This is a genomic window from Crossiella sp. SN42, assembly GCF_023897065.1.
Lineage (GTDB): Bacteria > Actinomycetota > Actinomycetes > Mycobacteriales > Pseudonocardiaceae > Crossiella.
The window spans coordinates 574,192-686,470 of the sequence record NZ_JAMHIV010000001.1; the positions used below are offsets into that span (position 1 = coordinate 574,192).

Below are 112,279 nucleotides of genomic sequence, written 5' to 3' on the forward strand. Positions count from 1 at the left end.
TCCAGGGCCTCCTCGATCGCGGTCCTGGCCTCGCCGAGCCGGCCGCGCTCCCGGTGCGCCCTGGCCAGCAGGTGCAGCGCGTTGCCCCGGCTCACCTGGTCGTCAAGATCGGTGTAGACGGCCAAGGCCCTGGTCAGGTGGTCGGCGGCCTGGTCGAGGTCGCCTTCCTCCAGGCAGGCGTCGCCGAGGTTGCCGCGCAGCACCGCGGCCCAGCGCCGCTCACCCAGCGCTTCGAACGCGGCGAGCCCGCGCTCGAACTGCGACCTGGCCTCAGTCAGCCGTCGCTGGCGCAGCGCCAGCAGGCCCAGGGAGTTGATCGACCGGGCGGCGCCGTGTTCATCGCCTGCGTCCCGGCGCAGGGCGAGTGCGGCGCGGTGGCAGTCCGCGCTCTCGGCCAGCCGTCCGCTCTGCAGGTAGGCCACGCCGAGGCTGGTCAGGGTCTCGGCCTCGCCTGCCCGGTCGCCGAGCCGCCTGGCCGCCTCCAGGCCGGTCCGCGCGGTGTCGATCCAGTCGTCGAACATGTTGCGGTGCTGGTAGAACTCGCGCAGCAGCGCGGCCAGCCGCCAGGCCGGCTCTGGCAGGCCGTGGTCGGCGGCGAGCCGGGTCATCGCCACCAGCGCGGCGCGCTCCTCGGCGAACCAGCGCAGCGCGTCGGCTTCGGTGGCGAACCGCGGCGACGGGGTGGTCAGCGCCTGCTCGGGCAGCGGGGTCCGCGCGGCGAACGGGGCCAGCACGGCGACCGCGGCATCGGTGGTGCGCAGGTACCACAGGCACAACCGGGTCAGCGCGGCCAGCCGGGTCGCCTCGCGCTCCATCCGCTGCGCCTGGTCGGTGGCGTAGGCGCGGAGCAGGTCGTGGAAGCGGTACCGGTCGCCGGGGCCCTGTTCGATCAGGTGCGCCCCGGCCAGCACGTCCAGCAGCCGGCGGGCCTGCGCCAGCTCCGTGCCGGCCAGCGCGGCCGCCGCCGCGTCGCTGAACTCCCCGGCCGGGCACAGGCCCAGCAGCCGGAACAGCCGGGCCGCCTCAGCCCCGAGGGCTCGGTAGGACCAGGCGAAGACGGTGCGCACGGCATCGGCCTCCTCGTCGTTGTCCGCGGTCAGCGCGTCCCACAGCCCGGACTCGTCCCTGAGGTCGTCGATCAGCTCGGCCAGCCGCCGGTGCGGACGGCTGGCCGCGCGTTCGGCGGCGATGCGCAGCGCCAGCGGCAACCGGGCGCACAGCCGGGCCAGCTCGGCGGCCTCGTCCTCGGCGCGGTAGCCCGCGGTGACCTTGCGCAGCAACGAGACCGCGTCCGCCTCACGCAGCACGTCCACCGGCACCCGCCAGGCCCCGTCCCTGGCCACCAGCCCGGACAGCCTGCTCCGGCTGGTGACCACCACCAGGCTCGCCGCGGTGCCCGGCAGCAGCGGCCGGACCTGGGCCGGGGTGGCCGCGTTGTCCAGCAGCACCAGCACCCGCTGGTCGGACAGCAGCGATCGGTACAGCGCGGCGCGGTCCTCCACCCCGGCCGGGATGCCGGTGACCGGAACGCCGAGCGCGCGCAGGAACCGGTCCAGCGCCTGCCCGGCGGTCACCGGCGGACCGGGGTCGTAGCCGCACAGGTTCACGTACAGCTGGCCGTCCGGGAACCGCTCGCGCACCCGGTGCGCCCAGTGCAGCGCCAGCGAGGTCTTGCCCACGCCCGCGGTGCCGGTGAGCACCAGCAGCCCGGCCGCGGCCGGCTCGTCCGGGTCGCCGGTGAGGATCTGGGTGAGCCGGTCCAGCTCCGGCTGCCGGTTGACGAAGCCGCGCACCTCGCCCGGCAGCTGCCTCGGCATGGGACCCGGGGGCCGGGGTGCGCCGTGGAAGTGCACCCCGCCGTGCACCGCGCCGGCCTGCACCACCTCCGCGGCCGGACCGGACAGCTCAGCCCGGTTCTCCGGCCGTGCCCGGTCCTGCTCCCCCGGCCCACCGTGGCTCACCGGGTCAGCCTCCGCACGGCATGCGGCGCCGGGCGACCTCCCGGTCGAAGAAGGCCGCCAGCTCCTCCCCCGTGTCGTACAGGTCCTGGATCAGCCGCTGGCAGCGCCGGATGAGGTCGCGGTCGGTGAACCGCCTGCCACCGGCCAGCCTGCCCTGCTGGTCGTAGACCGCCTCGTACATCACCTCCGCGCCCACGGTGAAGACCTCCGGCAGCGGCCCGGCCCGCTCGAACGGCTCGACCTGCTCCGGCCCGACCACCCGGATCCGGGCGCCGCAGGCCGCCCGCAGGCGCAGCACCTCCAGCTCCCAGCGCAGGTAGGGGGTCAGCGGCGACTCCACCACCCGGACCCGCCAGTACCGCGACCCACGGGCCGCGGCCCGCCGGTAGTAGTCCAGGAACCCGTCCCGTTTCCGCGCCACCAGCCGCAGCGCCTCGGCCCAGTCGCCGCGGTCGAAGGCCACCCAGCTGTCGTTGTCCGGTTCGGCGAAGCTCTGCTGCCGTTCCAGCTTCCAGAAGCCTGGCGGCCCGATCCGTCCCATGTCCCGTTCGGAGAGCCGGTTGAACTCCGCCAGCGTCAGCTCGGCGCAGTGTGCGCCGGCGAGCAGTTCACGCATCGGGAATATCCCCCTTCGCGGCCAGCATGGTAATCCGCGGAATGACCACGAGTCGCTCATCCTCCGCAATGGACACTCCGGCCGGCAGCCGCGATCGGTGCGCTTCGGTGAGGTCCCGCCCGATCACCGCGACATCACCGTTGTCCAGTTCCCATATGTCCGGACAACTGTTCTCCCCGCTGGTCGTGCCGAGATCTCCCGGTGACCTTCCCCATCTCCGGTTCAACACGGCCGCCGGATCAGCTTCCCACCTGCGTTGTGGCATGCCACATCCCCCTCTTGGAAAAAATCCACGACAACACGCAAATTGTCGCACGCAATCGCTGCACACATCGGGGGGAGTGTATAGACCGAAAGCAGTAATCGCTGATCGCGGGCAGTTGTAATAACTGTCTTACAATTGCCGATTTGACCGCGAGTTCACTCCGTGTGGGTCTCGCGGCCGCGTCCGGGTGGAAGATCGGCGGCCAGTTCCAGCCACAGGGTCAGGCGCAGCTCCGGGTCGGCCAGGTTCAGCTCGAAGAGCTCCTCGGCGCGGCGCAGGCGCTGGCGGACGGTGTTCTGGTGCAGGTGCAGGGTTTCCGCGACCGCGCTGATGTCGCCGGCGGCGCGCAGGTAGGTGAGCAGGGTGCGGGCGTAGTCGGCGCCGCCGCGCTCGTCGTGGTCGCGGATGCGCTCGGCCAGGCCGGTGCGCAGGTCGGGGCGGGCGCGGACCAGGGTGGCCAGGCGGTGCAGCACCAGTTGGGTGCGTACCGAGTCCAGCTCGACCAGGCCGGTGATCTCGTTGTCGCGCAAGTGGTCCAGCGCGGCGTCGGCGTCGGCGCGCTGGGCGGGCAGCTGGGCCGGGGTGGTCACCGCGGGGCCCAGCACCGCGCGGGCCGGGGTGCGCAGGCTGGCCCCGGCGCGGTCGAGCAGCTGCCTGGCGAAGATGGTGGCCTGGGCGTGGCCGCCGGGCAGCAGCAGGTACAGCCGGTCCCGGGCCACGGTCGCGGCGATCTCGATGCCGATGGCGCGCCCGGCCAACACCGCCAGGTCGACCAGCTGGCTGCCGGTGAGCCTGCGCTGGATCGGGTCGGCGGCCACCGGCGGGGCCAGCGCGAGCAGGTGCGCGGGCAGTTCGAGCCCGGCGGCCTCGCCCGCGCCGTCCAGGGCCGAGCCCAGGACGGCGTTGCGGCGGTCCTGGTCGGCGTCGGCCTGGCGGCGCAGCCGCACCAGGTGCAGCGCGGCCAGTTTCGCGGCCTCGTGCAGCGCGGGCGCGCACCGGGACAGGTCGGCGTCGTCCTCCACCGCGACCCAGATCGAGCCCAGCACCGCCGGACCCGCCCGGATGACCAGGCCGAAGCGGACCATGTCGCCGGGCCGGGCCAGCCGGACCGGTTCCTGGCTGTTCCACACCTCGGCCAGCAGGTGGTAGGGCAGGGCGTCCTCGGGCACCCGGCGGAGCAGGATGCCGCGCCGCCGGGTCTCGTCGATGCGCTGACCGTCCAGGCTGGAGTAGGCCAGGATCACGTGGTCGGTGTCCATGATCGCCACCGCGCCGCCCGCCAGTGCCGCGGTGGCGTTGGCCAGCGCGAACAGGTCGCCGGTGGGCACGGTGGCCAGTGGCGGGCCGATACCGGCCGCGCTGGCCGGCCCGAAGCGCAGCACCGCGCCGCAGAGCACCTGCAACCGCGGCCAGGGCATCTCCGCGGCCGCGTCCAGCACCGCGAGCCCGGCCTGCTCGGCCACCGCGCGCACCTCCGCCAGCGACAGGCCCCTGCTCTTGATCACCAACCCGGCCGCCTGCCCGGCCGCGGCCCGCCGGATCGCCGTGCTCAGCCCGTCCTGGCTTGGGGCCAGTCCGATGCCCAGCAGCAGCGCACCAGGCTCGACCGGGGCGGGGTCGGCGATGTCCAGCAGTTCGGGCGCACTGACCGGGCGGTCCAGGCCGCGTGGCGCGCACACCACGCTGAGCACGGCCGGGCCCAGCACCTCGACCAGTTCGGCGAGTGTGACGCGGGCCGTCATGCGGCCTCCCGGCGCGGATGTCGGATCCGACAGTGGTTGCTTGGTGAAGTATGGCGAGTCCGCCATTGCCCGGCGTCCTGCCGGAGTAGGAAGCTGCGTAGACCCTGCACTCACCGCCATGAGGAAGGGTCTGCCCATGTCCGCTGCCGCCGACGGTCCGCTAGTCCCGCGCCCCGGCAAGGTCATCGCGGTCCGGCTCAACCACCGCGGCCGCGCGGCGGAGTTCGGCGGCGCGCCCGCGCACCCCGCCTACTACCTCAAACCGGCCACCTCGCTGACCGGCGACGACGCGGTGGTGCTGCGGCCGCAGGGTTGTGTGGCCTTCGGTGCGGCGGCGCAGATCGGGCTGGTGATCGGCAGACCCGCCCGCCGAGTCACCGAGGCCGAGGCCCTCGACCACATCGGCTGGCTCACCCCGGCCCTGGAGCTCACCGTCTTCGACCTGCATGCCGCCGACGAAGGCTCGTCCTTGCGCAGCAACGGTTCCGACGGCTCCACCCCAATAGGACAGTCCTTTGTGGACATACGAGCGGCCGACATTCCCGGATTGGAGCTCACCTGCCACGTCAACGGCGAGCTGGCGCAGCGGGCCACCGCCGCCGAGCTGATCTTCGATTTCGCTTACCTGGTCGCGGATCTGTCCCGCACCCTCACCCTGGAACCCGGCGACCTCATCCTCACCGGCGCCCCGGCGGGCGTCCCGCTGGTCGAGCCCGGCGACCGGATCGAGGTCACCCTCACCGGCTGCCCGCCATTGCGCACCCGGATCGACCAGGACCCCGAACCCCTTGGCGTGCCAGGCGCGCAACCCGTCTTCGGCCACCGGGAACGCCTGGCCGCGCACGGCCCCGGCGGCCCACCGCTCGCTGCGGAGACCGCCGCCCGCTTCCGCGAGGTCCGCACCGCCACGGTCGCCGCGCAGCTGCGCCAGCACGGCGTCGGCAACCACCTCATCACCGGCGTACGCCCCACCCGGGCCGACCTCCGCCTGGTCGGCGTGGCCCGCACCCTGCGCTGCCTGCCCCTGCGCGAGGACATCTGGCGCCTGGACGCCACCGGCCTGGACCACCGCGCCCGCACCGTCGAACAGCTCGCCCCCGGCGAGGTCCTGGTCATCGACGCCCGCCAGGACCCCGGCGCGGGCACCCTGGAGGACATCCTGGCCCTGCGCGCCCACCACCGCGGCGCCGCGGGCATCGTCACCGACGGCCCTGTGGTCGACCCGGACTCCTTCGCCGGCCTGCCCCTGCCGGTGTACCACCGCGGCGGCCATCCGGCCGAGCTGGAGACCCGGCACCTGCCGTGGGAGTCGCAGGTGGCGGTGGCCTGTGGCGGGGTGCTGGTGCGGCCGGGGGACGTGCTGGTCGGGGACGCGGAGGGGCTGGTGGTGGTGCCCGCGGAGCTGGCGGCGGAGGTGGCGCGGGAGGCGGTGGAGCGGGAGGCGCGGGAGGAGTTCGTGCGCGAGCAGGTCGGCGACGGGGCCGGGCTGGCCGGGCTGTATCCGATGAACACGGTGTGGGCCGGGCGGTTCCGCGCGGCCAGCGGCTCGGGCGTGGCGCCGGAGGGCCGCGGCTAGCCCACCGGGAATCGGGTGCACAGGTGCATCACTCGGTACCGGCGGCTGATGGAGAGCAAGTAGTGCAGTTCTACCGCCTGGCCAGCCGGGTCCCACTGGGTGAGCGATTCCAGGATGAACGCGCCGGAGGCGCATCCCGTGTCGCCGCGCAGCCCGCTCGGGGCCTGTTCATCGAGGTTGTCGATGCCCGGCCAGTGCATGCACTGCAGGTGGGCGCCGCCCCGGCACGGGTTGAAGATCTCGATCTCCCTGAAACCAGAGTTCCAGGCGGGATGGCTGCTGGCTGTGGGACGTTGTGTGGGTAAGCGGCCACTGCACGCGGACGACCATCGAGGTGGGCCATGCCGAGCAACCGACCTGTCGGTGAGATGCGCTTCCGTTCGTGCGAATTGGGAAGCTCGACGTCCGCTGCCTCGGTGCGCCCCAGCAGTGTCGCGTCGACGCACGCGTCCGCCGCCTCGGTCAACGCCCGCAGCGTCGGGCGATCAGTCGAGTTCCAAGACCGCGTGGTCAAACAGGTCGGCTGTCGTGCCCCAGGCCGATCGGCACTGCGGCGTATGCTTCTCCAATGACCGAACAGCCCGGTCGACCAGATACTGAACCGACCTTGCTCCCGACACCATCGCTAGCTCCGGGAGAGTTCGAGGACTTCACTGAGCGGCTGCTGAGCGCTCACCGATTCTGTGTCGATTCCGTCCGGAAGGTCATCCAGGTCGATCGGTGGGGGCGGCGCGGCGACAAGCAGGACGGGATCGACTTCGCTGGGGCGTTCAGTGACGGTGCCACTGCGGCCTGGCAATGCAAGCGGTACTGGAACCTTACTCCGGCACAGGTGCGTGACGCCGTCGCGGAGTGTGCTTACGTGGCGCACGAGTACTACCTGGTGTGCTCTGGCGAGGCTTCCAGCCCAGCCAGGGCCGAGATTGCCAAGTACCCAGGCTGGAATCTATTGGATCGGCGTGGCTTGGGACGTCTGCTAGCCGACCTTCCATTACACAAGCGCCGCGATGTCTTGGACGAGACGTGGGGGAAGACGGAACGGAAGCGACTTTTAGGGGTGCCCGGTGAGGACGCGTTCTGGAGCCTCTCGACATTCGTTGAGGATCGGGTCAATCCGGAGACGGTACTCAACGACTGCGGGCCTCACGTTGGCAGGCAGGCGGAGTTGCGTGAACTTGGGAGCGCACTGGACCGGACTGGTCTACATCCAGTCGTAGTGCTGATCAGCGGCCCTGGAGGGAGAGGCAAGACCCGACTGCTTATCGAGGCTCTGGAAGCGTTCCAAGTGAACCATAGGGAAGTGCCAGTTCTTCTCTCCTCGCCAGGTGCGTACCTCGACGGTGCCGCCTTGGGCGAGCTGCCTCAAGTTCCGGCGGTGGTGGTCGTTGATGATGCGCACCGGGATCCAGAGGCTCTCACCCCGCTGTTGACCTACGTCCGGAACGTCCCGGGCACGCAACTAGTGCTCACCTCTCGACCGAATGGTGTCAGAGCCCTCCATGCCCAGATTGCGACTGCCCGATTCTCCGTCGGCCAGGTGCATGAAATTGTTGTCAACGAGCTGACGAAGCGCGATGCGAAGGAACTTGTCGAATCGCTGACCACTGGACTCGAGCTGCCGTGGGCTGCTCGGCAGTACTTCGCGGATCAGGCGGTTCATAGCCCGTACGTAGCGGTTGTGGCGGCCAACCTAATCCGCCGTGGCGAGCTGACTGGGCCGTTGGCCGTCGACATCGGTCTTCGCGAGCAAGTCCTCGCCCGCTACCAGGAGCTGGCTTTGGACGGTGTGGACAACCCCGCCCGCCGTCTCTTGGCTGTCTATGCTGCACTCGGTTCGGTCTCCGACGATGATCCTGGCCTACTTGCCGAGATCGCATCATTCTGCAAGCTCGACCTGGCAACAATGCTCAGACTGGTCGAGCAACTACGCGGACGCGGCGTCCTGGTCACCCGACAAACAGGAACACAGGTCACACCGGACGTGCTCGCCGACGATATCCTCGAACGTGAATCGGCTGTCGGCCAACACGATACCGGCTTCACACGACAACTGTGGCTAGCGTTCGGTGCCCGGTACTCGGGTCGGCTCATTACCGAACTCGCCGAACTGGATTGGCGCCTAGGTCATCGCGCTGGACCTGCAGTGTTCGCCAGCGTGTGGGACAGCGTGCGCACCGCGATAGGGCAAGCCGACTTGGACGGAGCCACGCAGGCGCTGGACGGGATCATTGGATTAACAACTACACAGCCACACTTGCTCATCAATTTGCTTGAGGACGTGCGAGCTCGAGCGGACGCTGAGGGCAGCAACCATGCTGCGGCAGAACGTGCCCGGTACAGGCTCGCCGAACTGTATGGGCGGTGCGCCACCAGCCGCCCAGACCTCCTCGAAACGAGCCTTGACGCTCTCTGGGCACTGCGGCGCTCAGATCAGAGACCAGTAAATCGCCACGCCTTCCACCCTGAACGGGTTTTCCTCGACGAGCTCGCCAATATCGGAAATCTGCAGGAAGATTCTTTCCCAGCTCGTATCGTGGACCGGGTCGAGACGTGGCTGTCTCAACCCGCGACGAACCGGGACATCGATACGCCGTTGTTTGCACTCAATTCGTTGCTATCGAAGGATGGCCACCGGACAATTCAAAGTTCCCAACTCACCTTGAACTTTCACCTCTACAACGTCAATCCATCGTGGGCGCGGCCGATACGTGACCGCATCCGCAGGATACTGCACCGCGAGGCGGCGGGAACTGACCTGCGTAGAGCAGGCGCTGCGGTCCGGCTTCTCGGAGAGGCGATCCGCCCGCCGAAGGGTGGCTTTGGCTACGATCCCTCCGACAACGAAATATTAGCTTGGGAAGATGATGATCTAGCTACAATCGCCACCTTTGCGGACGTCGCCTTGTCCACCGGAAGCCCAGTGATCCGCAGGCTGATTCACCTGAATTTAGTGTGGACAGCCGACCACGCCCTGTCCTTACCTCTGCGCCATGCTGCTCTTGTTTTAGTCACCCGATTGAACGGATTCGGTGACGACCTTGCCGAACTCGTTATGGGCAATGGCTACTCGAGCAGCACACTTAGGACAGATCCTGTTCCTACAGTTGAGGAGCTGCGTGATGCGGAGTTGGCCCGCACTGAGCAGGAGGCCAACTTGGACGAAAGTCAACGCCAAGAACTCAGGATGCGGAATATTCAACATCGGATAGCCCTCAAGCGGGCCGAGACTGCCGCGCTGACCTCCCAGGCGGCCGACTTACTTACCGAGGCCGGTGGGCCCAGCAAGCTTGTGCGTGAACTTGACGATGCACTTCGGCAACTCGAACTGGCGGACCCCGCCCGCACCGCCCCGCCGCTGCTGCTGCGCAGTTTCTCCGGGGCTCGGCCGGACCTTACAGGCAGCCTCGTGCGCGAGGTAACCGCACATGCCCCCGGACCGCTCGACCAGCAACTGCCTCGACTTCTAGTCCAGTGGGCACAGCAGAGCGAGGATCTCTTCCTTCGCTGGCTCGAAGGTTTTGACAGTTTTCGGCACGGTGCGAAAAAGGCCGTGGCGGAGGCGTACGATATCGCAGGCTGGGCCAACCGGACAGGAGTATGGCGCGAGGTCTATCAGATGGGAATGAGCGACCCGGATCCTGAACTGAGAGACCGTTTCTTGCTCGGCACCCATCCGTTGCTGGTCGCAGACCCCGCTTCGGTCGCGACCAGACTCCTGGATGCCGGAATAACCGCGCGAAGCACTCAGCGGTTACTGGAGCGTGCCAGCGACTACGATGGAGCGGTATGGGGTCGCAATCTCGACCAGGCTGGCGCGGAAGCTATCTTGATCCTCATCGATCACTGCGGATTTTCGGACTACGCCATGCTGGAGATAGTTGGAGGTATTGCCAGGACGCACCCTGTACTTATCCTCGACTCGCTGGCCGCATGGTCCGACGCGGGGCACACCATGCCATATTCCGCCGAAGGCATCGCGGTCGCCTTCGATCAGCACGCTGACGTCATGGCGTCCTGGTTGGCCAGAGCTGCCACCCAGTGCCCTATCAGAGCCGCTGCCGTTGCTGGCGTAGTGATGTGCCAGGGCATGACCACCAACCAGGCTCGACATCTCGCGACTGTGGCTGACGCCCTCGACTCTAAGAAGCTGATCGCCCTGACCACCGCACTCAACCCGCTAGACATCTGGCCCTTGCACCACCCCGACCTGGCGCGTCACATCATCCGCATCGCACGGATAGCAGACTCAGCCACAACCGAAACCGTTCGCCAGCAGATAGCCACTGCCATGCGTCCATCTCAGTGGAGCTGGATTGGTAGCGTTTCCAACGAACTCAACCGGGTACGAATGGTCGCCACTGAAGCTCTAACAAACGACCAAGACGGCGAGCTTCACATTCACATTCAGGAAACCCTAGATTGGATAGACGCCGAGATAAGTCGTCTTACCGCTCGCCAGGAAGAGCTGGATAATGGGTAGAAGTGCACACCGTTAGTCAAACACGGTCAGACACGCTCCTTGAAACAACACACCATCGCGACAGGATCCGGAGCACTATTCGGCGAACCGCACTGACGCTGCATTGTCAGTAGTGACACGACAAGGTGCGAACCGGGTGCCTATTCTGGGGCAATTTGGCGGCAGCGGCCGATCTCGATGACTACTACAACGGGCAGCCGCGCCCCGGCCACCCCGCCCCCGGCACCGCCACCGAGGTGGTCAGCACCTGGCCGGTCCGAGGCCCGCCGAACGGATTCTCCGGGTTCCACCGCGCCGCCATCACGAACAGCGTCCGCCCATCCGCCCCACCCAGCGCGCACGCGAACGGATTGCGGTCCAGCTCGATCGTCCGCACCACCTCGCCGCCCTCGCGGACCAGGGCGCAGTCGTGGTCGGTGAGCGAGGTCCAGATCGCGCCGTCGGCGTCCATGGTGATGCCGTCCGGGCCGACGCCCTCGGCCCAGGTCCTGCGGTTGGTCAGGGTGCCGGTTTCGGTGATGTCGAAGGCGGTGAGCCGGCCGGCGAAGGACTCGGCGATGACCAGGGTCGAGTTGTCCTGGCTGACCACCATGCCGTTGCCGAACTCGATGCCCTCGGCCACCTGCCGCACCACGCCGTCCGGGGTGACCAGGGCGATCACGCCGGGGACGAACTCCGCTTTCCCCTCCAGGAAGCCGAGGAAGTCGAAGTCGCTGCCGTTGACGTAGGTGTTGCCGCGGCCGTCCACCACCAGCTCGTTCCAGCCCGCGGCCAGTGGGCGCAGGTCGGCGTGGGTGACCAGCGAGCCGTCGGGTTCCCGGCGCTGCAACAGGCCCTGGTAGGCCTCGGCGCGTGGCACGATCAGCAGCCGGCCGTCCGGGAGCCAGTCGATGGAGTGCGGCACGATCTCCGGGTCGTGCAGCACCACCTCGGCCCGGCCGTCCGGGTCCACCGCGACGATCTCGTCCGCGCCCCAGTGGCAGAACCACAGCCTGCCCTGGTGCCAGCGCGGCGACTCCCCCACCGCGAGCCCGTCCAGCAACACCCTCGTCATGGGACCTCCCTCGTCCTGGCTTCGCCCCCTACACGAACGGCGAGCCGCCGGATCGACGCAAAACCGCCAACCAGTCCGGTCACCCCCTGATCCTGCCGCACACTGGCCGGGGGCCACCCGAACCTGAGGAATGCGGCATGTCTGTCTTCAGTGACGCCCTGCGCGCCGCGATCGACGCCCGTGGCCTGACCCTGGAACGCCTCCGCCACCACCTCCGGCTACAGGATGTGCGGGTCAGCGTGGCCACCCTGAGCTACTGGCAGCGTGGCGCCTGCCGGCCGGAACGACCGGACTCGCTACGCGCGGTGCTCGTGCTGGAGGACATCCTCGGCCTGCCGCGTGGTCAGCTGATCACCCTGCTGGGGCCGCGCCGACCGCGCGGGCGGTGGCTGGACCACGTGCCAGGTTCGCTGCCGCTGGAACGGGTCTGCCCGGTGCACGCGGGGGTGCGCAGGCTGCTGGCGCGGATCCAGGACCGCGCCGACGGCGGGCTGGGGCTGCTGAGCCACCACGACCGGATCGTGCTCGGCCCCGACCGGGAGGAGCTGGCCATCCAGGGGCAGGTGGTGCTGGTGGCGCGGCGGGACGGGGTGGACCGGCACATCGCGGTCTACCACAGCGAGGCGCCGGTGCTGCCGGACATCCGGCTGGCCCGGCAGTGCCGGATCGGGCGGGTGCGCGAGGACCGGGCGAACGGGCTCACCGCGGTCGAGCTGATCTTCGAGCGCAAGCTGGCCGCCGGGGAGACCTACGTGCTGGAGTACGAGCTGGCCTACAGCGCGGGCGGGCCGAAACCCACCGACTACCACCGGGGTGTGCGCTTCCCGATCCGCAGCTACCTGTTGCAGATCCAGTTCGACCCGGCCGCGCTGCCCGCCCGCTGCTTCCGGATCTGGCAGCCCGACATCGGCACCCCGTGGACGGACCTGGCCGAGCTGCCGCTGACCCGGTGGGGCGCCACGCACCTGGTGCAGGCCGACGCGCCACCGGGCTGTCACGGCATCCGCTGGGAATGGGAGTGAACGGCTCAGCCGGGGTCGTCGGGGCCGTAGTTGGTCAGCTGCTGCCCGACGTTGCGCCGCACCGTCTGGTGGGTGGCGTAGCCGCTGTAGGCGCGGCTGCCCTCGCGGAAGGTCCAGCCGCCGATGGTGAGGCCGTTGAGCGCGGTCCACGCGGTGCCCTTCTTCACCGCGTAGTGCACGTGGTTGCTGCCGGCCGAGCCGCCGCAGGGGATGCGGGTGCTGGTCAGGCCGAGGTAGTCGCCGAGCTTGATCGGCGCGCCGTCGGGCTTGATCTCATCGAGCAGGTGGTAGTACTCGGTGGTCCAGCCGTTGTCGTGGATGATCCGGATGTGCCCGCCGTTGCGGCACATCCAGTACGCCCGGCCGCTCTGCCCGGCCAGCACCCGCCGGTCGCCGCCGTTGAGGTCCACCGAGCTCCACGGCCGCGGCTGGCCGCTCCAGCCGTGCGGGCCGCCGATCATCGTCCAGGAGACCCCGGTCGGGTAGGGCAGGGCGAGGCCGGTGGGCGCGGCGGCGTTGCGCGCGTTGGCCGCGAAGGTCTCCTTCTCCCCCAGCGACAGCACGGACTCCGGGGCGCGGGCGGCCAGGGCGGCGAACCCGGCTCCGGTGTCGAGTGCGATCTGCCAGCCGTTGCCGGTGCGGCGACCCAGGAACAGCCAGGCGTCCGGGGCGGCCCCGTGCACCGGGGGCGCGGTGAGCACCCCGGAGCCGAACACCCAGTCGCCGTCACGCCGCCGCACGTCGACCTCGACCGTGCGGCCCTGGGCGGCCAGTCCGGTCGCGGTGGTGGCCCGTTCGGTCAGCATCGCCTCTGCCACCGCGGGTTCGGCCGCGGCGGCGGGTTCGGCGGCCGCGGGCGGGGTCAGGCCCACCGCGAGCAGTGCCGCCAAGGCGGCCGCCGTCCTGCGCAGTCTTGCCATCGTTGTCGTCCTCTCGAACCACAAGCAGGGAATGGTCCGAGCCCAGGCTCACCAGCGGCGGCGCGGCCCGTCAACGACAGCGGTCAGTTCCCTGGAGACCGCGGCCAAAGCTCTGAACGCGGCGGCGGATCCGCCCTGCTCACCACGATTCCCTGGCCGTGGGGCCGGTCAAGACTCTGATGGTTCACCCCGCAGTCCGGACCGCAGGCCGTCCCACAGCGCCCGCTTGACCTCGCTCAGGTCCTGCCCGGCCGCGACCTCCTCGACCACGCGGTTGAGCGACTCCCACAGCACGCCGGTCTCCTCGTAGCCGATGAACCCGATGCCGTTGTCCAGCCTGTGGAAGGCCGCGCCGTAGGCCTGCCCGAGCCCGGTCAGCCGGTCCGGCCCGGCCTGACCAGCCAGTGCGGCCAGCAGCGCCTCCCTGGTGGACCGGTACTGGGCCAGGCAGCGCTGGTAGGTGTACTGGTCGAGCTCGGCTCGGCCTTCCCAGTCCCGCAACGGGTTGTCCCGGTTGGCCGCGAACCACTCCGGCGACATGGCCCGGCCGATGCGCAGGTCGACCCCGTGGCGCACCTCGTTCTGCCAGGCCGATTCCACGGCCTCGGCGTAGTCGATCGGCACCCGGTCCAGGGACAGCCATTCCAGCGCGGGCAGCTCGCCGGGCAACAGGCGGTCGGCCGCGGTCGGCCCGGACAGGTCGGTGATGGTCAGGCGGCGCAGCGAACGCAGCCGGTTCAGGCTCGCCGGGTGCACCAGCCTGCCCAGGTCGCCGACCAGCACCAGGCTGGTGAGCAACGGAAACCGGGTGACCAGCCGGGCGCAGTCCAGCTCCTCGATCTCCCCGGCGGTCAGCTCCCGCACCAGCGGGTCGGGCTCGCCGTCGAGCATCGGCGCCAGCTCCTCGGCCAGGCAGTTGACCCAGCTGTCCTGGTAGGGCCAGTGCGCGCCGTGCCTGCGCCGCCCCAGGTCCAGCCCGAGTGTCCACATAGGACTCTCGTTGACCACCGGACCGGCTGGCAGCACCTCGGCCGAGCCGATCACCTTGTGGCTGCGCGGCAGCACCCACGGCAGCCGGCTGTGCACCAGCTGCCGCGCCCCCAGCGGCGGCGACGGCGTCATGGTGGCCGGCTTGAGCTCCGGTCCCAGGTCGGCCACTGAGAACGGCTCCGGACCGGACCAGTCCAGCTCCAGGACGGCGACGGTCCGGGTGGCCCGCTCCACCCGGGTGATCTGGGCCGCGGTCCACTCGCCGAGGTGCTCGGAGTAGGCCGCCACCACGTCCCCGCGCGCGATCGGCCGCGGCGGCCGATCCTCCGTGCTGCTCATCGCCCAGACCCTAAGAACACCGCCTGACACTCGGCTAACGCGCGCTCCACAGTGGATCCGGCGAAACTCGGTTCCGCCGGCCGGCCGGGCGACACTAACCTCCGCGGCGAAGAGGAAGGGGTTGCCATGCAGGAGGCCGTGCGCAGGGTGGAGACCGCGTTGAGCGTGCTGGCGCGGGAGATCAAGATCGTCACCCTGACCGAGGACGTGCCCACCGCCGCGGCCGCCGCGGCACTGGTCGGCTGCCCGGTGGGGGCGGTGGCCAACAGCCTGGTCTTCACCGGCGAGCAGGGCCCGGTGCTGATCGTCAGCAGCGGCGCGAACCGGGTCGACCTGCGCAAGGCCGCCGCGGAGCTCGGCGTGCCCAAGCTCAAGCGGGCCGATCCCGAGGTGGTGCTGGCGGCCACCGGTCAGCCGGTGGGCGGGGTCGCCCCGATCGGCCATCCCGCCCCGCTGCCCACGCTGATCGACGCCTCACTGGCCGGCTATCCGGAGCTGTGGGCCGGTGGCGGGGCCAGGCACACCCTGTTCGCCACCACCTTCACCGAACTGGTGCAGCTGACCGGCGGCACACCGGCGGACGTCCGGCAGCAGTAGACGCGCGGTCAGATCCGCTGGGCCAGCAGCGGCACCCCGGGACCGGACAGCTCGTCGAGCGCGTGCCCCCGCCCGGACACGGCCATCAGCAGCGCCTCCCCCGGCCCGCGCACCTCGGGCCCGGACCCCCGGGTGAAGTCGAGATCGGCGGCCACCAGGCGAAGACCGCGGACCCGGCGGAAGGCGCCCAGCGGCGGCGCCAGCAGCGCGAGCCGCAGCGCGGTGCGCAGCCGCTCGGCCGGGATCTCGCGGGGCAGGCCGAGCGGACGGCGGATGTCCTGCTGGTGGACCAGCCCGTCCACCAGCGCGATCATGCCGCCGAAGGCCGCGGTCAGCCCACGCGGCCGCCGGTGCGTGCGCAGCAGGCCGACCAGCTCCGCGGGGCTCCTGGCCGCGTACTCGGTCACGCCGAGCTGGTTGGTCCGGGCCAGGGAGAACCCGCCGCGGGCCAGCCGCCGGAAGGAGCCCGCGATACCGGCGTCGTCGTAGCTGATCACGTGCGCGACCAGCTCGCGCGTGGTCCAGCCGGAGCACAGGGTCTGCGCGGCCCACTGCTCGGCGGTCAGGGTGTCCAGGAAGTCGGCGAACTCGGCGCGTTCCTGGATCGCCAGCGTCATCACCGTCATGCCGGGACCCTATTCGACGTACGGTGGCACCGTGGCGACGGCCGAGCCCGCGCGGTACTGGCGGCATCCGAGCGTGCCCGGGCTGGACCTGCTGGCCGCCCGGTACCGCAGGCACGCCTTCACCCGGCACAGCCACGACACCTACGCCATCGGCGTGGTGCAGCGCGGCGCGGAGGTGCTGCACGCGGGTTCCGGCGCGCTGCTGATCGGCGCGGGCGGCAGCGTGTGCGTGCATCCCGGCGAGGTGCACAGCGGACAGGCCGCCGACGAGCAGGGCTGGGCCTACCGCGTGCTCTACCCCTCGGTCGAGCTGGTGTCGGCGGTCGTGCGGGAGCTCGGCGGCCCCACCGGCACCCCGGCCTTCCACCGCGATCCCAGCTACGACCGGGACCTCGCCGGGGCACTGCTGGCCGCGCACCGAGCCGCCGAGCACGAGGTCCACCTCAGCTCGGAAACCCTGCTGTACCAGGCGATCCAGCTGTTCTGGCAGCGGCGGGGCACGCAGGCGCGGGAGCGGTCGCCGGTCCGGGCGGACGTGCGTGGGCTGGAGCGGGCGCGGCAGCTGCTGCTGGCGCGGATGGCCCGGCCGCCGAGCCTGGACGAGCTGGCCGCCGAGGTCGGGCTCGGGCGGTTCGCGCTGCTGCGCGGGTTCCGCGAGCGGTTCGGCCTGCCGCCGCACGCCTACCTCAACCAGGAACGGGTGCGGCGCAGCCGGACATTGCTGGAGGCGGGCCGCCGACCGGCCGAGACCGCCGCCGAGGTCGGTTTTGTCGACCAGGCGCACCTGTCCCGGCACTTCCGGCGGATCGTCGGGGTCGCGCCGGGCGGCTACCTGCGCGGCCGGGCGCAATAACGTACAAGACCGGGCCGCCACGCGGTTCCTAGGGTGCGGCCATGTCTTGGGACCCCTGCCCCGCGGAGCTGGCCGCGATGCTGACCGCCACCGGCGACCTGACCACCGAGTTCCTCGCCGGACTGCCCTCGGCTCCCGCCTCGGCGACGACCGAGCCAAAACCGTTCGACCCACCGGCCGAGGAGCCGGGTGAGTTCGCCGAGCTGCTGTCGGTCTTCCGCACCGCGGCGGCCAACGCGGTGGAGACCGCCGGGCCGGGCTACCTGGCCTACTTCCCCGCCGGTGGACTGGTTTCCGCGGCGATCGGCGAGTTCCTGTCCACCGTGGTCAACCGGTTCACCGCGATCAGCTCGATGGCGCCGGACCTGGTCGCGCTGGAGGACAGCGTGCTCCAGTGGCTGTGCCAGGAGTTCGGCCTGCCGGCCACCGCGGGCGGGCTGATCACCACCGGCGGGTCGCCTGCCACCCTGTCCGCGCTGGTCGCGGCCCGGCACGACCGGCTCGGCCCCCGGCACGAGCGGGGCACGCTCTACGTCACCGAGCACACCCACCTCAGCGTGGCCAAGGCCGCGCTGATCGCCGGGCTGCGCGCCGAGCAGGTGCGGGTGGTGCCGGTGACCGCCGAGCACCGGATGGACCCGGCCGCCGCCGAGGAGCTGATCCGCGCCGACCTCGCCGCGGGCCACCGGCCGTTCCTGCTGGCAGGCACCGCGGGCAGCACCAGCACCGGCACCATCGACCCGCTGCCGGAACTGGCCGCGCTCGCCGAGCGGCACGGCCTGTGGTTCCACGTTGACGCGGCCTACGGCGGCGGCTTCCAGCTCACCGAACGCGGCCGGGAACGCCTGCGCGGCATCGAACTCGCCGACTCCATCACCTTCGACCCGCACAAGTCGATGTTCCTGCCCTACGGCACCGGTGTCCTGCTGGTCCACGACCCAGCTGCCCTGCGCGCCGCGCACACGGTGGAGGCCAGCTACCTCCAGGACCTCCAGCGCGATCCGTGGCCGCCGGACTTCTGCGACCTCGGCCCCGAGCTGACCAGGGAGTTCCGCGGCCTGCGGCTGTGGCTGCCGCTGCACCTGCACGGCGTCGGCGCGTTCCGCCGCGCGCTGGAGGAGAAGCTGGACCTGGCCGGGCTGGTGCACCGCGAGCTGTCCGCACTGTCCGAAGTGGACGTTCCGCTGACGCCGGACCTGACGGTGAACGTCTTCGCGCTGCGGCACGGATCGGATGCCGACAACCAGCGGCTGCTGGCCCGGATCAACGCCACCCAACGGGTCTTCCTGTCCAGCACCCGGTTGGACGGCCGGTTCCGGTTGCGGCTGTGCGTGCTCAGCCACCGCACGGACGCGGAGCGGGTGGCCGAGGCGATCGAGATCATCCGGTCGCTGGTCCAGGAGTGACCGCGGGCTTGGTCCACACCAGCGAGTATCGGCGGAGCACGTGCCTGCGGTAGCGCACGCCGGGCAGTAGCTGTTGCGCGGTGGCCCGCACCTGCCCGTAGCTCAGGGTCGGCTGGGTCCCTGGCATCCCGTCCGGGCCGTGCGCGCGGCGCAGCCGCTTCACCGTCCACACCACCGGGGTGGCCGCGATCGCGAACGCCCGCTCGGCCGGGGTCACCGAGCGGGCCAGCGCGACCACGACCAGGGTGCCGCCGGGCCGCAGCAGGTCGCGCAGCCGGATGAGGGCCTGCGCCAGGTCCACGTGGTGGACGGTGGCCACCGAGCAGATGAAGTCGTAGCCCGCCAACGGAAGTTCGGCCGTGCGGAAGTCGCTCTCGATGAAGTCCAGACCCGGCTGGCCGCCGGAAAGCTCGCGGGCCAGCGCGATCATCCTGGGCGAGCTGTCCACCCCGGTGACCCGCTCGGCCCTGCCGGTCAGCTTCCTGGCCAGCAGCCCGTCGCCGCAGCCGACGTCCAGTGCCTCGCGACAGCCCTCGGGGACCGCGCGCAGGATGTCCGGGTGCCGGGCGACATTGGTGTTCCAGTAGGGCGACACCCCGGCCATGCTAGGCGTAGAGACCGGCCACGTCCTCGGCGAAGTCCTGCATGATCACCGCACGGCGCAGCTTCAGCGACGGGGTGAGGTGCCCGGTCTCCGGGGTGAACTCCGCGGGCAGCACCCGGAACCGGCGCACCGACTCCGCGGTGGAGACGGCCTGGTTGCCCGAGTCGATGGCCTGCTGGATCTCCGCGCGCAGGTCCGGATCATCCGCCAGCTCGGCCACGGTGGCGGTTTCCGGTTTGCCCGCACGGGTTTTCCACTGCGGGAAGTGCTCCTGGTCGATGGTGATCAGGGCCGCGATGTACTTCTGGGCGTCGCCGACCACCACGGCGTGCGCGATCAGCGGGTGCGCGGTGATCCGGTCCTCGATCACCGCGGGCGCGACGTTCTTGCCGCCGCTGGTCACCAGGATCTCCTTCTTGCGCCCGGTGATCCGCAGGAAACCGTCCTCGTCCAGCTCGCCGAGGTCACCGGTGGCGAACCAGTCCTGGGCCGGAAACGCTTGCGCGGTGGCGGTTTCGTCGTGCCAGTAGCCGGGGAAGACCACCCCGCCCTTGATCAGCACCTCGCCGTCCTCGCTGATCCGGACGGAGGTGCCGGGCACCGGGCGGCCGACCGTGCCGGGCCGGTAGGCGTCCAGGGAGTTGAGGGTGGCGGCCGCGGTGGTCTCGGTGAGGCCGTAGCCCTCGAACACGGTCAGGCCGATGCCGCGGTAGAAGTGGGTCAGCCGCGCGCCGAGCGGCGCGCCGCCGGAGATCGCGTACCGGCAGCGCCCGCCGAAGGCCGCGCGCAGCTTGCGGTAGACCAGCCGGTCGAACAGCGCGTGCCGAATCCTCAGGCCCAGACCGGGTTTCGCCGCCTCCGAGTAGGCGATGGCGGTGGCCACCGCGCTTTCGAACAGCCGACCGCGGCCCGCGGCGTGCGCCTTGTGCGCGGCGGTGTTGTAGACCTTCTCCAACACGTAGGGCACCGACAGCACGAAGGTCGGCCGGAACGTGGCGAGGTCGGCCAGCAGGGACTTGATGTCGCCGCTGTGGCCCAGCACCGCGCCGGAGAGCACCGCGCCCAGCTGCACCATCCGGCCGAACACGTGCGCCAGCGGCAGGAACAGCAGCGTTGAGGCCCCCTCCCCCGCCACGCCCTCGAACATCGGGCGCAGCAGCTCGACGGCGTTGCCCGCCTCGGCGAAGCAGTTGGCGTGGGTGAGCACGCAGCCCTTGGGGCGGCCGGTGGTGCCGGAGGTGTAGATGATCGTCGCGACGTCCGCCGGGTCGACCAGGCGCCGCCGCCGGACCACCTCGGTTGCCGCCACCCGCTCACCGGCGGCGACCAGCTCGGCCACCGCGCCCGGCGTCGTGGCATCGGGCTCGATCCGCCACAGACGGCCCAGCTCCGGCAGTTCCGGGCGCAGGCCGTCGACCACGGCCTCGTGCTCGGCGGTCTCCACCAGCACCGCCGCCGCGCCGGAGTCGGCCAGGATCCACTGGATCTGCTCGGCCGAGGAGGTGACGTAGACGGGCACCGGCACCGCGCCCACCGCCCACAGCGCGAAGTCCAGCAGCGTCCACTCGTACCGGGTCGAGGACAGCAGGCCGACCCGGTCCCCGGCGGCGATGCCACCGGCCAGCAGTCCCCTGGCCACCGCGGTCACCTGCTCGGCGAACTCCCCCGCGGTGACCGGGACCCAGCGCCCGTCGACCTTGCGGCGGAAGGCCTCCCGGCCGGGTTCGGCTGCGGCGTTGCCGTAGACCAGCTCCACCACCCCGCCGTGGGCCGGAACCGGATACCGCGGGGCGGCGGTGAACTCGCGCATTCCGTGCTCCCTCGACTCTGAGTGACGGCAATGTCATGATGAATCACGAACGGTCGGAGGCGACATGGGTGTTGTCCCAGAGATTGGCGCGGCTCGTTGTGACGGATAACAAGCCGCGCGATCTGGTGGTGGGCGGTCGGCCACTGCACGAGCGCTTCACCGAGTCGCTGCCCGAGCTGGTCCCGCGGGTGCTGGCCGAGATCACCGCCCGGGTGCCCGCCTACGGCCTGCTGCCCGAGGAGGAGCTGGCCGGGGACATCCACCAGGTCATCGAGCAGACCCTGCGCTCCTTCATCGCCATCCTGCGCACCGGGAAGCTGCCCACCCGCGCCGAACTGGGCTTCCTGCGCGAGTCCGCGGCCCGCCGCGCCGAGGAGGGCATCCCGGTGGACGTGGTGCTCACCGCGTACCACATCGGCGTGCAGGTCCTGTGGGACTCGCTCCGCCCGGACGCCCGGCCCGAGGAGATCGCGGACGTGATGACCGTCAACGACCTCGCCCTGCGCTACCTGGAGCTGGTCAGCCCCGCGGTCGGCGCGGGCTACCTGGACGCCCGGCAGACCGCCTTCGACGACGACCACACCGCCCGGCACACCCTGCTCTCCGCGCTGCTCACCGGCGCCCCGGCCGAGGCGGCCGCGGACCAGGCCGGGGTGCGGCTGCCGCCCTGCTACCTGGTGCTCGCCATCGCCGTGGCCGCCCACCCCGACGAGACCGGTCCCGAGGTCGACCCGACCATCGCCGCCCGGCGCAAGCTGCGGCGGCTGCGCGCCGAGCTGGACCGGCAGCTGCGCGGTCCGGTGCTCTCCGCGCTGACCCCCGAGGGCGGCACCGTGCTGCTGCCCAGCCCGGCCTCCCGCGAGGAGCTGTCCGCCCGCGACTGGACCTGGCTGCACCGGGTGGTGGCCGAGCTGAGCCAGGCCGCGGGCGCGGAGATCACCGCGGGGGTGGTGGCCGCCGAACCGGCCGGGGTCGCCGAGGCCGCCGCGGTGGCCAGGGAGGTGCTGGAGGTGGCCGGCCGCTTCGGCCGCCCGCCCGGGGTCTACCGGCTGGCGGACCTGCTGCTGGAGTACCAGCTCTCCCGGCCCAGCCCCGCCCTGGACCAGCTCGCCGCGATGCTGGAACCGTTGTCCGTCAACGAGGAGCTGGTGCAGACCCTGGAGGTGTTCCTGCGCGCCGGTGGCAGGCGGGCGGCGGCGGGCGAGCTGCACGTGCACCCCAACACGGTGGACTACCGGCTGCGCAAGATCTACGAGCTGACCGGCCTGGACGCCACCAGCACCAGGGACATCGGCCTGATCCGGGCCGCGCTGGCCGCGCGGGCGGCTACCCGCCGCTGACCATCAGCGGGCCGCCGCCGCGACGGCCTTGCCGAAGGCGGCCATGCCGCGCGCGTTGGGGTGCAGCGGCGCGGCCGGGCTGGTGGGGATCAGGCCCTCCAGGTAGCGCTGGGCAGGGGCGGCGCAGATGTCGTGGCCCACGGTGATCGCGGCGAAGTCGACGTAGGTGGCGCCGCGCTGCTGGGCCTGGGCGCGGGCGGCCGCGCTGACCCGGTTCATCACGCTCTGCAGGTAGCGCCCGTCCTTGGCCCACACCGGCTGCACCGGGTGGCAGCCCTCGGGCCGGATGTACGTGCCGTAGCCCGTCACCAGGATCTTGGCCTGGGGCGCCCGCTCGCGGATCTCGTCGAGGGCCGCGCCGAGCTTGGGCGCCCAGGCGTCCACCGCGGCGGCGAGCTGGTCCTTGCCACCGGCGGTGAGCCGGTCGGCGCAGGAGATCCCGGCGGGCTCCGGCAGCAGGTTGAGGCAACTGAGCGCCTGCTGGAACAACCCGGAGTCGTTGGCGCCGATGGTGACCGAGACCAAATCGGTGCTCGGCCGCAGCGCGTCGAACTGCGCCGGAATGAACCCGAACCGCTTCCCCGCGAAATCCGCGGTCACCGCCCCGGAACAGGACACATCGCGCAGGCTCGCGCCCAGTTCCTTGGCCGCCACCGCCGGGTAGTTCCGGTCCGAGCGCAGGCACAGCAGGTTGATGTTCTGGTGCGGGATCAGCGGCCCGGCCGCCGCCGAGTCCCCCATGGCCACGTACTCCAGCGAATCGGCCTGCGCGGCCGGCCCCGCCAGCATCGCGGCCGCCGTCATCGCCAGACCAGCCGCGAGCCGTCCACGCATCCGCATTCGAACCTCCGGGTCAATGTCGAAAAGAACTGCTCATATGGTGGAGCCAGCAGGTGGAAGCCGGGGTGGCGAATTTTCCAGAGTTCCCCGGATCGGGTTGTGATCGGGCACAAAAACGTCGTTACCTAGTCAGGGCGCGGCCGGTCGCGGTGGTCCGGGTGAAGCCCGGCCACGGTCGTGTTGTGCGACGCGCGGCCGGTTTCACCTCGTCTCCGGCGACCCACCACAAAGGCATGAACGACAACGCGACGACACTGTGGATCCGCACCGGCGAGTGGCTGGTGCGGGCCGACCAGGTCGCCGCGGTCGGCATCGAGGAGGTCTTCCACGTCGGCGGCCGCTACAGCGTGCGGATCCGGCTGACCGGGGTGCCGATCAGTGGCGACTTCCACGAGCTGTACCGCTGCGCCGAACAGGAACAGGCCCGCGCCTGCGCGGTCGCGGTGGTGGAACGCATCACCGGGTGGCGGCACGGGTACGGCACCCTCTACGTCAACTCCTCCGGCGAGGTGGTCACCGTCCGCCCGGTGCCGGAGATCGCCGAGAGCGCCTGACGACGGGCCCGCCAGGCCAGCAGCAGGTCCACCACGAGGAAGCCCAGCAGGGACACCCCGAACACCGGCAGCTGCCAGGCCAGCACCCCGCCGCCGAGCACCAGCGCGGCCAGCGCCACCGGGTGCAGGGCCCGCCAGCCGCCGCGCGGGAACGGCCGGCCCAGCGCGAAGCGGTCCCTGGTCGGCCTGCGGTGCCACCACATCCGGTAGCCCCACAGGATCATCGCGATCAGCACCAGGCACACCACGGCCAGCAGGATCTGGTTGGGCAGGCCGAAGAGCACCCCCATGTGCCCGTCGATGCCCCACCTGGCGAGCTTGGCGCCCAGCGGGAAGTCCTGGAACCGCAAGGTTTCCACCACCTGCGCGCTGGCCGGGTCGACGGCCGCGGCGTCCTGCTTCTGCGGCCAGCTGCCCTTGATCTGCTTGACCAGGTACGCCTTGCCAGCGCCGGAGGGCAGGGTGATCTCCACCGGACCGTCCAAACCGGACTGACGGGCCGCGGCCAGCACCCGGTCCGGCCCCGCGTCCGGCCCGGTGTGCCCGCTGTGCTGCTGGTGCGCGCCGTGTGCGGAGTGCTCGGACAGACTGGTGGACAGCGTGGGCGTCTGCCAGGACAGCGCCTTGCGCAGCTCGGTGATGCTCTCCCCGCCGTACTGCGACCAGGTCAGGCCGGTCACCGACAGGAACAGCAGCACCAGCGCGATCCAGGTGCCCAGCACCGCGTGCCAGGACAGCAGCCCGCGCCTGCCCCGGATCCGCCGGTCCACCAGCACCATCCGCTTGCGGCGGCCGCGTTGTCGTTGCCACCACAGCACCAGGCCGCCGAGCACCACCAGCCACAGCCAGCTGGCCGCCAGCTCGCTGTACAACCGGCCGAGGTCACCGAGGTGCAGGCCGCGGTGCAGCTCGTCGATCCAGGTGCGCACCGGGGTGGCCTGGCTGGAGCCGTAGGTCTCCAGGGTGCCGCGCACCTGGGCGGTGTAGGGGTCGACGTAGGCGGTGAGCCAGTGGCTGGGTGCGAGATCGGCCCGGCTGAAGATCACCTGGGTGCTGTCGATCTCGGTGGCGCCCGGCCGCACCCGCACCAGGGTCGCGCCGGGCAGGGCCTGTTTCGCGGCGGCGATCTGCTGGTCGAGTGACTGGGGCGAACCGGTTGGGGTGACGAAGAGTTCGTGCTCGTAGACCGCGCGTTCCAGCTGCGGGGTGAACACATAGAGCAGTCCGGTCAGGGCGGCCACGAGCAGGAACGGGCCGATGAGGATTCCGGCGTAGAAGTGCAGGCGCAACAGCAGGGGACGCGCCGAGCGGGACTGGCCGGCGGGCCGGGTCTCGCGCCGGGCGCTGAGCAGGTTGGTCATCCGGCTTCCTTAATCGTGGAAGGGAGGATCTCCCCAGGTAGTCGGATCGAAATGTCGAACGGTTCCCGCTCGCTTGGGGCAGCCGTTTGGTGGCCGCCTGTCTGGCTGACCCCGTTCCCCCGTGCGGTGCCCCCGGCTCCCCCACGCGCGGGAGGCACCGGGCCGCCCGCACCGGAGATCGTTGCGGCGTGGGCGACCCGGCCCACCGTTGCAGGGAGAGAACATGAGTAGAAGAACCGGCGCGCTGGTCCTTTCCGTTGCGGCAACGGCTGTCGCGCTGACCGCCGGCCCGGCCCAGGCCACCCCGGCGGACCCCGGCCTCACCCACGCGAGCGTGACCGGCGCCGCCCGCCTCGACTACATCACCCGCGAAGACGACGTCCGCTTCGTCGTGGACGCCCACGCCCTGCGCAAGCCCGGCACGCGGGACCCGGTGCGCTCCTGGGGCACGGCCCGGATCACGCACTACTTCGCCGCGACCAAGGTCCAGCTGTGGGCCACCGGCCCGGTGGACTGCGTCACCGCGGGCGGCCGCTCGGCCACCGTGTCGATCATCGTGACCGACACCGCCCCGGAGATCGCGGACTGGCGCGGCAAGCGCATGGGCTTCAGCCTGCACAGCGGCGGGCCTGGCGAGGCCGCCAGGGTCGGCACGACCGGGCCGGTGGATGCGGACAAGCTGCCGAAGTGCGTGGCGCCCGCGCCGGAGCTGGTGGTGCTCACCGGCGGGTACCGGGTGCGCGACCGCTAGGCCGATCGGGTGGGCTGTGGAACCTCGCGGTGGCTGCGGACAGTGTGAAGGGCAGGGGGCGCGTTCGGCGTTCCCTGTCGCCACACTGAGGGGAACCCACCATGAACCGAAGATCGCGGACGTTGGCGGGGCTGGTGGCGCTGGCCACCGTCGGCGCCACGCTCACGGTCCTGCCTTCGGCCGCCGCCGCACCGTCGGTGGCGCCGGCCGGGGGCGCGCGGCACCAGGTCACCCTGATCACCGGTGACCAGGTGCAGGCGAGTCAGCGCGGTGACGGCAGCTGGAGCATGTCGATCACCGCGGCCGAGCAGGGGCGGTCGGTCGGCTTCCGGCAGTTCCCGGTCACCAGGGGCAAGCACACCGACTGGTACCTGGTGCCGCAGCACGCTGAGCGGGCGCTGGCCGAGGGGCAGCTGGACCGGGAGCTGTTCAACATCACCGGGCTGATCCGGCAGGGTTACGACGACGCGCACAGCAAGGTCATGCCGTTGCTGGTGGAGCACCAGGACACGGCCGCCCAGCGAGCCAAGGCGTTGCCGGGGGTCACCGTGCAGCGTGAGCTGTCCGGGCTCGGCCTGACCGCGGTGGACGGGCAGAAGGCCGCCGCACCTGAGTTCTGGCGGGAGCTGGGCATCGCGCGCGCTGGGGGTGTGCGCAAGATCTGGCTCAACGGCAAGGTCGAAGCCTCGCTGGAGCAGAGTGTGCCGCAGGTCGGCGCGCCCGCCGCGTGGCAGTCCGGGTTGACCGGCAAGGGTGTCACGGTCGCGGTGCTGGACAGCGGCATCGACGACACGCACCCGGATGTGGCCGGCAAGGTCAAGCACAGCAAGGACTTCAGCGGCAAGGGCGACGTCACCGACGGCAACGGGCACGGCACGCACGTGGCCGCCGCCGCGGTCGGTTCCGGTGCGGCCGAGGGCGGCAAGCTCAAGGGGGTCGCGCCCGAGGCGGAGCTGGCCGTGGGCAAGGTGCTCGACGACAACGGCCGGGGCCAGTTCGACGACATCATCGCGGGCATGACCTGGGCCGCGGCCGAGGTCAAGGCCAAGGTGGTGAACCTGAGCCTGGGCAGCCGCAGTGACAGCGACGATCCGCTGGCGCAGGCGGTGAACACGTTGAGCCGCCAGCACAACACGCTGTTCGTGGTCGCCGTGGGCAACGACGGGCCGCCCGGCACGGTGTACAGCCCGGCCAGGGCGGATCTCGCGCTGGCCGTCGGCAGCGTCACCAAGTCCGGTGTGCGTTCCGAGTTCTCCAGCCAGGGACCGCGCCGCGGTGACAACGCGGTGAAACCGGAGATTTCCGCACCGGGCAGCGACATCGTGGCCGCCCGCGCCGCGGGCACCGCCATGGGTGAACCGGTGAACGAGCGCTACACCAAGGCATCCGGCACCTCGATGGCCGCCCCGCACGTCTCCGGTGGCGCGGCGGTCCTGGCCCAGCAGCACCCGGACTGGACCGCCGAACAGCTGAAGTCGGCGCTGGTGGCCACCTCGGCCCCGGTGGACCACAGCGGCGTGTTCGCCGTGGGCAGCGGCCGGATGGACCTGGGCAAGGCGGTCGCCGCGAAGGTGCGGTCCTCGCCGAGCGCGGTCAACGCGTTCCTGAAGTGGCCCAGCACCAAGGCGGAGACCCGCACGGTCACCTACACCAACCCCGGCACCACCCCGGTGACGCTCAACCTCAAGCTGGACCTGGCCGACACCGCGGGCGCCCCGGCCCCGGCCGGGCTGGCCAAGCTGTCCGCGAACACGGTGACCGTGCCGCCGGGCGGCCAGGCCACCGTTACGGTCTCGCTGATCCCGCGCGCGGCCAAGGCGGGCAGCTACGGCGGCACGCTCACCGCCACCGACGGCACCACCTCGCTGCGCACCCTGGTCGGCGCGCACGAGGAGGGCGAGCACCACGAGGTCACCGCGAAGGTGCTGCGCCGCGACGGCAAGCCGCCCACCGCCCAGGACTTCGGCGACCTGTCGCTGAGCCGCACCCAGGACGGCGAGAGCTTCCAGGTCCCGGCCAACGGCACCGCCAGGGTGCCGCCGGGTGAGTACCTGGTCTACGGCGCGGTGAACACGCCGAACCCGGAGGGCATCCCGGCCATCAGCACCTTCGTCAACCCGGCGCTGAAGATCAGCAAGAACACCACCGTCACCTTCGACGCCCGGCTGGCCAAGCAGGTCAAGATCAGCACCGACCAGCCGGAGGCCAGGGGCGGCTGGTGGACCGCGCAGATGCGCCACCGCATCACCGACACCGGACGCGCAGGCACCTGGGGCCACGGCCTGAGCATCGGCTTCTACGACTACTCCACCTATTCCGCCCCCGGCGTCAGCTCCCCCGCCTTCAGCTTCGCCACCAACCAGCGGCGGGAGGAACCGGATGTCGAACTGTGGGCCGAGGGGCCGCAACGAACGGAGCTCTACACCGGCTGGCTGCGCGGGTCACCCCAGGATGCGTTGCGGCACAAGCTTCCTTCGGTGCACGGCGGCGCGGGCACGCCGGCGGAGCTGGCCAAGGTCGACGCCAAGGGCAAGATCGTGGTGCTCGGCCTGCCCAACGGGCTGAGCTATGCCGAGGTGTACCAACGCATCCGCGACGTCAAGGCGGCCGGGGGCGTGGCCACCGCGCTCTACGTCAGCGAGGACCAGCCCTTCCGCGCGGCCGCGAAGAGCACCGACGAGGAGTACCCCGCGGTGCTGCCCTCGGTGCGGGTCTACGGTGGCTACGCGGCAAAACTGGCCGCGCACGCCAAGGCGGGCGGGGAGCTGTCCCTGATCGCGCGCACCAGCAGCAAGCACCGCTACGAACTGGCCTTCCCCTCGATGGGCAAGATCCCGGCCAAGCTGGACCACCACGTCAAGACGGCCGACCTGGCCAAGATGACCATGGTCTACCACGGTGCTCCCCCGGGACAGCCCCCCGTCGTCGGGGCCTACGCGGAGACACCGTCCGGGCAGTTCAGCGTCAACGTGCACGCCGAGGCGGTCTCCGGTGAGCGGGTCGAGTACTTCAGCCCGGGCACCTGGGAGATCAACGTCGGCACCTGGTACGCCGCCGGGGGCTCGTTGGTGAAGACGATGAAGCTGGAGGCCGGGAAGTCCTACCGGGAGGAGTGGAACAAGGCGGTCAACGGTCCGGGCTTCACCGGCACCACCAGCAACGAGCTGGGCGAGAACCACCCGTGGGTATGGGTCAAGGACCGGCTGCTCGACGTGACCGTGCCCTGGTGGAGCGACGCCGCCGGGCATCCCAGGCGGACCGAACCGGGCTGGGGCATCGACAAGGGCAGCACCACCCTCTACGGCGACGGCGTCGAGCTCGGCAGGCACAACACCCCCGGCCGCGGCGTGTTCACCCTGGGCCGGGCCAGGGAGTACCGGCTGGAGTCCGAGGTGACCAGGGACGTCGACTGGTGGCCGACCTCCACCCGGATCACCTCGGCCTGGACCTTCGCCGCGCCCTGGGGCGACGGCGCGTTGCCACTGCTGAACATCCGCTACGCCCCGCCGGTCGACATCGGCAACCGGGCGCCGGGTGACCGGGAGTTCACCATCCCGGTGACCGTGCCCCGCCAGGACGGCCCGGCCACGGTCACCAGCCTCACCGTGGACTACTCCGTCGACGAGGGGAAGACCTGGCAGCAGGCCAAGGTGGACAAGACGGAGGCGGGCTGGACCGCTACCGTGCGCAACCCGGCCAAGGGGTTCGTGTCCCTGCGCGGCAAGGCATCCGATGATGTGAACACCGTGGAGCAGACCGTGCTCAAAGCCTACGAGATCGGATGAGATTTCAGCGGTAGCCGAAACCCCCTGGCAAACCGGGCGGCGTGACCTACGGTCCGCCCATGGACCGTAGAAGCATGCTCGCCCTCGGCGCTACCGCCGCCACGCTCGCGGTGACCGGCGGGGCCGCCTCGGCCTCGCCGGCGCCGCGAGTCCCCTCTGATGCCGCACTGGCCCGCTCGCTGGGTTTCCGCAGCGCGCACGCCGAGGTCAACGGCACCCGCCTGCACTACGTGATCGGCGGATCGGGCTCGCCACTGGTGCTCTTACCCGGCTGGCCGCAGACCTGGTGGGAGTTCCACAAGATCATGCCCGCGCTGGCCAAGCGGCACACCGTGATCGCGGTGGACCTGCGCGGCATGGGCGGCTCCGGCAAACCGGCCGGTGGCTACGACAAGAAGACCATGGCCCGCGACATCCACGAGCTGATCGGCAAGCTCGGCCACCAGCGGGCCGATGTGGCCGGGCACGACATCGGCGCGATGGTGGCGCAGAGCCTGGCCGCGCACCACCCCGGCACGGTGCGGAAACTGGCCCTGCTCGACGTCGCGCACGTGGACGAGAGCCTGTACCAGCTGACCCTGATCCCCCGCCCCGGTCAGCCGTTCTTCCCGTGGTGGTTCGCCTTCAACCAGGCCCAGGGCCTGCCGGAGCAGCTGATCGCCGGCCGCTCGCGGCTGCTCATCGACCACTTCTGCGACATGCTGCTGGTCAACCGGGCCGCCATCGACGAGCGCGACCGGGCGATCTACGCGCACGCCTACGCCACGCAGGACGCGGTCCGGGCGGGCAACGGCTGGTACCAGGGGTTCGTGCAGGACATCGTGGACGAGAAGAGCCACGGCCAGCTGACCATGCCGGTGCTCGGGCTGGGCGCCGGTCCGAACTACCACTACCTGGCCGAACACTTGCCGCACAAGGCAACCGACGTACGGGTGCGGGAGATCAAGGACTCCGGGCACTACCTCGCCGAGGAGCAGCCGGCCGCGGTGCTGGCCGAGCTGAACGCCTTCTTCGGCTAGCCGGGCGCCAGGGGCAGGCCGCCCACCACCGCGCCGTGCTCGTCCAGCACCCGGATGCTCGGCACGTCCTGGGCGTCCACCGACAGCACGATGCGCGGCCTGCCCTGGGAATCGCTCAACGCGAGCACCGCACCGTCCACAGTGGACCAAACCAGCTCCACCCTGGTCGGCATCGGCGGCGTCTGGCCGGGCGGCAGCCGCGGATCGGGCATCTGCTTGAAGAACAGCGCCGCCGCGCCGTGCTCGCCCTGCCAGCGCGTGCCCAGGGTGAGGGCCTGGGCGTTGGGGTAGTCCAGGGAGACCGAGGCTGCCGAGGCCCCGGCCACGATGCCGCCGCGCTCGGAGCCGTGCTCGTCGTTGAAGATCAGGTAGGTGCCGTGCTCGGGCCCCTGGCGCTGGTCGGCCGGGATCACCTGGCCGCCGATGATCACCGGTGGCCGCTTGGTGTCGGCGAGCACCCGCTGCCGCCCTCTGCGGTCCCGCACGGTGAAGGACCCGCGAACCTGTTCTCCCGCAGGCTCAGCGGTGGCGGTGGGTGCGGCGAGCGCGGCGGTGGTCACGGCCAGCGCGCCGCCGCGCAGGGCGGTGCGCCGGGACAGCGGTGAGTTCATGCGGGCAGTCAACCCAAACCCGGACCGCCGGGCACTGGGGACGACCACCGCTGCGATGGTGGGGCGGTCCCCAGTGCCGCGCCCGGGACTCAGCCCGCGAGCAGGGCGTCCATCTGGCCGACCGCCAGCGTCAGCCCTTCCTCGTGGCCCATCTTGATCAGCTGTTCCATCTGTTCCTTGCTGCCGAAGGCCGTGTCCAGCCGCATCCGGGTGCCGCCGTCGTGCTCGGTGAGCGTCATCCGCACAGTCGAGATCGGCATGGTCGTGCTGGGCGTGCCGTCGGCCTCAGCGAAACCGTCGGTGAACTCCAGCGCGCGCTCCGGCGTCACCGAGTCGATCCGCCACCAGCCCCGGTACTTCTCGCCCTCGGGACCGGTCATGTAGTAGGTGACCGCCCCGCCGGGGGTCAGGTCGTGCTCCTCCATGGTCGCCGGGTGGCTCGGCGGGCCCCACCAGCGCTCTAGCTGGTGGGGGTCGGCCCACAGCTGCCAGACCTGCTGGATAGGCGCACCGAAGTCAGCCGTCAGACTGAGGGTGAGCTTGTCAAAGTCCTTGTCCACACTGGTGACGCTCATCGGTCCTGCTCTCGTTCGAGGGTCTCCTCGGCCTGCCCGAGCAGCGCGGACATCCGGTCCACCCGTGCTCGCCAGGTCATTTCCAGTTGATCCAGGGCCAGCCGCGCCCGGTCCAGCGCGGCGGGGTCGGTGCGCACCAGCTGCTCCCGGCCCTGCCGCTGCTTGACCACCAGCCCGGCGCGCTCCAGCACCGCCACGTGCTTCTGCACCGCGGCGAAGCTCATCGGATACGCCTGCGCCAGCCGCGAGACCGACACCGCCTCCCGGGTGCACCGTCGCACGATGTCCCGGCGGGTGGTGTCGGCCAGCGCGTGGAACAGCCGGTCCACCGGCTCGTCGGCCAACTCATCTACAACCATTTGGTTGTACGTTAGCCCGTACCTGGTCCGATGTAAACCCTCAGGCCCGATCGCCCTGTCCCTGAGCCGCCCGCAGCGCCCCGGCCAGCTCCGCCGCGGTCCTGATCGGCGGCGGGTCGAGCAGGGCCGCGTCGAGCACCTCGGCCAGCCGGGCCGGGATCGCCGGATCGCGCTCGCGGATCGGCACCACGGGGTCGGTGAGCACCACCGTGACCGGGTCCTCGCCGCGCGGGAAGGTGCGCGGGGTCTCGCCGGTGAGCGTCCAGTACAGGGTGGCCGCGGCCGCCCAGACGTCGACCTCGGGCTTGGCGTACTTGTAGTTCACCACCTGGGCGCGCGGCATGAAGGCCACGCTGCCGCCCAGCGCGCCGGTGCGGGTGTGCCCGGACAGGCCGGCGCGGTCGAACGCCTTGGCCAGCCCGAAATCGCCGATCTTGGCCACCGGCTCCTCGGTGGTTCCGGCGAGGAAGATGTTGTGCGGCTTGACATCCCGGTGCACCAGCCCGTTCCCCCACGGCACCGGGGCCTGGTGCGCGTAGGCCAGGCCGTCGAGCACCTGCGACAGGATCGGCACCGCGCGCTCCACGGGCAGCCGACCGCCCTGCCCGGTCACCAGGTCGGCCAGACTGCCGCCCGCGCAGTACTCACTGGCCAGCAGGAACGCCGAGCCGCCCGCGCCGGCGCCGTGGAACTCCAGCACGTTGGGGTGGCGCAGCGCCCGGCTGTTCTCGATCTCGCGCAGGAAGGCGGTGCGGGCCTGCTGGTCCACCGACTGCTCGCCCCACAACGTCTTCACCGCGACCAGCGAGCCGGAAACCAGGTCCTTGGCCAGGTGCACCACCCCCTGGCTGCCCTGGCCGAGCCTGCGCACGATCTTGTACCCGGTGAACCCCACGCTCACCCGCAGCACGGTGTCGCCGATGCCGATCTCGTCGCCGTGCAGCAGCCGCTGCTCCCCGTTGATGGCCACCCCGTTGACCCGGGTTCCGTTGCGGCTGCCCAGATCCCGCACCCGCGCCTCGGGTGGGTCGACCTCGATCAGGCAGTGCCTGCGGGAGATCCGCTTGTCCCCGTCGCCGATGCGCAGGTCGCAGTCCAGCGACCGGCCGACCACGCAACTGCCCGCCGCCGTGAACTGCTTCTCCCGCACCGAGTCGCTGACGGCGAGGGTCACCGTGGTGCGCATCTACCACCGGTCCCCGAGGTCCCCGGCCACCCGGTGGGCCTGCTCGGCCTCCTCGGTGCGCCCCAGCTGGGCCAGTGCCTCCGCCCGGTCGTAGTAGGTCTCCGGGTGGTCCGGCCCGTCGCTGATCGCGATGTCCAGTGCCGCCAACGCTTCCGCGGGTCTGCCGAGCCGCAGCAGCGCCGCGCCGAGGGCGGCGTGGGCGTGGGCGCGCAGGTGCTCGGTGCGCCCGGCGTCCGCACCGGCCGCGTCCAGCCGGATGGCCTGCTCACAGCAGTCCAGCGCCGCCGAGGGCCGGTCCAGCTCGGTGAGCGTGATCGCCTTGTCCACCAGCGCGGCCAGGTAGCAGGGCTGCACCCGCAACGCCCGGTCGTAACAGTCCAGCGCCCGCTCCGGCTGCTCGGCCCTGCGGTGCACCTCGGCCAGCTCGTACAGGGCCAGCACGTTGCGCGGATCAAGCTCGGCGGCCCGCTCCAGCGCGTCCACCGCCTCCGGGTATCGGACCAGCTCGCGCAGCACCAGCCCGCGGTGGAAGTGCGCGCTGACATACCCGGGCCGCTGCCGCACAACCTGGTCGAACACCGCCAGCGACTCCCCGAGCAACCCCCGCTCCGCCAGCTCAACCCCCTCGTCGTGCAGGTCGGCGGCCGGTTCCCGTGGCCGGCTCAGCACCTGCTGCCGCCGCGCGCCGTCGGCGAACTTGCCGCCACAGCTCGGGCAGCGCGGCCCCCGGAACAGGCCGCTGCGCTCGGGCAGGCAGCGGTCGCAGTAGGTGCGCTGGCAGTCCAGGCAGATCCGGAAGCTGACCGCGAAGTGCGCCGGATCGGCCAGCGCCACCGAATTCCCGCCGGGCGCCTTGGACACCGAGATCATCCGCGGACAGGACCAGCCGAAACACCTCAACAGCACCGCGTTTCCCCTCACTCATCGGGGAACACATAATCCCAGTCGACCTCCCACACCCGCAGCGTTTTGTCCGCACCCGAGGACACCACGGTCCGCCCATCCCCGCTGACCCGCACCGATCCCACCGCCCCGGCGTGCCCGGCGAGCACCCGCAGACAGCGCCCGCCCACCGGATCCCACACCCGCACGGTCCCGTCGGCGCCGGCGGAGAACAGGAAGCGGTCGTGCGCCACCAGCTGCCTGACCGCGCCCTCGTGCCCGGTCAGTGAGTGCATCGCGCGCTGTGCGGCCAGGTCCCACACCCAGATCGTGCCGTCCTCGCCGCCGGAGTAGCCGGTGCGATCGCTGATCGCGAGGGCGGTGACCCGGGAGCCCGCGCCGGCCAGCAAACCGAGGTAGTCGCCGGTGGACGGGTGCCAGAGCAGGACGGTAGCGGTGGGGCCGCTGAGCAGGCCGATCCGCCCGTCGGCGCTGACGGCGAGCTGACTGGCGCCATCCACCGCGCCACCCAGCACCTTCGGCGAGGACCCGCCCCCGCCCCGCAGCGATCCCGCCCGCCGCTCAGCCCCGCCCCGCGCCTTCCGCAACCACCCCGTCCGCGCACCGCCCACGTCCCAGATCCACAACATCCCCACCACATCCCGGGAGAACACCCGCGCGCCATCCGGGCTGAACTCCACCCACCGGATCCGCTCCCCGTGCCCCCGCAACACCCGCCCCCGCCGCCGGTCCAGCCGCCACACCCGCACCGTCCGGTCCTCCCCCGCCGACACCACCGCCCGCCCCCGCACCGCCACCGCGACCACCTCCCCGCGATGCCCGTCCCACACCCGCGTGCACTCCCCGTCCGCCAGGTCCCACACCCGGACCTTCCCGTCCACGCACCCGGTCACGGCGAACTCCCCGGCCGGATCCAGCGCCACCGCACGCACCGAATCGCCATGCCCGCTCAACCGCCGCACCCGCGTCCCCGTGGCGACCTCCCAGACGTCAACGCTGCGCCCAGCCCCGGCCGACACCACCAGCCGCCCATCGGCAGTCAGCGCACACTGGTCCTGCCCGTCGAGCTGCCGCACCTGCCGGGCCCCCAGCACCCCGCTCGGCCGCCCCTGCCGCCCCAGCCGCGCCCACCGCGCCAGCAACCCGGGACTGCGCTCATACCCCGGCAACGCCATCGCCGACCGCAGCTCCGCCGCCGCGCCGGACCACTTCCCCCGCTCCACCAACCGATCCGCCCGATCCTGCGCCGCGACGACCGCCTCGGCGATGTCGGACAGCTCCACTGCCGGTCGCGGCCGCGGATAGCTCCAGGCCGCCCTCGGCCCACCCGGCGACACCTCCCAAACCCGCACCACCCCCTCGCCAGCAGACACCGCCAGCCCGCCATCGGCACTCAGCGCCAGTGCCTCCGCCCGACCGGCCGGCAGAGAGCGCAGACACCGCCCGGAAGCCAGCTCCCACAACCGAAACCCGTCCTGCCCCGCCGTCACCGCCCGCAATCCGTCCCCGCTGACCGCCACCGGCTCCGCCCAACCGACCGGTCGGCTGAGGGTGCGCACCAGCTCACCGGACTCCGGCCGCCACACCGCCAGCTCGTGCCGGTCGGCCACCAGCGCCACCCGCCCGTCCGCGCTCAGCACCGCCTGCCCGCCGCGCACCCCGAACGAGCGCAGCAGCTGCCCGCTGCCCAGCTCCCACACCCGCAACCGCCGCGTGTGCCGGTCCCAGCGCACCACCACCCGCCCGTCCACCCGCACCTCGGCGGCTGATCCCGACCCCGGCTGTTCCAGGGCGTGCACCAGTTCCCCAGCGGCCGTCCACACGCGCACCGCGCCGTCCCGCCCCGCGGTCACCACCCGCCCACCGTCCGGGCTCACCGCCACCGCCGCCACCGGCCCCGTGTGCCCGTCCCACTGGCCCAGCAACACCGGTTCGCGCAGGTCCCACACCTGCACCGCGCCACCACGACCGCCCGCGGCCAGCACCTCGCCACCGGCACTCAACGCCACCGCGACCGCCCCATCCAGCCGATGCCGCAGCGCCCCGGTGCGCACCTCCCACACCAGGACCGCCCCGCCCTCGCCGTCCACCGGCCGCTCCCCGGCAGCCACCACCCGCCCGTCCGCGCTGAGCGCCACCGCACTCGCCCGCCCCGCCAGGCACACCGGCTCCCGCAGCGGCGGCAGTTGCTCCGCCCTGGCCAGCGCCGCCCGCACCTCGGCCGAGGGCTCCCGTCGGGCCGCCGCGCGCAGCAGTTCCCGCGCCCGACCGGCATCACTCCGCTCCAGGTGGATCAGGCCCAGCAGGTGCTCGTCAGCGCTGTCGCCGACCTCCGCGAGCAGCTCAGCATCGGTCAGCTCGCCTGCCCGCCAGCGCCGCAACCCGCGGTTGTACACCGCGTGCGGATGCCGCGGATCGGCCAGCAAAGCCCGCTCCCACAACGCTTCCGCCTGATCATCGTGTCCAAGGTCCATCATGGACAGTGCCTGGTTGGACAACCCATCGGCCAGCAGCGTCGCCGCCGTCGGCCGCACCCGAGGATAGGGCCCGACCACTTCCCCATACACCGCAACAAGTTCCGCGGCCACCTCGGCCATCCCCGACGGCCGCTCCCCCGGATCGACGCGGAAACACCGCTCCAGCAACGCCGCCACACCAGCGGGCATCACCGGCAACCCCGGCTCTGGCGGCCCGTCCGCCAGATAGCCCGCGAACGCCTCCGCCGCGGCCTGCCCGAACCGGGCCGGCGGCCCACCGGTGAACAGCTCCAGCACGCTCACCGCCCAGGACCACACATCGGTCGCCCTGGTCAGCCGCACCTCCGCCCCGGCCGCCGCCCGCGCCTGCTCCGGCGAACAGTAGGCAGGCGTCAGCCCACCACAACTGACCAGCACACTTCCACCGACGGCCACCGGCCGCTCCCCCGCCGCCGCCCGAGCCCCCGCCAACCCGAAGTCGGTGACCTTGACCGCCCCATCCGACCCCAGCAGCACGTTGGCGGGCTTGACATCCTGGTGCACCAGCCCGCTCTCGTGCGCGTGCCCGAGTCCCCAGGCCGACTGGATGGCGACATCCAGCACCCGCGCCAACCCGTTGCCCTCGCGGTAGATCCGCCGCTGCCGCACCGCCGTGGCCAGGTCCCCGCCGTCCACCCACTCCGCGAACACCCTCGGCAGCCCGCCAAGCCGCCGCACGTACACGCAGCTCACCGTGTTCGGATGCGCCCCAAGCCCCACCCAGGACTCCGCCTCCGCCGCGAACCGCCGCTCCCCCTCGGCCGTGCCCACCAGCTCCCGCCGCGGCGCCTTCACCGCCAGCTCCACATCCCACCCGAGATGCCGCACCCGGTGGACCAGGCCCATCCCGCCGGTCCGGATGACGTCCAGAACCTCATACAGGTCAAGGACAACCTGCCCCGGCTGCCAGGTCCGCGCGAGATCAGCGTCCACGGGTGCACGTTACCCGGGCAACCACCGCGCCAGCAGGCAGTCCAGCAACCGGGCGTGCGCGGGCGGCAGGTCCACCGCGGCCGCCGCCGCGACCGGATGCCGCCGGTTCCCCGCCGGGATGAGCTCGGCGATGTCCTTGGCCAGCAGCGGAATCCGTGGGTCGTCCGCCGGCGCGGCGGCGAGCTCGTCGAACCGGCGGTACAGCGGCCGCAGGCGGTCGACCAGGTCCGGATCGCGGAGCAGGTTCCGGCACCACGCCACCAGCTCGGGGCTGATCCGCCTGGCCAGCACGCTGAGGTAGTCCCGGTCCCGGTCGGCCGTCGCGCTGTCCGGGAAGGCGTCGGCGAGGACCTGCGCCAGCTCGGCGACCGGTTCCTCCGCGTCACCTCGCACCAGGGCGAGCAGCCGAAACCGTCGCTTCCGAAGCTCCCGCTCCTGTCGTTCCAGGTCGGCCGCCAGCCGCCCGAGCAACTCGGTCAGGCCGCGGCCCTCGTCGGCGGCCAGCGCCGCCTGCGTCTCCGCCAGGCTGAGACCCAGCTCGGTGAGCCGCCGGATCCGGGCCAGCCGCACCGCGTCCCGCACCGTGTAGCGGCGGTAGCGGTTGGCCAGCCGCGCGGGCTCGGGCAGCAGCCCGACCTTGTGGTAGTGCCGGATCGTCTTGGTCGACACGCCGACCACCTCGGCGAGCTCACCGATCAGCATTGTCCCCCTCCAGCGCGGCGCGGAACGCGGCCGGATCGTCGAGTCCCAGCTCGACGCCGCGCACCCAGCCTGTCCGTCCCCCCAGCCTGGCACGCACCGGCCGATCCGGCTGGAGGACCAGGTTGGTCAAGCCGCGGCCGTTGGGCAGCACCAGCCACCCGTCCTCGGCCAGCGCGGCCCGGCGTCGTCGCGGTACCCGTTGTGCCACTGTGGTTCCACGCCGGGGCAGCTCCGCGACGAGTTCCGGTCCGGACCACAGCACCAGCCGGTCCGGCAGCACCTGGTGCGGCCGGGTCAGCGGCACCGCCCAGTAGCCGACCAAGATGATCAGCGAGTACCCGCCCACGACGTCGTGCACCAGCCGCACCACCGGCCAGGGAATCACCTGGTGCAGCACCACCAGCTCGACCACAACGGCCGCCAGCACAACCGCGAACACCCGGCCCCGCCCGCCGCCGTGGTCACCCGCCGAGGGACGCCGCCGCAGGAGCGCGCCCACCGCGACCAGGCTCGCCAGCTCCCTGGTGATCGCCCAGGCGAGCGGCGCGGGCAGCACCTGGTAGCAGGAGCGCCGGAACGCCGGCCACCACCGCTGCCCGGCCCGCCACCGGCGCACGGAGAGCACCGTCGCGTACCCCACGGTGCCCACGACCAGCCCGAGATGTGGTCCCTCCGCCGCCAGCAGCAGCGCCCACGCGTGCGGCCACGGCACCAGCCCGGAGACCAGTGCCATGGCCGCGCCGCCCAGCGACACCACCGGGACGATGACCAGCACCCGCCGCCAACCGCTCATACCGCACCAGCGTCAACCTTGCCCTCGGGTCAAGGTCAATGGCTCAGAAGCCGCCGGAGCGCGCCTCAGGACCCGTTGGCCCGCTCCTGGTACAGGTTCCAGATCGCGTCGCCGAAGTAGGACGAGGTGGCGAAACCGCTGCCGGACTGGCTGTTCACGCCGTTGACGAGACCGAGCTGGCTGGTCGCGTTGTAGTCGCGCAGCCACGGGCCGCCGCTGGCGCCGAGGTCGTAGCGGCAGTTGATGGCGATCCGGGTGGCGTCGTAGGAGTAGGTCTGGCCGAAGCAGGACTGCTGGACGAAGCCGTCCTGGTAGCCCCACACGGTGCGGGGCGCGCTGACCGGTTGGTTGGGCTGGAACCCGTTCTCGCCGACCGCGTCACCGAGCCGTTGCCCGAACTCGTTGCGCTGCACCGACAGGAAGCCGACGTCGAAGGCGTAGTCCCGGTTGTGCAGCCAGGCGGGCGCCACCGACGGCCGGATGCTCTTGAAGGTGCCGAACGGACGGGGCTGGTCCGGGGAGAAGCCGGGCAGGAACTCGAAGCTGTGGTAGTAGGCGCCGGTGCCGCCGGGGGCCAGGCAGTGTGCCGCCGTGACGATCAGACTGCGGGTCGCGCTCGACACGGTGGCCGCGGTGCAGGTGGACTGCACGGATCCATTGGGGCGCAGGATGTAGAGCACCCCGACGGTCCGGTTGGGACCGACCAGTGCCGATGGAGTGTCCACAGTGGCCGGTCGAGCGGCGGCGGAGCGTTGCGCGGCGGGCGGTTCCGCACCCGCCGCGATCCCGGTCAGGGTGAGCACGCCCGCCGCCGCCAGCGCCACGACGCGTCTCAGTAGTCGATAGGTCATCGGCCAATCATGGGACACCCCAACGACTTCCGGCCGTGACTGCCCGCCGGTCCGCACCATCTACCGGCCCAACGGGCGGCCCCTCGGTCAGTACGGCCGGTCCCCCGCGATGGCCACCCGCTCGGCGATCCTGGCGTGCGGGTGGTAGTCGTTGACCGCGTAGTGCTGGGTCGCCCGGTTGTCCCAGAACGCCACCGAGTTCGGCCGCCACTGGAAGCGGACCTGGTACTCCGGGGTGTGCGCCTGGGTGAACAGGTAGCGCAGCAGGCGGTCGCTCTCGGCGCGGTCCAGGCCGGTGATGTGGGTGGTGAAGGCCTGGTTGACGAACAGGGTGCGGCGGCCGGTCTCCGGGTGCCGGCGCACCACCGGGTGCTCCACCGGCGGGAACTGTTCCTGGTGGCGCAGCAGGAGTTCCGGGTCGGTGAAGCGGGCGAAGCCGGGGATGTAGTCGTGCACCGCGCGCAGGCCCTCGATGCGCCGCTGGACCTCGGCGGGCAGGTTGTCATACGCCGCGGCCATGTCCGCCCACATCGTGTCGCCACCCAGCGGCGGCACCGTGATCAGCCGCAACACCGACCCCAGCGCCGGCTCCGGCCGGAAGGTGACATCGGTGTGCCAGATGTTCTCCATCCCCGGCATACCGGCCCCACGCTCGAACCGGGTCACCTCGGCCGCCTCGCCCTGCGGGATGAACGGGTTGACCTCCAGCTCCCCCCAGTGCGCGGCAAAGGCCCGCTGCTGCGCCGAGGTGATCGCCTGCTCCCGGAAGAACAACACCTTCCACTCCAGCAACGCCCGGTTCAGCTCGGCGCGCATGCGCGGGCTCAGCGGATCGGCCAGGTCGACGCCGGTGATCTCGGCGCCGATCACCCGGCCCAGCGGACGCAGGGTGAACAGCTCGTAGGGACGTTCCTCGATCGTCTCGGGCAGGCGGCGCAGCAGGCGCGGGCCTTCCAGGATGCCGTCGTCAGGGGTGGTGGCCGGGCGCAACGCGGACAGGTGCGGTGTCATGGCGAGAGTCCTCGGGGTTGGGATGCGGGTGCGTGCCGGGTCAGGTCACGCGGGCGGCGATCCCAGGCGGCCGCGGCGCACGAGCAGGGCGGCCACGCCCGCACCGCGCCACCGCGAACCGGCGCACAACTCCGAAGCCATGCCCTGATGATCCGGCCTCGGCCACCCTCCGGGCAAGCGTTCCCACTAGACGGGAGGACTTTCGACGTACTGCGCCACCCCGTGCCCGAACGACCAGTCGGCAGGCTCGTTCTCGGTCAGCGTGACCAGCACGTTGCGCGGCTCGGTCCCCGCGTACTCCTCGGCCAGCTCCGCGATCCGCCGGTACAGCGCCTGCTTGCGCGCCACCGGCCGCCCCGAGCGCAGGGTGATCGCCACGAAGACCACGCCCGCATCTCGTTGCACGCCAAGGAAGTTGTCGTAGCGCAGGGTGCTGGTGACGCCGTCGTGCGCGGTCAGCACCTGGAACAGGTCATCGGGTGGGATGCCGATGGTCTCGATCAGGGCCTGGTGCACGGCGCGGCCGAGGGCGGCCAGGCGGGCAGGCTCGGCGTGCAGGGCGTCGATGCGGACGAAGGGCATGTCAGCGGCCTTCCCGGTGGCCGGCGAGCAGGCCGAGGGCGCCTTCGATGGCGTTGGCGTAGGGCTCGGTGGCGCCCGCGGCGCGGGCCAGCACGTAGCCGCCCTGGAGGACCGCGACCAGTGCGGTGGCGGTGGGCCCGGGGGCGAGGGTGGGGGCGAGATCCCCGTTGGACTGGGCCTCGGCCAGCAGGTCGGCCAGGCGGGTGGTGAGCCAGGCGAAGGTCTGCTCGACCGGGTCGCGCAGGGCAGGGTCGGCCATCACCTCGGGGTCCTGGGTGAGGCGGCCGACCGGGCAGCCCTTGAGCGCCTCGCGTTCGCGGCGTAGGTAGGCGGCCACCCGGTCGAGCGCCGGGCCGGGTGCGGTGAAGGCGGCTTCGGCCCTGGCGCGCAGGTCCTCAGCGGTGCGGTTGATCGCGGCCAGGGCGAGCTCGGGCTTGCCGGAGAAGTGGTGGTACATGCTGCCCTGGCCCGCGCCGGAGCGCTCCTGGATGGCCTTCGGGCTGGTGCCCACGTACCCGCGCTCCCACAGCAGCGCGCGGGTGCTCTCGATCAACTTCTCCCTGGTGTCCACCACCGAACCATACATACTAGTAGGTACAGACTCAAGCGGGCTCGCGCACCAGGTAGACGTCGATCGGGTCCTGGGACTCCACGATGAAGCCGTGCCGCTCGTACAGCCGCTGGGCGGCGCTGCCCTGCAGGACGTTCAGGCGGACGGGCGCGGCCTCGGCGTCGGCGCGGGCCAGCAGGGTGCGCAGCACGGCGGTGCCGAGGCCGCGGCCCTGCAGGTCCGGGTCGAGGTAGAAGTGCTCCAGCCACCAGCTCTGCTCGGCCGGACGCAGGGTGACGCAGCCGGCGAACGCGCCGTCGACCTCGATGATCGAGGTGTACTGGACGGAGAAGGAGTCCCGCAGGCGCTGGCGAACCCGGTGTTCGTCGAAGCGCCCCAACCGTTCCAGGTCCGGGCGCAGCACCCGCGCGCGGAGCTCGGCGATCGCCTCGACGTCGGCTGGCTCCGCCGTGCGCAGCGTCCATGTCGCGGGTTTGCTGGTAGTGGTGTCCACGGTGCCAGTATCAACGGGCGTGTCCACCGCTTTAGACCATGACATCATGTGGTTGCAAGATCCATTGTGGAGGTGGGCCGCGGCATGACCGGCAGGGAACGCAGCGGACGCGGACGCCGGCCGGCCGACGACGTCCGGGCCGATGTGCTGCGGGCCGCGGGCGAACTGCTGCTCGCCGAGGGACTGGCCGACTTCACCTTCGAGCGGGTCGCGCGGGTGTCCGGGGTCAGCAAGACCACGCTGTACAAGTGGTGGCCCTCCAAGGGTGCGCTCGCCCTGGACGGCTACTTCCACGCCGTCCAGGAGACGCTGGCCTTCCCGGACACCGGGGACATCCGCGCGGACCTGACCAGCCAGCTGCGCTCCTTCGCCAAGGTCATGACCAAGACCGCGGGCGGCAAGATCGTCACCGAGCTGATCGGGCAGGCGCAGACCGACCACGAGCTCTCGGTCGCCTTCCGGGAGCGGTACTCCGCGCAGCGGCGCCAGCTGGCGGTCACCCGGCTCCAGCGCGCCCAGGAACAGGGGCAGCTCCGCGCCGAGGTCGATGTGCGCATTGTCATCGACCAGCTCTGGGGCGCGGTCTACCACCGGCTGCTGGTGCCCGACGAACCTGTCACTGACAAGTTCATCCTGGCGCTGGTGGCCAACCTCCTGGACGGGATCGCCACGGCCGGGTGACGGGTCAGGCGGGCAGGACCGCTTCGATCGCGCCGACCACCGCGTCGTCCTCCGGCGTGGTGGCCGGGCGGAACCGGGCCACCGGCTTGCCCGCGGGGTCGAGCAGGAACTTCTCGAAGTTCCACTGGATGTCGCCGGCCTCGCCCTCGGCGTCCGCGGTGGCGACCAGCTCGGTGTAGAGCGGGTGCCGGTCCGGGCCGTTGACCTCGATCTTGGCCATCATCGGGAAGGTGACGCCGTAGCTGGTCGAGCAGAAGGTCTGGATCTCCTCCGCGCTGCCCGGTTCCTGGCCGCCGAACTGGTTGCACGGGAAGCCGACCACGGAGAAGCCGCGGGCGGCGTAGCGCTCCTGCAGTGCCTCCAGGCCGGTGTACTGGTTGGTCAGGCCGCACTTGGAGGCGACGTTGACGATCAGCAGGGCCTTGCCGCGCAGCTCGCCCAGGGTGGTGGGCTCGCCGGAGAGGGTCCGCAGCGGGATGTCGTACAGGGTCACCGGGGTCACGCTAGTCGCCCGCTCCGCCACCGCGTGACCGGGGTGACGGAGCGGGCGGTGCGGTCACTTGCGGCAGTCGGCGAGCTTCTGCTTGGCGTCGGTGACGGCCTGGTTCGCCTCGGTCGCCTTGCCCCTGACCTTCTCGGCGTCCTCGCGGGCCTGGGCCGCGTCCGCGATCAGGCCGGTGGCCGTGGCCAGCAGGCGGGTGGAGTGCGCGCTGGCCGAAGCCGCTTCCGCGTGCTGTGCGGCGCCGCCCTTCTCGGACTTCGCCCTGGCGACCTTGGCCGCCTCGACGGCCTTGTCCGCCTCCGCGTTGGCCGCGTCCTTGGCCTTGTTGATCTCGGCGAGCTTGCCCTCGGCGGTCTTGGCCGTGGTGTCGGCCTCGGTGAAGGTCTTCTCCGCGGCGGCGACCGCGTTCTGCTGCTGGTCGCAGTTGGCCGGTGCGGCGCCACCGCAACCGGCGGTGAGCAGGGCGGCGCCCAGGGTGAGCGCGATGAGGGCGGAGCGGGTGGAGGACATGGGTTCTCACAGTTCTGCGTCGATGCGCGCGGGAGCATTCCCCCCGGTGCAATCGCGCGCCGACCGCCCCGGACAGGGGCACCCTAACCGCTGCCGGCGCAGGTCAGGCAGTGATTTACGTCGTAACCGGGACACCGAGCTGACGGGCGCCACTGGCAGTGTCCAGGTACTCGCGCACCCGGTGGATGAGTCCATTGTGGACTTCGAAGACCAGGCAGTAGTCGTTGCGGTAGGGGTTGCCGTCGGCCAGGGTCGCGGTCATCGTCTCCTCGACGACCACCACGTCTCCCGCGACGTGGAAGCCGCGGAAGGTCACCTCCACGTCCTTGGCGAACAGCCGCGGGAAGTCGACGGCGAGGAAGTGCGCGATCTGCTCCCCGCCGACCATGTGGTGGCTGATGCCCAGGGTGGTCGCGGTCGCGTTTCCTTGCGGGGCAAGCCATTCCGCGTCCGGGGTGAAGACCGCGGCGATGCGTTCGGGGTCGCGGGTGCGGAAGGTCTGCCAGGCCTGTTGGACGATCTCGGCACTCATGCCGCTGAGACTAGGCAAGCCCGGCGGCGGTTGGCTGGCCGGAATCCGACGTGGTCACCTCCGCCAGTACCGCGCGCAGGTCCCGGAGCGCGGCCTCCCGGCCTTCCAGCATGCGCACGCCCGCGGTGTTCAGCACCACCTCGTCCACCCCGGCCTCGTGGTAGCGCCGCACCCCGGCCGCGATCTCGGACAGCGTGCCGGTGAGCACCACGCCGCCATCGACCAGCGCCCGCGCGCTCAGGCCTGGCTGCATGGGGTGCACGCGCAGGCCCGCGCGGCGGAGCATATCCGTGTAGTGCGGGGCCGACAGGTGTTCGCGGGCGGCGGTGAGCGCCACCTGGTGCGGGTTTCGGCCCGGTCGGCGGACCGCGACGTGCACCACCGTGACGATCCTGGGTGCGGGGCGACCGGCTTTCGCCGCGGCGGCTTCGATTTCCGGGCGGAGCACGGTGCGTACGTAGTCCGGCGGGGTCATCCAGGTGATCGCGGAGTCGGCCAGTGCACCCGCCAGGCGGGCGGCGGCGGGGCGCAGGACGCCGAGGCCGAGCTCCACCGGTGGGTGCTCGAAGGGGGGCAGGCCGCCGTGCATCTGGTACTGGCGGCCCTGGTGCAGCACGGGGTCGCCGGACAGCAGGCCGCGCAGGATGGTGAGGTAGTCGGCCAGTGCGGTCAGCGGGCTCGGGTAGGCCTTGCCGTGCAAGGACTCCACGAGTTCCGGGGTGCCCGCGCCGATGCCGAGGGCCATGGGGTGGCCGGTGAGGCGGGCCAGGGAGCGGGCTTGCAGGGCGGCCTCGTAGGGGTGGCGCAGGGCGGTGAGGGTGACGCTGGTGCCGACCGGGAGCTGGAACCCTTGGCCCGCCAGGTAGGCGAAGGCCTGGTGGGTTTCCAGGCCGAGGGACTGGCCCTGCCACAGGCGGTGTGCGGGAGTGTCGCGGACCAGTTCGGCGAAGGGGGTGAGGTCGGCGGGGTGTTCGGGCATCACCGGCAGGATGATGGAGGTCTTCACGTGTGCTCCGGCTGGTATCCGGCGGCTTGGAGGTTGAACAGGTAGGCGTAGTGGCCGCCCTGGCGCATGAGTTCGGTGTGGGTGCCCTGTTCGACGAGTTTGCCGCCCTCGATGACGATGATCTTGTCGGCGATCCGGACGGTGGAGAAGCGGTGGGCGACCAGCAGGCTGGTGGAGGTGTCGGCGATGGTGCGGAAGCGTTGGAAGATCTCGGTTTCGGCCTCGGCGTCGATGGAGGCGGTGGGCTCGTCCAGCACCACGATCGGCGCGGCCCGCATGAACGCCCTGGCCAGTGCGACCTTCTGCCACTGGCCGCCGGAGAGCTGGTGGCCGTTCTCGAAGTGCCGGCCCAGCATGGCGTCGTAGCCCGCCGGGAGAGTGTCCACAATGGAGTCAGCGCCACTGGCCTGGGCGGCGCGGCGGATCCGGTCGGTGTCGGCGCGGTGCTCGATCTGGCCGAAGCCGATGTTGTCCCGCACCGGCAGCTCGTAGCGGATGTAGTCCTGGAAGATGACGCCGAGGTTGCGGCGCAGGTCCTCCAGGTCGAACTCCTGGATCGGCACGCCGTCGAGCAGGATCTCCCCGCTGGTGGGTTCGTAGAGCCGGGTGAGCAGCTTGACCAGGGTGGTCTTGCCCGCGCCGTTCTGGCCGACCAGGGCCACGCAGTTGCCGGCGGGCATGGTGAAGCTGACCCGGTCCAGGACCTGTTCGCTGGTGCCGGGATAGGTGAAGCTGACCTCGCGGAACTCGATGCCCTGGCGCAGCCGCTCCGGGAACTTCCGTTGCCCGCCACGAATTTGCCGCTCGGGCAGGTCGAGCAGCTCGAACAGGTTGCTCACGAACAGCTTGTTCTCGAACAGGTTGGCCACGCCGACCAGCAGGGTGTGCCCCGAGGCCTGCACGATGCCGATCGCCTGGAGGTACCCGGCCAGCTCGCCGATCTGCCCGGTGTCCTTGGTGGCCAGCATCGCGAACACCAGCGCCCCGGCCGAGATCAGCACGCTCACCAGACCGAACACGCCCAGCGAGACCGACTGGCGGCGGGTGATGTCGCGGTCCACCCGCAGGAACCGCTGCACCTGGTCGCGGTAGGCCTTGATCAGGTGTCCGTCGAGCTGGAAGAGCCGGACCTCCTTGAAGGAGTGGTCGGTGGTGGTCAGGTACTGGAGGTAGAACAGGCGACGACGATCGGCGGCCCGGCCGTACTCGATCTCGTACATCTTCTTGCCGTACCACATCTGCGCGATCGCGGACGGGATCGGCGAGATCAGGATGAGCACGGCGACCCAGAAGTTCCAGGAGAACAGCACCGCGGAGACGGACAGGATGGTGATCAGCTCGCGGGCGAAGGCCAGGGTGTCGGTGAACAGTTGGTGGATCCGGGTCCCGCTGCTCTCCTGGAAGGCGCGCTGGAGCTTGTCGTAGGAGTCGGCGTCCTCGTAGTCCTGGAGCTCCATCCTGGTGCCCTTGCGCATCACCTCCTCGCCGACCGCGGTGGACAGGTGCAGGCGCAGCACCGAGTCCAGGTAGCCGTGCCACACCCCGAGCAGGTGCGCGGCCACCGAGACCGCCAGGATGAGCAACCCGACCGCGAGCACCGTGGGGCCGAAGTCGCCCTCGCCGCGGGCCGCGATCGCCTCGGCCACGGTCTGCACCGCGGTGGCGGTGAGCTGCAACTGGATAGCGGGCACCACCGAGACCGCGACGGTGACCAGGATCAGCGCCAGCACGCGCAGCGGGCTGAGGTCCCACAGCATCTTGGCGATCCGCAGCCAGTGGTTGTTCGGGTTCATGCCGTGGCCTCCGGTGCGGGTCGGCCGCCGATGGCGCGCAGAGCCTGCCGCCACAGCGCGTAGAGGTGCGATTCGCGGCGCAGGTCGATCGGCAGCAGCCGGTTGATCTGCATGTGCGCCAGGCTGCCCAGCACCCCGGCCTCGGTGCCCCACAGCTGCCCACCGGTCACCGCCGCCTGCGCCGCGGCGACCGCTTCGCGTTGCGGGGCAAGGACTTCTGCGATCATCTCGTGGTGCCGTCTGCCCTGTTCGTGCGGGCGGAAGTCCCACGGGACCAGGAGCTCGGTGAGATAGGCGCGGTGCTGCTGGAACTCCGCGCGCACGAGGTCGGCGTCCGCGCCGCCGCTGCCGGGCAGCAGTTCCATGCGTTCCTTCGGCGCGAGGCCCCACTGCCGGTACAGGGTGTCCACGGCGGCGATCGCGGCGAAGTCGGGGCGCAGGTCACTGTCGTTGTGCAGCAGGGAAACCAGGTCGGCGGTGACCGCGCTGTTGGCGGCGAAGACCTCCTCCACCGTGTCGTAGACCAGCGGGCCGCCGTAGCGCTCGATCTCCGGGGTGTAGCCGGCCAGCGCGGTGTCGAAGGCGAGGCCCTGCTCGACCAGCTGCTTGCCCCACACCGTGAGCTGCCACAGCAAAGCGGGCTCGGCCTCGGGGTGCGCGGCGCGGAAGCGCAGTCGCAGGTGCGGGCGCGGGTCCATGTAGCGGATGTAGAACCAGCGGTCGATCAGCCCCTGCTCCCCCAGCATCGCGACCAGCTCGCGCAGGCCGGTGCTGATGATCTCGTCCTGCTGGGCCATTCCGGTGTACAGCTTGAGGAAGCTCCACTGACCGCCGGGCAGGTGCAGCCGCGCCGGAGCGTCGTCGGTGTCCACCGGCGCGGACAGCGTGACCTCGCTACGCGCGGTGTCCGCGCTGCTGCGGGCCAGCAGCGGCACCACGATCTCCTCCAGGTAGGCCGCGCCGTCGGTGTCGCGCAGCCACTGCTGGCCAAAGGCGGGCAGCATCTCGTGCACGGTCACCGGGCCGCGGTTGAGCTCGGTGGCCAGCTCGTCCAGGCAGACCGGGTGGTCCAGGTCGAGCAGCAGCCGGTTGTCCGCCTCCACCAGGTACACGTGCCTGGGCACCCGCCACTGCTCCCGCCAGGCGCGGACCTCGGCGGCGAAGTCCTTGCCCGGCAACGGGTTCAGCCGCCACTGCGCCGGGCGCAGCACGACCTTGCCGCGGCTGACCCTGGGCAGGAAGGGCATCGTGTCCAGTGGCCCCCAGCGGAAGCCGCAGGGCATGGCGTAACCGTCGTTGGAGACCTCCAGCACGAACCGGGCCACGTTGGGCGCCACGTGCGGGCTGAGCATGTGGTTCTGCGAGACCACCACCTGCTTGCCCAGTCGCTTGGACCACAGGAAGAGCCGGTCCTCGGTGGCGCCGACGCACAGGTCGGCCAGGTCGATCACCCGCTCCGGCGGCACCGAGGGCGCGGTGTTGACCGGGACCTCGTAGCCGCGCAGCAGCGGCCGCAGCGCCACGTTGGCCGCCCGGCCGTGGTTGGGCAGGTAGCACAGCTCGGCGTAGACCACCTCGGGGCTGAGCTCCTCCTCGCGGCGGGCGTAGCCGCGCAGCCGGTCCACCGCCTCCTCGCCGAGCAGGTCGAAGAACCGGCCGGAGGTGCGGCCGCCGAAGGCCAGGCCCTCCTCGCGCAGCACGGCCCGCCACTGCCCTGCCGAGTGGTCGGCAGCGAGCTGGGCGTAGACGTCCAGCGCCGGGTACAGCGCCAGCGACGGCGCGTCCTCCGGCGGGGCGAAGCGGTTCAGCCACTCGTCGGTCAGCTCGATCTCGGCTTCGCCGGAGCACCAGGCCTGCACCGCGAACTCGGTGAGCACCCGGTCGAAGTCCTGCTGCCAGGGCTCGCCGACGTTGTGCGGCAACGGATAGGAGCGCGGCGGCTCGGTGTAGGTGGGGGGCGCGTCCAGGCCGTGCTCCGGGCTGAGCAGCTCCAGCACCGGCACCAGCGCGAGCAGCCCGTAGCGTTCGGTGAAGGCGTCCCGGTACTGGGCGAGGTGGTGGTTGTGGCCCGGCAGCGCGGCGGACAGGCGCATCAGGCAGTCCACCGCCTCCGCCACCGCGTGCCCGACCTCGGCGGTGAGCTGGGGCTGGGCCAGGTCCAGGGTGGCGTCCAGCTGGTAGGTCGGGCCGGTGTGCTCGGGGGTCAGCGCGCGCTGGGCGGCGGTCAGCGCGGCCAGCGCGGCGGGGTCCGCGCTGGTGGCGGCGTGGTGGGCCAGGTCGATGACCTCGCGCAGCGCCTCGGCGGTGCCGGCCGCGGCCTCGATCCCGGCCAGTGCCTTGGCCAGGTGGGCCTCCGGGTGGGCCACGGTCAGCGGCGGGCGCAGGTCGCTGGTCAGGAAGTTCAGCGTGCGCAGCTCGTCCACCAGCCCGGCGACCCTGGCCGGGTCGACGCCGGGGAACTCCTCGGCCAGCGCGGTGAGCAGCTGCCCGTACGGGATCGGGGTGGCGGCCAGCCTGGTCACCGCGAGCGCGGCGGTGGTGGCCCGCACCCGCACCGCGCGGTTGTCGTTGTGGCCGTAGATGTCGGCGTAGGGCAGCACCAGCCGGTCGCCGCTGTGGTGCACGCTGGAGTTGAGCACCACCCGCAGGTGCGGCCGCAGCGCCTCGTCCTCCTCCAGCTGCTTGATCAGGGTCAGCAGCCAGGCCATGTCGGCGCGGATCCGGTTGTCCCGCAAGGCAGGGACGCCCAGCCGCGCGGTGGTCTCCGCGCCGAACTCGCCGACCGCGACACCGGAGAACGCGCCGAAGGGGGTGGGCCGGGTGGTCATCCTGGTGAGGTAGCGCAGCAGCCGGGAGTGCAGCCGCCGGGCCCGCTTTCCGTTGGCGGCCGGGCGGTCCAGGGCGTCGACCAGGTCGCCGCTGGCCACCGCGAGCGCCCGGCGCACCTCCGGCCGCGCGGCCAGTTCGCGCAGGCGGCCGTGCACCTCGGCGCGGGCCTGGTCCGGATCGCCGATGGCGAGCAGGTCCTGGAAGACCTTGGCGGGCAACGCGGGGGCGCGCAGCAGGAAGAAGTCGGCGGGTTCGTAGCGGGCCATGGTCACCGCGCCAGGAACGCGGTCAGCCAGGTGGGGCGGGCCGGGCTGATCGCGGCGAGCAGGGTCAGCGCCACCCCGGTCGAGCCGGTGAGCAGCCCTGGGCAGTCCACGAACAGCCCCGGCTCCTCCTGGTCGCGGAAGACCAGCGGGTGCGCCGGATCGGCGTGTGAGAGCAGCTCGGCGAGCAGCCGCGGGGTGTGCTCGCGGGCCGCTTCGCTGCCGGCGGCGGCGAACTCCAGGCAGATGGCCAGCACCCCGGCCACCCCGTGACAGAAGGTGGGTGAGAGCGCGGGCCGTTCCTCGCTGCGCCGCAGCACGCCCTCGAACGCCGCGAAGGCCGCGGCCCGCAGCTCGGCGTCGCCCAGCGCCTCGCTCGCGGCGAGCAGGGACACCGCGACCCCGGCGGTGCCGTAGCACCAGCCGATCTGGTCGTTCGGCTGGTTCGGCCGGACCTCCTCGCCGGAACCCGCGACTGGGATCTCGGTGGCCCACACCGGACCGTGCTCGTCCGCGCGCCGGACCTCCAGCAGCCAGTCCACCATCCGCCGGATGGCCCCCACCTGCCCCGGCCGCCGGTGCCCGCGTTGCCTGGCCACGGCCAGTGCCGCGACCGCGCCGGGAATGCCGTGGGAGAGGCCGAGGTTGAGGTAGCCGCCGGGGAACTCCCTGGGGTCGCGGCCCAGTGGCGCGCACAGCTCCGGGGAGATCAGCCAGCGGCGGGTGATGGTGAGGTCGCGGGGTGGCTCGCTGAGCCAGATGAGGTAGTCCAGCAGGCGCTGGGCGGCGGCGCGCAGCGACTCGTCGGGGTCCGGGATGGAGCAGAGGTAGACCAGGGTGCCCGCGGCGCCGGTGATCAGGTCGTAGTCGGAGTCGCTGACCGCGCGCTCGGTCATGGGCAGTTCCAGCTCGGCGACCTGGGCGGCGAACTGCTCGTGCAGTCGGCGCAGGCTGGGCGCGAACCGGGGTTCGGCCTCCACGCAGCCGGCCACGCACAGCGCGAGGCCGCCGGTGCCGGAGAACACGCCGGGGGCCAATAGCGGTTGGACCTGGGTGCCCGCCACCGCCTCGCGGATGAAAGCGAACCCGGCCGCCAGGGAACGCGCGCTCTCTACCTCATTGGGGGCAACGGCCGCGGCGTGCACATGGAGTAATGCGATTCCGGCGTGGCCATACCCGAAGCTGGGTAAGTACCATTCCATCGGATGCATCGTCTGCTCGGTGAATCGCATGACATGATCGATGACCTCGGCGGAATCCGCGGTTCTCCGCGCGACCTCCCAGGCCACTTCGCGGGCTTTGGCCGCAAGCGCCGCGGGGACTACTCCGTGCCAGGCAGTCGCGGATTCCCTGGCCACTGTTTCTGCGCGCATGACAACCCCTGTTCCTCTGCACTGATGCGGTAGGGTCCAGCGGCGGGTGCTGCCGTGTCGTCGACACACGGCAGCACCCGCTTCAGCCCGACTAGCTGCGGGTACTTACCGCTTGGGGCAGCCGGCGGTGCACGCGCCCTGGGTGCAGCGGCAGGTGAAGCCGGAGCAGAGCGGGGTCCTGGTGCACGCCAGGCGGGTGATCACACTGGTAATCGACAGCGGCTGCGCCTGGCCGTTGCTCGCCGCCGGAGTGCTGACCCTGGCGTCCAGATCAAAAGCGTCCATTTGACATTTCACCTTTCTGTGATTGTGCGGCGCGATTTTCTCGCGCTCACTTCGGACCCTAGGCGGGGCCGCGTACACAGCGCTGTCACAGGATTGCAGTCGCATGTCAACAGGCTCTTACTGTGAGTAGTTCCGAACACACCGCCCGCGGGTTAAGGTGTCCTTCTCCGATGCTTAATTGGGGGTTTGACGTGCTCAAACACGACGACAGGCTTTACTGCGAGGTACTCGGGGCGCTGGCCGCGCGCCGTGGTCCGGTGCGCATCGAGCTGGGCTGGGCGCGGCAACAGGCAGTGCTGGCTGTTCTGCTCACTCGAATGAACCAGCCGGTGCCGGTGGAGGCGCTGATCGAGGCGGTGTGGGCGGACAATCCGCCGCAGGGGGCGCGGAACACGGTGCAGACCAACATCAGCAGGCTGCGCCGCGCGCTGCGGCCTGCCGGGGCCACCGACGACCGGGACGCGGTGGTGGTGCGCACCGAGGCCGGTTACCTGCTGCGCGGGGAGCCCGACCAGCTGGACGCCCTGGTCTTCGAGCAGGAGGTGGCCGCGGCCCAGGAGCACCAGCGGGCCGGGCAGTGGCGGGCGGCCGCCGAGTCGGTGGGCTCGGCGCTGCGGCGCTGGCGCGGGGAGCCGTTCAGCGGCCTGGACAGCCCGTACCTGCACGCGCACCGGCTGCGGTTGCGCGAGTGCCACCTGCTGGCCCAGGAGCTGTCCGCGGCGCTGGCGCTGGACCGCGGCGAGCACCGCACGGCGGTGGCCGAGCTGACCGCGCTGGTGACCCGGCACCCGCTGCGGGAACGGTTGCGGGAGCTGCTGATGCTCGCGCTGTACCGCTCGGGCAGGCAGGCCGAGGCGCTCGGGGTGTTCCAGGACGCCCGCGTGGTGCTGGCCGAACAGCTCGGCATCGACCCCGGCCCGGCCATGCGCGGGCTGCACCAGCGCATCCTGACCAGGGACCCGGAACTGTCCGCGCCGCCGCGACTGGCCGGTCCGCCGGTGGTGCTCGCGCCCGCGGTGACCGTGGAGCAGCTACCCGCGGATCCGTTGTCCTGCACCGGAAGGGAGGAGGAGCTGCGGCGGCTCACCGAACCGTCGGCGGCCGTGGTGGTGCACGTGGTGGACGGCATGCCGGGGATCGGCAAGACCACCCTGGCCGTGCGGGCCGCGAACCTGCTCGCCGCCGACTACCCGGACGGCCGGATCTTCCTGCGCCTCAACGCCTTCGCCGCCGCGCAGCCACCGCTGCCGCCGTACCAGGCGCTGGCCGCGCTGCTGCTCGCGGTCGGTGTGCCCGCCGCCGCGCTGCCGGAGACCGAGCACGCCCGCGCCGCGCTGTGGCGGGAACGCTTGCGGGACAAGCGGTTGCTGCTCATCCTGGACGATGCCGCCGGGCACGAACAGGTCCGGCCGCTGCTGCCGGGACCCGGCCGGTGCCGGGTGCTGATCACCAGCAGGCGGCGGCTGAGCGCGCTGGAGGGCGTGCGCTCGCTGGAGCTGAACCCGCTGCCGCTGGAACAGGCCGCCCGGCTGTTCCAGCGGCTGGCCGGTCCGCGCGAGCAGCCGGTGGACCCGGCCGCGGTCAACGAGCTGGTGGCGCTGTGCGGCGGGCTGCCGCTGGCGATCACGTTGCTGGCCGGTCGATTACGCCATCATCCGCGTTGGACCGAGCGTTACCTGGTGGACCTGCTCAGCTCGGCCCGGACCCGGCTGAGCGAGCTGCACGCGGAGAACCGCACGCTCACCGCCGCGTTCGAGCTGTCCTACCAGGGCCTGCCGGTGGAGACCCAGCGGCTGTTCCGCTGCCTCGGCCTGTGCTCAGGTGTCGAGGTCGACCCGCCGCACACGGCGGCACTGGCCGGGTTGACCGCCGCGGCGGCCCGGCGCGGGCTGGAACTGTTGTACGACAACCACTTGCTCACCGAGTCCGCGCCCGGCCGGTACGTGCTGCACGAGCTGGTCAAGGAGTACGCGGCGACGCTGGCCGAGCTGGAGGACCCGACGCTGATCCAGCGCGCGGGCTGAGTCAGTTCGGTTTCAGCGGCTGGGCGCGGGTGGTGCGGTCCAGGTAGGCGACGCCGTCGTACTCCGCGCCCAGCCGGAAGGTCAGCGACTCCTTCTTCATCGTCTTCCAGAACCCGACCACCGAGCCGTAGCCGCGCATCTTGTGCTTGCCCGCCAGCCATTCCCTGGCCACCGGGTCCGGCCGCGCGTGCCGCAGGTCCACCAGGTGGTCACCGCCGACCTTGGCCAGCTGCCATTCCAGGGTGCCGGGCTCGGCCGGGTCCAGGACGAACTCGGCCAGCTCGGTGCCCCCCATCTGGATGGCCTGGAAGCCGCCCTCGTTGGCCACCAGCGCCAGCGCGTAGTAGCCGTCGCCGAGCCGGTCCCGCAGCTCCGCGCCGAGTGCGGCCTCCTTGCTGGAGCGGGTGGCGGCGGAGAGGTGTCCGTTGTGCGCCCACAACATCACCCGGCCGTCGGGCTGCTCGTCCAGGATGCGGCTGACGGCCGCGCCCATCATCCGGTCGCGCAGGTGCCCGCCGGCCTGGCCGAGGGTGGGCAGGGTGCGCAGCTCCGCGGCCCGGTCCACCGCCCAGGCGTGCCACTGCGCCTCGTGCCAGGCCGGGTCCTCGGCCGGGTGCGCGGCCAGCCAGGCCACTGTTTCGCGCACCACCTCCCTGGCCGCGAGCACCTCGTTGTGCTCGGCCGCGGCCCGCACGCCCGGCACGTGCCGCCACAGGTACCGGAACGCCGCGCGCAGCACGCCACCGACGCTGATCTTGGTGACGTCCGGGCGCAGCGCCCTGGCCGCGGCCCGGAACGCCCTCGCCCTTTCAGAGTCCACAGTGGACAGATACCCGCCGATGGCTTCGACGCCGGTCTTGTCCAGCACCGGATCGACCCCGCGGAAGCGCACCCGCCGCTCCAACGGGAGGTTCGCGTTGTGCGCGCGCAGCCATTCGACCAGGGCGTGCACCTCCTCGGTGTACCAGGTCCAGAAGCCGACCTTGCGCAAGGCCAGCTCGGCGGTCCCGGTGCCGTGCACCACGTAGTCGTCCACCGCGCGGCAGGCCGACCAGCCGGCCTCGATGGCGAAGGTGGTGAAGCCCAGCTCGGTCACCAGGAACTCGACCAGCCGGTGCTTGAGCGTGAAGAACTCCCTGCTGCCGTGCGTGGCCTCCCCCAGCCCGACCACCCGCACCCCGTCGAGCGCTTCGGCCAGCGGCTTCAGGTCGTCCACCCCGTTGCCGGGCTCGACGGTGCGCAGCGGGATGGCGTGCTCGGCCAGCCAGGCGGTGATCAGCTCGGCCTGGGCATCCTGTGACATTCGGTGACCTCCTGACACCGGAGGGTACCGAAGATCACCGGGTGCTCGAGCGCACCCGGGTGGTCCACGAGGCGCTGCCGCCCGGCGCTCGGTCGCCGAGCGCGATGAGCGCGCAGGTCCTGCCCTGATCGTGCAGCGACTGGGCGATGGTGGTCAGGCCCGCGCGTTCGGCCTCCGGGCCGTCGTCCCAGCCGGAGACCGCGAGGTCCTCGGGCACCCGGAGTCCGCGGGCGCGGGCGGCGTCGAGCACCGCGAAGGCGAGTTGGTCGCTCATGGCCACCACCGCGTCCGGCGTGCGGAAGTCGAAGAGCAGGGCGGCCACCGCGGCGGCCTCCTCGCGGTCGTTGCGGGCCACCACGGCCACCGGCAGACCGCGCGGGTCCAGGCCTGCCCGCTCGCAGTGGTCGTAGACGCCCTGGAGGCGTTCGCGGGTGACCGGGAACGGCACCTGGTCGGCCTCCGGCCCGGTTTCCAGCCGTGGCCTGCGTTCGCGGTCGAAGGGGAAGCTGAGCACGGCCGGGCGCTGGGCTCCGGCGAAGGTGCGCGCGGCGATGTCCCTGGCGGAGGCGCGGTTGTCGATGCCGACCACCTGCACGCCGGGCACCGCCGGGCCGCCGTGGATGGCGACCGGTTTGCCCAGCCCGCGCACCACCTCCAGCACCGGGTCGTCCTGCACCGTGGTCCACACGATGTAGCCGTCGACGGCGGCCGAGCGCACCCGCTCGACGTCCTGGTCCGCGCCGGTGGTCGGGATCAGGTTCAGGCCGCTGCCTCGCTCGCGGCACACCTCGGCCACGCCGGTCAGGAACCGGCGGGCCTGCGGGTCCTCGAAGGCGTAGGCGAGGTGCTCGCCGAGCACCACCCCGATCGCGTCGTTGTGCCGCTTGCGCAACGACCGCGCGGTCGGGTCCGGTCCCTGGTAGCCCAGTTCGGCGGCGGCCTCGCGGACCCGGCGCAGGGTGTCCGGGGCGACCCGGTCCGGCTGGCTGTAGCAGTAGGACACCGTCATCGGCGAGACACCGGCGCGGCGCGCCACCGCCGCCATGGTGACGCGCGGCGATCCGGGGCTGGACATGCCCACACCCTATCTGTGTATCGTTACACAATGCGCGCGGCGACAAGCTCTCGAACGGGTATGGCCCTGGTGGCGCTGAGCACCGCCTGCTTCATCTCGGTCACCTCGGAGAACCTGCCGGTGGCCCTGTTACCGCAGCTCGCGGCGGGTCTGAATGCATCGGACGCGGCGATCGGCCTGCTGATGACCGGCTACGCGGTGGTCGTCGCGATCACCGTGATGCCGCTGGTGGTGCTCACCGCCCGCTGGGACCGCCGGACCACGGCCCTGGTCACGGTGATCGCGATCGCGCTGTCCAACCTGCTGCTGGCCCTGGCGCCCAGCTACGGCGTCGCGGTGGCCGCCCGGCTGGTCTCCGCGGTGGGCCACGGGGTGTTCTGGTCGGTGGTCGCGCCGATGGCCGCCCGCCTGCTGGGACCGGAGCGGGCCGGACGGGCCACCGCGGTGGTCTTCGCCGGGAACTCACTGGCCCTGCTGTTCGGCCTGCCCCTGAGCTCCTGGCTCGGCTCGACCCTGGGCTGGCGGCCCACCGTGGTCGTGCTGGCCGTGGTCGCGGCACTGTCCGCGGTGGCCATCCGCGCCACGGTCGAGCCGATGCCGGCGGAGCACGCCACGCCGGGACAAGGACTGTCCGCGCTCCGGCAGGTGGTGACCGACCGTTCGCTGGCCGCGGTGAACCTGACCACGGTGCTGGTGGTGCTGGGCCACTTCACCGCCTACACCTACATCACCGCGATCATCGCCGACTACGCCCACCTCACCGGATCGGCGACCGCGGCCCTGCTTTTCGCTTACGGCGCAGCGGGTCTGCTCGGCCTGGTGCTGATCGGCCGAGCGCTGGACAGCCACCCCCAGGCCACCGGCCTGTTCGTGGCCGGCGGTCTGGCGGTCTGCATGCTGGCGCTGCTGACCCTCGGCCCAAGTTCGGGACTGCTCAGCGGCGCGGTGGTCGTGCTCTGGGCGGCACCCGCAGGCGCGATCGGCGTGGTGCTGCAAGCCGCGGTGCTGCGCGCCACCGCGACCCGGCAAGACCTGGCTTCCAGCGTCTACATCGTGGCCTTCCAGATCGGCATCGCGGCGGGCGCCGGCCTCGGCGGCTTCTTCCTCGCCCAGGACGCGCTGCCGCTGGCGGTGGCCACGACGGCGGTCTGCGGACTCATCGCGCTGCTCGTGGTGCGCCGATCGACCGCTTTCGCCGCGCCAGCCGACCGCGTCAGCCAGGCCAGAACCGCACGGCGAACAACAGCATGAACCCCAGGCCGATCGAGAAGAACACCGTGAAGCCCCAGCGCTTGACGCAGGTGGCGATCACCGTCCCGGCCGCGGGCGGCAGTACGGCGCAGGCGGTCGCGGCCCAGGCCAGCGTCGCACTGGCGTCCGCGCGCAAGGCGGCGAAGTAGGCGCTCAACCCCAGGACGGGCAGGACCAGCAGCCAGCTGATGGCCAGCGCGGGCAGCAGCACATCGCCCGGCTTGCCTCCCGGCTCCGGTTCCGCATCGGTCACCGGTGCAGTGTGCGCCGATCCAGCGGCCCGGCACATGAGTGGAACCACCTAGTGTCCTGAGTCGGAAGTTCGCCAGCGGTCTCGACGGCCCAGCTTCCCACTGACCGCACCGCCGGAAAGCCCACGTACAACCCGGTACGAGGGCTTCCCTGCGGCACGCCCAGCGGAAACCTGGACCGCCGATACCGCCACCGAACTTCCGACTCAGGACACTAGCGCACCGCACCCCGGCTGTTCATTGACATGAACAACCCAGGTACCTTATGGTCTAGACCACATTACCCTGTGTGACATTCGGACCCGCCGCCTCGTCCGTGTGCCACGGAGCCGGCTCGCCGGTCGGTGTCGTGACGCGCGTGAGCGGAGCGAGGTGGTGGCGTGTCCGTGCCTCCCGCGCCGCGGCGCCGGCCCTGCCCGGCGCAGGCACCTGTTGATCGCGTGCGACGGGGCACGACGTCGGGCGCAGCCGCCGGGACGATCCCGGCAGGGAGCTGACCCATGACTCTCAGACGCCTGTTCACCATGGCCGTGGCCGCCCTCGGCATCACCCCCTTCCTGCTGGTGGTGATGCCCGCGAGCCCGGCGTTCGCGCACGGCTACATCTCCTCCCCGCCCAGCAGGCAGGCCCAGTGCGCGCAGGGCACCGTGCCCTGCGGGCCGATCAAGTACGAGCCGCAGAGCGTGGAGGGACCCAAGGGGCTGCGCAGTTGCAGTGGCGGCAACGCGCCGTTCACCGACCTCGACGACGACAGCAAGGGCTGGAAGGCCACCGCGGTCGGCGGCACGGTGAACTTCACCTGGACCTTCACCGCCCGGCACCGCACCCGCGACTACGAGTACTACCTCAACGGCCAGCGGGTGGCGCTGATCGACGGCGGCAACGTGCAGCCACCGCCCACCGTCTCGCACACGGTGAACCTGGGCGGCGCGACCGGCAGGCAGAAGCTGCTGGCGATCTGGAACATCGGCGACACCCCGATGGCCTTCTACGCCTGCGTGGACCTGCAGATCGGCGGCGGCGGCACCCCCACCACCAGCCCGACCACCAAGACCACCACGCCGACCACGACCAGCACTCCCCCGCCCGGCGGCACCTGGGCCTCGGGCACCGCCTACCAGGTCGGCAGCCAGGTCACCTACAACGGCAGCACGTTCCGCTGCACCCTGGCGCACACCGCGCTGCCCGGCTGGGAACCCCCGAACACCCCCGCCCTGTGGCAACAGGTCTGACCGCTACCGGCTCGCGCCCCAGCCGCCGGGGGCGCGGGCCGGTGTCCGAAAGGCAACCACCGTGAACCGAGCCCTCCTCGCCGCCGTGCTCGCCGTCGTGCTGCTCGCCGGCTGCGCGAGCACCCCGCCAAACCCCGCTGCCGCAACGCCTTCACCGTCCGCGTCGCCCGCCACGGCCACGGCCGCCGCGAACTTCAACGACGCGGACGTGATGTTCCTGCAGATGATGCTCCCGCACCACGGACAGGCAGTGCAGATCGCCAAGCTGGCCAAGGACAAGGCCACCCGCAAGGAGATCAAGGACCTGGCCGTCGCCGTCGAGGCCACCCAGCTCGCCGAGGCGGAGACCATGACCGGGTGGCTGCGGTCCTGGGGGCGACCGACCACAGTGGACACCAACCCGGACCTGCACGCCCACCACGGCGGCATGCCCGCGACCTCGAAGGAGGTGATCGACGCGCTGGCCAGGACCGGCGGGGGCAAGTTCGACCGGGATGCGGTGAACGTGCTGACCGGGCACCAGCACGGGGCGGTGGAGATGGCCCGAAACGTGTTGCGGGATGGCAGCAATCCGCAGGTGAAGGAGCTGGCGGACCGGATCGTGAAGTCGCGCACGGCGCAGATCCAGCAGCTGCTGGCGTTCCTGGGTCAGTAACCGGAGAGCAGCAGGTCCATGCCGGGGCGGTCGACCGAGGAGGCGGTGGCCGACAACAGGACCACGCCCCGGCCCGCGGCCCGGTCGAGTCCCAGCCAGCTGCGGAACCCGCCGGTTCCCCCGTTGTGCCAGGTGATCTCGCGCCCCCGCCGCGCCGTGGTCAGCCAGGCCGCGCCGATGCGCACCGAGGGCCCGGCCACCTCGGTCACCGGGTCCAGGGCGGCGATCCCCGGCGCGGAACCGTTGAGCAGCGCGGACATCAGGGTGGCCATGTCCGCGATGGTGGCCCGGATGCCACCGGCCGGAGCGACCGCCTCGCCGGTCCACGGCTCGCGTGGCCGGCCCGAGGCACTGCGGCCGGGCAGGGCGCTGGGGCGGAGCTCGGCGGGGGTGGCCGGGACGTACCAGGACAGGCCGAGGGGGTCGCTGAGGCGTTGCTGGAGCAGGGCGGGGTAGGTGGTGGTGGCGGACAGGGCGTGGCCGAGGAGCTGGTAGCCGAGGTTGGAGTAGCGGAAGCGGGGTTTTTTCGGGCGGGCGCGGTGCAGGTCGGCGAGTAGCTGGGCGCGGGTTTCGCCGTAGGGGTTGGCGCCGTGCCGCCACAGCGCGATCGACCTGCGGAGGAGGTCGCCGGTGGGCAGCAGCCTGGGCATGCCGGAGTGGTGGGTGCTGAGGGCGGCCAGGGTGATGCGCGCGGCCGGGATTCCGTTGAGCGGCAGGAGATCGCCGAGGGTGGTGGCCGGGGTGATCTCGCCGCGGGCCAGCGCTTCGGCGTAGAGCAGGCCGGTGACGCCCTTGCTGATCGAGCCGATCTCGAAGTCGGCGGAGAGGTCGGCGCCCGCGCAGGCCAGCCGGGTCGACCCGGCGGTCACGATGGCCGCGGCGAAGACCGGGTGGCGCTTGCCGAGGGTGGCGCGCAGGCGGGTCGCGAGGGCCTGGTCGCCGTGGGTTTCGGTCACGGCGGAAACCCTATCCGGTTGGGCCGAACGGGTGAACTCGTATGCATATGGATTCCCTGGCTGGCTAGCGTCGGTTTTCCACCGCCAAGGGAAATGTGAGGACATGGCGAATTCATCGTGGTTCGACGAGGCCAAGTTCGGGGTCATGATTGTGTGGACACCCGCCGCGATACCGGCGTTCGCGCCGTTGTTCCCCTCGCCTGAGGAATGGGCGGAAATGTCCGAGGAGGACGCGGGCACGCTGCTGCGCGATCGACTGCCGTTCGCGGAGATGTACCTGAACCAGCTGCACATCCCGACCAGCGCGGTCGCGGAGCACCACGCCGAGTACCATCCGGGGACTGACTACGCGTCTTTCGCCGAAGAATTCCGGAACGGTGTGCAACGGTGGAATCCGGAGCCCTGGCTGGATCTTTTCGTCGCGGCTGGCGTGAAATACGTGGTGCTCACCGTCAAACACCAGGACGGCTTTCTGCTCTGGCCCAGTTCGACACCCAACCCGCATCGGCGGAATTGGCAGGTCGAGCGGGATGTGGCGGGTGAGCTGGCCGAGGCGGTGCGGGCGCGCGGGCTGGAGTTCGGGGTTCTCTACAGCAGCGGGCTGGACTTCACCTTCGCCGAGCCGCCCGCGCCCGAGGACTACGAGAACCTGCCCCCGGCCATCGCGGAGAACCCGGACTACCTCGTCTACGCCGAGGCGCACTGGCGCGAGCTGGTCGAGCGCTACCGGCCGTCGGTGCTGTGGAACGACGCGGGATACCCGGGGGACGCCGGGAAACTCGTGTCCTGGTACCGGGAGCAGGTGCCGGACGGGGTGGTCAACGACCGGTTCGGTCCAGCGCCGACGGGTTCGGAGGAGCAGCTGGCCGACTTCGCGACCCTGGAGTACCAGCGCGACTACCAGAACGACGCGCCGGCGGACCGCAAGTGGGAGTCCTGCCGGGGACTGGGTTCCTCCTTCGGCTACAACCGGATGGAGCACGACGAGTCCTACCTCAGCCCGGCCGAGCTGATCCACGAGTTCGTCGACTGCGTCGCGCGCGGCGGCAACTTCCTGCCCGCCGTCGGGCCGACCGCCTCGGGTCGAATCCCGTGGGCGCAGTCCACCCGGCTGCTCACCCTGGGCTGGTGGCTGCGGGAGAACGGCGAGGCGATCTACCGGACCCGGCCCTGGCTGCGCGCCACCGGAACCACCGGCTGCGGCCTGGACGTCCGCTACACCCGATCCGCCGACGCGGTGCACGCGATCGTGCTGGGCACACCGGCCACTGAGTTGGTCGAGCTGGATGTGTCCGTTGACGCGGGGGCCGAGATCTCCTTGCTGGGCAACGCTGTGGCCTGGGAGCCGGGCGAGGGCGGGGTTCGGGTGCGGCTGCCGGAGGCGCCGGACGAGCAGGTCGCGCTGGTGCTGCGGATCTCGCCCGCCGAGGCGGTGGCGGGATGACCGAGCGCGTCACGCCCGCCTGGTTCGACCAGGCCAAGCTGGGCATCTTCATCCACTGGAACCCAGCGGTGGTCCCGGCCTACGCGCCGGTGCCCTCGGCGCACCCGGTCGATGAGCTGCTCGGCTACGACGAGTCCGGCGTGCAGGCCATGCGCCGCAACCCGTACGCGGACATGTACTGGAACACCATGCACATCCCCGGCAGCCCCACCGAGCGCCACCACCGGGAGAACTACCCCGGGCTGGACTACGCCGACTTCGTGCGGATCTTCCGCGACGAGGTGCTCCCGGCCTGGGATCCGCGGCCCTGGGCCGAGCTGTTCGCCCGCGCCGGCGCCCGCTATGTCGTGCTGACCACCAAGATGGACGACGGGTTCCTGCTCTGGCCCAGCGCGCACCCCAATCCGCACCGGGAGGGCTGGCAGTCCACCAGGGACGTGGTCGGTGATCTCGCGGACGCGGTGCGTGCCAAGGGTTTGCGGTTCGCCACCTACTACTGCGGCGGCGCGGACTGGACCTTCACCGGCCTGCCGCTGACCGACCTGGAGAAGTTCTTCAACGGCTGTCCGCCGGGCAAGCAGTACGCCGAGTACGCCGGCGCGCATCTCCGCGAGCTCATCGACCGCTACTCCCCTTCGGTGCTGTGGAACGACTACAGCTACCCGGCCGAGTCCGATGTGCCCGCGATCTTCCAGCGGTACTGGGAAAAAGTTCCCGACGGGCTGGTCAACGACCGGTTCGGGGCAGAGGATTCGGGCATCCACTTCGACTTCCGCACTCCCGAGCAGACCACCAAGGGCGAGTTCACCGGCAAGTGGGAGTCCTGCCTGACCCTGGGCACCGCCTGGGGCTACAACCGGATGGAACCGCCCAGCACGCACCTGAGCGGGAAGCAGCTGATCCACACCTTCGTCGACGTGGTGGCCCGCGGCGGCAACCTGCTGATCAACGTCGGGCCGACCGCGGCCGGGGCGATCCCGTGGATGCAGGCCGAACCGCTACTCGCCCTGGGCTGGTGGCTGGAGACCAACGGCGAGGCCATCTACGGCACCCGGCCCTGGCACAAACCCAAGGGGCTCACCGGCGAGTCGCTCGACATCCGCTACACCCGCTCCGCCGAGGCCGTGCACGCCATCGTGCTGGGCACCCCGGCCGGGCGGCAGGTGGACATCGACGTCCAGCTCGACGACGGAGCCCGGGTTTCCCTGGCGGGCAACCACGCGGCACTCGACTGGGCGCCGAGTGCGATGGGGGTCCGCGTCCGGTTGCCCGACCAACTCGATCCCCGGCCCGCCTGCAGCCTCCGGCTCGAACCCGCGTCACACGTGCGGCCCTTCACCGAAGTGTGAGGATCGATGCGGTGGGAGCGCCGTGACCCGATACTGGTTCGGTTGACCTCCATGCGGCACGGGGACTGAGGGGTACTGGGATGAAACGCATGTTCGGGGCTTGCCGGCGGCTGTTGCTGGCGCTCACGCTGGTGCTCACCGCGACCACGGCGGCGGTGCCAGGGGTGGCGCAGGCGGTGGACTACCCGGGTGGCAAGCGGATCTACGCGGTCAGCATCGGCGGTTTCCACTCCGACAGCGGGCAGCAGTCCTTCGCCCGGCTGGCCATGTACTACTTCAACGGCAACGGCACGGTGACCGAGTCGTTCTGGTTCTGGGACTGGGGCACCGGCTACCCGCACGCCACCATCCGGCCCACCTCGGCCGGGTGCGACAACTGCGCGATCCACACCTCCGGCGGGTTCCAGGCAGGCGCCCCGACCAAGTCGCTCAACGGCACCTACACCAACAACGGCACCGAGGTCGTGATCACCTGGGACGGCGGGCAGACCGAGACCTGGGCGGTGGCCAAGCCGACCGAGCGGCTCAGCGCGATCAGCCTGACCGGCTCCAACTACGGCGCCAACGTCGGCAAGGGCTACGGCAGCAACGCCCCGCACGACACCTCGGTGCCGCTGACCAAGGTCCCCAAGCACAAGTACCTCGGCCGGTCCAACCACATCACCTACGTGGTGGCCACCGGTCAGATCACCACTGGCACCAACGCCTCGGTGATGGATCTGACCTCCACGGCCTGGAAGCAGTGCAACGGCGACTGCCTCAGCGCGGGCCTGCCCGCCTCGGAGAACGCCTGCACCGCCTGCAAACCCGGTGAGGTCAGGGCGATCCGGTACTACCTGGCCTCGGAGGGCGGGCGGAAGAACTACTACGAGCACCACTGCACCTGCCTGCGCCAGGGCAGCAACGACTGCTACGCCGGCGGCTCGCACATCAAGCCGCAGTTGCAGGTCATCGACGACGACGGGGTGCTGCACGGCTGGGTCGGCGTGGAAGCCTCCAACCGGCAGGCCAAGAGGGGCACCCTGGGCGTGCACTGGCACGTGGACGTCTGAGTGCCCCATCCCGCACCGCCTGAGCCGCCGACTCAGGCGGTGCGGGCCGCGGCGTCGAGGATGACCTCGGCCACCACGTCCGGCCGGGACACCGAGACCGCGTGCGAGGCGGCCACCCTGGTCACCACCGAGCCGGCCCGCTCGGCCATGAACTCCTGCGCCGCGGCCGGGATCGCGTTGTCCTGGCTCGCGATCAGCGCCCAGGAGGGCAGCTTCGACCAGGCGGGCACCCCGTCGAAGGCCGCGGCCAGCGCCCGCTCAGCCACCGGCCGCTGAGTTACCGCAAGCACCGCGGCGGTCTCGGCGGGCAGGTCGGCGGCGAACACCTCGGCGAAGTCCTCGGCCTTGATCGAGAGTTCCGCCTCGCCGTTGTGCGCCAACACGTTCGTGGTCTCCGGACCGAGCTTGCCGCCGGCGAACCGCCCGGCGAGACCGAACACGCTCTCCCCCGCCTCCGGCTGGAACGCGGCGATGTAGACCAGCGCGCGGACGTTCGGCAGGTCCGCGGCGGCCCGGGTGATCAGCACGCCGCCGTAGGAGTGGCCGACCAGGACCACGGGTCCGGGGATGTGGCCGGCCACCTCGGTGACGTAGGCGGCGTCGGAGTCCGTGCCGCGCAGCGGGTTGGCCACCGCGACGACCGGGAAGCCCTGCTCGCGGAGCCGGGTGATCACGCCGGTCCAGCTGGACGAGTCGGCGAACGCGCCGTGGACCAGGACGATGGTGGGCTTGGTGCTCATGGCAACTCCTCGACAGAACGATCGTTCTTTCTGCCGCAGACGCTACGGCCGTCCGGCAACCTGGACAAGGTGACGGACCCAACCTTGCGGAACGAACGTTCTGTCTCTAGGGTGCGGCGGATGGAGCTGGCGATCCTCATCGGCCTACAGGCCTCGGGCAAGACCACGTTCTACCGCCGGCGCCTGGCCGCCACGCACGAGCACGTCAGCAAGGACAACTTCCCCCGCGCCCGCCACCGGCAGCGCCGCCAGCTCCGCCTGATCGACGAGGCCCTGGCCGCGGGCCGGGACGTGGCCGTGGACAACACCAACCCGGATGCCGAGACCTGGCAGCCGCTGATCGAGCTCGGCCGCGGGCACGGGGCGCGGGTGGTGGCCTACTGGTTCCCGCCGGACCCGGTGGGCTCGGCGGCCCGGAACGCGTTGCGCCCGCTGGAAACCAGGGTGCCCGAGGTCGGTCTACGTGCCACCCTGGGACGCCTGCGCAGGCCCCGGCTCGCCGACGGCTTCGACGAGGTGCGGACGGTGCGCTTCGACGGCGCGGGCGGATTCACGGTGGAGGGGGCCGGGTGAACAGCGCGGAGTTCGAGGCGGCGCAGCGGGCGCGGGAGTGGTTCCAGGGGCTGACCCTGTTGCCGGGGGCGTGGGCGGTGCTGCGGCTGGACGGGCGCTCGTTCACCAGGTTCACCGAGCAGCGCTTCAGCAAGCCGTACGACGAGCGGTTCGCCGGGTTCATGGCCGAGACCGCGCGACTGCTGCTCACCGAGCTGGGCGGCCGGTTCGCCTACACCCAGAGCGATGAGATCTCGGTGCTGCTGCCACCGGAGTTCGCGTTGTTCGGGCGGCGGCAGGAGAAGCTGGTGTCGATCTCGGCCGGTCTCGCCTCGGCGGCGTTCACCCACGCGGCAGGCGCGCCCGCGCACTTCGACAGCCGGGTGTGGCTGGGCGGTTCCCCGGCCGAGGTGGCCGACTACTTCTCCTGGCGGCAGGCGGACGCGGCGCGCAACGCGCTCAACGCCTGGAGCTACTGGACCCTGCGCGGCGAGGGCCGCAGCGGCGGGCAGGCCACCGCGGAGCTGCGCGGGCTGCCGGAGGCGGCCAAGCACGAGCTGCTGTTCGCGCGCGGGATCAACTTCACCGCACTGCCCGCCTGGCAGCGGCGCGGGATCGGGCTGTGGTGGCAGGCGGTGCCGGTGACCGGGTTCGATCCGGTGCGGGAGACCGAGGTGACCAGCAGTCGCCGCCGGGTGCACGTGGAGCGGGAGCTGCCGGTGCGGCGGGAGTACCGGGAACTGGTGCTGGCCCAGGCCGGTTCCGGAGTCGCGACCGGGCGTGCGCCGACGGCGGATTGACTTCCCCGCCCGGCGGGCAATGCTCGGATCATGCGGTGGTCGACCCCGATCTGTCACTCGCCCTGAGCGCGGGCGAAGCGGTCGGTGGCGGCGATGATCGCCGCGGTCAGGCCGCCGCCGGTGTGACCGGTGTCGTCGAGGACCACCAGCTCGCTTCCTGGCCAGGCCCGGTGCAGCGCCCAGGCGGTGTCCAGTGGGCTGCTGACGTCGTAACGCCCGTGGATCAGCACGGCCGGAATCCCGTGCAACCGCTCGATGCCACGCTGTAGCTGCCCCTCCTCCAGGAAGCAGCCGTGGGACCAGTAGTGGGTCACGATGCGGGCGAAGGCCAGCTGGAACGCCGGGTCGGCCACCGACAGGCGGGGTGCGGCGTCGGGGGCCAGCGACATGTGCGTGTCCTCCCACTCGCACCACCCGCGGGCGGCCTGGGCGCGGACCTCGGGGTCGGGGTCGTGCAGCAGCTTGCTGTAGGCGGCGGACAGGTCGCCGTCGCGTTCGGCGGCCGGCACGCCGTCGCGGAATCTTTCCCACTCGCGCGGGAAGACGCGGCCCATGTCCCGGGTGATCCAGTCGGTGTCGCGGCGGTCGCCGTTGGTCACCGCCGCGAGCACCAGTTCGCTCACCCGTTCCGGATGCGCCTGCGCGTAGGCCAGGGCGAGGGTGACGCCCCACGAGCCGCCCCACACCAGCCAGCGATCGAGGCCCAGGTGCACCCGCAGGGCCTCGATGTCGGCGATGAGGTGCTGGGTGGTGTTGGCCGACAGGTCGACGACCGGGTCGGTGGCCGACGGGGTGCTGCGCCCGGAGTTGCGCTGGTCGAACTGGACCACCCGGTACCGGTCCGGGTCGAACAGGCTCCGCCTGGCCGGCGTGCTGCCCGACCCGGGACCGCCGTGCAGCACGACGGCCGGTTTGCCGCCGGGGTTGCCCGAGACCTCCCAGTACAGCGAATGACCGTCGCCGACCTCCAGCATTCCGGTCTCGTCTGGCTCACTCAGTGGATAACGCCCGTCGCCGGATGTGGTCGCCATGCAGCCATGATCGCGCACCGGTCAACGCGGAATACTGAACACCAGTTCCAGTGCGGCCTTGCCCGGGTGCAGGCGGTACTGCGGCAGCACGCCCGGTCCGCAGGAGGCGGTGCCCAGGCCGTGGTGGGCCAGGTCCAGGTGGAGGTGGACCTGGTCGGTCGGGTGGAGGTCGGTGGCGTGGGTGGCGGCGTCCAGGTCGGCCGTGGTCCAGCGGCGGGCGGTGAGGTCGAAGGTCGGCACGCCCGCGATCCGGAAGCACTGGCCGTCCACTGTGGACAGTTCAGCCCAGCGGACGTCGACGCGGTTGCCGTTCTCCTGCGGGAAGACGTACGGGGTGTGCAGGTCGTCCACCGAGGCGGTGTAGCGGCCGATGCGGGCGGACTGCCGGCTGTCGGGGTAGGCCTCGCCCGGGCCGCCGCCGAACCACTCGACCTGGCCGAACTCCGCCGGGATGGCCAGGTGCAGGCCGAGGCGGGGCAGGGTGCACGGCCATTCGCCTTCGGGTTCCAGGTCCAGGCGGAGGCGGAGGGTGTCCTGGTCGGCGGTCCAGCGGTAGTCGGCGAGCAGGGCGAAGGACAGGCCGGGCGGGGCCACCCTGGTGCGGACCAGCAGCTCGGTGTCGGCGAGGTGGATCTCGCTGATGCGGTGCTGGAGGCGGTGCAGGCCGGCCGCGCGCCAGGTGCCGGCTTCCGAGGGGTGGCCACCGCGGTCGTTGTCGGTGGTGGCGCGCCAGAGGTCCAGCCGGGGGCCGGTGACCTGGTGGCCGCCGAGGGAGACCAGCCCGCCGGTGGTGGGGTCGAAGGCCCCGATGCCCAGGCGCAGACCGGCCGGGGCGTGCAGCAGGCGGGTGGCGCCGGTGCGGGCCGGGGTGGTGGCCGGGGCGATCGGGAGCTGACCCCAGGCGACCTGGTGACCGGCGGGGGCCCAGCGGGTGCCGGTGGCCAGGACGGCGCGGATGGTGAGCCAGGTTTCGCCGTCGGTGGCGGGGAGCTCGGGGAGCGGGAGGTCGACCGACTGTCCGGAGTGGACGGTGGGCACGGGCAGGTCGCCGGTGGCCACCGGGATGCCTTCGGCTTCCAGGGTCCAGTGGAAGCTGAGGTGGTCCAGGGGGCGGTAGTCGTGGTGGTTGTGCACGCGGATGCCGTTGGGGGCGGCGGTGATCCGGACCGGTTCGTAGATCTTGGCCAGCTCGATCAAGCCGGGCGAGGGGGTGCGGTCGGGGAAGAGCAGGCCGTCGATGACGAAGTTGCCGTCGTGGACGGACTCGCCGAAGTCGCCGCCGTAGGCGTAGTACTCGCGGCCGTCCGGCGTGCGCTGGAGCAGGCCGTGGTCGATCCACTCCCAGATGAAGCCGCCCTGGCAGCGCGGGTGGCGCTCGAACAGCTCGCGGTACTCCAGCAGGCCGCCGGGGCCGGTGCCCATGGCGTGCGCGTACTCGCACAGCAGGAACGGCAGCTCGGCGTGGCGTGGGTTGTCCACCTCGCCGCGGCCGATCTGCTCGACCTCCTGGTGGGAGGCGTACATCCGGCTGTAGACGTCGACGTAGGCGCAGTCGTGGTCGCCCTCGTAGTGGATCGGCCTGCCGGGGTCGCGGTCGCGGGCCCACTCGGCCATCCGCCGGAAGTTGGCGCCGGTGTGGCCCTCGTTGCCCAGCGACCACAGCACGATGCTCGGGTGGTTTTTGTCCCGTTCCACCATGCGGCGCATGCGGTCCAGGTAGGCGTCCGTCCACTGTGGATCGTCACTGGGGTTGCCTGCCCAGTCGAGCCGCTCGAAGCCGTGGGTCTCCAGGTCGCACTCGTCGATGACCCACAGGCCGTACTCGTCGCACAGGTCCAGGAAGGCGGGGTCGGGCGGGTAGTGGCTGGTGCGCACGGCGTTGATGTTGTGCCGCTTCATCAGCTCCACGTCGGCCACCGCGATCTCGCGGGGCACCGCGCGGCCGTGGCGGGGGTCGTGCTCGTGCCGGTTGACACCGCGGAAGAACACCCGCTGCCCGTTGACCTTGAGCTGACCGTCCTCAATGGACACCGTGCGGAAGCCGATCCGGACCGGCACCCGCTCGGCGTCGGTGGCCAGTTCGCCGTGGTACAGGCGGGGTTGTTCGGCGCTCCACGGCTCCACGGCGGGCAGTTCGACCGGCTGGGCGGCCGGGTGGTCGTGCAGGTCGAGCTCGGGAATACTGAGGCGGGCGCCGGGCACGGTGTCCACGGTGATGGTGCCGCGGCCGGTGGTGTGGTCGTAGTCGGCGCGCAGCCAGTAGTCGCCGATGCCGCCGGTGGGACGGGCGAGCAGGGTGACCGAGCGGAAGATGCCGGAGAGCCACCACATGTCCTGGTCTTCCAGGTAGCTGGCCGCCGACCACTGGTGCACCCGCACCGCCAGCAGGTTCTCCCCCGCCCGCAGCAGCGGCCCGACCTCGAACTCCGAGGGCAGCCTGCTGCCCTTGGTGACGCCCAGTTCGGTGCCGTTGAGCCAGATCCGGGCGCAGGAGTCGATGCCGTCGAAGCGCAGCACCGCGGGCTGGGTCAGCCAGTCGGCGTCCAGGGTGAAGGTGTGCCGGTAGCTGCCGGTCGGGTTGTCCGAGGGCACCCGCGGCGGGTCGACCGGGAAGGGGTAGACCACGTTGGTGTAAGCCGGTTTGCCGTGGCCGTGCAGCTGCCAGTGCGCGGGCACCGGCAGGCCGGTCCAGGCGGAGTCGTCGAACTCCGGGTGCTCGATGCCCTCCGGCGCGGCCGCGAGGCTGGGCGAGAGCTGGAAGCGCCAGTCGCCGTTGAGGGACAGCGAACGCGCGTCCGAGCGGAAGTGCGCGCGCGGGGACAGGCTGCCGTGGCCCGGGGACGGGTCCTCGACGTAGGACGGCGACATGGCTTCCTTTCCTGGGATGGCTGCTCAACCCTTGCGGGCGTCGAGCCAGCGTCATCGAGGACCCTTTCGGGCGGGTCCGTGAACGTTCACGTGAACGCTCACGGGATGGTCGAAGTCTCACCCCCGCCGGCCGCGACTGTCAAGCAGTGCCCAGGTCACGGCCATGGAGATAGGTCAGCACGGCCAGCACGCGGCGGTTGGTGGTGTCGTCGGTGATACCGAGTTTGCCGAAGATCGAGGTGGTGTACTTGCTGATGGCGCTCTCGCTGAGGAACAGCCGCCGGCCGATGGCGTGGTTGGCCAGTCCCTCGGCCATCAGGGCGAGCACCGAGTGCTCGCGTTCGGTGAGCCGCGCCAGCCGCCGGTTGGACGTGCCGCTGGCCAGGAGTTTGGCGATCACGGCCGGGTCGATCGCGGTGCCGCCGCCCGCCACGCGCTGGAGGGCGTCCATGAACTGGTCGGCGTCGAAGACGTTCTCCTTGAGGAAGTAGCCGACTCCCCCGGCGCCGTCGGCGAGCAGCTCGCGGGCGTAGAGCTGCTCGACGTGCTGGGACAGGATCAGCACCGGCAGGCCGGGGACCTCCTTGCGGGCGGCCAGCGCGGCCCGCAGCCCTTCGTCGGACTGGGTCGGTGGCATCCGGACGTCGACGATGGCGACCTCCGGGCGGTGGGTCAGCAGCGCGTCCAGGGTCTCCGGTCCGGTGCCCGCGGTGGCCACCACCTCGTGCCCGAACGCCTCCAGCAGGCGGACCATGCCGTCGCGCAGCAGGTAGAGGTCCTCGGCTACCAGGATTCGCATGGCACCATCATCCGCGCTCGGGTCGGGCCGCCGGGCGGGCTGTCGATCTCCAGGGTGCCGTCGAAGACCGCGAGGCGGCGGCGCAGGCCGTCGAGTCCGCCGCCGGGCCGGGCGAGCGCGCCGCCCCGGCCGTTGTCCGCCAGGTCGACCACGATCGCGTTGTCCTGGCGGGTGATCACGATCCGCGCCTCGCTGGCGTGGGCGTGTTTGACCGCGTTGGTGAGCAGTTCGGCGATGCCGAAGTACACCGCGGACTCGATCGGCGGGTCCAGGGGCGGCAGGTCCTCGGCGCTGACCTCGGTCTCCAGCGGGCTGTCCAGGGCGAGGGCGCGCACGGCGTCGGTCAGGCCGCGTTCGGTCAGCACCGGCGGGCTGATGCCGCGCACCAGCTCCCGGATCTCGGTCAGCGAGGTGGCCGCGCCGGTCCGTGCCTGCCGCAGCAGCGCCTTGGCCTGCTCCGGGTTGGTCTCCATCAGCTTCTCCGCGGTGGCCAGGGAGAGGCCGAGCGCGACCAGGCGGGCCTGCGCGCCGTCGTGCAGGTCCCGTTCGATCCGGCGGATCTCGGCGGCCTGGGTGACCGTGGCGTCCGCGCGCTGGGCGGTCAGCTCCTCCACCCGGTCGGCCAGCGCCATGGTGACGGAGGCGCGCAGGAACCGGACGGCCACCGGTTCGAGGGCCCGCCAGGCGTACGGGGCGGTGGCCACGGCCACCAGCAGGCCGAGCACGCCGATGACGGGCGAGCCCTGGAGCAGTCCGAGGAGCGCGACCGCCACCCCGGCAGGCGGGACCGCGGCGAGCACGCCGACGGTGAGCGGTGCGATCGCGGTGAACCGCAGGTCGCGCCAGGTGGCCGGATCGCTCCACCACAGCCGCAGCCGCTGGTCCTGGCGGGCGTCCCGGCTGGTCCGCTCGTAGGAGAAGCCGTTCCACCAGTACCCGGTGGACATCCGCACCACCGGCGCGGCCTGCCGGTACCCGCCCGGGATCACGGTGCCGGTCCACCTGGATACGAGGCCGCGAGTCAGCCTGCACACCGGACGGGACAGCGCGACGGTGCCGATCCCCGCCCAGGCGAACGGCGCGAGCCAGGACCACGGGCCCGCGCCCCACCAGATCCACAGCCCCGCCGCGGCGGCCCACAGCACCGGCACCAGCAGGACGACCGCCAGCACGGCGCAGGCCCGCAGGAAGCCCGTGCCGGCACCGGCCAGCCAGATCACCAGCTTGCTCATGTGTCCACTGTGCACCCGCGGGGCCGGCTCCGGGAGTGGGGCCAGACCCACTCCGCCGGGCGTCCAGACCCATACCGGCCCGGCCGCGCGCTGCCTAGCGTCGAGTCCACATCGGACAACAGCAGGGAGCGGAAACATGGGCACAGTGAAGAAACTCGTCGCCGTCTACGGGGTGATCAGTGTCGCGGTCCTCGCCGTGGTGATCATCCTCTCGGCCACCGGTGGCGAGGTGAGCTCGTTCATGTGGGGTCGCGCGGGCGGCATGGTGGCCAGCGCCGTGGTGACCTACTGGCTGGCCGAGCGAGCCGCGCGCGGGGCCCGGTGGGCGTATGTGCGGGTGCGGATCATCTGCGTGGTGGTGCCGATCGCGGTCATCGCCATGGACAGCATTCCCGGCGCGCTGCCGGTGTGGTTCGCCGCGACGCAGATCGCGGGCGCGCTCGCGCTCATCCCGGCCGCGGTGCTGGTCAACCGGGCCGGGCTGCGCGCGGCCTTTCCCAAGCCGAGCTGACCGGTCACTCCTCGGTGGCGCTCGCCCTCCCCTCCGCGGTGTAGCGCAGCAGGAAGGCGAGCACCCCGGCGATGGCCGCGGTGACGCAGGCCAGGTCGGTGACCGGGCCGCCGAAGGTCTTGACCAGCGAGCCGGAGCCGAGCAGCAGGCCGAGGGACTGGCCTGCCACGGCCAGCACCCCGGCGAGCAGGAACGCGAGCAGGCACAGGCGGCTGGCGGTGAGCAGGACGCGGTGCACGGGCGCACTCTCCTTCGCGGTCAGCTGGGCAGCCACAGCACGCCGACGGCCAGCAGCACGCCGAAGAGCAGGGTGGGCAGCAGGTAGTAGAGGACGACCGGGACGAACACGCGCACCGGGTTGATCTCGGCGATGCCCGCGGCCACGTACAGCGGCGCGGCGCCGGGCGGAGAGCAGCCTTCGGAACTGGCCCAGACCAGGATCGCGGCGAAGGCCACGTGCGGCGGGATACCGGCCGCGGTCAGCGCGGCGAAGGCGACCGGGCCGACCGCGGCCACCGTGGAGGTGGTGTTGAGCGGTCCGGCCACGACCACGATCACCAGGCCGACCACGATGGCCGCGACCAGCGGCGACACCCCGGTCAGCCCGGCCAGCAGCGGGGTGAGCTGGGCGCCCAGGCCCAGGGTGCTGAGCACGTTGGAGGCGGCGAAGGCGGCGATCATGGTGACGCCGACGAGGCCGAGCTTCGGGCCGACCCGGCCCAGCAGCTCCCACCACTGGGCCCGGCCCGAGGGCAGGGAGCGCCGTTCCACCAGGAGTCCGGCCAGCAGCAGCACCACCGGCAGCCAGACCAGCAGCGGGACCTCCTTGGCCACCGAGACCCCGGTGTGCGCGGAGACCAGGTCGCTGGTGGGTGGCGCGGTGAGCAGGACCGGCACCGCGATGGAGGCCAGCACCAGCAGCGAGGTCCAGCCCGCGCGGAAGGAGCGGCGGAACGGGTGCACGTCGGCCGGGTTCATCGCGCCCACCCCGCGCCTGGCCACGATCGCGTAGGCCACGATCAGGCGCATCACCACCATCCACGCGCCGGTGACGAACATGGTGGCCACCATGCCGCCGGTGCCCAGCACGGGCAGCACGGTCGGCGCGGCCAGCAGGATGAAGAACGCGCCGCTGAACGGGAAGGTCGCGCCGACGCCCGCGTTGCCGGACAGGACGAGCGCGGCGGTCTCCCCGCTGGCGCCGGAGCGCTTCATCCACGGGATGGTGATGGAGCCGATGGTGGCCACGATCGCCGCGCCGTTGTGCGCGACCGCGCCGAACAGTCCGGAGGCCACCGTGGCGGCGTAGGCCGAGCCGCCGCGGCGGCGGCCCAGCACCGAGCTGAGGATGTCGACCAGGCGCTGCACCAGGCCGGTCCTGGTGAGCAGTTCGCTGACGAAGACGAAGGCCAGCGCGGCGAAGGTGATCTCCGACTTCAGCCCGTCCACCAGGCCCTGCCAGCCGACCGCGAGCGCGTCCCGGCCGGCGAACGCGGCGGTGACCAGGAAGCCGACCACCATCGCCTCGCCGATGTTGCGCTTGAGCACGGCGTTCCACAGCACGATGGCGGCGATGAAGGCCACCAGGGCGTACACGGCGTTCATGCGGGCAGCAGCCCGGCCTCGGCGAAGGCGGCGACCGCCTCCGGGCCGGTGAGGAAGTCCAGCAGCTCGCGCGCCTGCGGACCCGCGGTCACGCCGAGTGCGATGGACAGTTCGCTGTACTGCTGGACCTCCTCCGGCAGCGGACCGGCGATCCGGACTTGCGGCACGAAGGCCAGTTCGCTGAGCTGTTGCACGGCGAGGTCGGCGCGGCCATCCAGGAGGGCTTCGGCGGTGAATCCCTTGGGCAGCACGGTGGCGCGGGCGTTCACCTGTTCCGCGATGCCCAGCTCCTCGATCAGGTTGGCGAAGTGGATGCCGCTGGCTCCGGTGCGGGAGTAGGCGACCGAGCGGGCCGAGGTGAGCGCAGTGCGCAGATCGTCCACTGTGGACAGATTGGGCAGGTCGGCCTCCGCTGGCACGGCAACGCCGATACCGCTGCGGGCCAGCGCTTTCTGGGAGGCCGGGTCGATGGCGCCCAGCTCGGCCAGGGCGGGGAAGGCCCCGGAGATCGCGATCAGCACCTCCGGCCGCGCACCCTCGGTGATGCGGTTGACCAGCACGGTGGTCGGGTCGTAGCTGACCTCGACCGGCGCGGCGGTGAAGGCGGGCAGCACCGCGTCCAGCGCGGTGCGCACGGAGAGCGCGCTGAACAGGGTGAGCGGTGGCTGGGTCATGGCGGGTCCGTTCGGCTGGGGACGAGGGTAGTGGGCAGGCCGCGGGTGAGCAGCAGGATCGCGGCGGTGTGTTCGAGCTCTTCCAGGGCGTCGAGCGCGGTGTCCGGGTCGGGGCCGCAGACCACGGGTCCGTGGTTGGCCAGCAGCAGGGCGTGGTGCTCGTGGGCGGCTTCGGCCACGAGTGGGCCGAGGGCCGGGTCGCCGGGTGCGTGGTAGGGCAGCAGCGGGAGCTTGCCGATGCGCAGGGTGAAGTAGGCGGTCAGCGGGGGGATGGCGTTGGCGGGGTCGAGTCCGGCCAGGCAGGACACCGCGGCGGCGTGGGTGGAATGGGTGTGCAGCACGGCATTCGCCTGCGGGCGCTGCCGCAGCACGGCCGCGTGCAGGAAGGCCTCTTTGGACGGTGGCGGGCCGCTGAGGTGCCGTCCGCGCAGGTCGATCTCGGACAGGTCCTCGGCGGTGAGTGAGCCCAGGGACGCGCCGGTCGGGGTGATGAGTAGGTGCTCGCCCGCGCGGAGGGAGACGTTGCCGGTGCGGCCGTGGGTGAGTCCGCGCGCGTGCAGCGCTCGGGCCGTGGCCACCACCTGCTCTCGCAGTTGCCGGGTCATGAGTCCGGTCCCGAGGCGGTGGCCAGCAGCTCGGGGCCGCCGAAGTTGCCGGATTTGAGCAGCAGCAAGGGATGTGCGGGGTCCACTGGCTTGATCCAGGGCACGCCGGGTGCGGCCTCGGTGCCGACCGCGCCGCCGCGCACGCCCAGCGCGGCCACCACCGCGCCGGAGGTCTCTCCCCCGGCGGTGATCAGCCTGCGGATGCCGCGTTCGACCAGGCCGAGCGCGATCAGGCCGGTGGCGCGCTCCAGGATTCGCGCCGAGTTCGCCACGCCCAGGATGTCCTGGACCTGGCGGAGTTCGGCCGGGCTCATCGAGGAGTAGATCAGCGGGCCGTCCGCGCCGGTGCTGTCGAACCAGGCGAGCGCGCGGGCGGCGAGGGCCTCGGGGTCGGGGAGGGCGACCGGGTCCAGGCGGTGTGCGGGCCTGCCCTGGCGGAGCAGTTCCGCGACCTGTTCCAGGGTGCGGGCCGAGCAGCTGCCGGAGAGCACCGCGGCCGGTCCGCTCGGGTGGAAGTCGTCCTCGGGTGGGCGGCCGCTGCCGGTGGCCGCGGCGAGACCGCCTGCCAAGCCCGCCGCTCCGGCGACCAGTGGCGCGTTCGCCAGTGCCCGGCCCAGCACCAGCAGGTCCTCCTCGGTGGTCGCGTCGGCGAGCAGGTAGCGGGCGGTGGCCTGCTGGATCGCTTGCCGCACAGCGGTTTCGCCCGCGCGCACGGTGTCGTGGGTGAGCAGGCCGACTGGCTGGTGGAGCTGGGCGTGCAGCAGGTGGACCAGGTTCGACTCGCGCATCGGGGTCACCGGGTGCTCGCGCATCGGCGAGTCGGCCAGCAGCTGGTCGCCGACGAACAGGTGGCCGCGGTACTGGGTGCGGCCGTGCCGCGGCGAGCTGGGCGTGGTCACCACGGGGTCGGCGTCCAGCGCGGTGGCCAGGGCGGCCAGTACCGGGCCGATGTTGCCGTCGCTGGTGGAGTCGAAGGTGGAGCAGTACTTGAAGTAGACCTGCCGGACCTGGCGTGCGCGCAACCATTTCAGGGCGCGCAGCGAGTCCGCGACCGCGGTGGCCGCCGGGGCCATCCGGCTGGTCAGCGCCACCACCACGGCCTCCGCCGCGGGCAGGTCCGGCTCCGGCACGCCGAAGTAGAGCAGGGTGCGCAACCCGTTGCGGCGCAAGGCCACGGCCACGTCGGTGGCCCCGGTGACGTCGTCGGCGATCGCCCCGATCATCGGCCCACCAACGCCTTCAGCCGTTCCGCCGCGCTGCGCGGGCCGGAGAACACCGGCAGGCCGGTCCGGGTGGCCAGCGGCGCGGTGGCCGGGGCGAGAGTGTACTGGGCCAGCAGCACAGCGTCCACAGTGGACAGATGGCGTTCAGCGGCCGTCAGCAGGAGGTTGGTCAGCTCCTCGCCGGTCGCGGTGAACGCCTCCGGCACGTGCAGGCCCACCAGCTGGGTTCCCGGCGCGCGGGCGCGGAGCCGGGTGAGTGAGTCGCGCAGCGCGGCCGCCACGGAGGCCAGTACCAGTACCCGGCGCGGACCGAGCGCCAGCAGGTCGTCGAAGGCGGCGTCGTCCGGGGCGAGCACGGGCACCGGCGCGGCGGTGGCGCGGGCCAGCTCGCCGTAGAGCGAGCAGGTCAGCAGCACCGCGTCCGCGCCGCCGCGCACCGCGTAGTCGATGAGTCGCCGCATCCGTTCGGCCAGGTCGGGGGTGAGGCCCTCGCTGGCGTCGGCCAGCAGCTTGTCGTCGAGCAGGGTCCACGGCTCCGCGGCCGGGAAGCGCTCGGCCAGCGCGGCGGTGGCCGGGCCGATCGCGCCGGGGGTCGCGTTGATCAGGGCCACCCTGGTCATCGGGTCTCCTGTCTGGTCCAGCCCAGCCCGTCGGGGCTGTGCGGGCGGTACTCGCAGCCGATCCAGCCCTCGTGCGCGCGCAGCGCCTCGAACACCGCGGGCCACGGGAGGTCGCCGGTGCCGGGCTCGCCACGGCCGGGCACGTCGGCGATCTGCACGTGGCTGGTCAGCGGCAGGAACTTGGCCAGCGCCGCCAGCAGGTCCGGTTCGTCCTGCTGGGCGTGGTAGACGTCGAAGAGCAGGCCGACGTGGTCCCCACCGACCGCTTCCACCGCGGCGGCGGCGTGGGCCTGGTCGTCGAGCAGGAAGCCCGGCGCGTCCCGTTTGTTCTGCGCTTCCAGCACGATCCGCACGCCGGAGTCGCGGGACTGCTGGGCCGCCCAGGCGATGTTGGCCACGTAGCAAGCGAAAGCGCGGTCGCGGCTGAGGTGCGCTGGCCGTTTTCCGGCAGGCACGTGCAGGAACGAGGCGCCCAGCTCGACCGCGTAGCCCAGGCCGAGGGCCAGTCCGGCGCGGAACTCGGCCCTGCGCTCCGGCAGGCAGGCGGTGCCCACCTCGCCGGGACCGCCCATCGGCGAGTTGATCAGCACCTGGGTCAGGCCCGCGTCGGAGAGCCTGCGGCGCAGCGTGGCGGCCGGGTGCGGATACGGGTCGGGGTACTCCACGGCGGTGAACCCGGCGGCGGCCGCGGCCGCGAAGCGCTGCTCGAAGGGCAGTTCGGTGAACAGCCACTTGAGGTTCGCGGCCAGCCGCGCGGTGCCGATCACCGGGTCACCCGCGCGTACTCGGGGTTGACCAGGTGCTGGGGTGCCCGGCCGTGCAGGACGTCGAGCACCTGGCGGGCGGCCAGCAGGCTGGAGCGGGAGCGAGCCTGGGTGGTCGCGCCGCCGATGTGCGCGGTGACCAGCACGTTGTCCAGGCCGCGCAGCCTGCTGTCGGCGGGCAACGGCTCCTGGGCCAGCACGTCCAGCGCCGCGCCGCCGAGGTGGCCCTCGGTCAGGGCGTCGGCCAGGGCGTCCTCGTCGACCACCTCGCCGCGGGCGGTGTTGATCAGGAACGCGCCGGGTTTCATGGCGCGCAAGGCTTTCGCGTCGATCAGGCCCCTGGTGGTCTCGTCCAGGAACAGGTGCAGGCTGACGAAGTCGGATTCGGCCAGCAGCTCGGGCAGCGGCAGGACCGGCACGCCGGTCTCGGCCAGGAAGTCGTGGTCCGGGAACGGATCGGTGGCCAGCACCCGCATGCCCAGCGCGAGCGCGAGTCGGGCCACGGTCTGGCCGATCGAGCCCAGCCCGACCAGGCCGAGGGTCGCGCCCTGGAGCTCAAGCCCGCTGCGCTGTGCCCAGTCGCCCGCGCGGACCCCGGCGATGTTCTGCGGGATGTGCCGGGCGCAGTTGAGCATCAGCGCGAGCACGTGCTCGGCGACCGAGCGGCGGTTCGCGCCGGGGGTGTGCGTGACGGCGACGCCGTGCCGGGTCGCCGCGGCCACGTCGATGTTGTCGTAGCCGGCCCCGCAGCGGCCGAACACCTTGAGCCGGGGCGCGGCCTCGATCACCTCGGCGGTGAACGCGTCCGTGCCCGCCACCACGGCGTCCGCCTCGCGCACGGCCTCGGCCAGCGCCTGGCCGGTGGCGCGGCGGTGGGCCGCGGCGGCGAAGACGGTGGTCAGCCCGGCTTCGGTGAGCAGCCGGTCCACCTCGCCGCCTGGCTCCAGGTAGGGCGTGGTGATGAGAACGCGGTAGGTCATGCGGAAACTATAGGATCGATGTCAATAGTATAGTTTTGGCGAGCGGGATATCGTGTCGCGACGACTAGGAGGGCGCATGGCTTCCCCGCGGAGGTCCGGCCGGCAGCCGCTCGCGGACCGGATGTACGAGGTGCTGCTCGCGCAGTTCACCGACGGAAAGTGGTCGGCGGGGGAACCGGTGAACATCGGCGCGCTCTCCCGCGAGCTCGACGTCAGCCAGACCCCGCTGCGCGAGGCGCTGGCCCGCCTGGAGCACACCGGGCTGGTGCAGCGGGAGGCGCTCAAGGGCTACCGGGTCGCGCCGCTGCTCAGCGAGCAGGAGCTGGTCAAGCTGATGGACGCCCGGCTGGTGCTGGAACCGGCGCTCGCGCACGAGGCGGCCCGGCGCACCACCCCGGAGTTCCTGGCCGAGGTGCTGGCCAGCGTCGAGGAGCTGGCCAGTGCCGCGAAGTCCCCGGATGACAAGGTGTTCAGCTCCTACTGGCTGATCGACGAGCGCTTCCACCAGCTGATCGCCACCCAGGCGGACAACCCGTTCCTGGCCAAGGCCTACCGCGCCCTCGGCGGCCAGGTGCAGCGGTTCCGGTTCTTCGCCAAGCTCGGCTCGGCCCGCGGCGCGCCCGGCCTGGCCGCCGAGGAGCACCGCGCGGTGTACCAGGCGCTGGCCGACGGCGACCCGGAGCGGGCGGCGGCGCGGATGCGCGAGCACATCGAGAACGCCAAGCAGCGGGTGCTGGCCGACCGGCGCTCGGTGGCGGCCGGCGACTAAGCGGCACGCGTGAAGTCAGTGATCAGTTCGAGGGCCGATTCCCGCCGGTAGCAGCGGCACGCACTGACCAGACTTGGCACCATGCAAGCCACGGACAGCGCGTTGCGCACCCACTTCGACACCGCGGTCGAAGGTTTCGCGGATCGGTTGCGGGCGGTGCCGCACACGGACTGGCAGAACCCCACGCCGTGCACCGAGTGGGACGTGCGTCAACTCGTCAACCACATGATCCAGGGAAGTCGCATCTACACCTCGCTCCTCCGCGGTGGGAGCAGTGCGGAGTTCATGGCAAGCCTGAACCAAGACCCGCTCGACAGCGATCCGGTGGCCACCTACCGGGACGCGGTGGCCGAGTGCCGGGCGGCGTTCCACCTCGCCGGTGCGCTCGACCGGACCGTCGACTATCCGTTCGGTCCCGTGCCTGGCCGGCAGTTGCTCGGCCTGTACGTGGTGGACGCGATCACGCACACCTGGGACCTCGCCCGCGCGGTCCGGCTCGACGAACGGCTCGACCCGCGCACAGTGCGCTGGGTCCTCGACAACTTCGAGTGGATCTACCACGGCGTCAGCGAAAGCCCCAGCACGGACGGACACCGCTACTACGGGCCACCGACGCAGGCACGGGCGTCGAACAGGTCCGAGCAGGACCGTCTCCTCCACCTGATGGGGCGCGAGCCGTAGGGCTAGGGCGTGTCCGCACAGTCCCGCCCGCGATAGCCGCGCCGGTTCGGCCGCTGGCGGCACGGCCGGAACGCCCGAATACACCCGGTATGAGGCCGTCCCGGCCGCACCGCCAGCGACCGAACCGATCACGACTCTCGCAGACGAGACTGTGCGGACACGCCCTAGGCGACCTCGGCTCAAGCGGAGCCGCGCAGCCGCAGTTCGCCGCGCACCACCAGGTCCTCCGGTGCGGCGGCGCGCTCGCCGGTGAGCAGCCGGGCCACGTCCTCGATGGCCAGCCTGCCCAGCCGGGTGGTGTCGATGGCCACGCTGGTCAGCGGCGGCTCCACCAGCGCGCCCAGCTCCAGGCCGTCGAAGCCGATCACCGCGAGGTCGGCCGGCACGCGCAGGCCGAGCCGGCGGGCCTCGCGCAGGGCACCGATGGCGATGATGTCGTTGAAGGTGAACAGCGCGGTCAGCTCCGGGTGCGCGGCGTGCAGCTCGGCGAAGGCCGCCGCTCCCCCGGCCACCGACTGGTCCGCGCCGAGCACCCAGGCCGGGTCCAGCTCCAGGCCCGCGGCGGTGGCGGCGGAGCGGAACCAGCGCTGGCGGATGCTGGGCGACGGCTTGCGGTTGTGGTCGAGCATGCCGATCCGGGTGTGCCCGGCGGCGATCAGGTGCGCCACCGCCTCGGCGATGCCCTGCGCACCCTCGATCCGGATCGAGCTGAACCGGGGGTTGCGGTGCTCGCGGCCGAGGAAGACCACCGGCAGCCCGCCGATGTGCCGTTCGATCTCGGCCTCGGGCTGGCTGAAGTAGCCGACCACCGCGTCCACCTGGGAGCCGATCACCCGCAGCGTGGCGATCTCCTGCTCGGCCTGGTCGGTGGTGTCGTGCACGACCACGTGCCAGTCCAGTGCCCTGGCCGCCTCCAGCGCGCTGGCCGCGATCTCGGTGAAGAACGGGTTGCGCAGGTCGGGGATGACCAGGCCGATGGTGACGGTGTCCTGCCGCACCAAGCCCCTGGCGAACCGGCTGGGCCGGTAGCCGAGGGCCCTGGCGGCCTCCAGCACCCGCGCCTTGGTGCCGCCGTCGATCTCGGCCTTGTCGTTGAGCGCGCGGGACACGGTCTGCCTGGACACCCCGGCAGACCGCGCCACGTCGTTGATCGTCACCCGCTTCATCGCCGACGAGTATGCCCTGACCTGCGCAGCCACCACTCGGCGGCGGACACGCAGAAGCCGAAGCTGACCCAGGTCGCGATGGCGTAGGCGGTCTTCGGCTCGACCACCTGGAACAGCGGCACGGTGAGCACCCGGTCCATCATGATCGAGATGGTCAGGGCGAAGCTGCGGATCATCCAGCGCCGGTGCTCGCGGAAGCGCCGCCGTCGCGCGGCCAGGTAGGCGGGCACGGTGACCCCCAGCCAGAGCACCGCGCCGGTCAGGTTGCCGATCATGGTCAGCGGCCCGCGTTCGCTGAGCGCGCCCACCACCAGCGCGGTCAGCCCGGCAGGCAGCACCCCGCCGAAGACGTAGATCCGCCCGACCCAGCGGTGCATCTGCAGCGACCAGGCGCGCAGCGCGGGCCAGATCTGGAAGCACACGGTCAGCAGCGCGATCGAACCGAAGATCACGTGCACGGCCAGCAGCGGGAAGTGCCAGTCCACCCCCGGCCGCAGCGGGGTGCGCGCCTGGGCGGGATCGGGTTGCAGGTAGGGCGGCAGCGAGACCAGCACGAACAGCACCGAGACCGCGAGCAGTGGGACGGTCCAGGGTCGCCGCAGCAACGGCTTCCGGGTTGCGCGCTCGCGCACAGTCGTCGTCACGGTGACCATCCCCCAGTTGGATCGGCCACGTGCTCGCGGCCTCGGCACCAGGAACTCTGCCCGCGGTGGCCGCCCCGGAGCCTCAGTCAGATCGACTGCACCTAGGGTCGGCTGAGTGATCCACGGCAGGCAGGCTGAGCGCGCCGCCCTCACCGCTCTGCTCCAGGACGCCCGCGCCGGGCGGGCCGGGGCGCTGGTGCTGCGCGGGGAAGCCGGTATCGGCAAGAGCACCCTGCTGCGGGACACCGAAGCCGCCGCCGAGGGGTTCGCGGTGCTGCGCTGCGCGGGGGTGGAGTCGGAGGTGCGGCAGCCCTTCAGCGGACTGCACCAGCTGCTGCACCCCGGACCGCTGCCCCTGGACGCCCTCTCCCCCGCCGCCGCGACCGCGCTGCGCCGCGCCCTCGGCCAGGAAGAAGGACCGCCCGGCTCGGAGCTGCTGCTGTGCGGGGCGCTGCTGGACCTGTTCGGGACCTTGGCGGCGCGGCAGCCGCTGCTGGTGCTGGTCGACGACTTGCAGTGGCTGGACCGGTCCTCGGCGACCGCGCTGGTCTTCGCCGCGCGCAGGCTCGGCGCGGAGAACCTGGCCGTGCTGCTGGCCGTCCGGTCGCCGGATGAGTCCACTGTGGACATCGCGGACCTGCCGGAGCTGCCACTGTCCGGTTTGGACAGTGCGGCCGCCGCCGGGCTGCTGGCCGAGCTGGACTGGCCCGCGCCGGAACCGGTGCGCGCGGCGGTGCTGGGCCACACCGGCGGCAATCCCCTCGCCCTGGTGGAGCTGGCCGCATTGGGCGGTCCCGGCGAGGTGGCCGAGGAGCTGGCGTTGCGCGGCACGCTGCCGGTGGGCGCGCGCATCCGGGCCGCCTTCCAGCGCCGCCTGGACGCGCTGCCCGAGCAGGCCCGCGCGGCGCTGCTGCTGGCCGCGGCCGAGGACTCCGGGCGCACCGCCGTGGTGCTGGGCGCGCTGCCCCGGCTCGGGCTGCCCGCCGGGGCGCTGGACGCGGCCTGCGCCGCCGGACTCGTTGACCTCACCGGGCCGCAGCTGCGGTTCCGGCATCCGCTGGTGCGCTCGGTGGCCTACGCCCAGGCCGCGTTCCCGGCGCGGGCGGCCGCGCACCGGGCGCTGGCCGAGGAAGCCGCGGCCCGCGGCGACCGGCAGCGGGCGGTGTGGCACCGGGCGGTCGCGGCCACCGAACCGGACGAGGAGCTGGCCGCCGAGCTGGAGCGGACCGCGGAGTCGGTGCGCGGCCGGGGCGGGGAGGCCGCGGTCACCGCCGTGCTGCGGCACGCCGCACGGCTGAGCACCACACCAGAAGGCCGCCGGGACCGGTTGCTGGCCGCGGCGTTCGTGGCGCTGGACTCCGGGCAGCCCGAGCTGGCCCGCGCGCTGGCCACGGAGATCATGGCCGAGCCCGCGCCCGCGGTGGTGCTGACCAGGCTCACCGCGACCATCGAGGCCTACAGCGGTCACCCCGACCTGGCCTGGCGGCAGCTCCAGCGCTGCGCCGAACTGCTGACCGACCCCCTGGAAGCGGCCTGGACACTGGTGCTCACCGCCAACGCCGCCTACCACGCCGACGACCTGGACGCCGCCCAGTCCGCCTCCGCCCGCATCGCCGAACTCGACCTGCCGCCCGCGGTGCGCCGCGCGGGCGAGCGGCTGCACCTGGCCATCCAGGCCGGCTGCGACCTGTGGGGACTGCTCGCCGAACTGACCCCGACCCAGCCCGCGGTGGGCGGCCGGGCCTGGATGTGGGTGCTGGCCATCGGCTGGCTCAGCCCGGACGCCCGCCAAGCGCTGGCCCTCGCCGAGGCGGCCCGCGGCCAGCTGCGCGCGGTCGGCTCGGCCGGTTCGCTGGTGGAACTGCTGTTCTGGCAGGCGGACCTGGCCTACCGCGCAGGCGACTGGGACGCCGGGGTGGCCGCCGCCGAGGAGGGCCTGCGCCTGACCCACGAGACCGGCCAGCGCGGCCAGCAGGCCAACCTGCACGCCCAACTGGCCCGCTACGCCGCCGCCAGGGGCCAGGCCGACCACTGCCGCGAACACGCCGCACGAGCGCTGGAGCTCGCCCTGCCACTGCGCCAGCGGTCCGCCGCGGCGGTGGCCGGCCACGCCCTGGGCCTGCTCGCCCTGGCCGAAGGCGACCCGGCCACCGCACTGACCCGCCTCGGCGAGGTGACCGCGCCCGGCGGCCCGCGCTCACACCGCCTGGTCACCCTGCACGCCCTACCCGACCTCGCCGAAGCCGCCCTCCGCCTGGACCGCCCGGACCTGGCGCACAACCTGCTGCCGGAGACCGCAACCTCACCGCTGCGCGAAGTCCCGTGGATCCACGCGGTGTTCGCCAGGGTGCGCGCCCTGGCCACCGGCGAACTCGCCGACCACGAACAGGCCATGGCCGCCGCCGAGGCCGCCGACCACCCGTTCGAGCTGGCCCGGACCGCGCTCCAGCTGGGTGCCCGGCTGCGCCGCGAAGGCCAGCCAGTCCGGGCCCGGCCCCCGCTGAGCACCGCCGCCGACCTGTTCACCCGCCTGGACGCCCGCCCATGGGCCGAACAGGCCGCCGCGGAGCTGCGCGCCGCGGGCGGCACGGCACCGGCGCGGGGCACCGCGGGCGAGGTGCTCAGTCCGCAGGAGCTGGCCGTGGCGCGGCTGGCGGCCCGCGGCCTGAGCAACCGCGAGATCGGCGAACACCTGTTCCTGAGCCCCCGCACAGTCGGCTCGCACCTGTACCGGCTGTTCCCGAAACTCGGCATCACCAGCCGCGCCCAGCTCCGCGACCTAGCGCTCTAGAAGAACAACTCCACCACCGCGTCACCACGACCGGTCCGGTGCAGCCGGACCTCGCGGCCACGTGCGCGATGAGGCAGACCGGCCCACCCCTGTCGACGCCGGAAAGGGCAACCGGCCGGGTAATTGGTTGGCGCTGCGCACGAAGCGGTGGGAATGATCCGCCACGGCGTCCTGCCGTGGCGAGAGGGAGTGGCGATGACCGAGGTGCGCACGACGGCGGGGCTGGTGCGCGGGGTCGGGCAGGCGGGGCTGGAGGTGTTCCGCGGGATCCCGTTCGCCGAGCCGCCGGTGGGGGCGCTGCGCTTCGCCGCGCCACAACCCGTGCGGGGCTGGGACGGGGTGCGCGAGGCCGTGGCCTACGGTCCGCCGCCGCCACAGCCCGGGGTGTTCGGCATGGACGCGCTGGCCGGGGAGACGCCGGGCGAGGACTGGCTGACGGTCAACGTGTTCACCCCCGGCATTGGCGCGGAGCTGCCGGTCATGGTGTGGATCCAGGGCGGCGCCTACACCATCGGCATGGCCAGCCTGCCCGAGTTCGACGGCGCCCGCCTCGCCGGCGAGGGCGGCGTGGTGGTGGTGACGTTCAACTACCGGGTGGGCTTCGAGGGTTTTGGCCAGCTTGAGGGCGCGCCGGGCAACCGAGGCCTGCTGGACCAGCTGGCCGCGCTGGAGTGGGTGCGCGACAACATCCGCGCCTTCGGCGGAAACCCTGACCGGGTCACGATTTTTGGCCAGTCCGCGGGCGGCGGGTCGGTCGCCGCGCTGCTGGCGATGCCGAGGGCGCGCGGGCTGTTCCGGCGGGCGATCGCGCAGAGCGTGCAGGGCACCTTCTTCAGCCCCGAGCTGGCCGCCGACATCGCCGCGGTGTGCGCCGCCGAGCTGGGACTGCGGCCCACCGTCGCCGGTCTGTCCACTGTGGACCCAGCGAGGCTGGCGTCGGTCGGGGACACGGTAATCGCCAAGATCGGCCAGTGGGCGGACCGCTGGGGGCCGGCCGCGCACAAGCTGATCCCGTTCGCGCCCGTGGTCGACGGCGACCTGCTGCCGGTCACCCCGTGGCAGGCATTGGCCGAGGGCGCGGGCCGGGACGTCGAGCTGATCGCGGGTCACGTCCGGCACGAGGACCGCCTGCTCGCCCTGGTGCACGGCCTGCTCGGCCAGGTCACCGAGGAACAGGCCGCCGACGCGCTGACCCAGTTCGCCCCCGGCCCTGACGGCCCGGCCCGCTACCGCGAGCACTATCCGCAGGCCGGTCCGGACGAGCTGTACGACCTGGTCAACTCCGACTGGTTGTTCCGGATGCCGTCCCTGCGCCTGGCACACGCCCAGGCCGTCGGCGGCGGCCGGGCCCACCTCTACGAGCTGACCTGGCCCGCCCCCGGCATGGACGGCCTGCTCGGCGCCTGCCACGGCCTGGACGTGCCGCTGGTCTTCGGCACCCTGACGCAGGGCCAGCCCGCGATGCTGCTCGGCGGCGAGCTGTCCGAGGCCGAACCGCTCTCGGCCCGGATGCGCGCCGCGTGGACCGCCTTCGCCACCCACGGCGACCCCGGCTGGCCGGCCTACGACCCGGAGCAGCGCCTGACCCAGGTCTTCGACATTGAGCCCATCGTCACCGCCTACCCGGAGGATGCCTCCCGCCTGATCTGGCAGCACCACACCTTCGCCCCGCTGCCCCTGCTCGCCAGGGAACCAGGGCGCTGATGGTGGCGTTGAACCAGCCGTGGAGAACGCGATGCTGTGGACGGTGCCCGGCTTCGTGCTGCTGATGGTCGCGGTCGGGATGTACGAGCTGCTGCGCCACCGCCGCGACCGCCGCCGCGGCACCCCACTGACCGGCACCTACGTCAACGAGCTGACCGCCACCTTCTACGGCACCAAGCGCACCGAACTGGAGCACCGCCAGTCCATGTCGATGATGGCCGAGGACCAGGCCCAGGGCGCGCCACCGCCATTGGGCATCGACCTGGACCGGGGCACGGCGACGCTGCGGCCGGAGGACCACCGCAAGCCGGGCTGAGTCAGGGACTTCACAGCGGCGGGGCCGCGCCGGGGCCGCCCGGTCCGTGGTCGCCGTGCCGGGCCACCTGGAGCAGCAGTTCGCCCGCTACCCGCACGATCTCCCGTTCGGCGGGTGTCAGCACCTGCTCGAACGCCTCGGCGAGCCACCGGTTGCCCGCGCGCACGTGTTCCCGCAGCGCCGCGTGCCCGGCCTCGGTGATCTCCACCCGCTGGGCCCGCCGGTCCTGCTCGTCCCGCCTGCGGGACACCCGGCCGTCGGCTTCCAGCGCGTGCAGGACCCGGGTCAGCGACTGGGGTTGCAGGCCCTCGATGGCGGCCAGCGCGGTGACCGTCAGCGGGCCGCTGTGCCGCAGGTTCGCCAGCACCGACGCGCCGACCCTGGTCAGCGAGCTCGCCTCGTCCGACTGCTGGGCGCGCAGCCGCGAGGACAGCCGGGACACCGCCCAGCGCACGGTGTCGGCTGCGGTCGCGGCATCGCTCATGAAACCACGCTAGCACTTCGCATATCCGGATAGAGCGACCCTCCCAGGCCAATCTATTAAGCGTAAGCTTGCCATATGCGGCTGCGGGTGTTCTGGGGTCTGCTGGAGCGCGACCTGGTCGCGACCCGGCGGCAGCTCGGCAGCGTGCTGGCCCAGGTGCTCATGCAGCCCCTGCTGTTGCTGCTGGTCTTCGGCAAGGTGCTGGGCGCGCTCGGCTACACCCCGCCCGGTTACGCCCAGCTGCTGCTGCCCGGCCTGGTGGCGCTGAACGCGTTCTTCGCCTCGGCGCAGAACGCCTCGTTCCCGCTGGCCATGGAGTTCGCCACCCGCGCGGTGGAGAACCGCCTGCGCGCGCCGGTGAGCCTGCCCTGGATAGTGGCCGAGCGGATCGTGGCCGCCGCGGCCCGCGGCATCATCACCGCGGTGCTGATGGTGCCGGTCGGCGCCGTTGTGCTCGGCGAGCTCGACTGGCCGGTCTCCGGGATGCCGGCCGCGCTGGCCTTCACCGTGCTGGGCGCGCTCACCGGCGGCGCGGTCGGGGTCACCATCGGCTCGCTGGTGCCCCCGACCCGGATCGGCTTGACCTTCTCACTGGTGATGCCGCCGCTGCTGTTCACCGGGTCGGCGCAGTTCCCGTTCCGCGAGCTTCGCGCGGTGCCGTGGTTCCAGGCGCTGTGCGCGCTCAACCCGATGACCTACGTCAGCGAAGGCCTCCGGGGCGCGCTCACCCCGCACATCGCGCACCTGCCGGGCTGGCTCTGCCTCGCCGCACTGGGCCTGGCGCTGCTGATCTTCGCGCCGGCCAGCGTGCGGACGTTCCGGCGCCGGGCCGTGGTGTGAGTCAGCCCGGCACCGGTCCACTGGCCACTCCCCTGGTCTGGGCTTCCGAGCTGCTCGTGGTCTCGCACCGCGCCGCCGACGTCACCGGCACCGGCTTCCCCGGCTACCTGTTCGTCGAGACCCGCCGCCACGCTCCCACCCTCGACACACTGGAACCGCCGGAGGTCGGCGCGGTCGCGCAGGCGGTCTGGCAGGCGTCCCGGGCGCTTCGGGCCGAGCTGGCGCCCGAGTTCGTCTTCTCCGCCATTGTCGGGCGCGGGGTGGCGCACTTCCACCAGCACGTCTTCGCCCGCCACCCCGGCACGCCAGCGCACATCAGCTGGATGGACAGTCACGACTGGGCCGGCGCGCCGCGGGTGACCGCCCAGGAGATTGACGAGCTGTGCGATCGCCTGGGTCGTCACTTCCGATGAGTCAGCCCGGGGTCATCGCGATCTCCCAGAACCCGGCGTAGCGCCCGCCCCTGGCCAGCAGCTCCTCATGGCTGCCCGACTCCACGATCCGGCCGCCGTCCAGGAACACCACCCGGTCGGCGCTGCGGACCGTGCTCAGCCGGTGCGCCACCAGAACCACGGTGCGGCCGGCCATCAGGCGCTGGATGCCCGCGTGCACGGCCGCCTCATTCACCGGGTCCAGCGCGGAGGTCACCTCGTCCAGCAGCACGATGGGCGCGTCCTTGAGCAGGGCCCTGGCGATGGAGACGCGCTGGCGTTCGCCGCCGGACAGGCGGGCGCCGCCCTCGCCGACCTGGGTCGACCAACCGTTCGGCAGGCGGTTGGCCACCTCGTCCAGGCGGGCCGCGGTCGCCGCCGCGCGGACTTCGGCCTCGGTGGCACTGGGGCGGCCGAGGCGGATGTTGTCCTCGATGGTGCCGTCGAAGAGGTAGACGTCCTGGAAGACGATGGCGATCCGGGACATCAGCGCCTCGGGGCCGATCTCGCGCACGTCCGCGCCACCCAGGCGGACCGTCCCGGCGTCGACGTCGTAGAAGCGGGCGAGCAGGCGCAGCAACGTGGTCTTGCCCGCGCCCGACGGACCGACCACGGCCAGGCGCTGGCCTGCGGGCACGGTCAGCGACAGGTCGTTGATGACCTTGCGGTTGTCGTGGTGGAAGGTGACGGCGTCGAGCTCCAGGCCGTGGTGGGCGGGCTCGACCGGCTCGGCGGCTTCGGGCAGGGGTTCGGTGCGCAGCACGGTGTCCAGCCTGGTCAGGTCCACCTGGGCGGCGCGGAGCTGGCCGCTCAGGTCGGTCAGGGTGAGCAGCGGATCGGCGCAGCGGGCGGCCAGCACCAGGGCCGCCAGCACCTCGGCCACCCCGGTCTGCCCGCCCAGGGCGAGGTGCGCGCCCAGGGCCAGCAGCGCGGTGAACACCGCCTGCACGGTCACGGTCAGGCCCACCGCGCCGGGCAGCACGGAGAGCACGGCGCGGCGGGCGGAGCGGTGCAGCTCGTGCAGCGAGTCGTCGAGCAGCCGGAAGCGTTCGGTGGTGCGGCCACCGGCCCGCAGCACCGGCTGGGCCTGGAGGTACTCGATGACGCGCGCGGCGGCCTCGTCGCCGAGCCTGGTGCGCTCGGCGTCGGTGCGGGCCATCGACCGGCCGGTCCAGACCAGCGTCGCCGCCACCACCGGCGCGGCGAGCAGCGCGGCCAGGCCCAGCTGCCAGTTGTAGGCCAGCAGCACGACCACGATGGTCAGCGGGGTCACGCTGGCGGAGATGAACGGGCCCAGCAGGTGTGCCGGAATCCCCATGGCCTGCAACACACCCTGGCTGGCCAGCACCGACACCTCGCCAACCCGGCCCGCGGTGAACCAGCCCAGCGGCAGCCGGGCCAGGTGGTCGCCGAGGCGGCGGTACATCCCGCGCAGCAACGAGATCCCGACCCGGAACCCGGCCAGGTCGCCCACGTAGCGCAGCACCGCGTACCCGGCGACCGCCGCGCCAAAGGCGAGCAGCCACGGCCAGGCGGCAGCGGGATCCTCGCTGAACAGCGCGCGCAGCACCGGCACCAGCAGCGCGTAGGACAGGCCCTCGGCGATCGCGGTGGCCGTCATCAGCGCCACCGTGCGGCGCAGCGGGCGGGCGTGCTGCTCGCCCAGCACGCGCAACATCGTGCGGATCATCGACTGTCTCCCGTCGCGGAGTGGTGGGATCGCCAGAACTCGGCGAACTTTCCGTGCTGTGCCAGCAGCTCCGCCGGGCTGCCCTGTTCGGCGATCACCCCGTTGTCCAGCACCACCACGGTGTCGGCCTCGGCTACGGTCTCCAGGCGGTGCGCGATCACCAGCAGCGTCCGGTCACTGGCCATTGTGGACAGTGCTTGCCGCACGGCCTGTTCGGTGCGCGGGTCGGCGAAGGCGGTGGCCTCGTCCAGCACCAGCACGGGCGCGTCCGCGAGCAGCGCGCGGGCCACCGCGATCCGCTGCGCCTCACCGCCGGAGAGCCCGGCGTCCTCGCCGATCACCGACTCGTAGCCGCGTGGCAGCTCCAGGATCCGGTCGTGGACGCAGGCCAGCCGGGCCGCGCGTTCCACCTCGGCGCGGTCGGCGCTGGGCACGGCCAGGGCGATGTTGTCGGCCACCGAGGCGCGCAGCAGCCGGACGTCTTGGAAGACAAAGGAAACCATCCTGCGTAGCTGCTGGCTGCCGAGGTCGCGCAGGTCGACGCCGCCGAGCAGGACCGCGCCGTGGTCGGGGTCGAAGAACCGGGGCAGCAGCTGGACCAGGGTGGACTTGCCGCTGCCGGAGGGCCCGACGATCGCGGTGACCGTGCCGGGTTTGAGCACCAGGTCGATCCCGCGCAGCACCTCGTGCCCGGACTCGTAGCCGAACCGCACGTCCCGGAGCTCCACCTGATGTCCTTGCGGCGCAACAGGATTCTCCGGCTCCGGCAACGGCGGCACCGCGAGCAGGTCGCGGATGCGGCCGAGGGCGCGCCGAGCGGTCTGCACCGGGTCGAGGCCGTGTCCGACCGCGGCCAGCGGCGCGGTCAAACCCAGTCCCAGCAACAGGAACGGCAGCAGGTCGGCCGGGGCCAGCGAGCCGCCGGTGATCAACGCGGTGCCGCCGATGAGCACCACCAGCAGCACGAACGGCGGCGAGAGCGCGAGCTGGAGCCCGGCCGCGATCCGGGAGGCTCCGCGCACCCAGCGGCGCAGGACCTCGGCGAAGTCCTCGGCCGCGGCGCGGAACTCGTGGTGCGCGCGCTCGCCGCCGCCGAAGGTCTTGACCACCGCGATGCCCTGCACGAAGTCCACCGCGGCGCTGGAGATCCGCGCCATCGCCGCGTCCCGCGCCACCTCCGCGCGCCGCAGGGACGGGGCCGACATCAGCGGGATCAGCGCCACCGCCAGACCCAGCGGGATCAACGTGATCAGGGTGAGCCGCCAGTCCACGGTGAACAGGTAGGCCAGCGACACCAGTGGCACCACGAACGCGGAGACCAGCTCGCCCGGCACGTGCGCGATCAGCGGGTGCATCGCGCTCACGTCCTGCTCCACCACCGTGGCCAGCTCACCGCTGCGGCGGCGGGCGAACCAGCTGATCGGCACCCGCCCCAGGTGCGCGGCCAGCCGCCGCCGGAAAGCCAGCTGCACCCGCCCGTCCAGCAGGTGCCCGACCCCGGAGGAGGCTGCGGTGCCCAGCAGCCGGATGAGCATCCCGGCCGCGCCCAGCAGCACCACCAGCCAGACGTGCCCGTGGTCGATCGGCCCCGGCGAGAGCAGCACCCGGCCCAGTTCGACCACCGCCAGCAGTGGGGCGAGTCCCGCGATCGCGCCGATCAGCTGGGACAGCAGGACAAAGGCGAAACCGCCCAGGTAGGGGCGCAGCAAGGCGGCCACGCCAGGGGTCGGTTCCGGCATCGCGCTCATCCGGCCAGCGCCCGGCGCAGCGCCCCGGCCAGCTCGGCGTTCTGCCGCTGCGAGATCTCCGCGGAGATCAGCGCGTGCGAGCCGTGGAAGGTGCCGGACCACTGGTGCAGCTCGACCGGCACGTTGGCCTGCAACAGGCGCAGCGCGTAGGCGATGTCCTCATCCCGGTTCGGGCACAGCTCGGCGGTGGCGATGTAGGCCGGTGGCAGCCCGGTCAGGTCCGCGGCCCGCGCCGGGGCGGCGTACGGCGAGGCGGGCGCGCCGCCCAGGTAGTGCGCCCAGGCCGCGGTGCTCTTGGCCCGGTTCCACCAGGGCGTGTCGGTGAAGGTGCGGGCTGACCAGCTTTCCTGCCGGTCGTCCAGCGCGGGCTGGTTGAGCAGCTGGAAGCACACCGGCAGCCGCTGTTCGTCGCGGGCCCGCAGGGCCACCGCGGCCGCGATGCCGCCACCGGCGCTGTGCCCGCCGACCGCGATCCGGCCGGGGTCGATGCCCAGCTGGTCCGCGTTCTGCGCCGCCCAGGCCAGCACCGCGTAGGCGTCGTCGAAGGCGGCCGGGAACGGGTGTTCCGGGGCCAGCCGGTAGCCCACCGAGATGACCGTCTCGCCGGAGCTGTCCGCGAGCCGGGCGGCCCACGGGTGCTCGGTGTGCACGTCCCCCATGACAAAACCGCCGCCGTGCAGCCAGACCACCGCGCCCCTGGCGTGCGGCGGCCGGTAGACCCGCACTGGCACCGGCGGATCCGCGGGCACCAGGTGGTCCTCGACTTCCAGTTCCGAGGTGTCCGGCGGCGGCACCGAGGCGATCACCCCGGCCAGCTTCGCCCGCGCCGCGACCGGATCGGACAGGTCGGACACCGGGAACATGGGCAGGAACGCTTCGAGTTCGGGATCCATGCCGGGAATGCTGCCCGGCTCCCCCGCTGAGTTCGTCCGCCGGGCGTCGCGCATTCCACCACCCGCGCGCGCCGATCGTCGCTATCCTCCGGTGCGTGGAGGCACTGGCCCAGCGACTGTCGCACCTGGACTCGGAGGCGGGCGGCGCGCTGCGGGTGGTGATGTACTTCGACACCCTGATCCGCCGGCGGGTCGACCTGCCCGCGCTGGCCAGGGCCTCGGCCGCGCTGGCCGAGTGCGTGGCCGGGATCCGCCTGCACGGCACCGGCCGGGTGATCAGGGTCGGCCCCGACGGTCGCCCTGCCCCCACCCCACCCGCACCCGCCTCCACCAGCACGCCGATCACCCTGGACGAGGAGGAGATCGGCACGGTCTGGCTGGAGCGCCCCACCCCGCCCGGTCCCCTGGACGAGCTGCTGCTGGACCGCCTGGCCCTCGGCGCGGCCGCGGTGCTGGAACGCTACGGCCCGGCCAGCACCACCATGGCCGACCCGGCCCTGATCGAACTGGTGATCAGCCCCGGCACCGACGACGCGGCCAGGACCCGCGCCCTGCGCCTGCTCGGCTTCCCCGCCGACCTGCCGCTGCGCGCCATCGCGGTCCGCTCACCCCGCCCGCTGGACCGGATCGGCGGCCTGATCTGCCCAGCGCACCCGGTGAAGGCCGCGCCACTGGCCGAGGCCGGCGTCATCCTGGCCCCCACCGTGGACCCGGCCCGCTTCCCGGACGGCACCCGCGCGGGCATCGGCGCCGCCGACCGCCCCGACCGGTCCTGGCAGCAGGCCCGCACCGCGCTGCGCTTCACCACTGACCGCCAGCCCGTGGTGCACCACGACGACCTGGGCGCACTGGCCCTGCTCGCGCACATCCCCCAGGAAGCCTTGCGGGACAACAAAGACGTCACCGCGATCGACCGCCTGGCCACCGCAGGCGACGACCTGGACACCCTGGACGCCTACTGCGCCACCGGTTCCGTCCGCCAGGCCGCCGACACGCTGCACCTGCACCACAGCAGCGTCGCCCGCAGGCTCACCCAGATCGGCCGGACCCTGGGCATCGAGCTGACCGAGCCCGCCGGACTGACCAGGGCCCGGCTCGCGCTCACCGCCTGGCGACTGCGCGGAGGCTGACGTCCCCGCCCTGTGGAGCAGGCACCCGGGCAATAAATCCGTACCACTACGGATAGGTCCTCGGATTGTTCCCCCGCGACCCCCTCACCATGATCAGTGCATCCGTTTCCCTGCTACGAAAACGGAGCACGGCATGCGAACACTCGGAAGCCTCCTGCTCGCCACCGCCCTGGTGCTGACCGGCCACGCGGCCCAGGCCGAGCCACGTGGCGTGGTGCTCAACGCGGGTGCGCCGGACTCGATCCCCGGCCAGTACATCGTCGGCCTGCACGGCGCCACCTCGCTGGCCGCCGACGCCGCGGCCTCGGTCCAGGCGGAGTCCGCCGAGCTCGCCCAGCGCTACGGCGGCCAGCTGGGTTACGCCTACTCCGCGGCGCTGCGCGGGTTCTCGGTGAAGATGTCCGCGGCCCAGGCCCAGCGGCTGGCGGCCGATCCCCGGGTGGAGTTCGTGCAGCAGTCGCTGTGGGTGCGCTCGGCCGCGGTCAAGGCGCCCGCCGGGGAGCAGCCGAACGCCCCGTGGGGGCTGGACCAGGTCGACGGCGCCAACGACGGCACCTACAAGTACCCCAACGTCGGCACCGGGGTCACCGTCTACAACACCGACACCGAGCTGAACACCGACCACGTCTCCTTCGAGGGCAGGGCCAAGTCCGGCTACGACTTCATCGACAACGACAACAACGTCAACGACTGCAAGGGCCAGTTCGACCAGGGCCACGGCTCGCACACCGGCGGCACCTCCAGCAGCGAGGCCTACGGCGTGGCCAAGGACGTCACCATCGTCGGCGTCAAGGTGCTCGGCTGTGACGGCAACGGCCCGGACGCCGCCTCGATCAAGGGCATCGACTGGGTCACCCAGAACGCGAAGAAGCCCGCGGTGGCCAACGCCAGCTGGACCTCCGGCGGCGCGGGCGCGGACCCCGAGGGCATCAACCGGGCGATCAAGAACTCCATCGCGGCCGGCATCACCTGGGTCGCGGCCGCGGGCAACGAGAACCAGGACGCCTGCAACGTCAGCCCGGCCAAGGTGCCCGAGGTGATCACCGTGGCGGCCACCCAGGACGAGCAGAACAACGAGGCCGGCTACTCCAACCACGGCACCTGCGTGGACATCTACGCGCCCGGCTCCAACATCAACTCCGCCAGCAACTCCAGCAACACCGGCAGCAAGGGCATGCAGGGCACCTCGATGGCCGCCCCGCACGTCACCGGCGCCGCCGCGCTGTACCTGGCAGGCAACTCCGGCGCCAGCCCGCAGCAGGTCAGGGACGCGCTGGTGAACAACGCCCAGTCCGGTGTGGTGCGCAACCCCGGCCCCGGCTCGCCGAACAAGTTCCTCGACGTCAGCAAGCTCGGCGGCGGCACCGAGCCGGGTAAGCCCACGGCGGACTTCACCGGCGACTGCGCCAGCTCGCTGACCTGCTCCTTCGACGCCTCCGCCTCCAAGCCCGGCACCGGCGGCAGCAGCATCGCCGGCTACAAGTGGGACTTCGGCGACAACAACACCGGTGACGGCGTCAAGCCCGCGCACACCTACGCCAAGGACGGCGAGTACCGGGTCACCCTGACCGTCACCGACGACAAGGGCGCCACCTCCGCCCCGGTCACCAAGGCCGTCCGCGCGGGCAAGCCCCCGGCCGGTCAGCCGCCCGTGGCCTCCTTCACCGTCTCCTGCCAGCGCAACCGGTGCTCGGTGGACGGCTCCGGCAGCACCGACCCCGACAACGACATCAGCGGCTACGCCTGGGAGTTCGGCGACGGCAAGACCGGCACCGGCGTCACCGCGGCCAACGACTACCCGGCCAAGCAGGCCAGCTACTCGATCAAGCTGACCGTCACCGACAAGACCGGCAACAGCAACTCGACCACCAAACAGGTGCAGTGCTGGAGCTTCGGCGCCAACCAGGCGTTCTGCTTCGCCTGACCCCAGTACTCCTCCGGGCAGGGGGAGAGCGGCCCGTGCGTCCAACCACGCACGGGCCGCTTGCCGTGCCCGCGACGGCCCCGGTGTGCTCGCCCCGGTTCCGGCGTGCTGAGATCGTCACCGGAGCTCGGAGGAGGAGGTAGCCGGTGGTTGCCGGGTTGAGACGCACGAGGTCGGCCTCTCCTGGCACGCCCGCACCCGCCCGCGACCACCGCGCCTGGCTGCTGCGCGTACCGGCCGCGATCCTGGCCGGGGTGCTGCTCTACCTCAGCTTCCCGCCGTACCGGAGCTGGTGGCTGGCGCCGGTCGCGCTGGCCGTGCTCGGCCTGGTCCTGCACGAACGCCGCAAACGGGCCGCCGCGGGTTACGGCATGGTCTTCGCCAGCACGTTCTTCCTGCTGCACCTGTTCTGGCTGCAGGACTTCCTCGGCCGCGAGTTCGGCCCCTGGCCCTGGCTGGGCCTGAGCCTGCTGATGGCGCTCTACATCGCCGTGGTCACCACGCTGTTCCCGCTGGTCGCGGGCCTGCCCGGCGGACCGGTGTGGCCGGCCGCGCTGATCGTGCTCTCCGAGGCCCTGCGCGGCCGGGTCCCCTACGGCGGCTTCCCCTGGGCCAAGCTCGGCTTCGGCCAGGTCGAAGGGCCGCTGCTGGGACTGGCCGCGGTCGGCGGGGTGCCGCTGGTGACCTTCGCGGTCGCGCTGACCGGCTTCGGCCTGGCCGCGCTGATCCTGCGCGCCCGCACCCGGCTGTCCGTCCGAGGCTGGCTTGCCACCGCCGCCCCGGTCGTGCTGCCGGTGGTCGCCGCGCTGGCCGCCTGGCCGCTGGTCGGGGTCGAGGCGCAGCAGGGCACCCGCACGGTCGCCCTGGTCCAGGGCAACGCCCCCGACGCGGGGATCGGCCTGCTCAGCGAGCTGCCCACGATCCGCCGCAACCACCTGGAAGCCAGCCGGATCCTGGCCGAGAAGATCCGCACCGACGCCGGCCCCAAGCCCGATCTGGTGGTGTGGCCGGAGTCCACCACCCGCATCAACGGCCCCGACCCGGTCCTGGACGCCGCCGTGGCCGACCTGGGCGTGCCCACCCTGATCGGCGGCCTGTACCGCACCCCGGCAGGCCAGGAGAACGCGGTGGTCAGCTGGGACCCGGCCACCGGCCAGGGCCCCCGCTACACCAAACAGCAGCTGGTCCCGTTCTCCGAGTTCATCCCGCTGCGCGACGTGGCCCGCCTGATCACTCCCTTCGTCGACGTCCCCGACCTGGTCGCTGGCACCCGCACCGGCCCGCTCACCGTCGCGGGCGCCCCGCTGGGCGTGGCCATCTGCTACGAGGTCGCCTACGACTACGTCCTGCGCGAGAACGTCGACCAGGGCGCCCAGCTGCTCATCGTGCCGACCAACAACGCCTGGTTCGGCCGCGGCGACATGACCTACCAGCAGCTGGCCATGGCCCGCCTGCGCGCGGTGGAACACGGCCGCGCGGTGGTGGTCGCGGCCACCAGCGGCGTCAGCGCCATGGTCCGGCCAGACGGCACGGTGACCCAGTCGCTGGAGATGTACACCTCGGGCTCGCTGACCGAGACGCTGCCGCTGCGCAGCTCGGTCACGGTGGCCGACCGGCTGGGGCCGTGGACGGAGATCGTGCTGATCGCACTGGGCCTGCTCGCGGTCGCCGCGGGGATCCGTCAGTCGTCCTCGAAGAGTGCGCGCAAGTCGAGTGAGACCACATCAGGATCCGGCCAACCGGCCGCGTAGCCGTACCGCTCAACTGCGGTCTGGAACAACCGAGCCGCCTGCACAACCGCTGCCCGCCGCATGCCAGAACTAACCAGCCCACGATCGCGAATCTGGGCGGTCAACCGCGCCAGAGTCTCCGCACGCCGCGCCAAGAGCACGTCCAGGTCAGCTCGCTCGACGCGCATCTCCTCATCGAGCAGATCGAAGCGGAACGACCGGGGCAGCTCCCTATCAATCTCACTGAGCCTGGGGGGCGTCTTTTCGTTGAGCAACACGCCCAGCCTGTTCTCGTTCACCGCTCGCCGATAAACCGCGCGCTCCAGCAGGTCGAGATCCCTGGTCGCCTGTACCCGGTCTTCCCCGCGGTGCTCCTGCCACTCCCAAAGCGGCCACAGTTCGATTTCCGCGACCTCGTCCACGTCCAGGATGTTGAAGGTAACGGCGTCCGTGCGCCGGTTGGTCAGATGCCTGCGGATCCTGGTGCTCAAGCCTTCGCGGGTCTGCCCAACGTAGATCGGGTTCTGGTTGATGTCGTAGAAGACGTAGCAGCCGTACCTGGCATCTGCCCAGGCTCGCCCCTGACCGTCTTCGGCCGCCAGCGCCCGGCTGAGTTGATCACGGAAGCGCCGTACCCGGAGTGGCAGCTTAGGAGCCGGTCGCCGGTCGCCGAACGAATCCTGCTGTGGTGCCCGCCAATTCAGCCTCAGCCGGTCGCCGGACCGGAGCGGTTCCCGGACCCATGGCTCAACAGGCCCACTGACCACAGGCGCAGGCTCGGGCGCGACCGATGTCTCCGGAGCGCTTCGACGAGCCAGTCGCCACCGTTCCTCCCATGCACGGACTACCTCGTCATGCGCAGCGAACCGGTCCGGATCCGCCCGGTCCCGGTGCAGGAGTACGGCTCGCACAAAGGCCCTGACGAAGTCCAGCTTGAGCTGCCTCCGCTTTCCCGCCAGGGTCTCGCTGAGCGTCGTCTTCGAAACCACGAAGGCGCAGCTCTCCGTAGCGATCTTGGCCACGGTCGCCAGACTCGGCTCGCCACAGTCCACGCGCAGCTCTCTCAGCCCGGCCAGCAGGTCGCCCTCATGGTCCATGAGTGAAGGGTAGCCGAACGATATAGAACGAGCGCGATGCGGTTTCAGCAGCACAGAACGATCTAGTGCGTTCGGATCTGTTCCGCATCGTTCTAGGTGGATGAACCACTCATGATGCTGTGCTCAGCTAGGCCCATGACTCCGAACGAGCCTTCCCCGACCCGGCCCCGCGACCGCGTCCTCGACCTCGTCGCGCTCCTGTCGCTGCTTGCCATCGCCACCGCGGTCTACCTGACTGCTGGCGAAGCGGCGCTAGGCGTGGTCAGCACAGTCGCCATCACGTTCTACACGCTCTGGCGTTCCAGCCGCCGTTGACCCCGGCAGCACAAGACGCCCGCCGCGCTCACTCCGGGCAGGGCGGCCGGAACTCCAGGCCCGGCAGGTACTTCTCCCACTCCTGCTCGGTGATCCGCGGATACGCCATCGCGCAGATCCGCGCCGCCGACCGCTCCACGTCGATGTCCCAGATCCGCAAGGTCCGGTCGCTGCCCACGCTGCCGATCCGGCTGCCGTCCGGGCTGAACTGGATCTGCTGGATCGTCTCGCCGTGACCGCGCAGCGCCGCGTACTCCCTCGGCGCGCGCGGGTCGGCCAGGTCGAACAGCCGGATGGCCCGCTCGTTGCCGGCCAGCGCCAGGGTCCGGCCGTCGGGGCTGAAGGTGACCGACTGGACGGTGGTCCTGGAGTCGCCGACCTCGGCCAGCGCCTCTTCACCGGCCGGGTCGGTGATGTCCCACAGGCGGACCTTGCGGTCGCCGCCCAGGGTGACCAGTTTGGTGCCGTCCGGGCTGAAGGCGACCCGGTAGGCGCCGCCGGGGTGCTCGCGCAGGGCGTTGACCTCCCTGGGCGCGCCGCGGTCGGTCAGGTCCCACAGGCGGACCACGCCGTCCATGCCTGCCGAGGCCAGCAGCTTGCCGTCCGGGCTGAACCGCACCTCCAGCACGTCGACCCCGTGCTCGACCAGCATCAGCGGCTTGCCGGGCTTGGCCGGGTCGCGGATGTCCCACAGGCCGACCCGGTTGTCCCAGCTGCCGGTGGCGAGCAGGGTGCCATCGGGGTGCACGTCCACCGAGCCGACCGCGTTCTCGTGCCCGGTCAGGGTGGAGATCTCCTTGGGCTGGGCCGGATCGGCCAGGCTCCAGATCTTGACCACGCGGTCCAGCCCGCCGGTGAACAGGTACTTGCCGTCCTGGCTCACCGCCACCGTCTCCAGCGGCCCCTGGTGCTGGTTCAGCCGGGCCACCGGCTCCACCAGGCCGTCCCCGGTGACCTGCCACAGGTTGACCATGCGGTCCCGGCCGCCGGTGACCACCGTCTTGCCGTCCGGGGTGAAGGCCAGCGTGGTCACCGCGTCCTCGTGCTGAGGCAGACCCTGGCGGCGCAGGTCGGCCAGCTGCACGGTGTGGTCGTCGCTGCTGGTGGCCAGGGTGATGCCGTCAGGGCTGAACGAGGCGCGCCAGGTCGCGTCGGTGTGCCCGCGCAGCACGGCCAGCTCGCGCACCTGGCGGGGGTCGGTGATGTCCCACAGCCGGGTCGAGGAGTCCGCGCTGCTGGTGGCCAGCGCCCGGCCGCCGGGGGCGAAGGCCACCGCGTGCACCGAGTCCAGGTGACCGGCCACAGTGGACAGTTCGACCGGGCGGTCCGGGTCGCGCACGTCCCACAGCTTGACCAGCCGGTCGCTGCCGGTGGTCACCAGCAGGTTCCCATCCGCGCTGAACAGCGCGTCCTGCGCGCCGTCGGTGTGCCTGCCGGGGAAGGGCAGCTCGCGCGGGCGGCGCGGATCGCGCACGTCCCACAGCTTGACCGCGCCGTCCCAGCCCGCGGTGGCCAGCAGCGGACGGGCCGGGCTGAAATCGAGCCCGTGCACCAGGTCGGTGTGCGCCTCGGTCGCGCTGAGCTGCTGCGGCTGCTCGGGGTTGGCGATGTCCCACAGCCGCAACGTCTTGTCCACCGAGACGCTGGCCAGCACCCGGCCGTCGGCGCTGAAGGAGACGTCCTGGATGTTGCCGCCGTGCCCGGCCATCAGGGCCAGCGAACGCGGGCGGCGCGGATCGCTGAGGTCCCACAGCCGGATGTTGCGGTCCAGGCCCGCGGTGGCCAGCATGGTGCCGTCGGCGCTGAACTCCGCGTTGTGCAGCCCGAAAAGATGACCCTCCATTGTGGACAGCAGCTGGGGCCGGTTCCGGTCCCGCACGTCCCACACCCGCACCACCTTGTCATCGGCGGCGCCCGCGGTGACCAGGATCGGCTCGGTGGGGTGGAACAGGGTGGCCGAGGTGGCCCTGCTGTGCGCGGTGATGCTGGTGCTGAAGGCCTCCGCGGAGGTGCCGCGCACGCTGTCGGCGGCCTCCCGCGAGCCGTCGGTGCGGTAGGCGGCCAGCCGCAGCTGCCAGGACAGCGCCGGGTTGCTGGCCCGGATCGCCTCGGCCTGCACCACCGCCTTCTGCGCCAGCGCGGCGGTGCGCTGCGCGGTGGCCTCCTGCTGGGCCCACACCGCGTACCCGGTGGCCGCGCCCGCCAGCAGCAGCAACGTGGTCAGCAGCGCCACCAGCTGCCGCAGCCGCCGGTCCCGCTGCCGCCTGCTGCGCACCTCTTTCTGCTCGGCGGCGGCGCTGGCGGCCAGGAAGTCGGCCTCCCGGTGGTTGAGCAGCCGGTCCCGGCCGCGCTGGGCCCAGTCGGTGGCCAGGGCGAGCTGCGCGCCGCGGTAGAGCGCGCCGGGGTCGCGGTCCAGCCGCTCCCACTCCTCGGCGGCCTCGCCGAGCCTGCGCGCGGTGCGCAGCCCGTCCCGGTCCTCGGTCAGCCATTCCCGCAGCCTGGGCCAGCAGCGGATGATCGCCTCGTGCGCGAGGTCCGCGCTGTCCTGGTTGAGGGTGAGCAACCTGGCCTGCGCCAGGCGTTCCAGCACCACGGTCAGGTCGTCCTCGCCGGTGTCCAGCTCGGCGCGGGAGACCCGGCGCTTGGTGTCCTCGGTGCCCTCGCCAAGCTCGATCAGCCGCAGGAACACCTGCCGGGCCAGGTCCTGCTGGGCCTCGGTGAAGCTGTTGTAGACGGTCTCCGCGGTCTGCCCGATCGCGCCCTCGATCCCGCCGCTGGCCTCGTAACCGGCCAGGGTGAGGGTGTTGCCGCGGCGCCGCCGCCAGGTCTCCACCAGCGCGTGCGAGAGCAGCGGCAGCACCCCAGGCTGCCCGGCCGCCTCGCTGACCAGCCGGGCCACCAGCGCGGTCTCCACCGCGCAGCCCGCGCCGACCGCGGGCCGGGTGATCGCCTGCCGCAGCTCCTCCGCGGTCATCGGCGTGGCCAGGATCTGCCCGTCCTGCAAGGCTTCGGCCAGCTCCGGGTAGCGGGCGCAGTGCGCGTAGAAGTCCGCGCGCAGCCCGAGCACCACCTTGATCCGGCCGCCGGTGGTGGCCGCGGCCGAGGTGAGCGCGGTGACGAAACGCTGCCGCTCGGCCGGGTCGTGGCAGCGGGTGAACAGCTCCTCGAACTGGTCCACCACCAGCACCAGCTCGCCCTCGGCCGGGCGCGCGCCGTCGAGCAGGAAGGCGACCTCGTCCATCGGATGCGGGCCAGGGGTGAGCAGCACGCCCTCGGTCAGCCTGGGCAGCACCCCGGCCCGCAGCAGCGAGGACTTGCCGGAACCGGAGGCCCCGACCACCACCACCAGCGGCCGCGCCGCGAGCAGGTCCAGCACCTGGTCGATCAGGACCTGCCTGCCGAAGAAGCGGTCCGCGTCCCCCGGCCCGAAGGCGGTCAGCCCGACGTAGGGCGAGTCCTGGGCTTCCGGCTCCAGCCCGGCCAGCGCGCCGAGGTCGATCTCCTTGGCCAGCTCCCGCCAGCGCTGCTCCCACTCCTCCTCACGGCCGCCACAGGCGCGCACGTAGGCCAGGGTCACCGCCAGGCTGGGGAGCCGGCGGCCGCGCGCGGCCTCGGAGAGCGTGCTCACCGAGTAGTGCACCACGCGGGCGAGGTCCCGGTAGGACGGGTTGCCCGCCTTCTCCCGCAACCGCCGCAGCTCGTAGGCGAAACGCTGCAACTCTCCGGCATCCGGATCCACTGGCAGCTCTGGCCGCGGCACTACCGTCCTTCCTGTGACCATCCCGTCGTGACGAGTTAGTGTACGGCAGGACCGGACCGGAAATCGCGGCCAGTGCCGGAAGCTTTTGATACCCCTGGTACCGACCGGCAACGATAGCCGGTGGGCAATTGTGGCGACACCCGCATCCAGAACTTGGATGTGAGCGAAACGACAGCGACGGGCGGTCTACCAGGCGCGACGAGTCATCCGACAATCGGATGACCGCGAGACGGCGAACGCTCGGATCCGTTCCGTCGAATTCACGGAAAGGATATCCGCGCCCGGTCGACGGGGAAACAAACAGGTCAAGATTCCGTGACCGTCGCGCTCCCGCGATAATGGGAGCGTGTTCACCCCAGAGCTGCTCGGTCGCGACACGGCCTCGGCCACCCTGTGCTCGCTGGTGCGCGGCGGCGGGTTCGCCCTGGTCACCGGGGAGGCCGGGATCGGCAAGACCAGCCTGGTCAGCGCGGTGGCCGCGGAGACCGGCGCGCTGGTGCTCACCGGGGCGTGCTGGGGCGATGCGGGGGTGCCGGACCGGTGGCCGTGGGTGCAGGTGAGCCGTGCCCTGCGCGCCGCCGCCACCCCCGCCGAGTGGGCCGCCGCGGCTCCCGCGCTGGAGGCGTTGCTGGGTGAGCGGGAACCGGCGGCGTTCCCGCTGGCCGACGCGCTGACCGGGCTGCTGACCACGCTGGCCGCGCGGACGCCGGTGCTGCTGGTGCTGGAGGACCTGCACTGGGCCGACACCGCCTCGGTGGCCCTGCTGGAGTTCGTGGTCCAGCACAGCGCGCGCACCCCGCTGGCCATCGTGGCCACCTACCGGGACGGCGAGGTCAACGACCCCGGCCACCCGCTGGCCGGCACCCTGCCCGCGTTGTCCGCCAAGGCGGTCCAGCTGCCGCTGGGCGGCTTGGACGAGCAGGCGGTCGGCGCGCTGATCCAGCGCACCACCGGCCTGGACCCCGAGCCCGAGCTGGTCACCCGGATCCACCGGCGCACCGAGGGCAACCCGTTCTTCGTCGAGCAGACCGCCCGGCTGTGGCAGGGCGGCAGCTCGCTGGACACCCTGGACCCCGGCATCACCGCCCTGTTGCGGCGCAGGCTGTCCCGGCTGCCGGAGCAGGTGGTGGACCTGCTCGGCACGGTGGCGATCCTGGGCCGCAGCGCGCACCGCGACCTGCTCGCCGCGCTGCACCCCGGGCTGCCGGTGGCCCGGCTGCTGGACCAGGCGCTGGCCGCGCGGCTGATCCGGGCCGAGGGCGAGCAGGTGCGGTTCCAGCACGAGCTGCTCCGCGACACCGTCCGAAGTGGACTGTCCACACCGGCCGAACGGCACGCCGCGGTGATCCGCGCCGAGATCGCGCACGAGCTGCTGATGCCTGCCGAGCTGGCCCACCACGCCCACCACGGCGCGGCCGCGCTGCCCTCGGCCGAGGTGCTGCGGCACCAGCTGCGCGCCGCTCAGGACGCCACCGCCCGGTTCGCCTTCGACGAGGCCGCCCGGCACTACCGCAACGCGCTGCCGCACGCGCGGGAGACCGAGCGCAACCGGGTCCAGCTGCACCTGGGCGAGTCGGCGCACCTGGCCGGGGAGCGGGGCACCGCCCGCGCGGCCTTCCGCACCGCGATGGCCACCGCCCGCGACCTGGACGACCCCGACCTGCTGACCCGCACCGCGCTCACCCTGACCTGGCTGACCAGCAACGACAGCGCCGACCCCGACCAGCTGGCCTTCATCCGCGAGACGCACGCCAGGCTGCTGCCCGGCTCCCCCGCCGGGGACGACCAGACCGCCAGCGCACTGGCCCGGCACGCCGCCGACCTGGCCCGCCAGGCCGGTGATGACAACGCGCTGCGCTTCGCCCTGTTCAACCACCTCGGTTTCCTGTGGTCGATGGACACCGTGCACACCCGCCTGGACCTGACCACCGAGCTGCTGGAGCTGGCCCAGCGCACCCAGGACGAGGACCTGGCCTTCGAGGCCACCGCCTGGCGGGCCGGGGCCTACCTGGAGCTGGGTGACCCGGCGCACCTGGCCTTCCACCGCAGGCTGCTGGCCATGGCCGAGCAGAGCGGCCTGCCGGTGCACCGGCACGAGGCCGAGGTCGTCCAGTGCCTGCTGGCCACCCTGCGCGGTGACTTCACCGCCGCCCGCGCGCACGCCGACCAGGCCCGCGGCATCGGCGACCAGCCCTACTTCACCGCGGCCGACCTGTGGACGGTGCACCGGGCCGCCATCGCCGTCCGCCAGGGCGACCTGACCGACCTGGACCGCGTGCTGGCCGGCCGGGACCCGCGGTTCATGCCGCTGCTCGACGGCCTGTCCGCCACCCGGCGCGGCGACCTGGCCACCGCCACCCGCCTGCTGGCCGAGGAGGGCACGCCGTCGCGGTGGAGCACCGCGCTCTGGCTGCGCCTGCGGGTGGAGACCGCCCTGCTCTCCGGTGATCCGGACCGGCTCGCCGAGATCCACGCCGAGCTGCTGCCGCAGGCCGACCGCTGGGCGATCACCGGCACGGTCGTGCTGGAGGCCCCGGTGCGCACCTGGCTGGCCAAGCTCAGCACCGCCATGGGCGACTGGCCGCAAGCCACCGCGCACGCCGAAGCCGCCCTCACCGCCGCCACCACGCTAGGAGCCCGGCCCTGGGCCGCGGAAGCTCACGCGGACCTGGCTCACATCCTGCTCGCCCAGGGCAATCCCGCTGGCACGGCGCTACTGGCGGAAGCGGAGCGGGAAGCCGCCGGACTCGGCATGACCCTGCCCCAGCCGGTGGCCGCGCCCCCGCGCGACCACGCCCCCGCCGGACAGCCCAGCGACCCCATCCCGGCCCCGGACAACGTCTTCCGCCGCTCCCCCACCGGCTGGCAGCTCACCTTCGCCGGGCACACCACCCACCTGCCCGACGCCAAGGGCCTGCAAGACCTGCACCACCTACTCAGCGCGCCGGACCGGGAAGCCCCTGCCGTGCAACTGCTCTCCCCCGGCTCTGCCCCCGCTCTGGGCAGCGACCCGGTCCTGGACGACACCGCCAAAGCCGCCTACCGAGCCCGACTGGCCGCCCTGGACGAACAGATCGAGGACGCCTTCGACGACGCCCGCGCCGAACGCCTGGAGCAGGAACGGCAGGCCCTGATTGAGGAACTCCGCACGGCCACCGGCCTGCTCGGCCGCTCCCGCCGCCTCGGCGACGAGGCCGAGCGCGCCCGCAAGGCGGTCACCAACCGCATCCGGGACACCTTGCGCCGCTTGGACTCCAGCCATCCCGAGCTGGCCGCGCACCTGCGCGCCTCGGTGTTCACCGGCTCGATCTGCCGCTACCGCCCGGCGACCCCGGTGACCTGGCGGTTGTAAGCGCGGAAGTCCTGCCCGCCCGTGGTGAGGCGGGCGGGCAGGCGGGGAGTCAGCGCAACTGGCTGAAGAACTCCCGGACATCCGCCGCGAACAACCTCGGTTGTTCCATGGCCAGGAAGTGCCCGCCGCGGTCGGTCTCGGTCCACCGCACGATGTGGTGGTCGCGCTCGGCCCACGGCCGGATGGTGACGTCCATTGTGGACACCAGCACCGCGGTCGGCACCCCGCTCACCGTCGTCTCGTCATGCGGTTCGGCGGTGATGCTCTCGTAGTAGACCTGGGCGGCCGAGCCCGCGGTGCCGGTCAGCCAGTACAGGCTGATGTTGGTCAGCATCCGGTCCCTGGCAACGGATTCCTCCGGCAGGCCCTCCTCCAGCGCGGTCAGCTCCTTGAACTTCTCCACGATCCAGGCCAGCTGCCCGGCCGGGGAGTCGTGCAGGGCGTAGGCCACCGTCTGCGGGCGCTTGGAGTTGACCTGGAGGTAGCCGTCGTTGAACTCCTGCATCGCGGCCCAGCGAGCCAGGTCCGCCTCGCTCAGCTCGTCGAACTCGCCCTCCTCGCCGTTCGGGAAGGAGATCATCCCGTTCAGGTGCACACCGAGCACCCGCTCCGGGGCCAGCCTGCCCATCTCCGGGCCGACCCAGGAACCGGTGTCCCCGCCCTGCACGCCGTAGCGCTGGTAGCCCAGCCTGGCCATCAGCTCGGTCAGCGCGCCCGCCATCCGCCGCGGCGACCAGCCCGGCTCGGCCAGCGGTGCGGAGAAGCCGAACCCCGGCAGGGACGGGATCACCAGGTGGAAGGCGTCGGTGAGCAGGCCGATGACGTCCTGGAACTCCACGAACGAGCCCGGCCAGCCGTGCAGCAGCACCAGCGGGGTCGCCGCCGGGTCGGCCGAGCGGATGTGCTGGAAGTGCACGGTCTGCCCGTCGATGACGGTGGTGAACTGCGGGTGCTCGTTGAGCGCCGACTCGTGCGCCCGCCAGTCGTAGCCGGTGCGCCAGTACTCGGCCAGCTCGCGCAGGTAGTCCACGGGCACGCCGCGGGCCCAGCCGACGCCGGGCAGTTCGGCAGGCCAGCGGGTGGCCAGCAGCCGGTTCCGGAGGTCGGCCAGGTCCGCCTCCGGAACCGCGATGCGGAAGGGGGTGAAGGTCACCGGTTCCCTCACGCCTGGAACAGCTTGGCGTTCTCGGTGGCCCACTGGGCGAAGGTGAGCCCGGGCCGCCCGGCCACCTCGGCCACCGTGGGCGCCGGGTGCTTGCCGATCTCCGGCGGGTTGGCGCCGAGGTGGATGGCGAAGTCGATGTAGCCCTCGTCGAAGCCGAAGGAGGCCAGCTGCTCCCGGTACTGCGCCTCGGTCAGGTGCACCACCTCGATCGGCTTGCCGATGGCGGTGGCCAGGCACTCGATCCGCTCGGTCGCGGTGAGCGCCTCCGGACCGGTGAGCAGGTAGCTCTGGCCGGCGTGCCCGTCCTGGGTGAGTGCGGCCACCGCCACCGCCGCGATGTCGGCCTCGTGCACCGCCGCGCTGGGCTCGTTGCCGAACAGGCGGACCTTGCCCTCGGTGCGGATCTCCTCGGCCCACTCGGTGGCGTTGGCCATGAACTCCACCGGCCGCAGCCAGGTCCAGCCCAGGTCGCTGGCGTTGAGCGCCCGCTCGACGCTGCTCTCCTCCCAGCCGCTGAGCACGCTGACCCGCCGCACCCCGGCCCGCTTGGCCAGTGCCACCAGCTCCTCACCGGTCTGCAGCACGCCCTCGCCGTCCACGGTGATCAGGTGCAGCCCGGTGACCCCCTCCAGGGCGGGCTCCACGCTGGCCGGGTTCGACAGGTCGCCACGGGCGAGCTCCACCTCGGCGGGCAGCCCGGCCTGCTCCGGCCGCCGGGTCAGCGCCCGCACCCGGTGCCCCGCGGCCACCAGTTGGCCCACGATCTGTCGTCCCACCGTGCCGGTCGCCCCGGTAACCAGGATCGTCATGAGTGCTCAAGTCCTCCCCGCGCCGGCTCTCGGCGCTCATCCAGAAGGCGCCAGACCGGATCTAGCGATCGCTAGACGCGGGCCAGGCGGTGCTGTGCTTTCATTTTGAATAACCCGCGTTGCTTATTTCAAGGCAAAAACAAAAACGGACTAATCTACCGTCGGATCAGTTATCCCTATGCGGGTTAGCACTTACGGTCGACACCACGACGACAGTTTCATGACATTCGCGGGCTAACCTGACGAAGAATCGCGCGGTGGACCGAAAGGGCGCTGATGGGAACGTGTGCCTCCCCCGTTCTGCTGGACCGGGACCGTGAGCTGGTTCAGCTGGCAGAACAGGCGGCGCTGGTCGCGGCCGGGCAGTCGCGGGTGGTGCTGGTGGAGGGTCCGGCCGGAATCGGGAAGACGAGTCTGGCCGAGCATTTCGCCGACGGCTTGGCCGCAGACCGGGTGAACGTGTTGCGGGCGCGGTGCGGGGAATGGGAACGCCCAGTCGCCTTCGGGATGGTGCGCCGGCTTTTTGGGCCGCTGCTGGCCGATGCCGGGGCACGGGCTGAACTGCTCGCCGGACCCGCGCAGCCCGCGGCGCGGGTGCTCACCGCCGCGGCCGGGCCCGGCGAGGTGCCGCCGGCGGAGGCGCCGTTCGCGGTGCTGCACGGGCTGTACTGGCTGTGCGCGCACCTGGCCCGCCGCGGACCGCTGGTGCTCGTGGTGGACGACGCGCACCTGGCGGACGCGGCCTCGGCGCGCTGGCTGCGGTACGCGAGCAGGCGACTGGCCGGGCACCGGGTGCTGTTCCTGCTCACCCGGCGGCTCGGCGAGTGGGCGGAGTGGCCCGACCCGCTGGCCGCGCTGGACCTGACCCAGCGGACGGTGGAGGGTCACCTCTCCGCGATCTACCGGAAACTCGGTGTGACCGGACGGGCCGGACTGCGCGAGATCTACGCGATCCGGCCTGGTTGAGTCCTGTTCTCGTGGTGTTTCCACGGTGCCCGCGACGCCTGGAGCGTCGATGATCGGGGGCCTGCCGGACTGCGGAGGGTGGGAGGATGACCTCAGAGTTGAGCGCGACGCGCGCCCGGATCCTGGAGGGGATCGCCCGCGGCGAGACCACCCACCGCCTGGCGGTGCGGCTGCGGCTGAGCGCGCGCGGCGTGGAGTACCACCTGGCCGCGATGCAGCGTTCGCTGTCCGCGCCGAACCGGGTCGCGCTGGTCGCCCGCGCCTACGCGGCTGGCATCCTGCTCGCCGGGTCCTGGCCGCCGCGGGTGGCTGAGTCCTTTGTGGAGCGTTAGCCGACGCCGTCCAGGAGATTGGCCACCAGCGCGTGGACGAACTCCTCGGTGATCGGCTCGTCCGGGATCAGCAGCCGGTGGTAGACCGCGCCCCAGAGCTGGTCGATGAGCACCCGCACGTCCACCCCGGCCCGCAGCTGTCCCCGTTCCTGGGCCCGCCGGAGCCGGTCGGCCGCCAGCCCGCGCCGCTGCGCGGAGTACAGCGCCCGGAACGACCGGGACAGTTCCGGATCGGTCTGCGCCTGCCCGATCAGCTCGGCCAGCACCCGGCCGCCCGGGGTCCCGGTCAGCACGTGGGCGAAGGCGCGCAACTGCTCGACCAGGTCGGCCCGGAGGTCGCCGGTGTCGGCGAAGGCCAGGGTGTCCGCGACGGCGTGGAAGTAGCCGTCCAGGGCCAGCGCGCCCCGCGACGGCCACCACTTGTGCAGGGTGGTCTTGCTGACCCCGGCGAGCTTGGCCACCCGCTCGAAGGTCAGCTCGGCCATCCCCTCGGCGAGCAGCAGCTCCCCCACGGCGTGCAGGACGTCGGCGCGGACCTCATCCGCCGGTCTGCGCCCACGTCCTCGCCGGGTGCGTGCCGGTGCGGTCACGTCCAGCTCGACCAGCTCGCTGGCGCGGGCGGTGAGGTTGCCGATCCCGGTGCCCGCACCGGTGACCAGGACTACTGAGGACATGACGGACTTCCTTACCTGCGAACGGAAACTGGGGGTGCGGCTCAGGCGAGGCCGCCGTTGGCGTAGAGCACCTGGCCGTTGACCCAGCGGGCCGGACCGGCCAGGAAGGACACCGCCTCGGCGATGTCCCCGGGCGCGCCCAGGCGTTCCAGCGGGGTGGCCTTGGCGAAGTTGGCGATGGTGGTCTCGTCCTTGCCGTCCAGGAACAGCGGGGTCGCGGTGGGGCCGGGGCCGACCGCGTTGACGGTGATGTCCTTGCCGCGCAGCTCGCGGGCCAGGATCAGGGTCATGCCCTCCACCGCGGCCTTGCTGGCCACGTAGGCGGCGTAGCCGGGCAGCTGGGTGCGCACCACCGAGGTGGAGAAGTTGATGATCGCGCCGCCGGCCCGCACCCGGGCCGCCGCCTGCTGGCTGACCACGAAGGTGCCGCGGATGTTGGTGCGGTGCATGCGGTCCAGGTCGTCCAGGCCGAAGGTGGCCACCGGTCCCAGCAGCATGATCCCGGCGGTGTTGACCACCACGTCGACGCCGCCGAAAGCGTTTTCCACGGCGTCGAAGGCGGCCCGCATGTCGTTCTCCTCGGCCACGTCGCCCGCGACCGCGATGGCGGTGCCGCCCGCCGCGGTGATCGCCGCGACGACCTCCTCGGCCCTGGCCCTGTTGCCCGCGTAGTGCACGGCCACGGCCAGGCCGTCCTGGGCCAGCCGCTCGGCGACGGCCCGGCCGATGCCGCCGGAACCACCGGTGACCAGTGCGACGCGGCTGGCGGTGGAAGTAGTCATGACCAGCTCCTCAGCTTCAAATGAACGCTGAGTCCATATAACCACGATATGAACGCCGAGTCCATATCAGCGGGTGTGGCCGCCGGCTCAGGGGTGACCGGGATGGGTGAAAAAGACGA

At 72.0% G+C, this 112,279-nt stretch carries 99 protein-coding genes (1 of these 99 cut by a window edge); 36 read left to right on the top strand and 63 right to left on the bottom strand.

Going from position 1 to position 112,279, the window contains the following annotated elements; all coding sequences use genetic code 11:
* From M8C13_RS02525 to M8C13_RS02540, 4 genes are all read right to left on the bottom strand, one after another.
* A protein-coding gene (locus tag M8C13_RS02525) for a tetratricopeptide repeat protein (protein WP_252478770.1) crosses the window boundary here: on the bottom strand, positions 1-1,961 show its 5' portion. It extends 451 nt beyond the left edge of the window; only the first 1,961 of its 2,412 coding nucleotides appear in the window; the start codon lies at positions 1,959-1,961; the stop codon falls past the left edge of the window.
* Positions 1,962-1,965: 4 nt separating this feature from the next.
* Positions 1,966-2,577: a DUF6879 family protein gene (locus M8C13_RS02530; RefSeq protein ID WP_252478771.1), complete on the bottom strand. Its 612-nt coding sequence runs from the start codon at positions 2,575-2,577 to the stop codon at positions 1,966-1,968.
* Positions 2,570-2,842 carry a hypothetical protein gene (locus M8C13_RS02535; RefSeq protein ID WP_252478772.1) on the bottom strand — a complete coding sequence of 91 codons (273 nt, stop codon included), beginning with the start codon at positions 2,840-2,842 and terminating at the stop codon, positions 2,570-2,572. The genes M8C13_RS02530 and M8C13_RS02535 overlap by 8 nt, the downstream gene beginning before the upstream one ends.
* A gap of 155 nt (positions 2,843-2,997) precedes the next feature.
* Positions 2,998-4,584: a CdaR family transcriptional regulator gene (locus tag M8C13_RS02540; RefSeq protein ID WP_252478773.1), complete on the bottom strand. Its 1,587-nt coding sequence runs from the start codon at positions 4,582-4,584 to the stop codon at positions 2,998-3,000.
* Between the two features lie 136 nt (positions 4,585-4,720).
* Between M8C13_RS02540 and M8C13_RS02545 the strand changes: the two genes are divergently transcribed.
* On the top strand, positions 4,721-6,160 hold the full coding sequence (locus M8C13_RS02545; RefSeq protein ID WP_252478774.1) for a fumarylacetoacetate hydrolase family protein: 1,440 nt from the start codon (positions 4,721-4,723) through the stop codon (positions 6,158-6,160).
* Here the strand turns inward: M8C13_RS02545 and M8C13_RS02550 are convergent.
* A complete protein-coding gene (locus M8C13_RS02550; RefSeq protein ID WP_252478775.1) occupies positions 6,157-6,360 on the bottom strand; it encodes a hypothetical protein in 204 nt (67 codons plus the stop codon). The two genes, M8C13_RS02545 and M8C13_RS02550, sit on opposite strands and share 4 nt — an antisense overlap.
* A gap of 368 nt (positions 6,361-6,728) precedes the next feature.
* Between M8C13_RS02550 and M8C13_RS02555 the strand changes: the two genes are divergently transcribed.
* Positions 6,729-10,640 carry a restriction endonuclease gene (locus tag M8C13_RS02555; RefSeq protein ID WP_252478776.1) on the top strand — a complete coding sequence of 1,304 codons (3,912 nt, stop codon included), beginning with the start codon at positions 6,729-6,731 and terminating at the stop codon, positions 10,638-10,640.
* A 184-nt stretch (positions 10,641-10,824) separates the two neighbouring features.
* On the opposite strand, the gene M8C13_RS02560 is transcribed toward M8C13_RS02555, so the two are convergent.
* A complete protein-coding gene (locus M8C13_RS02560) occupies positions 10,825-11,694 on the bottom strand; it encodes an SMP-30/gluconolactonase/LRE family protein (RefSeq protein WP_252478777.1) in 870 nt (289 codons plus the stop codon).
* Positions 11,695-11,831: 137 nt separating this feature from the next.
* Here M8C13_RS02560 and M8C13_RS02565 point away from each other — a divergent pair, with 137 nt between their 5' ends.
* Positions 11,832-12,716, top strand: coding sequence for a hypothetical protein (locus M8C13_RS02565; RefSeq protein WP_252478778.1), 885 nt, complete (start codon positions 11,832-11,834; stop codon positions 12,714-12,716).
* Positions 12,717-12,721: 5 nt separating this feature from the next.
* Here M8C13_RS02565 and M8C13_RS02570 read toward each other — a convergent pair whose 3' ends face one another.
* Together M8C13_RS02570 and M8C13_RS02575 are read right to left on the bottom strand one after the other, a co-directional pair.
* Positions 12,722-13,636 (bottom strand): M23 family metallopeptidase, encoded by a 915-nt coding sequence (locus tag M8C13_RS02570; RefSeq protein ID WP_252478779.1) that lies wholly within the window; start codon positions 13,634-13,636, stop codon positions 12,722-12,724.
* A gap of 168 nt (positions 13,637-13,804) precedes the next feature.
* Positions 13,805-14,965, bottom strand: a complete 1,161-nt coding sequence (locus tag M8C13_RS02575) for a hypothetical protein (RefSeq protein WP_252478780.1) — start codon at positions 14,963-14,965, stop codon at positions 13,805-13,807.
* Between the two features lie 126 nt (positions 14,966-15,091).
* Between M8C13_RS02575 and M8C13_RS02580 the strand changes: the two genes are divergently transcribed.
* Positions 15,092-15,562: a YbaK/EbsC family protein gene (locus M8C13_RS02580; protein ID WP_252478781.1), complete on the top strand. Its 471-nt coding sequence runs from the start codon at positions 15,092-15,094 to the stop codon at positions 15,560-15,562.
* 8 nt (positions 15,563-15,570) lie between these two features.
* Here M8C13_RS02580 and M8C13_RS02585 read toward each other — a convergent pair whose 3' ends face one another.
* A complete protein-coding gene (locus M8C13_RS02585) occupies positions 15,571-16,188 on the bottom strand; it encodes a maleylpyruvate isomerase family mycothiol-dependent enzyme (protein ID WP_252478782.1) in 618 nt (205 codons plus the stop codon).
* Between the two features lie 31 nt (positions 16,189-16,219).
* Here M8C13_RS02585 and M8C13_RS02590 point away from each other — a divergent pair, with 31 nt between their 5' ends.
* Entirely contained in the window at positions 16,220-17,041 is an 822-nt protein-coding gene (locus M8C13_RS02590) for an AraC family ligand binding domain-containing protein (protein WP_252478783.1), read from the top strand.
* A 41-nt stretch (positions 17,042-17,082) separates the two neighbouring features.
* Entirely contained in the window at positions 17,083-18,447 is a 1,365-nt protein-coding gene (locus M8C13_RS02595) for an aminotransferase class V-fold PLP-dependent enzyme (RefSeq protein WP_252478784.1), read from the top strand.
* On the opposite strand, the gene M8C13_RS02600 is transcribed toward M8C13_RS02595, so the two are convergent.
* A complete protein-coding gene (locus M8C13_RS02600) occupies positions 18,422-19,042 on the bottom strand; it encodes a bifunctional 2-polyprenyl-6-hydroxyphenol methylase/3-demethylubiquinol 3-O-methyltransferase UbiG (protein WP_252478785.1) in 621 nt (206 codons plus the stop codon). The genes M8C13_RS02595 and M8C13_RS02600 overlap by 26 nt on opposite strands.
* Before the next feature lie 10 nt (positions 19,043-19,052).
* The gene (locus tag M8C13_RS02605; protein ID WP_252478786.1) at positions 19,053-20,861 is read right to left on the bottom strand and encodes a long-chain fatty acid--CoA ligase; all 1,809 of its coding nucleotides are present in this window, start codon (positions 20,859-20,861) and stop codon (positions 19,053-19,055) included.
* Between the two features lie 128 nt (positions 20,862-20,989).
* Between M8C13_RS02605 and M8C13_RS02610 the strand changes: the two genes are divergently transcribed.
* Positions 20,990-22,201, top strand: coding sequence for a CdaR family transcriptional regulator (locus M8C13_RS02610; protein WP_252478787.1), 1,212 nt, complete (start codon positions 20,990-20,992; stop codon positions 22,199-22,201).
* Between the two features lie 3 nt (positions 22,202-22,204).
* On the opposite strand, the gene M8C13_RS02615 is transcribed toward M8C13_RS02610, so the two are convergent.
* On the bottom strand, positions 22,205-23,035 hold the full coding sequence (locus M8C13_RS02615) for an SGNH/GDSL hydrolase family protein (protein WP_252478788.1): 831 nt from the start codon (positions 23,033-23,035) through the stop codon (positions 22,205-22,207).
* A 239-nt stretch (positions 23,036-23,274) separates the two neighbouring features.
* On the opposite strand from M8C13_RS02615, the gene M8C13_RS02620 reads away from it, so the two are divergent.
* On the top strand, positions 23,275-23,595 hold the full coding sequence (locus M8C13_RS02620; protein WP_252478789.1) for a hypothetical protein: 321 nt from the start codon (positions 23,275-23,277) through the stop codon (positions 23,593-23,595).
* On the opposite strand, the gene M8C13_RS02625 is transcribed toward M8C13_RS02620, so the two are convergent.
* Positions 23,529-24,956 (bottom strand): PepSY domain-containing protein, encoded by a 1,428-nt coding sequence (locus M8C13_RS02625; protein ID WP_252478790.1) that lies wholly within the window; start codon positions 24,954-24,956, stop codon positions 23,529-23,531. The genes M8C13_RS02620 and M8C13_RS02625 overlap by 67 nt on opposite strands.
* Before the next feature lie 223 nt (positions 24,957-25,179).
* Here M8C13_RS02625 and M8C13_RS02630 point away from each other — a divergent pair, with 223 nt between their 5' ends.
* The 3 genes from M8C13_RS02630 (at position 25,180) to M8C13_RS02640 (ending at position 30,511) form a co-directional block, all read left to right on the top strand.
* Positions 25,180-25,707 carry a hypothetical protein gene (locus M8C13_RS02630; protein ID WP_252478791.1) on the top strand — a complete coding sequence of 176 codons (528 nt, stop codon included), beginning with the start codon at positions 25,180-25,182 and terminating at the stop codon, positions 25,705-25,707.
* A gap of 101 nt (positions 25,708-25,808) precedes the next feature.
* Positions 25,809-29,492 (top strand): S8 family serine peptidase, encoded by a 3,684-nt coding sequence (locus M8C13_RS02635; RefSeq protein WP_252478792.1) that lies wholly within the window; start codon positions 25,809-25,811, stop codon positions 29,490-29,492.
* A gap of 59 nt (positions 29,493-29,551) precedes the next feature.
* On the top strand, positions 29,552-30,511 hold the full coding sequence (locus M8C13_RS02640) for an alpha/beta fold hydrolase (protein WP_252478793.1): 960 nt from the start codon (positions 29,552-29,554) through the stop codon (positions 30,509-30,511).
* On the opposite strand, the gene M8C13_RS02645 is transcribed toward M8C13_RS02640, so the two are convergent.
* The 13 genes from M8C13_RS02645 to M8C13_RS02715 form a co-directional block, all read right to left on the bottom strand.
* The gene (locus tag M8C13_RS02645) at positions 30,508-31,122 is read right to left on the bottom strand and encodes a hypothetical protein (RefSeq protein ID WP_252478794.1); all 615 of its coding nucleotides are present in this window, start codon (positions 31,120-31,122) and stop codon (positions 30,508-30,510) included. The genes M8C13_RS02640 and M8C13_RS02645 overlap by 4 nt on opposite strands.
* A gap of 89 nt (positions 31,123-31,211) precedes the next feature.
* Positions 31,212-31,697: an SRPBCC domain-containing protein gene (locus M8C13_RS02650; protein WP_252478795.1), complete on the bottom strand. Its 486-nt coding sequence runs from the start codon at positions 31,695-31,697 to the stop codon at positions 31,212-31,214.
* The gene (locus tag M8C13_RS02655; RefSeq protein ID WP_252478796.1) at positions 31,694-32,056 is read right to left on the bottom strand and encodes a helix-turn-helix transcriptional regulator; all 363 of its coding nucleotides are present in this window, start codon (positions 32,054-32,056) and stop codon (positions 31,694-31,696) included. Before M8C13_RS02655 ends, M8C13_RS02650 begins: the two co-directional genes overlap by 4 nt.
* 40 nt (positions 32,057-32,096) lie before the next feature.
* A complete protein-coding gene (locus M8C13_RS02660) occupies positions 32,097-33,242 on the bottom strand; it encodes a protein kinase (RefSeq protein ID WP_252478797.1) in 1,146 nt (381 codons plus the stop codon).
* Positions 33,243-34,112 carry a tetratricopeptide repeat protein gene (locus tag M8C13_RS02665; protein ID WP_252478798.1) on the bottom strand — a complete coding sequence of 290 codons (870 nt, stop codon included), beginning with the start codon at positions 34,110-34,112 and terminating at the stop codon, positions 33,243-33,245.
* A 47-nt stretch (positions 34,113-34,159) separates the two neighbouring features.
* Positions 34,160-37,594 carry a protein kinase gene (locus tag M8C13_RS44990; protein WP_308202754.1) on the bottom strand — a complete coding sequence of 1,145 codons (3,435 nt, stop codon included), beginning with the start codon at positions 37,592-37,594 and terminating at the stop codon, positions 34,160-34,162.
* 9 nt (positions 37,595-37,603) lie between these two features.
* Positions 37,604-38,296 carry a MerR family transcriptional regulator gene (locus M8C13_RS02685; protein ID WP_252478799.1) on the bottom strand — a complete coding sequence of 231 codons (693 nt, stop codon included), beginning with the start codon at positions 38,294-38,296 and terminating at the stop codon, positions 37,604-37,606.
* Positions 38,283-39,089: a hypothetical protein gene (locus tag M8C13_RS02690; protein ID WP_252478900.1), complete on the bottom strand. Its 807-nt coding sequence runs from the start codon at positions 39,087-39,089 to the stop codon at positions 38,283-38,285. Before M8C13_RS02690 ends, M8C13_RS02685 begins: the two co-directional genes overlap by 14 nt.
* 65 nt (positions 39,090-39,154) lie before the next feature.
* Positions 39,155-39,940, bottom strand: coding sequence for a hypothetical protein (locus M8C13_RS02695; RefSeq protein ID WP_252478800.1), 786 nt, complete (start codon positions 39,938-39,940; stop codon positions 39,155-39,157).
* Between the two features lie 87 nt (positions 39,941-40,027).
* Positions 40,028-40,951, bottom strand: a complete 924-nt coding sequence (locus M8C13_RS02700; protein WP_252478801.1) for a TauD/TfdA family dioxygenase — start codon at positions 40,949-40,951, stop codon at positions 40,028-40,030.
* Between the two features lie 186 nt (positions 40,952-41,137).
* Positions 41,138-41,533: a tautomerase family protein gene (locus tag M8C13_RS02705; RefSeq protein WP_252478802.1), complete on the bottom strand. Its 396-nt coding sequence runs from the start codon at positions 41,531-41,533 to the stop codon at positions 41,138-41,140.
* Position 41,534: 1 nt separating this feature from the next.
* Complete coding sequence (locus M8C13_RS02710) at positions 41,535-42,104, bottom strand: TetR/AcrR family transcriptional regulator (RefSeq protein WP_252478803.1); 570 nt, start codon at positions 42,102-42,104, stop codon at positions 41,535-41,537.
* A 31-nt stretch (positions 42,105-42,135) separates the two neighbouring features.
* Positions 42,136-42,597, bottom strand: a complete 462-nt coding sequence (locus M8C13_RS02715) for a GNAT family N-acetyltransferase (RefSeq protein ID WP_252478804.1) — start codon at positions 42,595-42,597, stop codon at positions 42,136-42,138.
* A gap of 84 nt (positions 42,598-42,681) precedes the next feature.
* On the opposite strand from M8C13_RS02715, the gene M8C13_RS02720 reads away from it, so the two are divergent.
* Complete coding sequence (locus tag M8C13_RS02720) at positions 42,682-43,278, top strand: TetR/AcrR family transcriptional regulator (protein ID WP_252478805.1); 597 nt, start codon at positions 42,682-42,684, stop codon at positions 43,276-43,278.
* Positions 43,279-43,282: 4 nt separating this feature from the next.
* Here the strand turns inward: M8C13_RS02720 and M8C13_RS02725 are convergent, their stop codons facing one another.
* The 8 genes from M8C13_RS02725 to M8C13_RS02760 form a co-directional block, all read right to left on the bottom strand.
* A complete protein-coding gene (locus tag M8C13_RS02725; protein ID WP_252478806.1) occupies positions 43,283-43,771 on the bottom strand; it encodes a glutathione peroxidase in 489 nt (162 codons plus the stop codon).
* A 63-nt stretch (positions 43,772-43,834) separates the two neighbouring features.
* Entirely contained in the window at positions 43,835-44,290 is a 456-nt protein-coding gene (locus M8C13_RS02730; protein ID WP_252478807.1) for a hypothetical protein, read from the bottom strand.
* Positions 44,291-44,405: 115 nt separating this feature from the next.
* Complete coding sequence (locus M8C13_RS02735; protein ID WP_252478808.1) at positions 44,406-44,822, bottom strand: nuclear transport factor 2 family protein; 417 nt, start codon at positions 44,820-44,822, stop codon at positions 44,406-44,408.
* Between the two features lie 10 nt (positions 44,823-44,832).
* Positions 44,833-45,828 (bottom strand): LLM class flavin-dependent oxidoreductase, encoded by a 996-nt coding sequence (locus tag M8C13_RS02740; RefSeq protein WP_252478809.1) that lies wholly within the window; start codon positions 45,826-45,828, stop codon positions 44,833-44,835.
* The gene (locus M8C13_RS02745) at positions 45,825-47,621 is read right to left on the bottom strand and encodes an ABC transporter ATP-binding protein (protein WP_252478810.1); all 1,797 of its coding nucleotides are present in this window, start codon (positions 47,619-47,621) and stop codon (positions 45,825-45,827) included. Before M8C13_RS02745 ends, M8C13_RS02740 begins: the two co-directional genes overlap by 4 nt.
* Positions 47,618-50,716, bottom strand: a complete 3,099-nt coding sequence (locus M8C13_RS02750; protein WP_252478896.1) for a lantibiotic dehydratase — start codon at positions 50,714-50,716, stop codon at positions 47,618-47,620. Before M8C13_RS02750 ends, M8C13_RS02745 begins: the two co-directional genes overlap by 4 nt.
* Positions 50,717-50,718: 2 nt before the next feature.
* Positions 50,719-52,086, bottom strand: coding sequence for a lanthionine synthetase C family protein (locus tag M8C13_RS02755; RefSeq protein WP_308202755.1), 1,368 nt, complete (start codon positions 52,084-52,086; stop codon positions 50,719-50,721).
* A 105-nt stretch (positions 52,087-52,191) separates the two neighbouring features.
* Complete coding sequence (locus tag M8C13_RS02760; RefSeq protein ID WP_252478811.1) at positions 52,192-52,371, bottom strand: FDLD family class I lanthipeptide; 180 nt, start codon at positions 52,369-52,371, stop codon at positions 52,192-52,194.
* A 191-nt stretch (positions 52,372-52,562) separates the two neighbouring features.
* On the opposite strand from M8C13_RS02760, the gene M8C13_RS02765 reads away from it, so the two are divergent.
* The gene (locus tag M8C13_RS02765) at positions 52,563-54,395 is read left to right on the top strand and encodes an AfsR/SARP family transcriptional regulator (protein ID WP_252478812.1); all 1,833 of its coding nucleotides are present in this window, start codon (positions 52,563-52,565) and stop codon (positions 54,393-54,395) included.
* 1 nt (position 54,396) lies between these two features.
* Here M8C13_RS02765 and M8C13_RS02770 read toward each other — a convergent pair whose 3' ends face one another.
* Both M8C13_RS02770 and M8C13_RS02775 read right to left on the bottom strand, forming a co-directional pair.
* Entirely contained in the window at positions 54,397-55,698 is a 1,302-nt protein-coding gene (locus M8C13_RS02770) for an erythromycin esterase family protein (protein ID WP_252478813.1), read from the bottom strand.
* Positions 55,699-55,732: 34 nt separating this feature from the next.
* The gene (locus tag M8C13_RS02775) at positions 55,733-56,773 is read right to left on the bottom strand and encodes a LacI family DNA-binding transcriptional regulator (RefSeq protein ID WP_252478814.1); all 1,041 of its coding nucleotides are present in this window, start codon (positions 56,771-56,773) and stop codon (positions 55,733-55,735) included.
* A gap of 30 nt (positions 56,774-56,803) precedes the next feature.
* Between M8C13_RS02775 and M8C13_RS02780 the strand changes: the two genes are divergently transcribed.
* Positions 56,804-58,024, top strand: a complete 1,221-nt coding sequence (locus tag M8C13_RS02780; protein WP_252478815.1) for an MFS transporter — start codon at positions 56,804-56,806, stop codon at positions 58,022-58,024.
* On the opposite strand, the gene M8C13_RS02785 is transcribed toward M8C13_RS02780, so the two are convergent.
* The gene (locus M8C13_RS02785; RefSeq protein ID WP_252478816.1) at positions 57,987-58,277 is read right to left on the bottom strand and encodes a hypothetical protein; all 291 of its coding nucleotides are present in this window, start codon (positions 58,275-58,277) and stop codon (positions 57,987-57,989) included. The genes M8C13_RS02780 and M8C13_RS02785 overlap by 38 nt on opposite strands.
* A 498-nt stretch (positions 58,278-58,775) precedes the next feature.
* Between M8C13_RS02785 and M8C13_RS02790 the strand changes: the two genes are divergently transcribed.
* Both M8C13_RS02790 and M8C13_RS02795 read left to right on the top strand, forming a co-directional pair.
* Complete coding sequence (locus M8C13_RS02790; RefSeq protein WP_252478817.1) at positions 58,776-59,507, top strand: lytic polysaccharide monooxygenase; 732 nt, start codon at positions 58,776-58,778, stop codon at positions 59,505-59,507.
* Positions 59,508-59,568: 61 nt separating this feature from the next.
* The gene (locus M8C13_RS02795) at positions 59,569-60,162 is read left to right on the top strand and encodes a DUF305 domain-containing protein (protein ID WP_252478818.1); all 594 of its coding nucleotides are present in this window, start codon (positions 59,569-59,571) and stop codon (positions 60,160-60,162) included.
* Here the strand turns inward: M8C13_RS02795 and M8C13_RS02800 are convergent.
* The gene (locus M8C13_RS02800; RefSeq protein WP_252478819.1) at positions 60,156-61,118 is read right to left on the bottom strand and encodes a serine hydrolase; all 963 of its coding nucleotides are present in this window, start codon (positions 61,116-61,118) and stop codon (positions 60,156-60,158) included. The genes M8C13_RS02795 and M8C13_RS02800 overlap by 7 nt on opposite strands.
* A gap of 103 nt (positions 61,119-61,221) precedes the next feature.
* Here M8C13_RS02800 and M8C13_RS02805 point away from each other — a divergent pair, with 103 nt between their 5' ends.
* The 3 genes from M8C13_RS02805 (at position 61,222) to M8C13_RS02815 (ending at position 64,963) form a co-directional block, all read left to right on the top strand.
* A complete protein-coding gene (locus M8C13_RS02805; protein WP_252478820.1) occupies positions 61,222-62,562 on the top strand; it encodes an alpha-L-fucosidase in 1,341 nt (446 codons plus the stop codon).
* On the top strand, positions 62,559-63,911 hold the full coding sequence (locus M8C13_RS02810) for an alpha-L-fucosidase (RefSeq protein WP_252478821.1): 1,353 nt from the start codon (positions 62,559-62,561) through the stop codon (positions 63,909-63,911). The genes M8C13_RS02805 and M8C13_RS02810 overlap by 4 nt, the downstream gene beginning before the upstream one ends.
* A gap of 80 nt (positions 63,912-63,991) precedes the next feature.
* Complete coding sequence (locus tag M8C13_RS02815; RefSeq protein WP_252478822.1) at positions 63,992-64,963, top strand: hypothetical protein; 972 nt, start codon at positions 63,992-63,994, stop codon at positions 64,961-64,963.
* 32 nt (positions 64,964-64,995) lie between these two features.
* On the opposite strand, the gene M8C13_RS02820 is transcribed toward M8C13_RS02815, so the two are convergent.
* Positions 64,996-65,703, bottom strand: coding sequence for an alpha/beta fold hydrolase (locus tag M8C13_RS02820; RefSeq protein WP_252478823.1), 708 nt, complete (start codon positions 65,701-65,703; stop codon positions 64,996-64,998).
* Positions 65,704-65,823: 120 nt separating this feature from the next.
* Here M8C13_RS02820 and M8C13_RS02825 point away from each other — a divergent pair, with 120 nt between their 5' ends.
* Both M8C13_RS02825 and M8C13_RS02830 read left to right on the top strand, forming a co-directional pair.
* Positions 65,824-66,276: an ATP-binding protein gene (locus M8C13_RS02825; RefSeq protein WP_252478824.1), complete on the top strand. Its 453-nt coding sequence runs from the start codon at positions 65,824-65,826 to the stop codon at positions 66,274-66,276.
* Positions 66,273-67,055 (top strand): tRNA(His) guanylyltransferase Thg1 family protein, encoded by a 783-nt coding sequence (locus M8C13_RS02830; protein ID WP_252478825.1) that lies wholly within the window; start codon positions 66,273-66,275, stop codon positions 67,053-67,055. The genes M8C13_RS02825 and M8C13_RS02830 overlap by 4 nt, the downstream gene beginning before the upstream one ends.
* 53 nt (positions 67,056-67,108) lie before the next feature.
* Here the strand turns inward: M8C13_RS02830 and pip are convergent, their stop codons facing one another.
* The 4 genes from pip to M8C13_RS02850 form a co-directional block, all read right to left on the bottom strand.
* Complete coding sequence (gene pip / locus M8C13_RS02835) at positions 67,109-68,086, bottom strand: prolyl aminopeptidase (protein WP_252478826.1); 978 nt, start codon at positions 68,084-68,086, stop codon at positions 67,109-67,111.
* A 21-nt stretch (positions 68,087-68,107) separates the two neighbouring features.
* Entirely contained in the window at positions 68,108-70,954 is a 2,847-nt protein-coding gene (locus tag M8C13_RS02840; protein WP_252478827.1) for a glycoside hydrolase family 2 TIM barrel-domain containing protein, read from the bottom strand.
* A gap of 139 nt (positions 70,955-71,093) precedes the next feature.
* On the bottom strand, positions 71,094-71,753 hold the full coding sequence (locus M8C13_RS02845) for a response regulator transcription factor (protein ID WP_252478828.1): 660 nt from the start codon (positions 71,751-71,753) through the stop codon (positions 71,094-71,096).
* A complete protein-coding gene (locus M8C13_RS02850) occupies positions 71,738-72,985 on the bottom strand; it encodes a sensor histidine kinase (RefSeq protein ID WP_252478829.1) in 1,248 nt (415 codons plus the stop codon). The genes M8C13_RS02845 and M8C13_RS02850 overlap by 16 nt, the downstream gene beginning before the upstream one ends.
* A gap of 136 nt (positions 72,986-73,121) precedes the next feature.
* Here M8C13_RS02850 and M8C13_RS02855 point away from each other — a divergent pair, with 136 nt between their 5' ends.
* Positions 73,122-73,496, top strand: a complete 375-nt coding sequence (locus tag M8C13_RS02855; protein WP_252478830.1) for a hypothetical protein — start codon at positions 73,122-73,124, stop codon at positions 73,494-73,496.
* A gap of 4 nt (positions 73,497-73,500) precedes the next feature.
* Here the strand turns inward: M8C13_RS02855 and M8C13_RS02860 are convergent, their stop codons facing one another.
* Genes M8C13_RS02860 through M8C13_RS02895 form a run of 8 tightly spaced genes read right to left on the bottom strand, consistent with a single transcriptional unit; the run spans position 73,501 to position 79,967 of the window.
* Entirely contained in the window at positions 73,501-73,734 is a 234-nt protein-coding gene (locus M8C13_RS02860) for a hypothetical protein (protein WP_252478831.1), read from the bottom strand.
* A gap of 20 nt (positions 73,735-73,754) precedes the next feature.
* Positions 73,755-75,101 carry a TRAP transporter large permease subunit gene (locus M8C13_RS02865; RefSeq protein ID WP_252478832.1) on the bottom strand — a complete coding sequence of 449 codons (1,347 nt, stop codon included), beginning with the start codon at positions 75,099-75,101 and terminating at the stop codon, positions 73,755-73,757.
* Positions 75,098-75,775 (bottom strand): substrate-binding domain-containing protein, encoded by a 678-nt coding sequence (locus tag M8C13_RS02870; RefSeq protein ID WP_252478833.1) that lies wholly within the window; start codon positions 75,773-75,775, stop codon positions 75,098-75,100. Before M8C13_RS02870 ends, M8C13_RS02865 begins: the two co-directional genes overlap by 4 nt.
* Entirely contained in the window at positions 75,772-76,380 is a 609-nt protein-coding gene (locus M8C13_RS02875; RefSeq protein ID WP_252478834.1) for a class II aldolase/adducin family protein, read from the bottom strand. Before M8C13_RS02875 ends, M8C13_RS02870 begins: the two co-directional genes overlap by 4 nt.
* Positions 76,377-77,603, bottom strand: a complete 1,227-nt coding sequence (gene otnK / locus M8C13_RS02880) for a 3-oxo-tetronate kinase (RefSeq protein ID WP_252478835.1) — start codon at positions 77,601-77,603, stop codon at positions 76,377-76,379. The genes M8C13_RS02875 and otnK overlap by 4 nt, the downstream gene beginning before the upstream one ends.
* Positions 77,600-78,223, bottom strand: coding sequence for an aspartate/glutamate racemase family protein (locus tag M8C13_RS02885; RefSeq protein ID WP_252478836.1), 624 nt, complete (start codon positions 78,221-78,223; stop codon positions 77,600-77,602). Before M8C13_RS02885 ends, otnK begins: the two co-directional genes overlap by 4 nt.
* Positions 78,220-78,990 carry a hydroxypyruvate isomerase family protein gene (locus tag M8C13_RS02890; protein WP_252478837.1) on the bottom strand — a complete coding sequence of 257 codons (771 nt, stop codon included), beginning with the start codon at positions 78,988-78,990 and terminating at the stop codon, positions 78,220-78,222. Before M8C13_RS02890 ends, M8C13_RS02885 begins: the two co-directional genes overlap by 4 nt.
* Complete coding sequence (locus M8C13_RS02895) at positions 78,987-79,967, bottom strand: phosphoglycerate dehydrogenase (RefSeq protein ID WP_252478838.1); 981 nt, start codon at positions 79,965-79,967, stop codon at positions 78,987-78,989. Before M8C13_RS02895 ends, M8C13_RS02890 begins: the two co-directional genes overlap by 4 nt.
* 76 nt (positions 79,968-80,043) lie before the next feature.
* On the opposite strand from M8C13_RS02895, the gene M8C13_RS02900 reads away from it, so the two are divergent.
* Positions 80,044-80,736: a GntR family transcriptional regulator gene (locus M8C13_RS02900; RefSeq protein ID WP_252478839.1), complete on the top strand. Its 693-nt coding sequence runs from the start codon at positions 80,044-80,046 to the stop codon at positions 80,734-80,736.
* Between the two features lie 102 nt (positions 80,737-80,838).
* Positions 80,839-81,417, top strand: a complete 579-nt coding sequence (locus tag M8C13_RS02905; protein WP_252478840.1) for a TIGR03086 family metal-binding protein — start codon at positions 80,839-80,841, stop codon at positions 81,415-81,417.
* Between the two features lie 179 nt (positions 81,418-81,596).
* Here M8C13_RS02905 and M8C13_RS02910 read toward each other — a convergent pair whose 3' ends face one another.
* Together M8C13_RS02910 and M8C13_RS02915 are read right to left on the bottom strand one after the other, a co-directional pair.
* Positions 81,597-82,583: a LacI family DNA-binding transcriptional regulator gene (locus tag M8C13_RS02910; protein ID WP_252478841.1), complete on the bottom strand. Its 987-nt coding sequence runs from the start codon at positions 82,581-82,583 to the stop codon at positions 81,597-81,599.
* Positions 82,580-83,227, bottom strand: coding sequence for a DUF2306 domain-containing protein (locus M8C13_RS02915; RefSeq protein ID WP_252478842.1), 648 nt, complete (start codon positions 83,225-83,227; stop codon positions 82,580-82,582). The genes M8C13_RS02910 and M8C13_RS02915 overlap by 4 nt, the downstream gene beginning before the upstream one ends.
* Positions 83,228-83,342: 115 nt before the next feature.
* Between M8C13_RS02915 and M8C13_RS45265 the strand changes: the two genes are divergently transcribed.
* From M8C13_RS45265 to M8C13_RS02930, 3 genes are all read left to right on the top strand, one after another.
* Positions 83,343-86,018 carry an AAA family ATPase gene (locus tag M8C13_RS45265; protein ID WP_252478843.1) on the top strand — a complete coding sequence of 892 codons (2,676 nt, stop codon included), beginning with the start codon at positions 83,343-83,345 and terminating at the stop codon, positions 86,016-86,018.
* Positions 86,019-86,213: 195 nt separating this feature from the next.
* Positions 86,214-87,722, top strand: coding sequence for a carboxylesterase/lipase family protein (locus M8C13_RS02925; RefSeq protein ID WP_252478844.1), 1,509 nt, complete (start codon positions 86,214-86,216; stop codon positions 87,720-87,722).
* A 31-nt stretch (positions 87,723-87,753) separates the two neighbouring features.
* On the top strand, positions 87,754-88,038 hold the full coding sequence (locus M8C13_RS02930) for a DUF6191 domain-containing protein (protein WP_252478845.1): 285 nt from the start codon (positions 87,754-87,756) through the stop codon (positions 88,036-88,038).
* Between the two features lie 10 nt (positions 88,039-88,048).
* Here the strand turns inward: M8C13_RS02930 and M8C13_RS02935 are convergent, their stop codons facing one another.
* On the bottom strand, positions 88,049-88,522 hold the full coding sequence (locus tag M8C13_RS02935) for a MarR family winged helix-turn-helix transcriptional regulator (protein WP_252478846.1): 474 nt from the start codon (positions 88,520-88,522) through the stop codon (positions 88,049-88,051).
* A 75-nt stretch (positions 88,523-88,597) separates the two neighbouring features.
* Here M8C13_RS02935 and M8C13_RS02940 point away from each other — a divergent pair, with 75 nt between their 5' ends.
* Together M8C13_RS02940 and M8C13_RS02945 are read left to right on the top strand one after the other, a co-directional pair.
* Positions 88,598-89,362: an ABC transporter permease gene (locus M8C13_RS02940; RefSeq protein WP_252478847.1), complete on the top strand. Its 765-nt coding sequence runs from the start codon at positions 88,598-88,600 to the stop codon at positions 89,360-89,362.
* Complete coding sequence (locus tag M8C13_RS02945; RefSeq protein WP_252478848.1) at positions 89,359-89,775, top strand: HIT family protein; 417 nt, start codon at positions 89,359-89,361, stop codon at positions 89,773-89,775. The genes M8C13_RS02940 and M8C13_RS02945 overlap by 4 nt, the downstream gene beginning before the upstream one ends.
* A 1-nt stretch (position 89,776) precedes the next feature.
* Here M8C13_RS02945 and M8C13_RS02950 read toward each other — a convergent pair whose 3' ends face one another.
* Genes M8C13_RS02950 through M8C13_RS02960 form a run of 3 tightly spaced genes read right to left on the bottom strand, consistent with a single transcriptional unit; the run spans position 89,777 to position 94,124 of the window.
* Positions 89,777-91,483 carry an ABC transporter ATP-binding protein gene (locus M8C13_RS02950; RefSeq protein ID WP_252478849.1) on the bottom strand — a complete coding sequence of 569 codons (1,707 nt, stop codon included), beginning with the start codon at positions 91,481-91,483 and terminating at the stop codon, positions 89,777-89,779.
* A complete protein-coding gene (locus M8C13_RS02955; protein ID WP_252478850.1) occupies positions 91,480-93,231 on the bottom strand; it encodes an ABC transporter ATP-binding protein in 1,752 nt (583 codons plus the stop codon). The genes M8C13_RS02950 and M8C13_RS02955 overlap by 4 nt, the downstream gene beginning before the upstream one ends.
* Complete coding sequence (locus M8C13_RS02960; RefSeq protein ID WP_252478851.1) at positions 93,228-94,124, bottom strand: alpha/beta hydrolase; 897 nt, start codon at positions 94,122-94,124, stop codon at positions 93,228-93,230. Before M8C13_RS02960 ends, M8C13_RS02955 begins: the two co-directional genes overlap by 4 nt.
* Positions 94,125-94,219: 95 nt before the next feature.
* Here M8C13_RS02960 and M8C13_RS02965 point away from each other — a divergent pair, with 95 nt between their 5' ends.
* The 3 genes from M8C13_RS02965 to lnt all read left to right on the top strand — a co-directional run bounded on the left by M8C13_RS02965 (position 94,220) and on the right by lnt (position 98,929).
* Positions 94,220-95,254, top strand: coding sequence for a helix-turn-helix domain-containing protein (locus M8C13_RS02965; RefSeq protein WP_252478852.1), 1,035 nt, complete (start codon positions 94,220-94,222; stop codon positions 95,252-95,254).
* Positions 95,255-95,387: 133 nt separating this feature from the next.
* Entirely contained in the window at positions 95,388-97,178 is a 1,791-nt protein-coding gene (locus M8C13_RS02970; RefSeq protein ID WP_252478853.1) for a S8 family serine peptidase, read from the top strand.
* 158 nt (positions 97,179-97,336) lie between these two features.
* Positions 97,337-98,929, top strand: coding sequence for an apolipoprotein N-acyltransferase (gene lnt, locus M8C13_RS02975; RefSeq protein ID WP_252478854.1), 1,593 nt, complete (start codon positions 97,337-97,339; stop codon positions 98,927-98,929).
* Here the strand turns inward: lnt and M8C13_RS02980 are convergent.
* A complete protein-coding gene (locus M8C13_RS02980) occupies positions 98,860-100,005 on the bottom strand; it encodes a GIY-YIG nuclease family protein (RefSeq protein ID WP_252478855.1) in 1,146 nt (381 codons plus the stop codon). The genes lnt and M8C13_RS02980 overlap by 70 nt on opposite strands.
* 135 nt (positions 100,006-100,140) lie before the next feature.
* Between M8C13_RS02980 and M8C13_RS02985 the strand changes: the two genes are divergently transcribed.
* Positions 100,141-100,320 carry a hypothetical protein gene (locus tag M8C13_RS02985; RefSeq protein WP_252478856.1) on the top strand — a complete coding sequence of 60 codons (180 nt, stop codon included), beginning with the start codon at positions 100,141-100,143 and terminating at the stop codon, positions 100,318-100,320.
* A gap of 28 nt (positions 100,321-100,348) precedes the next feature.
* Here the strand turns inward: M8C13_RS02985 and M8C13_RS02990 are convergent, their stop codons facing one another.
* Entirely contained in the window at positions 100,349-104,080 is a 3,732-nt protein-coding gene (locus M8C13_RS02990) for a hypothetical protein (RefSeq protein ID WP_252478857.1), read from the bottom strand.
* A gap of 346 nt (positions 104,081-104,426) precedes the next feature.
* Here M8C13_RS02990 and M8C13_RS02995 point away from each other — a divergent pair, with 346 nt between their 5' ends.
* The gene (locus tag M8C13_RS02995) at positions 104,427-107,432 is read left to right on the top strand and encodes an AAA family ATPase (protein WP_252478858.1); all 3,006 of its coding nucleotides are present in this window, start codon (positions 104,427-104,429) and stop codon (positions 107,430-107,432) included.
* 49 nt (positions 107,433-107,481) lie between these two features.
* Here M8C13_RS02995 and M8C13_RS03000 read toward each other — a convergent pair whose 3' ends face one another.
* Together M8C13_RS03000 and M8C13_RS03005 are read right to left on the bottom strand one after the other, a co-directional pair.
* On the bottom strand, positions 107,482-108,597 hold the full coding sequence (locus tag M8C13_RS03000; protein WP_252478859.1) for an epoxide hydrolase family protein: 1,116 nt from the start codon (positions 108,595-108,597) through the stop codon (positions 107,482-107,484).
* Entirely contained in the window at positions 108,594-109,406 is an 813-nt protein-coding gene (locus M8C13_RS03005) for an NAD(P)H-binding protein (protein WP_252478860.1), read from the bottom strand. Before M8C13_RS03005 ends, M8C13_RS03000 begins: the two co-directional genes overlap by 4 nt.
* A 276-nt stretch (positions 109,407-109,682) precedes the next feature.
* Here M8C13_RS03005 and M8C13_RS03010 point away from each other — a divergent pair, with 276 nt between their 5' ends.
* Together M8C13_RS03010 and M8C13_RS03015 are read left to right on the top strand one after the other, a co-directional pair.
* Positions 109,683-110,372: an AAA family ATPase gene (locus M8C13_RS03010; RefSeq protein WP_252478861.1), complete on the top strand. Its 690-nt coding sequence runs from the start codon at positions 109,683-109,685 to the stop codon at positions 110,370-110,372.
* An 86-nt stretch (positions 110,373-110,458) separates the two neighbouring features.
* Positions 110,459-110,704 carry a LuxR C-terminal-related transcriptional regulator gene (locus M8C13_RS03015; protein WP_252478862.1) on the top strand — a complete coding sequence of 82 codons (246 nt, stop codon included), beginning with the start codon at positions 110,459-110,461 and terminating at the stop codon, positions 110,702-110,704.
* Here M8C13_RS03015 and M8C13_RS03020 read toward each other — a convergent pair.
* Both M8C13_RS03020 and M8C13_RS03025 read right to left on the bottom strand, forming a co-directional pair.
* The gene (locus M8C13_RS03020; RefSeq protein WP_252478863.1) at positions 110,701-111,378 is read right to left on the bottom strand and encodes a TetR/AcrR family transcriptional regulator; all 678 of its coding nucleotides are present in this window, start codon (positions 111,376-111,378) and stop codon (positions 110,701-110,703) included. The two genes, M8C13_RS03015 and M8C13_RS03020, sit on opposite strands and share 4 nt — an antisense overlap.
* Positions 111,379-111,419: 41 nt before the next feature.
* A complete protein-coding gene (locus tag M8C13_RS03025; protein WP_252478864.1) occupies positions 111,420-112,160 on the bottom strand; it encodes an SDR family oxidoreductase in 741 nt (246 codons plus the stop codon).
* Between the last annotated feature and the right edge of the window lie 119 nt (positions 112,161-112,279).

What these genes read in the sequence shown, in the direction of transcription:
- M8C13_RS02530 (WP_252478771.1), bottom strand. Translation starts at nt 2,577, where the DNA reads ATGCGTGAACTGCTCGCCGGCGCACACTGCGCCGAGCTGACGCTGGCG.
- M8C13_RS03020 (WP_252478863.1), bottom strand. Translation starts at nt 111,378, where the DNA reads ATGTCCTCAGTAGTCCTGGTCACCGGTGCGGGCACCGGGATCGGCAAC.
- M8C13_RS02845 (WP_252478828.1), bottom strand. Translation starts at nt 71,753, where the DNA reads ATGCGAATCCTGGTAGCCGAGGACCTCTACCTGCTGCGCGACGGCATG.
- M8C13_RS02865 (WP_252478832.1), bottom strand. Translation starts at nt 75,101, where the DNA reads ATGAACGCCGTGTACGCCCTGGTGGCCTTCATCGCCGCCATCGTGCTG.
- M8C13_RS02545 (WP_252478774.1), top strand. Translation starts at nt 4,721, where the DNA reads ATGTCCGCTGCCGCCGACGGTCCGCTAGTCCCGCGCCCCGGCAAGGTC.
- M8C13_RS02635 (WP_252478792.1), top strand. Translation starts at nt 25,809, where the DNA reads ATGAACCGAAGATCGCGGACGTTGGCGGGGCTGGTGGCGCTGGCCACC.
- M8C13_RS02885 (WP_252478836.1), bottom strand. Translation starts at nt 78,223, where the DNA reads ATGACCAGGGTGGCCCTGATCAACGCGACCCCCGGCGCGATCGGCCCG.
- M8C13_RS02960 (WP_252478851.1), bottom strand. Translation starts at nt 94,124, where the DNA reads ATGGATCCCGAACTCGAAGCGTTCCTGCCCATGTTCCCGGTGTCCGAC.
- M8C13_RS02940 (WP_252478847.1), top strand. Translation starts at nt 88,598, where the DNA reads ATGCGGCTGCGGGTGTTCTGGGGTCTGCTGGAGCGCGACCTGGTCGCG.
- M8C13_RS02875 (WP_252478834.1), bottom strand. Translation starts at nt 76,380, where the DNA reads ATGACCCGGCAACTGCGAGAGCAGGTGGTGGCCACGGCCCGAGCGCTG.
- M8C13_RS02750 (WP_252478896.1), bottom strand. Translation starts at nt 50,716, where the DNA reads ATGGCCCGCTACGAACCCGCCGACTTCTTCCTGCTGCGCGCCCCCGCG.
- M8C13_RS02655 (WP_252478796.1), bottom strand. Translation starts at nt 32,056, where the DNA reads ATGGTTGTAGATGAGTTGGCCGACGAGCCGGTGGACCGGCTGTTCCAC.
- M8C13_RS02695 (WP_252478800.1), bottom strand. Translation starts at nt 39,940, where the DNA reads ATGACCTATCGACTACTGAGACGCGTCGTGGCGCTGGCGGCGGCGGGC.
- M8C13_RS02935 (WP_252478846.1), bottom strand. Translation starts at nt 88,522, where the DNA reads ATGAGCGATGCCGCGACCGCAGCCGACACCGTGCGCTGGGCGGTGTCC.
- M8C13_RS03025 (WP_252478864.1), bottom strand. Translation starts at nt 112,160, where the DNA reads ATGACTACTTCCACCGCCAGCCGCGTCGCACTGGTCACCGGTGGTTCC.
- M8C13_RS02755 (WP_308202755.1), bottom strand. Translation starts at nt 52,086, where the DNA reads ATGCGCGCAGAAACAGTGGCCAGGGAATCCGCGACTGCCTGGCACGGA.
- M8C13_RS02980 (WP_252478855.1), bottom strand. Translation starts at nt 100,005, where the DNA reads ATGGACCATGAGGGCGACCTGCTGGCCGGGCTGAGAGAGCTGCGCGTG.
- M8C13_RS02615 (WP_252478788.1), bottom strand. Translation starts at nt 23,035, where the DNA reads ATGCGTGGACGGCTCGCGGCTGGTCTGGCGATGACGGCGGCCGCGATG.
- M8C13_RS02665 (WP_252478798.1), bottom strand. Translation starts at nt 34,112, where the DNA reads ATGATCTCGGTGTCCAAGGCGCCCGGCGGGAATTCGGTGGCGCTGGCC.
- M8C13_RS02570 (WP_252478779.1), bottom strand. Translation starts at nt 13,636, where the DNA reads ATGGCAAGACTGCGCAGGACGGCGGCCGCCTTGGCGGCACTGCTCGCG.
- M8C13_RS02820 (WP_252478823.1), bottom strand. Translation starts at nt 65,703, where the DNA reads ATGAGCACCAAGCCCACCATCGTCCTGGTCCACGGCGCGTTCGCCGAC.
- M8C13_RS02650 (WP_252478795.1), bottom strand. Translation starts at nt 31,697, where the DNA reads ATGAGCGTCACCAGTGTGGACAAGGACTTTGACAAGCTCACCCTCAGT.
- M8C13_RS02555 (WP_252478776.1), top strand. Translation starts at nt 6,729, where the DNA reads ATGACCGAACAGCCCGGTCGACCAGATACTGAACCGACCTTGCTCCCG.
- pip (WP_252478826.1), bottom strand. Translation starts at nt 68,086, where the DNA reads ATGGCGACCACATCCGGCGACGGGCGTTATCCACTGAGTGAGCCAGAC.
- otnK (WP_252478835.1), bottom strand. Translation starts at nt 77,603, where the DNA reads ATGATCGGGGCGATCGCCGACGACGTCACCGGGGCCACCGACGTGGCC.
- M8C13_RS02815 (WP_252478822.1), top strand. Translation starts at nt 63,992, where the DNA reads ATGAAACGCATGTTCGGGGCTTGCCGGCGGCTGTTGCTGGCGCTCACG.
- M8C13_RS02805 (WP_252478820.1), top strand. Translation starts at nt 61,222, where the DNA reads ATGGCGAATTCATCGTGGTTCGACGAGGCCAAGTTCGGGGTCATGATT.
- M8C13_RS02810 (WP_252478821.1), top strand. Translation starts at nt 62,559, where the DNA reads ATGACCGAGCGCGTCACGCCCGCCTGGTTCGACCAGGCCAAGCTGGGC.
- M8C13_RS02840 (WP_252478827.1), bottom strand. Translation starts at nt 70,954, where the DNA reads ATGTCGCCGTCCTACGTCGAGGACCCGTCCCCGGGCCACGGCAGCCTG.
- M8C13_RS02855 (WP_252478830.1), top strand. Translation starts at nt 73,122, where the DNA reads ATGGGCACAGTGAAGAAACTCGTCGCCGTCTACGGGGTGATCAGTGTC.
- M8C13_RS02535 (WP_252478772.1), bottom strand. Translation starts at nt 2,842, where the DNA reads ATGCCACAACGCAGGTGGGAAGCTGATCCGGCGGCCGTGTTGAACCGG.
- M8C13_RS02770 (WP_252478813.1), bottom strand. Translation starts at nt 55,698, where the DNA reads ATGTCACAGGATGCCCAGGCCGAGCTGATCACCGCCTGGCTGGCCGAG.
- M8C13_RS02825 (WP_252478824.1), top strand. Translation starts at nt 65,824, where the DNA reads ATGGAGCTGGCGATCCTCATCGGCCTACAGGCCTCGGGCAAGACCACG.
- M8C13_RS02550 (WP_252478775.1), bottom strand. Translation starts at nt 6,360, where the DNA reads ATGCACTGGCCGGGCATCGACAACCTCGATGAACAGGCCCCGAGCGGG.
- M8C13_RS02930 (WP_252478845.1), top strand. Translation starts at nt 87,754, where the DNA reads ATGCTGTGGACGGTGCCCGGCTTCGTGCTGCTGATGGTCGCGGTCGGG.
- M8C13_RS02735 (WP_252478808.1), bottom strand. Translation starts at nt 44,822, where the DNA reads ATGAGTGCCGAGATCGTCCAACAGGCCTGGCAGACCTTCCGCACCCGC.
- M8C13_RS02585 (WP_252478782.1), bottom strand. Translation starts at nt 16,188, where the DNA reads ATGACGGTGATGACGCTGGCGATCCAGGAACGCGCCGAGTTCGCCGAC.
- M8C13_RS02625 (WP_252478790.1), bottom strand. Translation starts at nt 24,956, where the DNA reads ATGACCAACCTGCTCAGCGCCCGGCGCGAGACCCGGCCCGCCGGCCAG.
- M8C13_RS02850 (WP_252478829.1), bottom strand. Translation starts at nt 72,985, where the DNA reads ATGAGCAAGCTGGTGATCTGGCTGGCCGGTGCCGGCACGGGCTTCCTG.
- M8C13_RS02630 (WP_252478791.1), top strand. Translation starts at nt 25,180, where the DNA reads ATGAGTAGAAGAACCGGCGCGCTGGTCCTTTCCGTTGCGGCAACGGCT.
- M8C13_RS02580 (WP_252478781.1), top strand. Translation starts at nt 15,092, where the DNA reads ATGCAGGAGGCCGTGCGCAGGGTGGAGACCGCGTTGAGCGTGCTGGCG.
- M8C13_RS03010 (WP_252478861.1), top strand. Translation starts at nt 109,683, where the DNA reads ATGGGAACGTGTGCCTCCCCCGTTCTGCTGGACCGGGACCGTGAGCTG.
- M8C13_RS03005 (WP_252478860.1), bottom strand. Translation starts at nt 109,406, where the DNA reads ATGACGATCCTGGTTACCGGGGCGACCGGCACGGTGGGACGACAGATC.
- M8C13_RS02910 (WP_252478841.1), bottom strand. Translation starts at nt 82,583, where the DNA reads ATGAAGCGGGTGACGATCAACGACGTGGCGCGGTCTGCCGGGGTGTCC.
- M8C13_RS02595 (WP_252478784.1), top strand. Translation starts at nt 17,083, where the DNA reads ATGTCTTGGGACCCCTGCCCCGCGGAGCTGGCCGCGATGCTGACCGCC.
- M8C13_RS02955 (WP_252478850.1), bottom strand. Translation starts at nt 93,231, where the DNA reads ATGAGCGCGATGCCGGAACCGACCCCTGGCGTGGCCGCCTTGCTGCGC.
- M8C13_RS02705 (WP_252478802.1), bottom strand. Translation starts at nt 41,533, where the DNA reads ATGCCCTTCGTCCGCATCGACGCCCTGCACGCCGAGCCTGCCCGCCTG.
- M8C13_RS02900 (WP_252478839.1), top strand. Translation starts at nt 80,044, where the DNA reads ATGGCTTCCCCGCGGAGGTCCGGCCGGCAGCCGCTCGCGGACCGGATG.
- M8C13_RS02700 (WP_252478801.1), bottom strand. Translation starts at nt 40,951, where the DNA reads ATGACACCGCACCTGTCCGCGTTGCGCCCGGCCACCACCCCTGACGAC.
- M8C13_RS02690 (WP_252478900.1), bottom strand. Translation starts at nt 39,089, where the DNA reads ATGAGCGGTTGGCGGCGGGTGCTGGTCATCGTCCCGGTGGTGTCGCTG.
- M8C13_RS02870 (WP_252478833.1), bottom strand. Translation starts at nt 75,775, where the DNA reads ATGACCCAGCCACCGCTCACCCTGTTCAGCGCGCTCTCCGTGCGCACC.
- M8C13_RS02640 (WP_252478793.1), top strand. Translation starts at nt 29,552, where the DNA reads ATGGACCGTAGAAGCATGCTCGCCCTCGGCGCTACCGCCGCCACGCTC.
- M8C13_RS02730 (WP_252478807.1), bottom strand. Translation starts at nt 44,290, where the DNA reads ATGTCCTCCACCCGCTCCGCCCTCATCGCGCTCACCCTGGGCGCCGCC.
- M8C13_RS02540 (WP_252478773.1), bottom strand. Translation starts at nt 4,584, where the DNA reads ATGACGGCCCGCGTCACACTCGCCGAACTGGTCGAGGTGCTGGGCCCG.
- M8C13_RS02985 (WP_252478856.1), top strand. Translation starts at nt 100,141, where the DNA reads ATGACTCCGAACGAGCCTTCCCCGACCCGGCCCCGCGACCGCGTCCTC.
- M8C13_RS02620 (WP_252478789.1), top strand. Translation starts at nt 23,275, where the DNA reads ATGAACGACAACGCGACGACACTGTGGATCCGCACCGGCGAGTGGCTG.
- M8C13_RS02605 (WP_252478786.1), bottom strand. Translation starts at nt 20,861, where the DNA reads ATGCGCGAGTTCACCGCCGCCCCGCGGTATCCGGTTCCGGCCCACGGC.
- M8C13_RS02560 (WP_252478777.1), bottom strand. Translation starts at nt 11,694, where the DNA reads ATGACGAGGGTGTTGCTGGACGGGCTCGCGGTGGGGGAGTCGCCGCGC.
- M8C13_RS02950 (WP_252478849.1), bottom strand. Translation starts at nt 91,483, where the DNA reads ATGATCCGCACGATGTTGCGCGTGCTGGGCGAGCAGCACGCCCGCCCG.
- M8C13_RS02685 (WP_252478799.1), bottom strand. Translation starts at nt 38,296, where the DNA reads ATGCTGATCGGTGAGCTCGCCGAGGTGGTCGGCGTGTCGACCAAGACG.
- M8C13_RS02780 (WP_252478815.1), top strand. Translation starts at nt 56,804, where the DNA reads ATGCGCGCGGCGACAAGCTCTCGAACGGGTATGGCCCTGGTGGCGCTG.
- M8C13_RS02720 (WP_252478805.1), top strand. Translation starts at nt 42,682, where the DNA reads ATGACCGGCAGGGAACGCAGCGGACGCGGACGCCGGCCGGCCGACGAC.
- M8C13_RS02790 (WP_252478817.1), top strand. Translation starts at nt 58,776, where the DNA reads ATGACTCTCAGACGCCTGTTCACCATGGCCGTGGCCGCCCTCGGCATC.
- M8C13_RS02575 (WP_252478780.1), bottom strand. Translation starts at nt 14,965, where the DNA reads ATGAGCAGCACGGAGGATCGGCCGCCGCGGCCGATCGCGCGCGGGGAC.
- M8C13_RS02745 (WP_252478810.1), bottom strand. Translation starts at nt 47,621, where the DNA reads ATGAACCCGAACAACCACTGGCTGCGGATCGCCAAGATGCTGTGGGAC.
- M8C13_RS02895 (WP_252478838.1), bottom strand. Translation starts at nt 79,967, where the DNA reads ATGACCTACCGCGTTCTCATCACCACGCCCTACCTGGAGCCAGGCGGC.
- M8C13_RS02565 (WP_252478778.1), top strand. Translation starts at nt 11,832, where the DNA reads ATGTCTGTCTTCAGTGACGCCCTGCGCGCCGCGATCGACGCCCGTGGC.
- M8C13_RS02660 (WP_252478797.1), bottom strand. Translation starts at nt 33,242, where the DNA reads ATGCGCACCACGGTGACCCTCGCCGTCAGCGACTCGGTGCGGGAGAAG.
- M8C13_RS02645 (WP_252478794.1), bottom strand. Translation starts at nt 31,122, where the DNA reads ATGAACTCACCGCTGTCCCGGCGCACCGCCCTGCGCGGCGGCGCGCTG.
- M8C13_RS03015 (WP_252478862.1), top strand. Translation starts at nt 110,459, where the DNA reads ATGACCTCAGAGTTGAGCGCGACGCGCGCCCGGATCCTGGAGGGGATC.
- M8C13_RS02925 (WP_252478844.1), top strand. Translation starts at nt 86,214, where the DNA reads ATGACCGAGGTGCGCACGACGGCGGGGCTGGTGCGCGGGGTCGGGCAG.
- M8C13_RS02775 (WP_252478814.1), bottom strand. Translation starts at nt 56,773, where the DNA reads ATGTCCAGCCCCGGATCGCCGCGCGTCACCATGGCGGCGGTGGCGCGC.
- M8C13_RS02760 (WP_252478811.1), bottom strand. Translation starts at nt 52,371, where the DNA reads ATGGACGCTTTTGATCTGGACGCCAGGGTCAGCACTCCGGCGGCGAGC.
- M8C13_RS02970 (WP_252478853.1), top strand. Translation starts at nt 95,388, where the DNA reads ATGCGAACACTCGGAAGCCTCCTGCTCGCCACCGCCCTGGTGCTGACC.